The 113259-nt window shown below is 67.9% G+C and carries 109 protein-coding genes and 1 riboswitch (1 of these 110 only partly in view); of the genes, 41 read left to right on the top strand and 68 right to left on the bottom strand.

The window, feature by feature from the left end; all coding sequences use genetic code 11:
- Window positions 1-528 carry the 3' portion of an MCE family protein gene (locus tag ACTWP6_RS11645; protein WP_260751047.1) on the top strand. Its footprint begins 672 nt before the window's first position, so 528 of the gene's 1200 nt are visible here — the last part of the coding sequence; its start codon lies off the left edge, out of view; it ends in the stop codon at window positions 526-528.
- Window positions 528-2051 carry an MCE family protein gene (locus ACTWP6_RS11640; RefSeq protein WP_443187741.1) on the top strand — a complete coding sequence of 508 codons (1524 nt, stop codon included), beginning with the start codon at window positions 528-530 and terminating at the stop codon, window positions 2049-2051. The genes ACTWP6_RS11645 and ACTWP6_RS11640 overlap by 1 nt, the downstream gene beginning before the upstream one ends.
- 91 nt (window positions 2052-2142) lie before the next feature.
- Here the strand turns inward: ACTWP6_RS11640 and ACTWP6_RS11635 are convergent, their stop codons facing one another.
- Window positions 2143-2658: a hypothetical protein gene (locus ACTWP6_RS11635; RefSeq protein WP_443187740.1), complete on the bottom strand. Its 516-nt coding sequence runs from the start codon at window positions 2656-2658 to the stop codon at window positions 2143-2145.
- Window positions 2659-2822: 164 nt separating this feature from the next.
- On the opposite strand from ACTWP6_RS11635, the gene ACTWP6_RS11630 reads away from it, so the two are divergent.
- The 4 genes from ACTWP6_RS11630 (at window position 2823) to ACTWP6_RS11615 (ending at window position 4895) form a co-directional block, all read left to right on the top strand.
- A complete protein-coding gene (locus tag ACTWP6_RS11630; protein ID WP_260758002.1) occupies window positions 2823-3179 on the top strand; it encodes a hypothetical protein in 357 nt (118 codons plus the stop codon).
- Entirely contained in the window at window positions 3169-3579 is a 411-nt protein-coding gene (locus ACTWP6_RS11625; RefSeq protein ID WP_443187739.1) for a hypothetical protein, read from the top strand. The genes ACTWP6_RS11630 and ACTWP6_RS11625 overlap by 11 nt, the downstream gene beginning before the upstream one ends.
- A 117-nt stretch (window positions 3580-3696) precedes the next feature.
- Window positions 3697-4374 carry a hypothetical protein gene (locus ACTWP6_RS11620; RefSeq protein WP_443187738.1) on the top strand — a complete coding sequence of 226 codons (678 nt, stop codon included), beginning with the start codon at window positions 3697-3699 and terminating at the stop codon, window positions 4372-4374.
- A 32-nt stretch (window positions 4375-4406) separates the two neighbouring features.
- A complete protein-coding gene (locus ACTWP6_RS11615) occupies window positions 4407-4895 on the top strand; it encodes a hypothetical protein (protein WP_260758003.1) in 489 nt (162 codons plus the stop codon).
- A gap of 86 nt (window positions 4896-4981) precedes the next feature.
- Here ACTWP6_RS11615 and ACTWP6_RS11610 read toward each other — a convergent pair whose 3' ends face one another.
- The 5 genes from ACTWP6_RS11610 to ACTWP6_RS11590 are packed head-to-tail and all read right to left on the bottom strand — an operon-like array spanning window position 4982 to window position 9317.
- Window positions 4982-6181, bottom strand: coding sequence for a lipid-transfer protein (locus ACTWP6_RS11610; protein ID WP_260751053.1), 1200 nt, complete (start codon window positions 6179-6181; stop codon window positions 4982-4984).
- Entirely contained in the window at window positions 6178-6645 is a 468-nt protein-coding gene (locus ACTWP6_RS11605) for a Zn-ribbon domain-containing OB-fold protein (RefSeq protein ID WP_443187737.1), read from the bottom strand. The genes ACTWP6_RS11610 and ACTWP6_RS11605 overlap by 4 nt, the downstream gene beginning before the upstream one ends.
- On the bottom strand, window positions 6642-7253 hold the full coding sequence (locus ACTWP6_RS11600; RefSeq protein WP_443187736.1) for a PaaI family thioesterase: 612 nt from the start codon (window positions 7251-7253) through the stop codon (window positions 6642-6644). Before ACTWP6_RS11600 ends, ACTWP6_RS11605 begins: the two co-directional genes overlap by 4 nt.
- On the bottom strand, window positions 7250-8800 hold the full coding sequence (locus ACTWP6_RS11595; RefSeq protein ID WP_443187735.1) for an FAD-binding protein: 1551 nt from the start codon (window positions 8798-8800) through the stop codon (window positions 7250-7252). The genes ACTWP6_RS11600 and ACTWP6_RS11595 overlap by 4 nt, the downstream gene beginning before the upstream one ends.
- Window positions 8793-9317, bottom strand: a complete 525-nt coding sequence (locus ACTWP6_RS11590) for a flavin reductase family protein (protein WP_443187734.1) — start codon at window positions 9315-9317, stop codon at window positions 8793-8795. The genes ACTWP6_RS11595 and ACTWP6_RS11590 overlap by 8 nt, the downstream gene beginning before the upstream one ends.
- Window positions 9318-9509: 192 nt before the next feature.
- Between ACTWP6_RS11590 and ACTWP6_RS11585 the strand changes: the two genes are divergently transcribed.
- Window positions 9510-10133, top strand: a complete 624-nt coding sequence (locus ACTWP6_RS11585; RefSeq protein ID WP_396885436.1) for a PadR family transcriptional regulator — start codon at window positions 9510-9512, stop codon at window positions 10131-10133.
- Between the two features lies 1 nt (window position 10134).
- Here ACTWP6_RS11585 and ACTWP6_RS11580 read toward each other — a convergent pair whose 3' ends face one another.
- Window positions 10135-11811, bottom strand: coding sequence for a 3-ketosteroid-delta-1-dehydrogenase (locus tag ACTWP6_RS11580; RefSeq protein WP_260751059.1), 1677 nt, complete (start codon window positions 11809-11811; stop codon window positions 10135-10137).
- 138 nt (window positions 11812-11949) lie between these two features.
- Here ACTWP6_RS11580 and ACTWP6_RS11575 point away from each other — a divergent pair, with 138 nt between their 5' ends.
- The 3 genes from ACTWP6_RS11575 (at window position 11950) to ACTWP6_RS11565 (ending at window position 15087) form a co-directional block, all read left to right on the top strand.
- Window positions 11950-13107, top strand: a complete 1158-nt coding sequence (locus ACTWP6_RS11575) for a 3-ketosteroid-9-alpha-hydroxylase subunit A (RefSeq protein ID WP_260751060.1) — start codon at window positions 11950-11952, stop codon at window positions 13105-13107.
- Complete coding sequence (locus tag ACTWP6_RS11570; protein ID WP_443187733.1) at window positions 13104-13367, top strand: hypothetical protein; 264 nt, start codon at window positions 13104-13106, stop codon at window positions 13365-13367. Before ACTWP6_RS11575 ends, ACTWP6_RS11570 begins: the two co-directional genes overlap by 4 nt.
- Before the next feature lie 202 nt (window positions 13368-13569).
- Entirely contained in the window at window positions 13570-15087 is a 1518-nt protein-coding gene (locus ACTWP6_RS11565; protein ID WP_443187732.1) for an HNH endonuclease signature motif containing protein, read from the top strand.
- A 32-nt stretch (window positions 15088-15119) separates the two neighbouring features.
- Here ACTWP6_RS11565 and ACTWP6_RS11560 read toward each other — a convergent pair whose 3' ends face one another.
- From ACTWP6_RS11560 to ACTWP6_RS11515, 10 genes are all read right to left on the bottom strand, one after another.
- Window positions 15120-16196 carry a hypothetical protein gene (locus ACTWP6_RS11560; RefSeq protein WP_443187731.1) on the bottom strand — a complete coding sequence of 359 codons (1077 nt, stop codon included), beginning with the start codon at window positions 16194-16196 and terminating at the stop codon, window positions 15120-15122.
- A 120-nt stretch (window positions 16197-16316) separates the two neighbouring features.
- The gene (locus tag ACTWP6_RS11555) at window positions 16317-17273 is read right to left on the bottom strand and encodes an alpha/beta hydrolase (RefSeq protein ID WP_443187730.1); all 957 of its coding nucleotides are present in this window, start codon (window positions 17271-17273) and stop codon (window positions 16317-16319) included.
- Window positions 17274-17284: 11 nt separating this feature from the next.
- Window positions 17285-18163: an SDR family NAD(P)-dependent oxidoreductase gene (locus ACTWP6_RS11550; RefSeq protein ID WP_260751066.1), complete on the bottom strand. Its 879-nt coding sequence runs from the start codon at window positions 18161-18163 to the stop codon at window positions 17285-17287.
- Complete coding sequence (locus tag ACTWP6_RS11545) at window positions 18160-18657, bottom strand: polyketide cyclase (RefSeq protein ID WP_443187729.1); 498 nt, start codon at window positions 18655-18657, stop codon at window positions 18160-18162. Before ACTWP6_RS11545 ends, ACTWP6_RS11550 begins: the two co-directional genes overlap by 4 nt.
- A gap of 62 nt (window positions 18658-18719) precedes the next feature.
- Complete coding sequence (locus ACTWP6_RS11540) at window positions 18720-19742, bottom strand: acyl-CoA dehydrogenase family protein (RefSeq protein WP_443187728.1); 1023 nt, start codon at window positions 19740-19742, stop codon at window positions 18720-18722.
- Window positions 19739-20890, bottom strand: coding sequence for an acyl-CoA dehydrogenase family protein (locus tag ACTWP6_RS11535; RefSeq protein ID WP_443187759.1), 1152 nt, complete (start codon window positions 20888-20890; stop codon window positions 19739-19741). Before ACTWP6_RS11535 ends, ACTWP6_RS11540 begins: the two co-directional genes overlap by 4 nt.
- Complete coding sequence (locus ACTWP6_RS11530) at window positions 20890-21675, bottom strand: crotonase/enoyl-CoA hydratase family protein (RefSeq protein WP_443187727.1); 786 nt, start codon at window positions 21673-21675, stop codon at window positions 20890-20892. The genes ACTWP6_RS11535 and ACTWP6_RS11530 overlap by 1 nt, the downstream gene beginning before the upstream one ends.
- 31 nt (window positions 21676-21706) lie before the next feature.
- Complete coding sequence (locus ACTWP6_RS11525; RefSeq protein ID WP_443187726.1) at window positions 21707-23131, bottom strand: aldehyde dehydrogenase family protein; 1425 nt, start codon at window positions 23129-23131, stop codon at window positions 21707-21709.
- A gap of 19 nt (window positions 23132-23150) precedes the next feature.
- On the bottom strand, window positions 23151-24311 hold the full coding sequence (locus ACTWP6_RS11520; protein ID WP_443187725.1) for a zinc-binding dehydrogenase: 1161 nt from the start codon (window positions 24309-24311) through the stop codon (window positions 23151-23153).
- Between the two features lie 114 nt (window positions 24312-24425).
- Window positions 24426-26006, bottom strand: coding sequence for an acyl-CoA synthetase (locus ACTWP6_RS11515; RefSeq protein WP_443187724.1), 1581 nt, complete (start codon window positions 26004-26006; stop codon window positions 24426-24428).
- A gap of 119 nt (window positions 26007-26125) precedes the next feature.
- On the opposite strand from ACTWP6_RS11515, the gene ACTWP6_RS11510 reads away from it, so the two are divergent.
- The gene (locus ACTWP6_RS11510; RefSeq protein ID WP_443187723.1) at window positions 26126-28048 is read left to right on the top strand and encodes a flavin-containing monooxygenase; all 1923 of its coding nucleotides are present in this window, start codon (window positions 26126-26128) and stop codon (window positions 28046-28048) included.
- Window positions 28045-28932, top strand: a complete 888-nt coding sequence (locus ACTWP6_RS11505) for an SDR family NAD(P)-dependent oxidoreductase (protein WP_443187722.1) — start codon at window positions 28045-28047, stop codon at window positions 28930-28932. The genes ACTWP6_RS11510 and ACTWP6_RS11505 overlap by 4 nt, the downstream gene beginning before the upstream one ends.
- 30 nt (window positions 28933-28962) lie before the next feature.
- On the opposite strand, the gene ACTWP6_RS11500 is transcribed toward ACTWP6_RS11505, so the two are convergent.
- Together ACTWP6_RS11500 and ACTWP6_RS11495 are read right to left on the bottom strand one after the other, a co-directional pair.
- Window positions 28963-29592 (bottom strand): Dabb family protein, encoded by a 630-nt coding sequence (locus tag ACTWP6_RS11500; RefSeq protein ID WP_443187721.1) that lies wholly within the window; start codon window positions 29590-29592, stop codon window positions 28963-28965.
- Window positions 29585-29935 (bottom strand): hypothetical protein, encoded by a 351-nt coding sequence (locus ACTWP6_RS11495; protein ID WP_260751077.1) that lies wholly within the window; start codon window positions 29933-29935, stop codon window positions 29585-29587. The genes ACTWP6_RS11500 and ACTWP6_RS11495 overlap by 8 nt, the downstream gene beginning before the upstream one ends.
- 100 nt (window positions 29936-30035) lie before the next feature.
- Here ACTWP6_RS11495 and ACTWP6_RS11490 point away from each other — a divergent pair, with 100 nt between their 5' ends.
- A complete protein-coding gene (locus ACTWP6_RS11490) occupies window positions 30036-31274 on the top strand; it encodes an NADH:flavin oxidoreductase (protein WP_443187720.1) in 1239 nt (412 codons plus the stop codon).
- Here ACTWP6_RS11490 and ACTWP6_RS11485 read toward each other — a convergent pair.
- From ACTWP6_RS11485 to ACTWP6_RS11460, 6 genes are all read right to left on the bottom strand, one after another.
- Window positions 31217-32170, bottom strand: a complete 954-nt coding sequence (locus ACTWP6_RS11485; protein ID WP_260751079.1) for an alpha/beta hydrolase — start codon at window positions 32168-32170, stop codon at window positions 31217-31219. The two genes, ACTWP6_RS11490 and ACTWP6_RS11485, sit on opposite strands and share 58 nt — an antisense overlap.
- Window positions 32167-33039 (bottom strand): IclR family transcriptional regulator, encoded by an 873-nt coding sequence (locus tag ACTWP6_RS11480; RefSeq protein WP_260751080.1) that lies wholly within the window; start codon window positions 33037-33039, stop codon window positions 32167-32169. The genes ACTWP6_RS11485 and ACTWP6_RS11480 overlap by 4 nt, the downstream gene beginning before the upstream one ends.
- 214 nt (window positions 33040-33253) lie before the next feature.
- Window positions 33254-34714, bottom strand: coding sequence for an FAD-dependent oxidoreductase (locus ACTWP6_RS11475; RefSeq protein ID WP_443187719.1), 1461 nt, complete (start codon window positions 34712-34714; stop codon window positions 33254-33256).
- Window positions 34711-35619, bottom strand: a complete 909-nt coding sequence (bphC, locus tag ACTWP6_RS11470; protein WP_443187718.1) for a biphenyl-2,3-diol 1,2-dioxygenase — start codon at window positions 35617-35619, stop codon at window positions 34711-34713. Before bphC ends, ACTWP6_RS11475 begins: the two co-directional genes overlap by 4 nt.
- 8 nt (window positions 35620-35627) lie before the next feature.
- Window positions 35628-36809, bottom strand: coding sequence for an acyl-CoA dehydrogenase family protein (locus ACTWP6_RS11465; protein ID WP_443187717.1), 1182 nt, complete (start codon window positions 36807-36809; stop codon window positions 35628-35630).
- Between the two features lie 70 nt (window positions 36810-36879).
- Window positions 36880-37914, bottom strand: a complete 1035-nt coding sequence (locus ACTWP6_RS11460; RefSeq protein WP_443187716.1) for a 2Fe-2S iron-sulfur cluster-binding protein — start codon at window positions 37912-37914, stop codon at window positions 36880-36882.
- Between the two features lie 159 nt (window positions 37915-38073).
- Here ACTWP6_RS11460 and ACTWP6_RS11455 point away from each other — a divergent pair, with 159 nt between their 5' ends.
- Window positions 38074-39654 carry a flavin-containing monooxygenase gene (locus tag ACTWP6_RS11455; protein ID WP_443187758.1) on the top strand — a complete coding sequence of 527 codons (1581 nt, stop codon included), beginning with the start codon at window positions 38074-38076 and terminating at the stop codon, window positions 39652-39654.
- A gap of 90 nt (window positions 39655-39744) precedes the next feature.
- Entirely contained in the window at window positions 39745-40656 is a 912-nt protein-coding gene (locus tag ACTWP6_RS11450; RefSeq protein WP_260751086.1) for an SDR family oxidoreductase, read from the top strand.
- Here the strand turns inward: ACTWP6_RS11450 and ACTWP6_RS11445 are convergent.
- Window positions 40640-41497 carry an alpha/beta fold hydrolase gene (locus tag ACTWP6_RS11445; RefSeq protein ID WP_260751089.1) on the bottom strand — a complete coding sequence of 286 codons (858 nt, stop codon included), beginning with the start codon at window positions 41495-41497 and terminating at the stop codon, window positions 40640-40642. The two genes, ACTWP6_RS11450 and ACTWP6_RS11445, sit on opposite strands and share 17 nt — an antisense overlap.
- Before the next feature lie 133 nt (window positions 41498-41630).
- Here ACTWP6_RS11445 and ACTWP6_RS11440 point away from each other — a divergent pair, with 133 nt between their 5' ends.
- Both ACTWP6_RS11440 and ACTWP6_RS11435 read left to right on the top strand, forming a co-directional pair.
- Window positions 41631-42917, top strand: a complete 1287-nt coding sequence (locus ACTWP6_RS11440) for an MFS transporter (protein ID WP_443187715.1) — start codon at window positions 41631-41633, stop codon at window positions 42915-42917.
- Window positions 42918-43365: 448 nt separating this feature from the next.
- Window positions 43366-44016, top strand: a complete 651-nt coding sequence (locus tag ACTWP6_RS11435; RefSeq protein ID WP_443187714.1) for an MspA family porin — start codon at window positions 43366-43368, stop codon at window positions 44014-44016.
- Between the two features lie 152 nt (window positions 44017-44168).
- On the opposite strand, the gene ACTWP6_RS11430 is transcribed toward ACTWP6_RS11435, so the two are convergent.
- The 3 genes from ACTWP6_RS11430 to ACTWP6_RS11420 form a co-directional block, all read right to left on the bottom strand.
- A complete protein-coding gene (locus ACTWP6_RS11430; RefSeq protein ID WP_443187713.1) occupies window positions 44169-44972 on the bottom strand; it encodes an ABC transporter ATP-binding protein in 804 nt (267 codons plus the stop codon).
- Window positions 44969-45991: a FecCD family ABC transporter permease gene (locus tag ACTWP6_RS11425; RefSeq protein WP_443187757.1), complete on the bottom strand. Its 1023-nt coding sequence runs from the start codon at window positions 45989-45991 to the stop codon at window positions 44969-44971. Before ACTWP6_RS11425 ends, ACTWP6_RS11430 begins: the two co-directional genes overlap by 4 nt.
- Before the next feature lie 74 nt (window positions 45992-46065).
- Complete coding sequence (locus ACTWP6_RS11420) at window positions 46066-46932, bottom strand: ABC transporter substrate-binding protein (RefSeq protein WP_443187712.1); 867 nt, start codon at window positions 46930-46932, stop codon at window positions 46066-46068.
- 190 nt (window positions 46933-47122) lie between these two features.
- Window positions 47123-47243, bottom strand: a riboswitch (cobalamin riboswitch).
- A 618-nt stretch (window positions 47244-47861) separates the two neighbouring features.
- Here ACTWP6_RS11420 and ACTWP6_RS11415 point away from each other — a divergent pair.
- Entirely contained in the window at window positions 47862-49175 is a 1314-nt protein-coding gene (locus ACTWP6_RS11415) for a PE-PPE domain-containing protein (protein WP_260751094.1), read from the top strand.
- Between the two features lie 32 nt (window positions 49176-49207).
- Here the strand turns inward: ACTWP6_RS11415 and ACTWP6_RS11410 are convergent, their stop codons facing one another.
- Window positions 49208-49993, bottom strand: a complete 786-nt coding sequence (locus ACTWP6_RS11410; RefSeq protein WP_260751095.1) for a helix-turn-helix domain-containing protein — start codon at window positions 49991-49993, stop codon at window positions 49208-49210.
- A 34-nt stretch (window positions 49994-50027) separates the two neighbouring features.
- On the opposite strand from ACTWP6_RS11410, the gene ACTWP6_RS11405 reads away from it, so the two are divergent.
- Complete coding sequence (locus tag ACTWP6_RS11405; protein WP_443187711.1) at window positions 50028-50390, top strand: DUF4345 family protein; 363 nt, start codon at window positions 50028-50030, stop codon at window positions 50388-50390.
- On the opposite strand, the gene ACTWP6_RS11400 is transcribed toward ACTWP6_RS11405, so the two are convergent.
- Window positions 50380-51405: an alcohol dehydrogenase catalytic domain-containing protein gene (locus ACTWP6_RS11400; RefSeq protein WP_260751098.1), complete on the bottom strand. Its 1026-nt coding sequence runs from the start codon at window positions 51403-51405 to the stop codon at window positions 50380-50382. The two genes, ACTWP6_RS11405 and ACTWP6_RS11400, sit on opposite strands and share 11 nt — an antisense overlap.
- A gap of 89 nt (window positions 51406-51494) precedes the next feature.
- Between ACTWP6_RS11400 and hpnE the strand changes: the two genes are divergently transcribed.
- Window positions 51495-52865, top strand: a complete 1371-nt coding sequence (gene hpnE, locus ACTWP6_RS11395) for a hydroxysqualene dehydroxylase HpnE (protein ID WP_260751099.1) — start codon at window positions 51495-51497, stop codon at window positions 52863-52865.
- Between the two features lie 52 nt (window positions 52866-52917).
- Here hpnE and ACTWP6_RS11390 read toward each other — a convergent pair whose 3' ends face one another.
- Together ACTWP6_RS11390 and ACTWP6_RS11385 are read right to left on the bottom strand one after the other, a co-directional pair.
- The gene (locus ACTWP6_RS11390) at window positions 52918-54279 is read right to left on the bottom strand and encodes an aldehyde dehydrogenase family protein (protein WP_260751100.1); all 1362 of its coding nucleotides are present in this window, start codon (window positions 54277-54279) and stop codon (window positions 52918-52920) included.
- A 14-nt stretch (window positions 54280-54293) separates the two neighbouring features.
- Entirely contained in the window at window positions 54294-55811 is a 1518-nt protein-coding gene (locus ACTWP6_RS11385; RefSeq protein ID WP_260751101.1) for an APC family permease, read from the bottom strand.
- Window positions 55812-55967: 156 nt separating this feature from the next.
- On the opposite strand from ACTWP6_RS11385, the gene ACTWP6_RS11380 reads away from it, so the two are divergent.
- The 9 genes from ACTWP6_RS11380 (at window position 55968) to ACTWP6_RS11340 (ending at window position 64197) form a co-directional block, all read left to right on the top strand.
- Window positions 55968-56708, top strand: a complete 741-nt coding sequence (locus tag ACTWP6_RS11380; protein ID WP_260751102.1) for a FadR/GntR family transcriptional regulator — start codon at window positions 55968-55970, stop codon at window positions 56706-56708.
- Complete coding sequence (locus ACTWP6_RS11375; protein ID WP_443187710.1) at window positions 56705-57457, top strand: PDC sensor domain-containing protein; 753 nt, start codon at window positions 56705-56707, stop codon at window positions 57455-57457. The genes ACTWP6_RS11380 and ACTWP6_RS11375 overlap by 4 nt, the downstream gene beginning before the upstream one ends.
- Window positions 57458-57566: 109 nt before the next feature.
- The gene (locus ACTWP6_RS11370) at window positions 57567-58769 is read left to right on the top strand and encodes a cytochrome P450 (RefSeq protein ID WP_443187709.1); all 1203 of its coding nucleotides are present in this window, start codon (window positions 57567-57569) and stop codon (window positions 58767-58769) included.
- 13 nt (window positions 58770-58782) lie between these two features.
- Window positions 58783-58971, top strand: coding sequence for a ferredoxin (locus tag ACTWP6_RS11365; protein WP_260751105.1), 189 nt, complete (start codon window positions 58783-58785; stop codon window positions 58969-58971).
- 6 nt (window positions 58972-58977) lie between these two features.
- A complete protein-coding gene (locus ACTWP6_RS11360) occupies window positions 58978-60363 on the top strand; it encodes a glutamine synthetase family protein (protein WP_443187708.1) in 1386 nt (461 codons plus the stop codon).
- The gene (locus ACTWP6_RS11355; protein WP_260751108.1) at window positions 60360-61076 is read left to right on the top strand and encodes an ABC transporter substrate-binding protein; all 717 of its coding nucleotides are present in this window, start codon (window positions 60360-60362) and stop codon (window positions 61074-61076) included. The genes ACTWP6_RS11360 and ACTWP6_RS11355 overlap by 4 nt, the downstream gene beginning before the upstream one ends.
- Window positions 61077-61793 carry a gamma-glutamyl-gamma-aminobutyrate hydrolase family protein gene (locus tag ACTWP6_RS11350; protein WP_260751109.1) on the top strand — a complete coding sequence of 239 codons (717 nt, stop codon included), beginning with the start codon at window positions 61077-61079 and terminating at the stop codon, window positions 61791-61793. It begins immediately after the preceding gene.
- A complete protein-coding gene (locus ACTWP6_RS11345) occupies window positions 61790-62686 on the top strand; it encodes a gamma-glutamyl-gamma-aminobutyrate hydrolase family protein (protein WP_443187707.1) in 897 nt (298 codons plus the stop codon). Before ACTWP6_RS11350 ends, ACTWP6_RS11345 begins: the two co-directional genes overlap by 4 nt.
- Window positions 62683-64197 (top strand): PucR family transcriptional regulator, encoded by a 1515-nt coding sequence (locus ACTWP6_RS11340; protein ID WP_443187706.1) that lies wholly within the window; start codon window positions 62683-62685, stop codon window positions 64195-64197. The genes ACTWP6_RS11345 and ACTWP6_RS11340 overlap by 4 nt, the downstream gene beginning before the upstream one ends.
- On the opposite strand, the gene ACTWP6_RS11335 is transcribed toward ACTWP6_RS11340, so the two are convergent.
- The 4 genes from ACTWP6_RS11335 to gabT are packed head-to-tail and all read right to left on the bottom strand — an operon-like array spanning window position 64133 to window position 69296.
- A complete protein-coding gene (locus tag ACTWP6_RS11335; protein ID WP_260751111.1) occupies window positions 64133-65260 on the bottom strand; it encodes a CaiB/BaiF CoA transferase family protein in 1128 nt (375 codons plus the stop codon). The genes ACTWP6_RS11340 and ACTWP6_RS11335 overlap by 65 nt on opposite strands.
- Window positions 65257-66717, bottom strand: coding sequence for an aldehyde dehydrogenase family protein (locus tag ACTWP6_RS11330; protein WP_260751112.1), 1461 nt, complete (start codon window positions 66715-66717; stop codon window positions 65257-65259). Before ACTWP6_RS11330 ends, ACTWP6_RS11335 begins: the two co-directional genes overlap by 4 nt.
- A complete protein-coding gene (locus ACTWP6_RS11325; protein WP_396884203.1) occupies window positions 66714-67922 on the bottom strand; it encodes an acyl-CoA dehydrogenase family protein in 1209 nt (402 codons plus the stop codon). Before ACTWP6_RS11325 ends, ACTWP6_RS11330 begins: the two co-directional genes overlap by 4 nt.
- A gap of 21 nt (window positions 67923-67943) precedes the next feature.
- Window positions 67944-69296: a 4-aminobutyrate--2-oxoglutarate transaminase gene (gabT, locus tag ACTWP6_RS11320; RefSeq protein WP_443187705.1), complete on the bottom strand. Its 1353-nt coding sequence runs from the start codon at window positions 69294-69296 to the stop codon at window positions 67944-67946.
- 127 nt (window positions 69297-69423) lie between these two features.
- On the opposite strand from gabT, the gene ACTWP6_RS11315 reads away from it, so the two are divergent.
- From ACTWP6_RS11315 to ACTWP6_RS11290, 6 genes are all read left to right on the top strand, one after another.
- Complete coding sequence (locus tag ACTWP6_RS11315) at window positions 69424-69963, top strand: cysteine hydrolase family protein (RefSeq protein ID WP_443187704.1); 540 nt, start codon at window positions 69424-69426, stop codon at window positions 69961-69963.
- Between the two features lie 144 nt (window positions 69964-70107).
- A complete protein-coding gene (locus ACTWP6_RS11310; RefSeq protein ID WP_443187703.1) occupies window positions 70108-70359 on the top strand; it encodes a CDGP domain-containing protein in 252 nt (83 codons plus the stop codon).
- 40 nt (window positions 70360-70399) lie between these two features.
- Window positions 70400-70753 (top strand): Fe-S protein, encoded by a 354-nt coding sequence (locus ACTWP6_RS11305; RefSeq protein WP_443187702.1) that lies wholly within the window; start codon window positions 70400-70402, stop codon window positions 70751-70753.
- 40 nt (window positions 70754-70793) lie between these two features.
- Entirely contained in the window at window positions 70794-71672 is an 879-nt protein-coding gene (locus ACTWP6_RS11300) for an alpha/beta fold hydrolase (RefSeq protein ID WP_260751118.1), read from the top strand.
- Between the two features lie 33 nt (window positions 71673-71705).
- On the top strand, window positions 71706-73673 hold the full coding sequence (locus tag ACTWP6_RS11295) for a flavin-containing monooxygenase (RefSeq protein WP_443187701.1): 1968 nt from the start codon (window positions 71706-71708) through the stop codon (window positions 73671-73673).
- A 20-nt stretch (window positions 73674-73693) separates the two neighbouring features.
- The gene (locus ACTWP6_RS11290) at window positions 73694-74476 is read left to right on the top strand and encodes a glucose 1-dehydrogenase (protein ID WP_443187700.1); all 783 of its coding nucleotides are present in this window, start codon (window positions 73694-73696) and stop codon (window positions 74474-74476) included.
- On the opposite strand, the gene ACTWP6_RS11285 is transcribed toward ACTWP6_RS11290, so the two are convergent.
- Both ACTWP6_RS11285 and ACTWP6_RS11280 read right to left on the bottom strand, forming a co-directional pair.
- Window positions 74469-77255 carry a helix-turn-helix transcriptional regulator gene (locus ACTWP6_RS11285; protein WP_443187756.1) on the bottom strand — a complete coding sequence of 929 codons (2787 nt, stop codon included), beginning with the start codon at window positions 77253-77255 and terminating at the stop codon, window positions 74469-74471. The genes ACTWP6_RS11290 and ACTWP6_RS11285 overlap by 8 nt on opposite strands.
- A 45-nt stretch (window positions 77256-77300) precedes the next feature.
- Window positions 77301-78275: an NADPH:quinone oxidoreductase family protein gene (locus ACTWP6_RS11280; protein WP_443187699.1), complete on the bottom strand. Its 975-nt coding sequence runs from the start codon at window positions 78273-78275 to the stop codon at window positions 77301-77303.
- Window positions 78276-78400: 125 nt separating this feature from the next.
- Here ACTWP6_RS11280 and ACTWP6_RS11275 point away from each other — a divergent pair, with 125 nt between their 5' ends.
- A complete protein-coding gene (locus tag ACTWP6_RS11275) occupies window positions 78401-79378 on the top strand; it encodes an alpha/beta fold hydrolase (protein WP_443187698.1) in 978 nt (325 codons plus the stop codon).
- On the opposite strand, the gene ACTWP6_RS11270 is transcribed toward ACTWP6_RS11275, so the two are convergent.
- Entirely contained in the window at window positions 79354-80697 is a 1344-nt protein-coding gene (locus ACTWP6_RS11270; RefSeq protein ID WP_443187697.1) for a flavin monoamine oxidase family protein, read from the bottom strand. The genes ACTWP6_RS11275 and ACTWP6_RS11270 overlap by 25 nt on opposite strands.
- Before the next feature lie 100 nt (window positions 80698-80797).
- Here ACTWP6_RS11270 and ACTWP6_RS11265 point away from each other — a divergent pair, with 100 nt between their 5' ends.
- Complete coding sequence (locus tag ACTWP6_RS11265) at window positions 80798-81775, top strand: TIGR03617 family F420-dependent LLM class oxidoreductase (RefSeq protein ID WP_443187755.1); 978 nt, start codon at window positions 80798-80800, stop codon at window positions 81773-81775.
- A 40-nt stretch (window positions 81776-81815) separates the two neighbouring features.
- Window positions 81816-83342, top strand: coding sequence for a flavin-containing monooxygenase (locus tag ACTWP6_RS11260; protein WP_443187696.1), 1527 nt, complete (start codon window positions 81816-81818; stop codon window positions 83340-83342).
- Between the two features lie 8 nt (window positions 83343-83350).
- Here ACTWP6_RS11260 and ACTWP6_RS11255 read toward each other — a convergent pair whose 3' ends face one another.
- Together ACTWP6_RS11255 and ACTWP6_RS11250 are read right to left on the bottom strand one after the other, a co-directional pair.
- Window positions 83351-84493: a hypothetical protein gene (locus ACTWP6_RS11255; protein WP_443187695.1), complete on the bottom strand. Its 1143-nt coding sequence runs from the start codon at window positions 84491-84493 to the stop codon at window positions 83351-83353.
- Entirely contained in the window at window positions 84493-85629 is a 1137-nt protein-coding gene (locus tag ACTWP6_RS11250; RefSeq protein ID WP_443187694.1) for a phosphotransferase family protein, read from the bottom strand. Before ACTWP6_RS11250 ends, ACTWP6_RS11255 begins: the two co-directional genes overlap by 1 nt.
- A gap of 66 nt (window positions 85630-85695) precedes the next feature.
- Here ACTWP6_RS11250 and ACTWP6_RS11245 point away from each other — a divergent pair, with 66 nt between their 5' ends.
- Window positions 85696-86298 (top strand): TetR/AcrR family transcriptional regulator C-terminal ligand-binding domain-containing protein, encoded by a 603-nt coding sequence (locus tag ACTWP6_RS11245; RefSeq protein ID WP_443187693.1) that lies wholly within the window; start codon window positions 85696-85698, stop codon window positions 86296-86298.
- Window positions 86299-86319: 21 nt separating this feature from the next.
- On the opposite strand, the gene ACTWP6_RS11240 is transcribed toward ACTWP6_RS11245, so the two are convergent.
- From ACTWP6_RS11240 to ACTWP6_RS11160, 17 genes are all read right to left on the bottom strand, one after another.
- A complete protein-coding gene (locus ACTWP6_RS11240) occupies window positions 86320-87105 on the bottom strand; it encodes an enoyl-CoA hydratase (RefSeq protein ID WP_443187692.1) in 786 nt (261 codons plus the stop codon).
- A gap of 13 nt (window positions 87106-87118) precedes the next feature.
- On the bottom strand, window positions 87119-88684 hold the full coding sequence (gene nuoN, locus ACTWP6_RS11235) for an NADH-quinone oxidoreductase subunit NuoN (RefSeq protein ID WP_443187691.1): 1566 nt from the start codon (window positions 88682-88684) through the stop codon (window positions 87119-87121).
- A complete protein-coding gene (locus ACTWP6_RS11230) occupies window positions 88681-90258 on the bottom strand; it encodes an NADH-quinone oxidoreductase subunit M (protein WP_443187690.1) in 1578 nt (525 codons plus the stop codon). The genes nuoN and ACTWP6_RS11230 overlap by 4 nt, the downstream gene beginning before the upstream one ends.
- Entirely contained in the window at window positions 90255-92156 is a 1902-nt protein-coding gene (gene nuoL, locus ACTWP6_RS11225; RefSeq protein WP_443187689.1) for an NADH-quinone oxidoreductase subunit L, read from the bottom strand. The genes ACTWP6_RS11230 and nuoL overlap by 4 nt, the downstream gene beginning before the upstream one ends.
- Before the next feature lie 167 nt (window positions 92157-92323).
- Window positions 92324-92623, bottom strand: coding sequence for an NADH-quinone oxidoreductase subunit NuoK (gene nuoK / locus ACTWP6_RS11220; protein WP_260751135.1), 300 nt, complete (start codon window positions 92621-92623; stop codon window positions 92324-92326).
- Window positions 92620-93402 carry an NADH-quinone oxidoreductase subunit J gene (locus ACTWP6_RS11215; RefSeq protein WP_443187688.1) on the bottom strand — a complete coding sequence of 261 codons (783 nt, stop codon included), beginning with the start codon at window positions 93400-93402 and terminating at the stop codon, window positions 92620-92622. Before ACTWP6_RS11215 ends, nuoK begins: the two co-directional genes overlap by 4 nt.
- Window positions 93403-93411: 9 nt before the next feature.
- Window positions 93412-93936, bottom strand: coding sequence for an NADH-quinone oxidoreductase subunit NuoI (gene nuoI, locus ACTWP6_RS11210; protein WP_443187687.1), 525 nt, complete (start codon window positions 93934-93936; stop codon window positions 93412-93414).
- Window positions 93929-95164 carry an NADH-quinone oxidoreductase subunit NuoH gene (gene nuoH / locus ACTWP6_RS11205; RefSeq protein WP_443187686.1) on the bottom strand — a complete coding sequence of 412 codons (1236 nt, stop codon included), beginning with the start codon at window positions 95162-95164 and terminating at the stop codon, window positions 93929-93931. Before nuoH ends, nuoI begins: the two co-directional genes overlap by 8 nt.
- Window positions 95161-97575 (bottom strand): NADH-quinone oxidoreductase subunit G, encoded by a 2415-nt coding sequence (locus ACTWP6_RS11200; protein ID WP_443187685.1) that lies wholly within the window; start codon window positions 97573-97575, stop codon window positions 95161-95163. Before ACTWP6_RS11200 ends, nuoH begins: the two co-directional genes overlap by 4 nt.
- The gene (nuoF, locus tag ACTWP6_RS11195; RefSeq protein ID WP_443187684.1) at window positions 97572-98891 is read right to left on the bottom strand and encodes an NADH-quinone oxidoreductase subunit NuoF; all 1320 of its coding nucleotides are present in this window, start codon (window positions 98889-98891) and stop codon (window positions 97572-97574) included. The genes ACTWP6_RS11200 and nuoF overlap by 4 nt, the downstream gene beginning before the upstream one ends.
- Window positions 98888-99775 (bottom strand): NADH-quinone oxidoreductase subunit NuoE, encoded by an 888-nt coding sequence (nuoE, locus tag ACTWP6_RS11190; RefSeq protein WP_443187683.1) that lies wholly within the window; start codon window positions 99773-99775, stop codon window positions 98888-98890. Before nuoE ends, nuoF begins: the two co-directional genes overlap by 4 nt.
- Window positions 99772-101100 carry an NADH dehydrogenase (quinone) subunit D gene (nuoD, locus tag ACTWP6_RS11185; protein WP_443187682.1) on the bottom strand — a complete coding sequence of 443 codons (1329 nt, stop codon included), beginning with the start codon at window positions 101098-101100 and terminating at the stop codon, window positions 99772-99774. Before nuoD ends, nuoE begins: the two co-directional genes overlap by 4 nt.
- A complete protein-coding gene (locus ACTWP6_RS11180; protein ID WP_260758011.1) occupies window positions 101100-101726 on the bottom strand; it encodes an NADH-quinone oxidoreductase subunit C in 627 nt (208 codons plus the stop codon). The genes nuoD and ACTWP6_RS11180 overlap by 1 nt, the downstream gene beginning before the upstream one ends.
- Window positions 101727-101796: 70 nt before the next feature.
- Window positions 101797-102351 (bottom strand): NuoB/complex I 20 kDa subunit family protein, encoded by a 555-nt coding sequence (locus ACTWP6_RS11175; RefSeq protein ID WP_443187681.1) that lies wholly within the window; start codon window positions 102349-102351, stop codon window positions 101797-101799.
- Entirely contained in the window at window positions 102342-102716 is a 375-nt protein-coding gene (locus ACTWP6_RS11170) for an NADH-quinone oxidoreductase subunit A (RefSeq protein WP_260751145.1), read from the bottom strand. Before ACTWP6_RS11170 ends, ACTWP6_RS11175 begins: the two co-directional genes overlap by 10 nt.
- Before the next feature lie 164 nt (window positions 102717-102880).
- A complete protein-coding gene (locus ACTWP6_RS11165; RefSeq protein ID WP_443187680.1) occupies window positions 102881-103300 on the bottom strand; it encodes an Rv3143 family two-component system response regulator in 420 nt (139 codons plus the stop codon).
- A gap of 69 nt (window positions 103301-103369) precedes the next feature.
- A complete protein-coding gene (locus ACTWP6_RS11160) occupies window positions 103370-103768 on the bottom strand; it encodes a nuclear transport factor 2 family protein (RefSeq protein ID WP_443187679.1) in 399 nt (132 codons plus the stop codon).
- A gap of 42 nt (window positions 103769-103810) precedes the next feature.
- Between ACTWP6_RS11160 and ACTWP6_RS11155 the strand changes: the two genes are divergently transcribed.
- Window positions 103811-104440, top strand: a complete 630-nt coding sequence (locus ACTWP6_RS11155) for a class I SAM-dependent methyltransferase (RefSeq protein WP_443187678.1) — start codon at window positions 103811-103813, stop codon at window positions 104438-104440.
- A gap of 6 nt (window positions 104441-104446) precedes the next feature.
- Here ACTWP6_RS11155 and ACTWP6_RS11150 read toward each other — a convergent pair whose 3' ends face one another.
- The 9 genes from ACTWP6_RS11150 to ACTWP6_RS11110 all read right to left on the bottom strand — a co-directional run bounded on the left by ACTWP6_RS11150 (window position 104447) and on the right by ACTWP6_RS11110 (window position 112615).
- Window positions 104447-104668 (bottom strand): virginiamycin B lyase family protein, encoded by a 222-nt coding sequence (locus ACTWP6_RS11150; protein ID WP_443187754.1) that lies wholly within the window; start codon window positions 104666-104668, stop codon window positions 104447-104449.
- A 194-nt stretch (window positions 104669-104862) separates the two neighbouring features.
- A complete protein-coding gene (locus ACTWP6_RS11145; protein ID WP_260751152.1) occupies window positions 104863-105192 on the bottom strand; it encodes a DUF6285 domain-containing protein in 330 nt (109 codons plus the stop codon).
- A gap of 92 nt (window positions 105193-105284) precedes the next feature.
- A complete protein-coding gene (locus ACTWP6_RS11140; RefSeq protein WP_443187677.1) occupies window positions 105285-106283 on the bottom strand; it encodes a phosphotransferase family protein in 999 nt (332 codons plus the stop codon).
- Between the two features lie 60 nt (window positions 106284-106343).
- Window positions 106344-107582: an acyl-CoA dehydrogenase family protein gene (locus ACTWP6_RS11135; RefSeq protein ID WP_260751155.1), complete on the bottom strand. Its 1239-nt coding sequence runs from the start codon at window positions 107580-107582 to the stop codon at window positions 106344-106346.
- A gap of 26 nt (window positions 107583-107608) precedes the next feature.
- Window positions 107609-108226 (bottom strand): TetR/AcrR family transcriptional regulator, encoded by a 618-nt coding sequence (locus ACTWP6_RS11130; protein ID WP_260751157.1) that lies wholly within the window; start codon window positions 108224-108226, stop codon window positions 107609-107611.
- Between the two features lie 6 nt (window positions 108227-108232).
- Window positions 108233-109135, bottom strand: coding sequence for a hydroxymethylglutaryl-CoA lyase (locus ACTWP6_RS11125; RefSeq protein ID WP_443187676.1), 903 nt, complete (start codon window positions 109133-109135; stop codon window positions 108233-108235).
- Window positions 109132-110334 carry a CaiB/BaiF CoA transferase family protein gene (locus tag ACTWP6_RS11120; RefSeq protein ID WP_260751159.1) on the bottom strand — a complete coding sequence of 401 codons (1203 nt, stop codon included), beginning with the start codon at window positions 110332-110334 and terminating at the stop codon, window positions 109132-109134. Before ACTWP6_RS11120 ends, ACTWP6_RS11125 begins: the two co-directional genes overlap by 4 nt.
- On the bottom strand, window positions 110331-111509 hold the full coding sequence (locus tag ACTWP6_RS11115; RefSeq protein ID WP_260751160.1) for an alpha/beta hydrolase: 1179 nt from the start codon (window positions 111507-111509) through the stop codon (window positions 110331-110333). The genes ACTWP6_RS11120 and ACTWP6_RS11115 overlap by 4 nt, the downstream gene beginning before the upstream one ends.
- A 2-nt stretch (window positions 111510-111511) precedes the next feature.
- Window positions 111512-112615, bottom strand: a complete 1104-nt coding sequence (locus ACTWP6_RS11110) for a homogentisate 1,2-dioxygenase (RefSeq protein WP_260751161.1) — start codon at window positions 112613-112615, stop codon at window positions 111512-111514.
- Between the two features lie 166 nt (window positions 112616-112781).
- On the opposite strand from ACTWP6_RS11110, the gene ACTWP6_RS11105 reads away from it, so the two are divergent.
- A partial coding sequence (locus ACTWP6_RS11105; protein ID WP_443187675.1) for a DUF222 domain-containing protein occupies window positions 112782-113259 on the top strand: 478 nt, incomplete at its 3' end.

The raw sequence follows: 113259 nt of genomic DNA, 5'->3' as shown, positions 1-113259 counted from the left end.
GTGCTGACCGCGGCGCTGAAACGGATCCCGGAAGCTCTCGACGTCCTCAACCGGCAACAGCCCCGCATCGTGACCGCGATGCGCAAACTCGGCGACTTCAGCAGAACCGCAACACATTTGATCGACGAAACCCAGGACGACATCGTGCGCAATCTGCGCAATCTCGAGCCGGCGGTACGGGCTCTCGCCGACGTCGGTCCCGATCTGGCGACGGCGCTGTCGTTCCTGCCGACCTACCCGTACACACAGGAGTTCATCGACCGGGGCATCCGGGGCGACTACATGAATCAGTTCATCGTGTTCGATTTCACGATCCCCCGCTTGAAGAGCGGCATCTTCCTCGGTACCCGCTGGGGCGAGCCCGGCGCCTCCCTGGTACCCGCACCCGGCGATCCGTGGTACTCGTCGTACACACTCGACCCGCTCCAGGCGCCGATCACCCCGGTTCCGGCGGAGGTGGCGACAATGCCACCACTGATCGATCCGCCGCCCCCGGCGAGCGGGCAACCTGCCGAAGGCGGCAACTGATGCTGACACGGTTCGTCCGCACCCAGTTGATCATCTTCTCCATCGCCTCCCTGGTGGGGCTGGGGGCGATGGTGTTCGTCTACCTACAGGCCCCGATGCTGCTCGGAATCGGCCGCATCGCGGTGACCCTGCACCTTCCGGCCACCGGTGGCCTGTACGAGTTCTCCAACGTGACCTACCGCGGAATCGAGGTCGGCAAGGTCACCGCCATCCGTCCGACCGGCGACGGTGCGACGGTCACCATGTCACTGAAGTCGGCACCGAAGATCCCCGCCGACCTGAAAGCCAACGTGCGCAGCGTATCCGCGGTCGGTGAGCAATACGTCGACCTGGAGCCGCGCACCGACGGCGGGCCGTATTTGGAGGACGGATCGGTGATCACCGCCGACCGTTCCTCGATTCCTCAGGCCGTCGGCCCGATGCTCGACCAGATGAGCGACCTCGTCGACAGCATCCCGACCGGCACGCTGAGCGGCCTACTCGACGAATCGTTCAAGGCGCTCAACGGAACCGGTTACGAGCTCGGCGCGCTGTTCGACTCCTCGGCCCGACTGGCCGCCGACGCTAACGCCACCGGCGACCAGGTTCGCACCGTGATCGACGACAGTCGACCGCTGCTCGACGGTCAGGCCGAAAAGGCCGACGCGATCACTACGTGGGCTCGCAGTCTGGCCGGGATCAGCAGGCAGATCGCCGACGACGACCCGCAGGTGCGCACCCTGCTGCGGACCGGGCCGGCAGCAGCCGACGAGGCCTCTCGGTTGCTCACGGAGGTGAAGCCGACTCTGCCTGTGCTGCTGGCCAATCTGACCAGCGTCGGCCAGGTCGGCGTCGCCTATCATCCGTCGCTGGAACAACTGCTGGTGTTGTTGCCCCCGTATCTGGCCGCGACCCAGTCCTACGGTTCGTCGCTGAACAACCCGACCGGCATGGCGCTGTCGGAATTCAGTCTGACTCTGGGCGATCCACCCGCCTGCGCGGTGGGCTTCCTGCCGCCGTCGTCGTGGCGCTCGCCCGCCGATCTGTCCGATGTGGACACCCCGGACGGTCTCTACTGCAAGCTGCCGCAGGATTCACCGATCGGTGTGCGCGGCACGCGGAATTTCCCGTGCATGGAGCAGCCGGGCAAGCGGGCGCCGACCGTCGAGATCTGCGAGAGCGACAAACCGTTCGAGCCGTTGGCGATGCGCCAGCACGTGCTCGGCCCGTACCCGATTGATCCCGCGTTGATCGCGCAGGGCGTCCCCCCGGATGACCGCGTCACCTTCAACGACCAGATCTTCGGACCGCTGGAGGGCACGCCGATGCCCGCCCCGGAGGCTCCAGCACCCGCGCCGGCCACCGGAGGTGCGTTGCCCGTAACGCCGAGCGGTTCCGTCGCACCCGACGACGGCCCGCCGGTCGCGGTTGCCACCTACAACCCCGAGACCGGACAGGTCGCCGCCCCGGACGGGCAGGTGTTCACGCAGTCGAATCTGGCTGCGAGCGCCCCGGACAGCTGGGAGGACCTGCTGCCCAGGTGAGTCGGGGGAGCCGGCTCTCATCAGCCGGTCGGGACTGCCCGTCCAGGGCGGTTTGACCGGCTGGACCGCACCGGCTGCTGCGGGAGGCGGCTCAGCCGACCTTGACCAGCTTGAACGGCATGTTGATGTAGACCGGCTTGTTCACCCCGCACGCGCCGCTCACACCGGTGGTGATGTCCTCGCCGACAAGGGTGGTCGACGTCGGGTCGGCGATGGCACCTTCGGCGTTCATCGCCTTGAACCGGAACACCTGAAGGCCGGGAGCCGATGTGCCATCGGGACACGGGATCCAGTTCTCCACGGTGTGCTTGACATACCAGACACCGCTCTTCTGGTATATCGGTGCGCTCCAACCCCATTCGCTGGCAACGGTCCCGGTGCACTCGCCGGGATAGCTGCACTGCGTGCGGACCGTCCAGGTGCTGCGCAGACTCGCCTGGTCGTAGAAGACCTCGTTCTTGCGCGCCCACTCACCGTTGGAGGTGGCGGTGTAGGTGCCGTTGAGTCCCCAGTCCGGGTTGTCGGCCGCGGCTGTCGGCGTACTCCCCGTGACGCCGCAGATCGCCACCGCCGCAACAGTGCTCACCATCGTCGGTACTCGGATCATGGCCTGCTCCTCACCGCGGCCGACGGGCGCGCGTCGGCGGCGCACGACGGTAACACCGGAAACCGGCCGGCCACGGCCGGGTGTCCGCTGAGCGGACTCTCCGCATCCGTCATCGCCGCGCCGCTGTCATCCTGTGGGACGTGCGCAGGGGAATCGTCGGTGTTGTGGCAGTGCTGGCCGCCGGACTGCTGACCGCAGCACCGGCGGCGGCCCAACCGGTGCCCTGTGACAACCCGTCCTGTACGCCCGGAATCAGACCTGCCGTCGTCCTCGGGGCGTCGTGCGCGGACACCGCGCATTACGTGTTCGGCACCACCTCGTGGGGCCGGCTGGTGTTCTGCGGATCACCGCGTCGGTTCGAGCCGCGCTACTTCCGGTCACCGTCGATGGCCGGTGTGAAGGAGTTCGACAGCAGCTGTGCCGGTTACGAGAACTGGGTGGCCCAGAGTCCCGACGGACTGTTCCTGAGTTGCCAGTCGAGAAACGGCGCTCCGAGGTGGAGCCGCGGCGATGACGGGTAGGGTGCTGGCTATCGGTGCGGCCGTTCTCTGCGCGGCCGCGGCGGCGGTGCCGTCTGCGCAGGCCTACCCGCCGGGGCCACGGCAGGTCACCTACACGGTGACCACCGAACAACCGGTTACCGCCGACATCTACTACCGCGATGCGGATCCGCCGACGTGGGCCGACTACAGCCACAACCCGTACCGTTTCAGCCCGAGAGCACGCGTCGACATCGGTCCGCAGAAGCCGTGGGTGCTCACCGTGGCACTGGCCGATCCGGACCGGTGGGCGATGGTGTCGGCGACCAGCGGACCGCTTCCCGGAGAGCCGCTGTTCAGATGCGAACTGGCTGTGGACGGCGTCGTCGTCGCCACCGGCCACGGGCCGCGCGGGGCGCTCTGCTCGGTCCGGCACTGGTAGCCGACGGACGGCGGTGACGCCGCCCGCTGGGTGGGAAGGCGACCCCGGTGACGCGGCACCGCGTCCTACGGTGCCGTCGTAGGTCGCCACCACGTCGGCGACGGAGGGATTGTGCAGATGTCGAAGCCCGACGCACCACAACGGGTGAATCACGTCGAGGAATCGGAAAACCTCGGCGATCTGACCCCTGGGCAGGTGGCGCTGCTGATCGAGGAGGCCGAGGCGGAGGCGGTCGAGGCGGAGACCCACGCCGCAGCCGCGCGTGCTCGCATCTGCGGGCCACGGTCGACCGGCGCCGGTGATGGACGCGGACCGCGGTGGCGGGTGCCGGCCGGGGTGGTGGCGCTGCTGTGCTCGCTGGCGATGGCGGTGGCCAGCTGGCACATCGTGTCGGAGCACCGCAACCACGTCCGGGATCAGCAGAACCGCGCCGAGTTCGCCGCCGCGGCCAAACAGGTCGTCGTCACCCTGATGTCGATCGACTTCAATGATCCGCAGTCCGGAGTGCAGCGCATCATCGACAACTCCACGGAGCCGTTCCGCAGTGAATTCGAGAGCAGCGCCGATGATTTCGTCAAGCTGTCCGCCGACGCGAAGGTGACCACGAAGGCGACCGCGAACGCGGCGGCGGTGCAGTCGGCCACGGCGGACTCGGCGGTGGTGCTGGTGGCTGCCACCTCCACGGTGACCAACGCCGACGGTGTCGCCGAGCCTCCGCGAAGCTGGCGGTTGACCGTGAACCTGCAGCGGGGCGGGGACAGGATCAAGATGTCGAAAGTGGAGTTCCTCCAGTGACGGTCGAAGCGACGTCCAGGCGAACCGTTGGTATGTCGGCATCGCGGTGGCGCTGGGCCGTCGTCATGACCCTGCTGATCGCCTCGGCCGTGGTGCTTTCGACGCTCTACGTCACGCAGTACCGCGTTGACCGCCAGACCGGTCCCGCCGCAGAGGCGGAGGTGGTGGAGGCCGCGTCCGACGCAACCGCGTCGCTGCTGTCGTACACCCCTGAAACCATCGACACCGATCTGAGCACCGCCCAGGCCTTGATGACCGGGGAATTCGCCACCTACTACGGGAAGTTCACCGCTGACGTGGTCGCACCCGCGGTGCGCGAGCGCGGAGTGAAAGCCACCGCGCGGGTGGTCGATTCGGCGCTGATGGAGCTGAAGCCCGACCAGGCCAAGGTGCTCGTCTTTCTGAACCAGGAGACCGTGAGCCGTGAACGGCCGGAGCCCGCGGTGACCGCCAGCAGCGTGGTGGTGACGGTGACCAAGGTCGAAACCAACTGGCTGATCTCGGCATTCGACCCCGTGTGATTGCCGCGAGCGTGCGTGTCTGCGGGCGACGTGCCGGGTGATTGGGCGATTGTGCGCACGCTCGCGCGGGTTGGGGTGGGGGTGTTTTAGGTGGCGAGGATGACTGAGGAGCCGTGGCCGAAGAGGCCTTGGTTGGCGGTGATGCCGACGGTGGCGCCTTCGACTTGGCGGCCGGTGGCTTGGCCTTTGAGTTGCCAGGTCAGTTCGCAGATTTGGGCGATGGCTTGGGCGGGGATGGCTTCGCCGAAGGAGGCCAGCCCGCCGGAGGGGTTGACCGGGATGTGTCCGCCGATGGTGGTGGCGCCGGTGCGTAGGAGGTGTTCGGCGTCGCCTTTGGCGCATAGGCCGAGGTGTTCGTACCAGTCCAGTTCCAGGGCGGTGGACAGGTCATAGACCTCGGCCAGGGACAGGTCTTGGGGTCCGATGCCGGCTTCGGCGTAGGCGGCGTCGAGGATCTGGTCTTTGAAGACCCGCTCGGGTCCGGGCACCACCGCGGTGGAGTCGGTGGCGATGTCGGGCAGTTCGGGCAGATGTTGGGGGTATTGCGGGCTCTGCAGGCTGACTGCCCGCACCGAGGGCACACCGGCCACCGAGCCGAGGTGTTTTTCGGTGAAGGCTTTGGAGGCCACGATGAGGGCGGCGGCGCCGTCGCTGGTGGCGCAGATGTCGAGCAGGCGCAGCGGGTCGGACACCACCGGGGAGGCCAGCACATCCTCGACGGTGGCTTCTTTGCGGTAGCGGGCGTTGGGGTTGGCCAGGCCGTGGCGGGCGTTTTTGACTTTCACCTGGGCGAAGTCGTCGACGGTGGCGCCGTAGAGGTCCATGCGGCGGCGGGCCAGCAGGGCGAAGTAGACGGTGTTGGTGGCCCCGATCAGGTGGAAGCGTTGCCAGTCGGGGTCGTTTTTGCGTTCCCCGCCGACGGGGGCGAAGAACCCTTTGGGGGTGGTGTCGGCGCCGATGACCAGGGCGACCTCGCACAGTCCGGCCAGGATGTGGGCGCGCGCGGACTGCAGGGCTTGGGAGCCCGAGGCGCAGGCGGCGTAGCTGGAGGTGATCGGGATGCCGTTCCAGCCCAGTTTCTGGGCGAAGGTGGCCCCGGCGACGAAGCCGGGGTAGCCGTTGCGGATGGTGTCGGCGCCGGCGACGAGTTGGATCTGGCGCCAGTCCAGGCCGGCTTCGGCCAGGGCGGCGCGGGCGGCCACGACCCCGTATTCGGTGAAGTCGCGTCCCCATTTGCCCCAGGGGTGCATTCCCGCCCCCAGGATGTAGACCGGTTCCGGGCTCATCGGGCCTGACCTTCCGTGGTTGTCTCGGCGATTTTCCAGGCGTGCACGATGCGTTGCACCCCGTCGTCGTCGACATACAAAGGCATCGTGGTCAGTTCCATCTCCATGCCCACTGTCAGGTCGGCGGCCAGGGTGCCCTCGGCGACCTTGCCCAACACGATCAGCCCTTCGGCGGCCAGTTCGACTGCCGCGACGGCGAAGGGCTCGAACGGATCCGGGGACGGATACGGCGGCGGCGGGGCATACCGGTTCTCGGTGTAGCTCCACAACCGGCCCCGCCGCGACAACGGCACCTGAGCCAGAGTGTCGCTGTCACAGGCCGGGTTGGGGCAGTTGGTTTCCCGTGGCGGGAACACATAGGTCGCGCACACTGTGCACTTACCGCCGATGAGATGGGTGTCGCCGTCGCCATCGGTGGCGAACCACCCAGCAAACGCGGCCTTGGTTCGTGAGTCGACTTTCATGCTTTCGCTTTCGGTCTGATGAAAATGCCTTCTGCCTTCACTGTCACGACCCCTTCGGAGTTTGTGATGTGGCCGGCAGCAATGGTTTTGCTGTCGGCTTCGCTTTCGATCCAGGCTTCGGCCCGGATCCTGCCGAGTCGGGTGGGTGCCACGTAGCGCAGGTTCAGGGTGCCGGTGAAGGCGGGTTTGCCGGGCCGGTGCGCGGTGGCGCCGAGCACGTGGTCGAGGATCAGGGCGCACACGCCGCCGTGGACATGCCCGGGTGGTCCTTCGTAAGGCGACTCGAGTAGCAGATCTGCAGTGGCCGTGCCATTTTCGTGGTGTTCGATCTGCAGCGGGAACGCGATCGCGTTGCGTAAACCCATCGCGACATTGCCCCAGGTCAGGATTCCACCCTCGGTGGTGGACCGCACTCCGAACGGTTCGGGGTCCAGCCGTGAGCTCAGCACCGCCGTGGCCTGCTCGATCAGCGTGTGCGCCTGCTGCACGTCGGCAACATCGGCCTGGCTGCGGATCGTCACGTCGATGAGCCTGCGCAGTGAGCGCGTCAGCGGACCGTAGAGGTCCTCCAGGCGCCGAGCTTCCTCGCCGCTGATCGGGTAGCTCACCGCCACGACGCCATGTCCAGCGCCGCCAGATGGCTGAACAACATTGAGGCCCCAATGGGATTGCCACCCCCGGGATAGGTGGTGCCGGACACCGCTGCCATGGTGTTGCCGGCGGCATACAGGCCGGGAATGATCGATCCGTCCGCCCCGAGCACCCGGGCATGGGTGTCGGTGCGCAGACCGCCCTTGGTGCCCAGGTCGGACAGCCCGAACGTGGCCGCGTGATACGGCGGGGTGTCGATCGGGATCAGCGGGCACTCGCCCTGGGTGAACACCCGGTCATACGCTTCGGCGCCGCGGCCGAAGTCCTCGTCGACTCCGGCCGCGGCGAGCTTGTTGAACCGCTCGATGGTCGCCTCCAGCTCGCCAGCCGGAACCCCGATGGCCTCGGCGAGCCCGGCGATCGTGTCAGCGGTGTGCCACAACCCGGCAGCGCGGTACTGCGCCTCTTCCACCATCGACACGTTGGTCGCGCCGACAGGCGGGACGGATCCCGCACGATCGTCGTAGATCATCCAGAACGGCAAACACGTTGTGCCCGCGTCGATCTGGCGGATCACCTCGCGGCCGAGACGGTCATAGGGGGCCGACTCGTTGACGAAGCGGCGTCCGTCCTGGTTGACGAAGATGCCTCCGGTGAACCACAGCGCGAACGCCGAGCGTCCATCCGGATGCGTCATCCCGGGAGACCACCACGCCTGGTCCATCAGGTCCAGATCGGCGCCGACCGCGATCGCGGCGCGGAGGGCCAGCCCGGTGCTTCCCGGACCGCCCATCGTGTCGTTCGCGCTTCCCGGCACACCGTACTGGTCGCGCATCTGGGCGTTCTGTTCGAAACCGCCGCCGGCCAACAGCACCCCGCGCCGGGTGCCTACCCGCACCGGAGTGCCGTCGTGCTCGATCACCGCACCGACGACGCGGCCGTCCTCGGTGATCAGTTCGGTCAGCGGTGCGTTGCGCCAGCAGGTGACGTTGGGCAACTGCGCCATCGCTGCGAGGAATCTGCCGACGAGCGCGCGTCCGCCGACGAGCAGATCGGGTGCCGGGACGCCGAGTCGCTCGGTGTCCAGCGGTCCGCGCACCAGTCCGGCGTACTCGCCGAGCGCGCTGTCGGGCAGCGGGACCGGGATGGTGTGCCGGTAGCCGTCATTGCGTGCCCCCGGCGCCGAACCGTAGTAATCGGGCCAGGGCAGCACGGTAAAGTCGAAAGCCGGGTCCTGCTCCAGGTATTCGATGAATCCGGCCCCGCCGCGGACGTAGGTGTCCTGCAGGGCGCGCGGCGTACGGTCCCCGACCACGGCGTGGAAGTAGGTCAGTGCATCGTCGAGGGTGTCGTCGGTGCCGGCGCGCAGCAGCACAGGGTTGCACGGGAACCACATCCCGCCGCCTCCCGAATAGGCGGTGGTGCCGCCGAACTTGTCGGTGGCCTCGACCAACAGCACCGACAGCCCTTGGCGCGCGGCGGTGTAGGCGCCCGCGACGCCGCCGCCGGAACCGGCGACGACGACATCGAACTCGACCTCGAACCCCGGGGCAGCCTCAGTCATGGGCACCCCCGAACCTGCCGTAGCCGCCGCGGAAGAACAGCAGAGGGCCGCGCTCGGCGTGGGCCCACAGGCCGGTCACCTCGGCCACCACGATGGAGTGGTCACCGGCGATGTGCTCGGCCTGGACATCAGCCTCGATGCGCGCCAGCGCCCCGTCGAGGGCCGGGGCGCCGTTGCGGCCGGGACGCCAGCCGACCCCGGCGAACTTCTCGTCGCTGCGCGACGCAAACCGCGCGCACACGTCCTGCTGGTCTGCGGCGAGGACGTTCACGCACACCGCGCCCACCTGCCGGATCAGCGGCCAGCTCGTCGACGACAGGGACGGGCAGAACGAGATGTAGGGCGGTTCCAGCGAGACGGAGGTGACCGACTGGCAGGTGAAGCCGATCGCACGCTCCCCGTCATGGGCGGTGATGACGGCGATGCCGGTGCAGAAGTGCCCCAGGACGCGACGCATCTCGGACGTGTGCGGCGGTACCGCACGCCCCGGGTGCGACGCGGTCAACTCGACGGTCATACCCCTCCTCGTGTAGTCGACCAGGTGTCGGATCACTGTCATCCGCTGCGACCGCCGACGCAATGTGCTCTCCCGGTCAGCGGTAGTGACACGACGCGGACTCCCGCGCGTTGCTAGCCTTGGGCGGTGACGGATGACGACAACGCGCCTGGAGGGCTGAGCGTCTCGCCTACCGGCTGGGCGTTGCTCGGGATGCTCTCCGGCGGTGAGGAGCTGTCGGGTTACGACATCAAGAAGTGGATCAACTGGGCGATCCGGTTCTTCTACTCCAGCCCGGCCTACAGCCAGATCTATTCGGAGCTCAAGCGGTTGGAGCGGCTCGGCCTGCTCAGTTCGCGCGTCGACTCCGGCATCCGAAGCCGTCGGATGTACAAAATCACCGAGAGCGGTCTGGCCGCGGTCACCCGCTGGGCCAACGAGGACTCCGTGGAACCGCCCACACTCAAACACAATCCGTTGCTGCGGGTGATGCTCGGGCATCTGCTGAACCCGGGCCGGCTCCGGGAGATCCTCGCCGAGCACGCCGCGTACGCCGAGCAGCTGCAGCAGGCGGCGGCCACCGAGGTGCGCTGGACCGGTGAGCAGCCTGCCTGGGCCTACGCCCGCCTCGCCTTGCGCTGGTCGGAGCAGTACTACGCCGCCGAACGGGACCTGGCCCTGCAGATGATCAAGGAACTCGACGCCGTCGAGGAAACGTTCGGCGAGGGCGGCCCGGAAGGCGTCCAGTTCCCGGTGCGCGAATACTGGTACGAGGTCGAACGCAGGATCGCCGCCGAGGACTCGCCCGACTCCGGCGCCGAGAAATCCGGGGACTGACTCAGACGAGCCGGCCGGCGGCGTGTTGCGCGGCGACGTAGCCGAACACGAAACCCTGCCCGATGGTGGCGCCCGCACCGGGATAGGTCTTGCCGAACGCGTTGGCGGCGGTGTTGCCGATCGCATACAGCCCGTCGATCGGCGAACCGTCCTCGCGGAGCACCCGGGCGCGGGCATCGGCCCGAAGGCCGCCGCAGGTCCCCAGGTCGCTGAGCACGACCTTGACCGCGTAGTACGGGCCCGAATCCAGCGGCCGCAGATTGGGATTGGGATCGATGGTGGGGTCGCCGTAGTAACGGTCGTAAGCGCTGGCCCCGCGCTGGAAGTCGCTGTCCACACCCGCCCGGGCCAGATCGTTGAACCGGATCATCGTCTCGGCGAACACCGTTGGTGGCACGCCGATGCGCTCAGCCAGATCGGCGAGGTCGTCGCTGCGGTGCGCGATACCGGCGTCATACCACGACCGCGGAATCGGCATGCGCGGAAACAGTTCAGCGGCCATGAGATAACTGTTGCGGTACCGCTGGTCGAACACCATCCACATGGTCTCGACCGGGGCGCCTGACTGTTCACGCCGGAGCAGCTCCTGCCCGAACGTCATATAGTCCGTCGCCTCGTTGATGAACCGCCGGCCGTTCTGGTCGACCAGAAGGCAACCCGGCAGGGACCGCTCGGCCAGCATGACGGTCGGGTCACGGTCGGGCAGCGGCGCGAATGCCGGGAACCACCACGCCTGATCCATCAGCGCGGTGCCCGCACCGAGATCCTGGGCCAAGCGGATTCCGTCGCCGGTGTTGCCCTCCGAACCGAGGCTCAGATGCTCGCCCAGCCGTTCGGACTGGAACTTGTGCCGCCAGCTCATCAGATGGTCGAAACCCCCGGCGGCCAGGACGACACCGTGACGGGCGGTGACCTGGACTTCGGTGCCGTCGCGGTCAACCACCGCGCCGGTCACCCGGTCACCGTCGACCAGCAGTTCGGAGACGGGCGAGTCGGTCCACACCGGGATCTGCGCGTCGAGCACACCGGCGAACAGGCCTGCCGCCAGGCCCTGACCCCCGGCGGCGTAGCGGCGTCGCAGCGCCAGGCCGCCGATGCCCTGGAACGCGCGCAGCAGGATGCGCGGCCACGACTTCCGCGGCATCCGGGCCATGAGGTTCAGCCAACGGTAGTCCGCGCCGGTGACCGGCATCGGGAAGTCGGATTCCATCACCCCGGGCCGCAGGCGGGTCAGTGCGGGGCCCAGCACCGCGGTGTCGAACGGCCGGCATTCGCAGGTGCGTCCGACAGCGCTGCCGCCAGGCTTTTCGGGGTGGTAGTCCGAATAGCCATTCGCCCACTGGAACTTCATCGGCGTGGTGCGGCGCAACATGTCGATGGTCGCAGGACCGTGGTCCACGAAGGCGTGTGCCCGGTCGAGCGGAGCGTCGCCGCCGACCAGTGTGCCGACATAGGTGCGGCCGTACTCGACCGTGTCGCCGGAGCCGGCGTCGGTGAGGATCGGGTTGCCGGGCATCCAGAACGCGCCTCCCGAGCGGGCCAGCGATCCACCCACGTACGGCGTCTTCTCCACGATCAACGCCGAAAGCCCGGCTTCTCGTGCCGCCAGGGCGGCGGCCATGCCGGTGCCGGATCCGACGACAAGCAGATCGACGGTGAAGTTCTCCCGAGATGTCACCGGGTGATTCTCGAAGGCGGTGGCCCACGTGTCGCCGGGGTTGCCCGGTCAGTGGAACACCGGACAGCTCACCCGTGAACACCGGTGCTACAACGGAGTTTCGCCAGAAGCAAGCGATCACAGTGAGGATGGCCGGCGATGACTACGTTGCAGCCCGACAGTGCCACAGAGGTCCGGCAGATCGAGGCGCAGGCAGCGCCGACCAGGTATGCGCGCGGTTGGCACTGCCTGGGACTGACGCGGGATCTCGGTGACGGAAAGCCACACCCGGTCAACGGATTTGGCACCAAGCTGGTGGTGTTCCGCGGCGAGGACGGCGCGATCAACGTGCTCGACGCGTACTGCCGGCACATGGGCGGGGACCTGTCCGACGGAGAGGTCAAGGGCAACGAGATCGCGTGCCCGTTCCACGACTGGCGGTGGGGCGGTGACGGACGCTGCAAGCAGATCCCGTACAGCCGCCGCGTGCCCAAGCTCGCGCGCACCGCGACGTGGCCGACCATGGAGCAGGACGGCATGCTGTTCGTCTGGAACGACCCGGAGAAGAAGGCTCCGCCTGCCGACGTCACGATTCCCCGTATCGAAGGTGTCGGCACCGACGGGTGGACCGACTGGCATTGGTACTCCACGGTGGTGCACACGAACTGTCGCGAGATCATCGACAACGTCGTCGACATGGCGCACTTCTTCTACATCCACGGGGGGCTGCCCACCGGGTTCAAGAACGTCTTCGAGGGCCATGTCGCCACGCAGTACTACCGCAGTGATGCCCGCCCCGACCTCGGCAGCGGAGAGGGGGCCAAGATCCTCGGCACCACCTCCGTCGCGTCGTACTACGGGCCGTCTTTCATGATCGACGATTTGACCTATCACTATGAGCACGGCGACCAGCGCACCGTGTTGTTGAACTGCCACTACCCGATCGACGCCGAGTCCTTTGTGCTGCAGTACGGCATCACGGTGGAGAAGTCGGACGCGCTGCCGGAGGACTCGGCGACCCAGATGGCCGTCGCGCTGGGCGATTTCGTCAAGATGGGTTTCGAGCAGGACGTCGCGATCTGGCGGCGAAAGGCGCGCATCGACAACCCGCTGCTGTGTGAGGAGGACGGCCCGGTGTATCAGCTGCGCCGATGGTACGAGCAGTTCTACGTCGACGCTGCCGACGTGACCCCGGACATGGTCGACCGCTTCGAATTCGAGATCGACACCACCCGTCCGCGCGAGGCATGGATGAAAGAGGTGGAGGCGAATCTGGCGGCGGGCCGGCTGCCGAGGTTGGTGGGCCTGACCAAATGAGCGTCCGCCCCGACAACCGGCTCGCCGACGCACCGATGCAGCCGGTCGACTGCGAGGCGTGCGGGGCGCGGGTGCTGGTCCGCAAGAGCAGTTGGGAGCAGACCAGCGTGCAGTGGGACGCCGCTTCACTCGCGCTCTGTGAAGAGCGTCGAGTTGCGATGCGGACTGCTGGACGTTTCCTGTCAGGATGTATCGACCTGCGTGAATCTATCGAATCCGCGGTGCTGCGGGGGACTCTGCGAGTCCTGACCGACACGTAGTCGTGGGGGAGCAGGTCGGCGATGACGATGGCGCGGGGCGCAGTCTGGGCCCGGCAGTGTCGCCACAAGACCACACTGTCACCGACGTCTGAGAGATGGCAGCGGGCTGCGCGTGTTATCTCTCAAGACAACGGTGGCCGATGTCCTGATACATCGCGCCTGAGATAGGACAGTGTGCTGCGCGAAACTTGTCGGTGGTCGAATGTATGTTCGAAGTATGTCAGGTGGGGACCTACTCGGCGCGGTGACCGCTTTGCGGGCTGCCTTTGATGCGGTGGCCGGCTGTGACGTCGATTTGTTGACCGGGCCTGATCTGGTGGCGGCCCTGGATGAACTGGAGACGTTGTCGTGCCGATTGCCGGCGGTGGGTCATCGGTTGCTGGCCCGGCTGCAGGCTGAGGCGACACCGCAGCAGATGGGTGCGAAGTCGTGGAAAGAGGTGTTGACGGTCCGGTGGCGGATCTCGGCTGGTGAGGCCCACCGGCGGCTGACCGAGGCGGCGGTGTTGGCGCCGCGGCCGTCGTTGACCGGCCCGGCCCTGCCGCCGGTGCTGCCCGCCACCGCGGCCGCCCAAAACCACGGGCTGATCAACGCCGAACACGTCGACGTGATCCGCCGATCGCTCAACAAGGTGCCGGGCTGGGTAGACAGCGCCACCCGGGAGCGCATCGAGGTCGACCTGGTCCGCACCGCGGTGGGCAATGGACCCAAGGAGCTGAAAGACTCGGCCGACCGCACCTTGTTCCTGCTTGATCAGGACGGTCCCGAACCTGATGACACCGAACGTGCCCGCAAGCGCGGGGTCACCAAGCACAAGCAGCGTGGCGACGCGATGGTCGACCTGTCTGCGACGTTGACTCCGGAGGCGTGGGCGGTGTGGGAGCCGATTTTCGCGAGGTTGGCCGCGCCGGGGATGTGTAATCCCGACGACGACCAGCCGTGTACGTCGGGGACGCCGTCGCAGGCCCAGATCGACAATGATCATCGCAGCCTGGCCCAGCGCCAGCATGATGCGCTCGTTGCGGCCGGGCGGATCGCGTTGATGAGTGGGCAGCTGGGGCAGCTCAACGGGTTGCCGGTGTCGGTGATCATCCGTACCACGCTGCAGGATTTGGAGTCCCGCGCCGGGGTCGGTGTCACTGGTGGGGGCACGGTGGTGCCGATCAGTGAGGTGATCCGGATGGCCGGGCACGCCAATCACTATCTGGCGGTGTTCGACCGGGCCACCGGCTCAGCAATGGATTTGTTCCGCGCCAAGCGGATCGCCTCCCCGGCGCAGCGGATCATGCTGATCGCCCGTGACGGCGGGTGTACCAAGCCGTGCTGCACCGTGGGCGCCTACGGGTCTCAGGTCCATCACGTGGTCGCTGATTGGGTCGATGGCGGGAACACCAATGTCGATGAAATGGGCCTGGCGTGTGGGCCGGATAACCGCAGCGTCGGCGCCGAGGGTGGCGGTTGGTCGACCCGGATGAACGACCGTTGTGAGGTGGAATGGATCCCACCCCCGACACTGGACACCGGTCAGGCCCGGCTGAACTACTACCACCAACCCGAACGGCTCCTCCGCCCACCAGAGGACCCGGAACCCGACAATCCCGAGCCGGCCGAGCCCGCGGCGGGCAGCCAAGTCCGCGTCGCCGAACCGGACACCCCACGAACCGCCGACGATCCCGGCGAACCCGGCGGACCCGCACCACCGGGCGGCCGGGCGGCCTGACGGCCGCAGCACACCGTCCGGTGGGCCGGCGCTCAGGACATGACGAACGCGCTCAGTGGCGCTTCCTCGGGGTAGGCGGCCGGGCCGCCGAGGTCGTAGGCGGCGTTCAGCGCCCCGATGAAGGCCGGATCGTGCAGCGGCGCGCTCGGGATGTCGAGCTTGATGCCTTTCTTGGCCAGATCGTCGACCATCATGTCGATCGCTTTGTCGATCGTCAGGTCATCGGAGTGGTCCATGTTCTTCTTCAGCTCGTCGTAGTCGGAGAAGACCTCGGCCGACCAGTGCACCAGGAACCGCAGTTCGTCGGTGTGGTGGCGAGCGATCACGTCGTCACCGTTGCGCAAGACCCAGTGATCACCGGAGTCGGGGTCGCCGGCGAACACCGTGTCGAACGAGAGTCCCGCCGGAACCTGTTGTTCCAGTGGTCCGTTGGCCTCGCCGCGGTGCATCATCATCTCGTTCTGCACCACGACCCCGCGGTTGTACACCGGGGGCTGCACGCGCTTGGGCGCCTTGAGCGGGCCGTCGGGCCAGTAGGTGAACCCGCTGCCTTCATCGTGGGAGAACCAGGTGATGACCTGCGCCATCTTGATCAGGTAGTCGGCGAACAGCCCGGACTTGCCCATCACGCTGACCAGCCACGTCGGTGCGTTCTCGTAGCGCACGCCGCGGAAGCTGGGAGAGTCCAGGTGGCCGGGGTCGCGGTTGCAGCACGGGCCGTTGATGTTGAACAGCATCATCTGCGGCTTGGCGTACTCCGCACCCCAATAGGATTTCGCCTCTTCCAGGAACTGCGCGTTGTAGAAGCAGTCGTGCAACTCGGGGTAGAGGACGGTGCCGTAGTTGGCGAGGTGACCGCGGAAGGTGGGCGTTAGGAACAGATCCAGGGTCGGAGTGAAACCCTCGGGGAACTGGCCGCTCATCGTCGCCATCAACTCTTCAGGGGACGAGAAGTGCTGGGCGATGATCAGGCTCCACGGTGCGTCTTTGCGCACGACATCCAGCAGGCGCTGACGCTGATCGTCGGTGTAGACATTGTCGACCTCGCGCGGCGGCGCCACGGGGCGCAGGATGTCAGACAGTTCCCTGCGCCGTTCGTCGGTGAGCATCGGTACTCCTTTTCTTCAGATCCGGCGTGGTGCGCCGTTGCTGTGGTCAATTGTGGTTTTCCGCACCGCGGTCAGAACCGGACATGTCCGGCCACTGGGAGACTGGTCGGCGCTCGGAGATCAGTCCGGAAATGGCAGTGCGTTGGTGAACTTCGCGCGCAGCAACGCCCCGACCTCGGCCATCGCCAGGCGGCCGCGCGCGGTGGCCTCCGACCGCATCAGGAAGCCGTGGTACATGCCCGGATAGCGGGTGAGGGTCGTCTGCACCCCGGCGTCACGGAGCCTTCCGGCGTAGCGTTCGCCCCAGTCGGTGATCGGATCGAGTTCGGCGGTGACCACGATCGCCTGCGGTAGGCCGGACAGATCGGTGGCGTAGGCGGGGACTCGCCGGGTGTCGTGGGGAGGCCCCGCACCGATGTCGGCGAGCTCGTGCAGGTACACGATGTCGTCGTGAATCAGCATGGGGGCCTCGGGATTTGCCACGACCGACGCGGCGGCCATGTCGCGGTCCACTCCCGGGTACAGCAGCACCTGCGCGAACAGTCCGGGACCGCCGCCGTCCCGCGCGGCCAGCGTGATAGCCGCGGCCAGGCCGCCGCCGGCACTGTCGCCCGAGACGACGATCCTGCGCCCGTCGAACCCGAGCCGCTGCGCCTCGGCGGCCACCCAGTCGGTCACCGCCCATGCGTCCTCGAACTGTGCCGGTGGCGGATGCTCGGGCGCCAACCGGTAATCGACAGCCACGACGGCGGCACCGCTGGCCGCGGCGAGTGCCCTGGCCATCGGCTCGAATGAACGGTTCGAACCCATCACCAACCCGCCGCCGTGCAGATGCACGATCACCGGGGCGGGATCACCTGCGTCGTCGGGACGGTAGATCCGTACCGGGACCGGGCCGCCCGGTGCGGCCACCTCGGCGTCGCAGATCTCGGCCATTGCCGGCATATCGGTTGGAGGAGGCGCTGATTCGAGTGCGTCACGGACTGCCTGCAGTCCCCGTTCCCGAATCGGAACCGGCGGGCCGAAAGCGGCGACACGGGCCGCGGCGTCGGGATCGAGTGTCGGGCGGTGGGGCATCGTGAAGGCCCTCAGTGCCTGGACGGGTCGAAACGGCGTTTCGTGCGTAGCTGGGGAGGTGTCAGCGACGTGAGCACCCCGGCCCGTTCGGCCATCGCCGACGCGACGTACTCCGGTTGGGTCAGCAGATAGAACGCGCCGTCGGCGGACTGCTCGAATACCACCTCGGCGGCTTCAACGGGATCCATTGCGGCAGCCTTGATGTCGAGCATCGCCTCGCGTTGGGACTCGGCGGCGGTGACATCAGTTCCCGTGGCGGCGGGGTCGACGCCGCCGGCGGCTTCGAAAATGTTCGACTTCACCGCGCCGGGCAGCACCGCCTGCACATGGATCAGGCCACCGTGGCCGGCCAATTCCACTTCGAGCCGCAAACATTCGGTGAGGGCGAGCACCGCATGCTTGCTGACAATGTACGGCGTCTGCAACGGGATGCTCGCCACCCCGCCGATCGAGGACAGATTCCACACCCAGGCCGGGACGCCTGCCGAGATCATCCGGGGCAGGAATGCGCGCACCCCGTGGAAGACACCGGTGACGTTGATGTCCATGACCCTGTTCCAGTTGGCCAGCGGGGTGTCCCACAGGTAGCCGAACTGCTCGACACCGGCGTTGTTGACCAGAAGCCGCACCGGTCCGACGTCCCGGTAGACGTGTTCGGCGAGTGCGTCCATCGCGTCGGCGTCCCGGACGTCGCAGACTTCGGCGTGCGCAGTGCCGCCGTCGGCCCGGAGTTCGTCGCGTAACGACTCCACCGCCGGCCCGTCCACGTCGGTCAACACGACTGTCATCCCGAGTCGGTGAGCGTGCCGGGCCAGCCCGGCGCCGATACCGGCGCCGGCTCCCGTGATGACGGCGGTGCCACCGCCGAAGGTGTCCCGCGCCCGACTCATGCGCCGGTCGCGGTGGCTGTCTTCGCCCGGTGCTCCACGAACGGAACCGAGTCCTCGGCGTCGAGGATGACGGTCATCGAGGTCAGCACCAGGCGGTCGCCGTCGCGCCGGATGCCGACATCGACCACGCCGGAGGACACGTCGAACGGCACGTTGTTGGTGACCTGGTTGACATACAAGTAGAAGCGGGCCGTGGTGACCGTGCCGTGCGGGCCGGTGACGCTGCCGGTGCGGAAGATGTTGGTGGCGTGATGGCGCAGCGGATACGGGTTCTCGTCGCGGTGCTTGCTCAGCCACGCCAGCGTCTCGGAGCCACCCTGCAGCTCGGCGGCCAGAAGCTCCTCGAAAGGGCAGTTGCCGGAGTCCGACCGGCTGAGGTAGTGCATCTCGTCGGCGACATAGCCGGCGAGCACATCGAACTGTCCCTGGTCGTAGTGGTACCAGAAAGCGGCGATGAACTCCTGGACTTCCGGCAGCGTGATCTCGTTGGTCATGGTGACGAGTGAACCGTCACGGTGTGCGCCGCGACACCGCGCCGCCCGGTCAGCGGAACACCTCAGTCGGTGATCAGGGCCCACAGCCCGGCCGCGCCGGCCGCCACCGCGCTGCGCGTCACCTGCTCGTCCCAGTGCCGCACCGATCCGTACTCCGAACGCCAGGCCAGAGCCGCGCGGGTGTAGAGGTGCAGCCGGTGTTCGATGGTGGTGCCGATCGCCCCGAGCGCCTGGTGGGCGTTGCGCACCACCACCGATGCCGCATGCCCGGTGCAGGAGCGCGCGACGGACACCAGGAAGTCGAGATTTGGTGCCGACCAGTCGCTGGCGACGGCGGTGGACACCGCGGCCTCGGTGGCGGCCCGCGCCAACGCCGCCTCGGCGGCGAGGTCGGCGACCAGATGTTGAATCGCCTGGAATTTCGACAGGGGACGGCCGAACTGACTTCGTGAGGTGGTGTGTTCGGTGACGACGTCGACGATGACGTCGAGCGCCGCGCAGACCTGGATCGACCGCACTAGCGCCGACTTACGGTGCAACTGTGCCACGAGGGCGGGGTCCACCGTGACCGCGTTGGGTGCCAGGGCGGCGATGTCCACGGTGACGGTGTCGCGCGGCTCACCGATCATGTTGGTACCGGGAGTGATTTGGAGCCCGGCGGCATCGGCATCGGCAAGGAGGTGTCGCCCGTCGTTGCCGGACCAGACAACCACCACCCGCTCGGCGGTGGACGCCCATGGGACCCCGGTGGCTGTGCCGGAGTCGTCGAGCACACACACCGTGCGCGGGGCGCTATCGACCGGGCGGCCGGCCGCCTCGAGCAACCAACAGGCCAGCAGGTCGTGTTCGGGCAGCGGCACCCGCACGGCGTTCCTGACCGCGGCCGACATCAATTCGGCGGCCTCCGGCCAGCCTGCTCCACTGCCGCCATGGTCCGGCGCGCCGGTCAACCGGACGAGGCCCAATTCATCGAGGACGTGCCACAGTTCGGCATCGCGCGTCACCATGCCCGTAGACGGGTGCTTCCCCCCGTGGGCGGCGAGAACGCCGTCCATCATCGCGGTCAGTTCGGGATCGACGGTCATCGCAGCCCCAATCCCCGCGCGATGACTCCGCGCAGCACCTCGGTCGTCCCGCCGCGCAGCGTGAACCCGGGCCGCTGATCGACCGCGGCCGTGATCAGTCCCCGGAACGCCTCGTCCGTGGCGGTCTCATCGCCGGTGCGCAGGTCGGCGAAGTCGGCGATGTCGCCTTCGGTGGTGGTGCCGAGCAGCTTCACCACCGCGGCGGGCACATCCGCAGCTTCGTGGCGCTGCAGCGCACCGGCCACGGCGCTCGACATGTGGTGCAGGCCGGCCACTCTGGCAACGAGTCGCCCGAGTCCGTCGTCGCAGGGCATCTGGTGTTGCGCTATGCTCTCCGCGGAGGCCGCCAGAAGCGGGAACGTGGACAGCAGCCGCTCGGGTCCGCTGCGTTCGAAGGCCAGCTCCGAGGTGACCTGGCGCCAACCCTGACCGATTTCGCCGAACACCATGTCGTCGCTGACGAACGCGTCGTCGAGGATCACCTCGTTGAAATGGTGGCTGCCGTTCATCGACACGATGGGCCGCACCTCGACGCCGGGACCGTCGAACCTGACGATGAACTGACTCAGGCCGTCGTGGCGGTGCGCCGGGTCGACGGGTGCGGTCCGGGCCAGCACGATGAACGCGTGCGCGCGGTGTGCTCCAGAGGTCCACACCTTGGTTCCCGACAGCGACCAGCCGCCGTCGACGGGAGTGGCCTTGGTGCGCACGCTGGCGAGGTCGGATCCCGAATCCGGTTCGCTCATCCCGATACCGAAGAAGCACTCCCCGGCGGCGATCTTCGGCAGGAACTCCCGCTTCTGGGCCTCGGTGCCGTTCTTGAGCAGTGCCGGCACGATCTGGCGATCGGCGATCCAGTGCGCGGCCACGGGGGCCCCCGCCGCGAGCAGCTCCTCGGTCACTACGAACCGCTCAATATGCGAACGGCCCTGCCCGCCATACTCTTCGGGGACCGTCATGCCCAGGTAACCGTGTTGGGCCAGCGCTGCGGTGAACGCCTCGTCCCACCCGCACAGCCAGGAGTCGACGGACGGGACGAAGGTGCCGGCGGACAATTGCCCGGCTACAAAGGCACGGACCTCGGCGCGCAACGTCGCGGTGTCGGCGTGGCCGACCCCTGCCGGAGGGACCAGCCGAACGCCGGCCATCAGGTGGTCCGCCATCGGTGGATCCGCGCCTCGTGTTCGGCGTCGTGGTGGGCCAGCGGCTGCATGGCCGCCGCCATACCCAGTGTGGATTCCAGCGCGCCGGTACGCGACTCCTGCAGCAGGCGCTTGGCCATGCGCAGGGCATGCGCCGGATTCTTGGCGATGCGGTCGGCGAGATCCTCTGCTGTGCTGAGCAGTTCGTCATGGGGGACGACGCGGCTCACCAGACCCCAGTCCAGCGCGGTGACGGCGTCGATGCGGTCGCCGGTGAAGGTCATCTCGGCGGCCCGCTCGTAACCGATGGCGCGCTGCAGGAACCAGCTCCCACCATCGCCCGGGATCAGGCCCAGTTGCACGAAGCTCTCGGCGAACGAGGCGCGTTCGGAGGCAATCCGGATATCGCACATCAAGGCCAGATCGCAGCCAGCCCCGATGGCGGCACCGTTGACAGCCGCGATCAGCGGGACCTCGAGTCGGCCGAGGGCGCGGGGTATGCGTTGGATGCCGTCGACGTAGGCGTAGCGCTGCTCGATCGGCGCGAGACCGAACATGCCCTGGCCGTCGGCCATCTCCTTGACATTGCCGCCGGCGGAGAAGATCTTGCCCTCCGCGGTGAGGATGACGGCACGCAATCCGTTGTCGGAGTTGGCCTGTTCGGCGGCGACCTCGAACGCGGCGATGACGTCTTTGCCGGTGATCGCGTTGCCCTGCTCGGGACGGTTGATGGTCCAGGTCTGCACTGACCCGTTGGTGGTGATGCGGAGCGGCTCGGTGGTTACCGACATGACAGGCCTCCAGGCTCTCGGTGGGACGGGTTCAGGGCAGTTGCAGGGACTTCACCTGTAGGAACTCCTCGAACCCGATGGGGCCGAGCTCGCGGCCGATGCCGGACTTCTTAAAGCCGCCGAACGGCGCTGCCGGGTTGTACTTTCCGCCGTTGATGTCGAGCTGACCGGTCTGCACCTGGCGCGCGAACGCGATGGCGGTGTCGTCGTCAGCTGCCCACACCGCCCCGGACAGGCCGTAGGGCGTGCCGTTGGCAATCGCCAGCGCGTCGTCGGTGTCACGGTAGGGGATGACGGCCAGCACGGGACCGAACACCTCCTCCTGGCCTAACTCGGAGTCGGGGTCGACGTCGGCGAAGACCGTGGGTGCCACGAAATAGCCGGTGTCGGCGATCTTCTCCGCGCCGCCTGTGAGCAGCCGCGCGCCGTCGCGCTGAGCACGCTCGATGAAGCCGAGCACGGTCCGGTACTGACTTTCAGATGCCGACGGCCCGATCCGGGTACCGGGATCCCACGGGTCGCCGACGGTGTACTTCGACACCGCGGCCTCGACCAGGTCGAGCGCATCGCCGTAGCGGTCCTGTGGGACGAGCATGCGGGTCCACGCCATGCATGTCTGCCCCCCATTGAGAAACGCGTTGCCGACGCCGACCTTCACCGCCGCCGCGAGGTCGGCGCCGTCGAGAATCACGTTCGCCGACTTGCCGCCCAACTCGAGGGCCACCTTCTTGACGGTCCCGCCGGCCAGTTCACCCACCCGGCTGCCGACACCGGTCGATCCGGTGAACGACACGAAATCCACGTCGGCATGGGCCGCCATCCGTTCCCCGATCACCCGCCCCGGCCCCGACACCAGATTCACCACCCCGGGCGGCAGGCCGGCGTCCGCAAGCGCGTCGACGAACTCGAACACCGACAGCGGCGCCTCGTTGGAGGGTTTGAGCACGACCGTGCACCCCGCCGCGATCGCCGGGATGACCTTGGCGACCACCTGATACAGCGGATAGTTCCACGGCGTGATCGCCGCGACCACACCGTACGGTTCGCGGACGACCAGCGAGTTACCGATGCGCTCCTCGAACTCGAACCGCGCCAGCACATCGGCGAACGCCCGCGCCACCGCCAGCGGCACCTGGGTCTGCACCGACTGGGCGATACGGATCGGCGCACCCATCTCGCTGGTGATGGTCTCGGCGATCGCAGGCAGGCGCTTGTCCATCGCGGTGATCACCGCGTCGAGACGGGCGCGACGCTCCGCGACGCCGATCAGCGGGTCGAACGCCCGTCGGGCCGCGGCGACGGCGGCATCCACGTCGTCCTCCGATCCCGCCGGGACCGTGCCCAGCACCTGTTCGGTGGCCGGGTCGACGACCTCGATGAGGCCGGTGCCGCGGGCGGGGGAGACCCAGGCGCCGTCGATGAAGAGTTCGGTGCGGGCGTAATCGTGGTTGTGCATGGTGCTTTCCGTGGGTGGGTCAGGGCACGATGCTGGCGCGGACATCGCGTTTGTCGGCCGCGGCGGAGAAGGCGGCGTTGATGTCGTCCAGCGAGTAGCAGGCCGCCGCGAGTCGCTCGAACGGCAACCGGTGTTGGTACCGCTCGAGGAAGTCCAGCGCCCGGGACAGCACCGACGGCTCGTAGAGCGACACCCCGACCATGGTCTTGTTGGCGAACACGAACCGCGAGGGATCGAACTCGAACGTCTTGCCGATGTTGATGTTGCCGATCTCGACGTAGCGGCCGAACTGACCGAGCAGCCTGAGACCCTCGTCGATCGCCGATGGGTGGCCGACCACCTCCACCACGACGTCGGCGCCCTGCCCGTCGGTGTGCTTCCGGACGATCTTGGCCCGGTCCTTGTCGGTGGTCTCGCTGATGTCGATGACGGCGTCGGCGCCGAACGCGGTGGCCAACTCCAACCGTTCGGGCACTCCGTCAATCGCGATGACCTTGGCCGCGCCGCGGGCCTTTGCCACCGCGACGGCGTAGAGCCCCAACGCGCCGGCGCCCTGCACCACCACATACTCGCCGAGCTGCTGGTCGACTCGCTCCAGCCCGTACATCACCTGCGACAGTGCGCAGTTCGCGCCGGCGGCGATCTCGTCGGACACCGAATCAGGCACCGTGTAGACCACCGCGCCCGCCGGAAGCACGAAGTAATCGGCATACCCGCCGACGAAGTAGGGCGATTCGTCGGCACGGCCGAGCATGGCCATCGTCAGGTTCAGGCACGCGTTGCGTCGCCCGGCCAGGCAGTTACGGCAGGCGTGGCAGCAGAAGAAGTAGGGAAAGACCACCCGTGTTCCTGCGGTCAGCGCCTTCCCGTTGGAGTCAGAGGTCACTCCTTGGCCCAGAGCCGCGACAACGCCGACCATTTCGTGGCCGAGCACGGTCGGCAGCTGCCCGCCCAGCCCGCGGGTGGCGAAGGTCCCGTGCCAGGCGTGCACATCGGAACCGCAGATATTTGCCCGAGTCACCTTGACCAGGATCTCGCCGGGATTGATATCGGGCAGCGCGACCGTTTCGATCTCGAATGGCCTGCCGGGTTCGTCGAAACGGGCGATACGACCTTCGAACGGCGCAACAGTCACGGGTTGACGTCCTCTCGGTTCACCTGCGGATGCACACGGCCGCATCTGTTCTCGTACGGTAGCGGCGCCGGAATCGGCCAGGTCCGGGGCTTCCCGGCCAGCGGTCACTGTGGGCCATGGCACGTTTGCGGCGGTCCCCACGTCCCGCAGCCGGAGCGCTCAGGCTTTGATTTCGGTGTTGGCGAAGCGTTCCCGCAGCACGCGCTTGAGCAGCTTGCCGCTAGGGTTCTTCGGCAGCGAGTCGACGAAGAACACCTGCTTCGGCGTCTTGAACCCCGCCAGATGCGTGCGGCAGTACTCGAGGATCTCCCGTTCACCGAGATCGGCGCCGCGACGAACGACGATCGCAGCCACCACCGCTTCCACCCACACCGCATCGGCGATGCCGAAGACGGCGACCTCCTCCACGGCCGGATGGCGGTAGATGACCTCCTCGACCTCACGGCTCGCCACGTTCTCGCCGCCGGTCTTGATCATGTCCTTCTTGCGGTCGACCACGTGCAGCAGACCGTGCTGGTCGTAGTAGCCGAGATCACCGGAGTGAAACCAGCGGCCGCGGAAAGACTCTGCGGTCTTGGCCTCATCATCGAGGTAACCCAGCATCAGATGCGGGCTGCGGTGCGCGATCTCGCCCACCACGCCGGGGCCCACCTCGTGGTTGTCGTCATCGAGGATCGCGGTCTGCACGTTGACCACCGGCCGACCCGCCGAACCCGCGTGCGCGTCCTGTTCGTCCGGGCCCAGCGCCGAGGCCAGCGGGGCCATCTCGGTCTGGCCGTAGAAGTTCCACAGCCGCAGATGCGGCAGCCGCTCACGCATCTCGGCCAAGATCTCGACAGGCATGGCCGACGCGCCGTAGTAGCCCTTGCGCAGGCTGGACAGGTCCACCTCGTCGAACACGGGGGAGCGCAGCAGGGAGATCCACACCGTCGGCGGAGCGAAATAGTTTGTCACGCCGAACCGTTCGATGCTGCGCAGCACCGTCTCGGGATCCGGTCGGGGCACGATGATGCTGGTGGCGCCGAGGTAGATGTCGGTGATCAGGAAATTGTCGAGCTGCGCACAGTGGTAGAGCGGCAGCGAGTGGACCTCGACGTCGCTGCCCTCCATCGACCCGGCAATGATCGAGCTGATGTAGTTGCCCATCAGGCTGCGGCTGGAGTGCATCGCGCCCTTGGGGTGGGACTCGGTCCCGCTGGTGTACATCAACCGGATCAGCTGATCGTCGTCGATGTGGGGCTCAGGTGCCGGCGAGTTGGTCTGCATCCACGCGGCGAAATCCGCCCAGCCCGTCGGCAGACTCTGGCCGGGCAGTACCAGTGCCGCCGTGGACCGGACGTCACCGCCGAGGCGCATGGCCGCCTCCGCGGTCGGCACCAGGTCCGCTTCGACGACGAAGCCGCCGGCCCGGCTGTGCCCCAGGATGAACGCGATCTCCTCGGCGGTCAGCATGAAGTTGACCGGGACGAGAACCACCCCGGCCCGCGCGGTCGCGAAGGCCAGAACCGCGTACTGCCAGCAGTTGTGCGCCACCAGCGCCAGGCGGTCGCCCGGCGCGAAACCGTTGTCGGACAACGCCGCAGTGGCACGGTCGACCAGGTGCTCGAACTCGGCGAACGTCAGCCTGACATCGCCGTCGACAATCGCGAGTTTGTCCGGATGCTTGCGCGCCGGACGCCGCGGAATGTCGCCGAGAGCGTGGCTGCGCACCCCGGCCGGCACCGCCTGCAGATCATCCATGCCCGGACTGTAGGTGTCCGGTCACGGCGACGGGCGAGTTGCGTCCCGCTCAGTAGACAAGGGCGCCGCGGACCCGTCCCGACGCTCACATACTCGATCCCCGGACCCGAGGAGGATCGATGACGACCGGTGTGACCGTGGCTGCCGACGACGGGACGCTCGACCCGGACGAGATGCGGACCAACCTGCACCGTGCCGACGCCGGAATCCTGGTGGCGGTGCTGGCGCAGTTGACCGGCGACCTGAGCGTGGTCGATCGGTACGCGCCTAAGCTCTCGTTCGAGCCGGACCCGCCCGAGCACGTCGGCGTCACCGACCCGGACACGCGTGACGTGCTCGTCGATGAGCTGGTCGCGGCGCTGACCCGGCCGCGCCGGCCCGACCGCCTGGCGTTCGACGATCCCGCTCTGTTCGCGCGAGTCGCCCCGCTGGCATTGGGTACCGAGGTGGGTGAGGAGTACCACGGCCTGTTGCTGGAACAAGGTGGCTTCCACCCTTCCCAGCCGGTGCTGCCCCGAACCGCGAAGCTGCCCAACGGCTTCAAGGTCGTGATCGTCGGGGCCGGCATCGCCGGCATGGCGGCGGGGCTGGAATGCGCGGCCTCCGGGATCGACTACGAGATCATCGACCGTAACGACGAGGTCGGCGGCACCTGGTACACCACCGTCTACCCCGGCATCGGGGTCGACACCCCGTCGGCGTACTACTCGCTGTCTCGCGACATCAACGGCAACTGGTCGAGCTACTACCCGCAGGGCGCGGAGTACCAGCAGTACCTGCAGTCGGTGGCCGACCGGAACGCGCTACGTGACCACATCCGGTTCAGCACCGAGGTGGAGGCGCTGTGGTGGGACGACCGACGCTCGCAGTGGGAGATCCGCACCGCGGCCGCGGACGGCGCCCGAGAAATCAGCTACGCCAACGTGGTCATCCCGGCCGCCGGATACCTCAACCGACCCCGCTGGCCAGATCTGGCCGGGCGGGAGTCGTTCCGCGGCGTGAGCATCCACTCCGCCGAGTGGGATCCCGATCTCTCGCTGCGCGGCAAGAAGGTCGCGATCATCGGCGCCGGGTGCACCGCGGTGCAGATCGTCGACGCGTGTGTGGACGACGTCGAGCACCTGACGGTGTTCCAGCGCCAACCGCACTGGGTGGCACCGCGGAAGCGGTTGACCGACGACGTCCCCGAACATCGCCGCTGGCTGAACGCCCACATCCCGTTCTACGCCAACTGGGTTCGCCTGAAATCGTTTTGGGGCACCGCCGACAACAACTATCCGGTCATCGTGCATGATCCGGAATGGGCTGCCGACCACCTGTCGATCTCGCCGGCCAACGACGTGCTGCTGCGCCTGTGCCAGGAGTACATCGACCGCATGTTCGGTAAGGATTCCGAACTCGCGAAAAAGGTCACCCCGAATTTCGCGCCATACGGTAAGCGAATCATTCGCGACCCCGGTGGCTATTACGCGGCACTGACCCGTGAACACGTCGACGTCGAGGCCGCCGAGCCGGCACAGGTGAACGAGCGCGGTATCGTCACCGCGGACGGCAGGCAGGTCGACCTCGACGTGATCATCTACGCCACCGGCTACCACCTCGACTTCCTGTCCACGGTCGACATCCGCGGCCGCGACGGCGTGCGGTTGACCGAGGTCTGGGGCGACAGTCCCGCGGCCTACCGCGGCGGGCTCGTCCCCGGCTTTCCCAACATGTTCATCTCGTCGGCGCCCAACTACAGTCCCGGCCACGGCGCCGGCCACAACTTCGGCGTCGAGGTGATGGTCCACTACGTCATGGAATGCCTGCAGCTGATGGCGCAACGGGGAGCCGCCACCCTTGAGGTCACTTCGAAGGCGTTCACCGACTACGTCCGCAAGATCGACGACGCGATGGCGCAGACCGTGTGGTGTCACACCCCGACAGCGCACACGTACTACCGCTCGGGCGGCGGCCGCATCGTCACCGCGTTCCCCTTCCGGCTGATCGACGTGTGGCAGAGCCACCGCACCCCTGATGAAGCGGATCTGGAGCTTCGGTGAGTGAATTGTTGTCCGGCAGAACAGCTCTGGTTACCGGAAGTAGCCGGGGTATCGGACGCGCCATCGCGCAGCGGCTCGCCGCCGAGGGCGCCACGGTGGCCGTCACCGCCAGGTCCTACCAGCCGTCACCGTCGACCCGCGCCGGGCAGCAGGTGGAGCTGCCCGGCACCATCGGCGAGACGATCGCGCTGATCGAGGCAGCCGGCGGAAAGGCGTTCGGGCTCGCCTGCGATCTCGAGGACGCCGACGCACGTGCCGGACTGGTCGACCGGGTCGTCGAGCGCACGGGCCGGATCGACATCCTGGTCAACAACGCCGGCTACGCCGACTACTCCGTCATTGAAGAGATGCCGATGGAAACGTTCGACCGCACCGTCGACCACTACGTGCGCACACCGTTCGTACTGACCCAGAAGGCCGTTCCACACATGCGCCGACAAGGAGCGGGTTGGATCGTCAACATCGGGTCGGTCACCGGCCTGGCGCCCGCACGGCCCTACCGCGAGTACAACAAGTCGTCCGGCGACGTGATCTACGCCTCCATGAAGGCCGCGCTGCACCGGTTCACCCAGGGAGTGGCCGCCGAACTGCTGGACTCCAACATTGCCGTCAACGTCGTCGGCCCGTCCAGCGCCGTCCGGACCCCAGGCGCCGCGAGCCTGATCCCCGACACCTTCCCGACCGAGCCGGTGGAATATCTGGCCGAGACCGTGCTGGCGATGTGTCACCTGCCGGCCGCGGTGCGCACCGGCCTGGTGGCATTCAGTCTGCACTATCCATGGTCGCAGCGGATGACCGTGCACAGCCTGGACGGCGCCACGGAGTTGCCGCCGCTCGAACCGCCGGCCACCGCGAACCCGAACATCCAGCCCACCGGTCTGTAGCCGGCGTCCGTGCCGCAGCAGCCGGCGACGTCAGCGCAGCACCCGAGTGTCGTCGAGGCAGAAGCTGTGGCAGACCCTCTCCCGGACAATCACTTTCGGGCACTCCGGATCGAACCACTGGTCGACGACCGCCCAGTGGATCGGATGCATCAGGTAGGGGCCCATGATGCCGTCGGCATCGGTGAACTCCTGCTCGAACACGTGAGTCCACGGCGACGCGCCGACCGTGTGGTCGGGCCGGCTCAGCTGCCAGGCGCTGATCGTCGAGACGTAGCCGGGCAGCAGCCGCAGGTCGCTCTCGAACTGGGCCAGCGTGCCGGCGTCGGCGCCCGGTGCGGTGCGCAACAACAGCGTCCGGTAAACGGTTCCGGGATCGCGGTCCGGGACGCGCTGCGCCAGACCGTGATAGCCCACCCCGTTGACGCGGGTGACCGCCGGGTCGTGCAGTGCGGCGTCGAACCGGTCGGCGACCGACGCCCAGTCCTCGGCGCTGTCGAAACGCAGGTGCACGAGAAGGTCGCCGCCGTTGCGGCTGCCCGCAAGGGTGGGCGCGACAAGGTGTCGTACGGCTCCGCTCTGCTCGGCCAGGCGTTGGAGTGCCTCCAGCACGCGGCGGCGGTCGGTCTCGTCCACGTCGACCAGGCGGGTCACGCTATACATCGCAGAGCCCATCGACGTGCTCGTAGCGCGCGGCAGCGCTGCGCTCCCGTTCGACGATGAGGTGGGCAACCCCGTCCCACCACGCGCCCAGCGACGGGTCGGGCCTGCTCTGCCACGTCATCTCCCACCAGGCCCGCGCGCTCGGCAGCGACCAGGTGATGGTGACGGTGTTGGGTTCGCTGTCGAACCAGATCGGCGGCGAGACAAGAACTTCGCGCAGACTCATGCCGCGCGCGCGGGCTCCCGGAGCGTACCCGCCGAGGTAGGTGTCGACGAACTCGCGGGCACACCCTGGCCGGGTCACCACCCGGTCGACGACGAAGACCTCGAACGTGGGGGCCATGCGAGCGAGACTAGGGTCCGCACCCGGCTGTGACGGCACCGATCCCGGCCATCGGGATACCTCCGTTGACGCTCCGGTCCGCGGGGTCGACGGTTACGGGATGACCGATCTCAGCCCCGATCCGTTCGCGCCTGTCAGCCTCGGACCGGTGCGGCTGCGCAACCGGATCGTCAAAGCCGCCACGTCGGAGGGCCGTTCGCCGGACGGCATGGTGACCGACGATCTGATCGCGTTCCATCGCAGCTTCGCCGAGGGCGGGGTCGGGATGACGACCGTCGCGTACTGCTGTGTCTCGCCGCAGGGAGCCAGTGCGCCCGGACAGATCGTGATGAACCGGGCTGCGCTTCCCGGGCTGCGCAGGCTCACCGACGCGGTGCACGACGCCGGTGCCGGCATCTCCGCTCAGCTCGGCCATGCCGGCGTGGTGGCGCCGAGGAAGCTGACGGGAGTGACCGCGGTGGCGCCGAGCCGGTTCGTCAACCCGACCTCGTTCGCCTACTGCCGGGAGATCCGTCGAGACGAGATCGCCGCAGTCATCGACCAATTCGGCCGGGCCGCGCTGGTCGCCGTGGAGGCCGGATTCGACGCTGTTGAGCTTCATTTCGGGCATCTCTACCTGCCGAGCTCGTTCCTGAGCCCACTGATCAACCGCCGCAAGGACGAGTACGGCGGCAGCATCGACAACAGGTCACGGCTGGTGCGGGAAATCGCGCAGCGGGTACGCGATGTGGTGGACGACCGCATCGCGGTGATCGCCAAGCTCGACATGGACGACGGGTTGCCCGGCAGCATCTGGATCGACGAGGCCCTGCGCACCGCGCAACTGCTCGACGCCGATGCGACGCTGGACGCGCTGGAGCTGACGCAGGGGTCGTCGGTGTACCGGCCGATGTACCTGTTCCGGGGTGACGTGCCAGTGCGTGAATTCGCCACGGTGATGCCCCCGATGCTGCGTCCCGGCGTCCGGCTGATGGGTAAGGCCGTGATGGGCAGCTATCCGTACCGGGATCTCTACATGCTGCCCGCGGCACGGCAATTCGTGCCGGTCATGCGCAACACGAAATTGATCCTGCTCGGCGGCATCACCAACCGCGAGCACGTCGAGACCGGCATGCGGGAAGGGTTCGGATTCGTCGCCATGGGCCGGGCGCTGCTGCGCGAACCGGACCTGGTGAACACGATGATCGCCGACTCCGCCGTGCGGAGCAGGTGCACTCACAACAACAAGTGCATGGTCACCGTGTTCGGCCGCACGCACTGTGTGCTGGATCCCGACCAGCGCTACGGCGCGGCAGAGCCGATGCTGCCCACCAGGTCGGTGACGTCCGCACAGACCTGAGTGCGGGCGCGCAGGCAGATGTCCAACGAAGGCATCGTCATGAATCCGTGGATTCCGCCCTCGAAGTACCGGCACACGGTCGGTACTCCTGCTGCCTCCAGCGCCTCGACATAGGCCAGCCCTTCGTCACGCAGCGGGTCGTGGCCTGCCACCACCGCGATGACCGGCGGCAGGCCGGTGAAGTCCTCGGCGCGCAGCGGTGAGGCGTACGGGTCGATCCGGTCGGCTGCCGAAGGCACATACTGGTCCCAGTACCACTGCAAAGCGGGCCGGGGGTTGTAGAAACCCTGCCCGAACAGTCGGTGGGACTCGCTGTCGAAATCGGCTGCGATGACCGGATAGAGCAGAACCTGCCCGGCCAAGGTAGGCCCGCCCCGATCGCGGGCCATCAATGCGGTGACGGCGGCCAGGTTGCCTCCGGCGCTGTCGCCGCCGACCAGCACCGCCGACCCGTCGCCGCCGAACGCGCCGATATGCTCGGCGACCCACGCGGTGACGGCATAGACGTCCTCGGCGGCGGCCGGCCACTGGCCCTCTTCGGAGGCGCGACGGTAGTGCACTGACACCACCACAGCCGACATGCCGTTGGCGAAGGCTCGGCACAACCCGTCGTGACTATCCAGATCGCAGAACACCCAACCGCCGCCGTGGGCGAAAACCAATGTAGGCAAAGGTGTTCCGACTTCGGTGTGCGGGCGGTAGATGCGCACCGGGACCGGCCCCGCCGGCCCCGGCATCGTGTCGTCCTCGACGGAGGCGACGGGCTCGGGTTGTGCGGCGGGGACGAACCGGGACCGGATCGCGGCGCGCGCCTGCTCGCCGGTCATCGTGTGGACGGGCGGAAAACCCGAGTCCAGGGTTTCGATGATGTCGGCGATCTGCGGATCGAGCCTCATGCCGGCGGCGTGGTGGTCTGGCCGGGGCGGGGGACCGGGCCGCCGCGCAGCGGGCGCATCTGCTGCAGCGTGGGTGCCACGCGGGTAGGACCGCCGTCGACCGCGCGCCAGATTCGCATCGCCGCCATCCGTACTGGAGCGACGAGGCGCTGGTCGAACTTCATGTGACTCATCGGACCGCACACCGACACCGCGGCCGCCGCGTGGCCCGGATCGCCGATCGGAGCGGCCACGCAGCCGAAGCCCGGAACCGACTCCTCGCGGTCGAAGGCGACGCCGTGGGAGCGCACCTTCGCCAGGTCGGTGCGCAACTGGGCATGCGTCGAGATGGAGTACTTGGTGAGCCGCGGCAGGAAATCGGTGTCGAACACCTCGATGTCATTCTCGGGGGTGTAGGCGAGGATCGCCTTGCCGACCGCGGCGCAGTGGGCCGGCCGACGGCCGCCCACACGGGTCGGCAGGGCCGCGGTCATCCGGTTGCCGACTTTCTCCATGTACACGACATCGGATCCGTCGAGCACCGCAAGGTGGACGACAAGCCCGGTGGCAGCGTGAAGTTCGTGCAGCATCGGGATCGCGGCCTTGTGCAGCCGGTCCTGGTGGACAGCCAGCGAGCCGAGTTCGACCAGCCGCATTCCCAGTTCGTAATCACGGCCGTTGCGCCGCAGCCAGCGCAACTGGACCAGGCGTTCCAGCATGCGGTGCGCCGACGAGCGGGGCAGGCCGGTCCGTCGCACGATCTGCGCCAGCGTCAGCCGGCCCGGGCCGTCGAACGCGTCGAGCACCAGAGAGACCCGGTCGATCACCGCGCTCGGGGTCTCCGGGGCGGCCTTCGCGGCGGGTGCGGGTCGGTCGACGGTCACGGTCATCGGGATCCTCCGAAAGTAATACTCCTAATAGGCATATGCCTATTGGTCATATAGGACTACCACATCGATGTGCTCGCTGTCACATGAATGGCCGGGCGCACTGCGAAAGAGCCGCCGAAATCGCATTCCGCGAGGGCTTTGTGGACGGAAGGCCGCGCTGGGCGCAATCTCGCCGCTGAGGGGCGCTCAGAAAGAGCGACGGGCTGGCGGGAAGTCAGAGGCGGGCGGCGCTGCGGCCGGCGCGCCGCCCGTAGAAGCTGCCGTCGCCGAGCGATATGCCGCTGGCATAGCCCCATGCGGCCAAGCCGGCGGTGCACCGGCCGGCGGCGAACAAGCCGGGTATGGGCTCGCCGCTGACGTGGAGCACCTCGGCGTCGAGGGTGGTGGCCAGGCCGCCAAGGGTGAACCCGCCGGTGCTGTCGCGCAGATCGACGGCGCCGACCGGCGAGCCGATCGGCCTGAGCCATTGCGCCTTCTTGTGCAGCAGCGGATCCACCCCGCGGGCAGCCCCGTCGTTGTACGCGGCGACGGTGGCCTGCAGCGACCCGGGCGGCAGCCCGATCTCGGTCTCCAGGTCGGCGACGGTCTCGGCGACCCAGGTGGGTGGGCGCATCATCAGCTGCGGGGACAGCGAGGCCATCGCCTCGTCCTGGGCGTCGCCGTCAAGGATCAGGTAGGCGGTGTTGTTCTGGTGATACAGCGTCAGCTGTCCGACCCGACCGGGGTAGGTGTCCTCAGCGACGAAGCGTTGTCCGCGTTCGTTGACCAGAACGCCGCGCACGAGCTGTTGGGGGTCGATGAAGATCGCGACTTCGGTGGCGTCCATGTGGGCCAGATCGGCGCCCAGCGCCTGGGCCATCTGGATGGCGCGGCCGTCGTGCTGTTCGATCGATGCCGCCGGACGGCCGGCGATGCGTGGGGCGTAATGCGCGACCATCGCGTCGTTGTAGGCGAAACTGCCGGCCGCCAACACGACTCCGCGGCGCGCCCGCACGGCGATCTCGGTGCCGTAGCGACGCGCCACCACCCCGACCACCCGTCCGTCACCTGTGACGACAAGCCGTTGGGCCCGAACGTCGTACAGGGCGCGCGCGCCGGCAGCGGCGGCCGTCTCGACGAGCGGCTTCATCAGCATGTACCCGGCGCTGGCCTCGCCCTGCACCTTGCCCGACATCTGCGGAACATGGCCGCGCGGGGCGGGTGCGGCGATGGTGTTGAACGGGAAGGAGTTCTCGCCGCCGGAGTACATCAGGCCCTGGTCGCCCATCGGTTCCCACCCGGGTTCGCCGAAGAACTCCGCCTTGAACGGCACACCGCATCCGACGAGCCAGTCGAAGTGTGCGACGCTACCCGCGCAGTAGTCGGCGATGCGGTTCTCGTCAGCCCCCGGGCCCATGGCCGCGTTGAGGTAAGCGGTCATGTCGTCGACCGAATCGTCGAAACCGCAAGCCTTCTGCAGAGCGGTGCCGCCGCCGAGGTAGATGAAGCCCCCCGCCATCGACGCGGCCCCGCCCCAGGAACCCGTCCGTTCCAGGACGAGCACGTCGGCACCGGCGCGTGCGGCCTCCACCGCCGCTGCCGCGCCGGCCACCCCGTATCCGGCGACGACGACGTCGGCTTCGTGGTCCCAGGCGGCGATCTCCGACTCCGGGACGGGGACGACGTCGGAGCTCACGGACGCATCGCCGCCGGCAGGTCGTCGACCCACTGGTGGCCCCAGTAGCTGTCGGCGGTGATCTCTTCGGCGGTGTAATAGGTTTCGTCGACCCGCATGCCCTCGGTGCCGAACTCGATGTCCCAGTCGCCGGGCGCACGCACGTAGAACGACACCATCTTGTCGTTGGTGTGGCGGCCCAGTGTCGAGGACAACTGGAAGCCGTCCCTGGTCACCCGATCGAGCGCCTGCCCGACCGCGTCGAGGGTGTCGACCTCCACCATGAGATGGATCAGGCCCGGGTCGCGCAACGTGGCGGCCGGGCACAGCGCCAGGCTGTGGTGTCTCTGGTTGACGCCGAGGAAGCGGACCCGGATCGGGCCGAATTCGGGTGGCGCCGGGACGCGGAACGCCCCGCGGGATGTGAATCCGAGGACGCCGGTGTAGAACTCGAACATCCCGTTGACGTCCATCGCGGGCAGCACGACGTGTCCGAGTCCCTGGTCGCCGGTCACGAACTTCGCACCGAACGGGGTGACTACCGGGCTGTGGTCGAGAACCGCGCCGTGGAACACCTCCAGCGAGGTGCCCGCCGGGTCTTGGAACGCGATGACCTCTTCGACCCTGCGGGTGTCGGCCTCGGCCAGGGACAGTTCCTTGTACGGTGTGCCGGCTCCTTCGAGGGCACGTTTGACGTCCTCGAGGGCGGCGTGGTCGCGGACCTCCCAGCCGACCGTCGCGATCTTGTCGACGTCGCCGGGGGTGACGATGATGCGCGCGGCCCGTTCGTCCATCCGCAGGTACAGGACGTCCGGATCGGGTCCGCTGCCCTGCGCGAAACCCAGTACGCCGAAGGCGAAGTGCCGCCACCGCGCCATGTCGGTGGCCTGCACGGTGACATAGCCGAGGCTCTTGATCAGACTCATGACCACCCCTAGATCATCGCCCGCAGGGGTCCCTGCGGATCCACTCCGAGCGAACTCAGTGCCGAGGCGTGGTAGACGGTGCCCGGGACGTGGATGGCGTGGGCCTGGCCGACATGGACGTCGCGCCAATAGCGTTGCAGCGGTTTGTCCATGCGGGCGGCGTTACCGCCGCAGCGGGCGAAGATCTCGTCGACGGCGGACACGGCGCGCCATACCGCGCGGACCTGGGTGCGCCGTCCGGCGGCGCGGTCCTGGAAGGACACCTCCTCACCGGCGGCCACCATGTCGTAGATGCGGTCGGCGTTGGCCAGCAGTTCCTGGCGGGCGGCGTTGATGTCGGCGGCGGCTTCGCCGATCGCGTACATGACATAGGGGTCGTCCTTGATCGCGACGCCGCTGGAGTTCACGCGCTGACGCTGATAGTCCAGCGCGGCGGCCAAGGCGCCCTCGGCGATGCCGATGGTGGCCGAGGAGATGCCCAGCGGGAACATCGTCGACCACGGCATCAGGTACAGCGGCTCGGTCATCCCGGCCTCGCGCTGGGCGGTGCCGTCCATGACTTTCAGGCCGTCCATGGTCCGGTAGTCGGGCACGAACGCGCCGTCGACGATGACGTCCTTGGACCCGGTGCCGCGCAACCCGACCACGTCCCAGGAGTCCTCGACGATCTCGTAGTCCTTGCGCGGCAGGATCATGTGCAGCATCTGCGGCGGCATCAGCGGCTTACCGTCCGCGTCGCCGACCATCGCACCCAGGATGATCCAGTCGCAGTGATCGGTGCCGGAACTGAACTGCCACCGCCCGGTGAAGATGTAGCCGCCGTCGGTGGGTACCGCGACGCCCTGGGGCGCGTAGGGCGAAGCCACCCAGGTGTCGACATCCTCGGCCCAGATCTCCTGGCCGACGCGGGGATCGGCGTAGGCCAGCTGGTAGGGATGCACGCCGACGACGCCGTTGATCCAGCCGGCGGACGGATCCAGCGCGGCGGTGGCCATCACCGTCTCGGCGAACTCCCGCGGATGGACCTCCAGGCCGCCGTGCTGCTTGGGCTGCAGCAGCCGGATGGACCCGACCTGCTTCATCGTCTTCACCGTGTCATCGGTGAGCTTGCCGATCGTCTCGGCCTCCACGGCCTGCTCGCGGAGCTGGTCTGCCAGGTCGGCGATGCGGTCGATCACCCGTTGTGTCATGGATTTGATGGTGCCGCCTCAGACCGTGGCCTGTTGCCCTTTTCCCGGTGAGCGGAAGTGATTCCCCGGCTCAGAACTCGATTCTCACCGGGTCGGAAACCGGGTGGGCCTGGCAGGCCAGGAACAGCCCCTCGGCGATGTCCTCGGGTTCGAGGATCGTCGCGTTGCCGAGGTCGACCTGACCGCCGGAGACGGTGGCAGCGCACGATCCGCAGTTCCCCTCGCGGCACGAGTAGGGGACATCGATGCCGGCGGCCAGCATGGTGTCGAGCAGAGTGTGTTCTTCAGGCCAGCGCAGCCGGTGCACGTCGCCGTCGATCGCGACCTCGGCGTCGACGGCCCGGCCATCGTCGGTCACGGCGGCGGCCGGTACGTCGGCGAACGGGTCTCCCTCCAGGGACTGGAAAACCTCCAGATGGATGTGGTCGCGCGGGACACCGGCCTCGGTGAGGGTCTCCTTGACCACCGCCATGAACGGGGCCGGTCCGCAGATGAAGGACTGGTAGCCGGAGAACAACCCGGCGAAGATGCTCAGCTGTGCGCGGGTGGGCAGTCCCTGTACGGATTCCAGCCAGTGCAGGACGGTCAGCCGGCCGGCGTAGCGAGCGGCGAGCTCGCGCAGTTCGGTGGCGAAGATCACCGAGGCCTCGTCCCGGTTGGCGTAGCACAGCACCACCCGGCCGGTCCCGGCGGTGAGCACCGACTTCAGGATCGACATGACCGGTGTGATGCCGCTGCCCGCGGCCCATAGCAGGAAGTGGCCGTCGAGATGCTGCGGCGTGAAAACACCGGAGGGCAGCAGAGATTCGACGACATCGCCGACAGAGACGTTGTCGCACAACCAGTTCGATCCATAGCCGCCGTCGGTGCGTTTGACGGTCACCTTCGGGGCGTCGTCGGTGTGTGGTGAGCTGGCCAGCGAATAGCAGCGCGCCACCGAACCGGTCAGCTCGCTGGGGATGCGCAGCGTCAGGAACTGGCCCGGCCGGTAGGCAAACCGTTCCCGGTGCTCACCGGGCACCGCGAAAACCAGTGACTTCGCATCCCGGCTCTCCACGATGACGTCGGTGACGGTCAGGGCCACGGTGCGGGACACGTCGTTCACGGCCGACCATCCTGGCCCAGGATGCCGCTGCGGTGTGGCCGGGCTACCGGTGGGCGGGAAGAAATCCCGGTGCCCGTTGACCGGGAGACGTACGGAGTGGGTGACCGATGGGGTCCTAGCGTGCACCGTGTGAGTACTGAGAGTCCTGTCGACGTCGTCGTGGTCGGCGCGGGTTTCGCCGGGTTGTACGCCCTGCACAGGTTCCGGGCCCAGGGATGGTCGGTGCGGGTGTTCGAGGCCGCCCCGGAGGTCGGCGGCACCTGGTATTTCAACCGGTACCCGGGCGCGCGCTGCGACGTCGAAAGCCTCGACTACTGCTACTCGTTCTCCGATGAACTGCAGCAGGAGTGGACCTGGACCGAGAAGTACGCCACCCAGGCCGAGATCCTGGACTACATCAAATGGGTCGCCGACAAGCTCGACCTCCGTTCCGGGATCACCTTCGACACCCGGGTGGAATCTGCCGTCCTCGACGAGAAGACGCTGCATTGGGTGGTCACCACCGACCGTGGTGAGGTCGTCGAGGCCAGGTTCGTGGTGATGGCCACCGGACCCCTGTCGTCACCGTTGACGCCCGACATCGCCGGGCTGGGCACGTTCGGCGGGCAGATCTATCACACCGCCGACTGGCCGCACGACGGTGTCGACTTCACCGGGAAGCGGGTAGGTGTGATCGGCACCGGATCGTCAGGCATCCAGTCCATCCCGATCATCGCCGAACAGGCCGAGCATCTCGTCGTCTTCCAGCGCACCCCGAACTACAGTGTGCCGGCGGGTAACCGGCCGTTGACCGCCGACGAGGTCGCGCATGCGAAAGCCACGTACGACGAGCGGCGCCGCATGTCGTGGCGCAGCGGCGGGGGATCACCGCACGTGGCACATCCGAAGCTGACGATGGAGGCCACACCCGAGGAACGTCGCGAAGCGTTCGAGAAGCGCTGGCAGCTCGGCGGAGTGCTGTTCTCCAAGACCTTCTCTGATCAGATGATTGATCTGGACGCCAATGAGGAAGCCCGCAAGTTCTACGAGCAGAAGATCCGGGCGGTCATCGACGACCCGGAGGTCGCGCGGCTTCTGATCCCGAACGATCACCCGATCGGCACGAAACGAATCTGTACCGACACCAACTACTTCCAGACCTTCAACCGGCCGAACGTGCAGCTGGTCAGTGTCCGCGAGACCCCGATCACCACCGTCGACGCCACCGGCATCAACACCACCGACGCGCATTTCGAGCTGGATGCGATCGTGCTGGCCACCGGTTTCGACGCCCTGACCGGAACCCTGGCCAAGATCGACATCGTCGGGCGCCGGGGACAGACGCTGGTCGACGACTGGTCGGACGGTCCACGCACCTATCTCGGACTGGGCGTCGACGGATTCCCGAACCTGTTTCTGGTGTCGGGTCCCGGGGCGCCCGCGGTGTTGGCGAACATGGTGCTGCACGCCGAGGCGCACATCAACTGGATCGCCGACGCCATCGCGTATCTCGACGAGCATGACCTGGCCGGGATCGAGGCGACCACCGAGGCGGTGGACAACTGGATCGCCGAATGCAACCGACGCGCCGACGCCACGCTGTTCCCGCGTGCCAACTCCTGGTACATGGGTGCGAACGTACCGGGCAAGCCGCGGGTGTTCATGCTCTTCATCGGCGGCTTCGGCGTCTACCTCGACATCTGCGCCGAGGTGGCCGACGCCGGATACAAGGGGTTCACCCTCATCGAGGCGCCGCCGTAGAGCGATTGCGGTTCCGCTGCCTCGATTCGCGAAAGCGTCACGGCAGCAGGCGAAGTGACTCTCTGGTCGGTCGAGTGAAGGGCAGCGCCGATGGGAACGTACGTCGTGACCGGGTCGGCCTCCGGCATGGGGAACGAGACCGCGGAGAGGTTGCGTGCCACCGGGCATGCCGTCATCGGGGTGGACATCGCATCCCCGCGATTCCGGCATGAACATCAACGCCCAGCGCTCGCCTCCATGCCGCAACCGCTCGAGGTGGTGGCCGATCTGTCGACCGCCCAGGGGCGGCGGTCCGCGGCCGAGGGCGTTATGGCCGCCTGTGACGGTGTCCTCGACGGCGCGGTGCTGGCCGCCGGCCTGGGGCCGGTGCCCGGCCGCGATCGCCTGATCGCCGAGGTGAACTACTTCGGCGTCGTCGACCTGCTGACCGCTCTGCGGCCGGCGCTGGCCCGTGGCGACGCGGCGAAAGTCGTGGTGGTGGGCAGCAACTCGACGACGACGACGCCGCTGGCGCCACGCCGGGCCGTATCGGCGCTGCTGGCCGGCGATACGGCGAAGGCGCTGCGCGCGGTGCGGTGGTTCGGCAAGCGTTCAGCCCCGATGATCTACGCGGCATCCAAGATCGCGGTGTCGCGGTGGGTGCGCCGGCAGGCCGTCAGCCCGCAGTGGGCCGGTGCCGGCATCCGCCTCAATGCGCTGGCCCCCGGCGCGATCATGACCCCGCTGCTGGCCGAGCAACTCGCCAACCCGGCCGAGGCCAAGGCCATCCGCGCGTTCCCGGTCCCGATCGGCGGCTTCGGTGAGCCCGGCCGGCTCGCGGACTGGATGGTGTTCATGCTCTCGGACGCGGCGGACTTCCTCTGTGGCAGCGTGGTGTTCGTCGACGGCGGGTCCGATGCCTACTTCCGGGCGGATGCCTGGCCGGCCCGTGTCCCGGCCCGGGAGCTGGCCCGCTACGGTGCGCGGTTCCTGGGTTACCGCCGGATCATGCGGTCGCGCTGAGGAACCCGAGCACCGTCCGCTCGAACGCGGCCTTGGCTTCGATCATCACCCAGTGCCCGCAGTTAGGGAACACGTGGAACTCGGCGTTCGGGATCGTGCGCATCGGCACCAGCGCCATGTCGAGCGGACTGACCCGATCGTCGCGCCCCCAGGTCAGCAGTGTCGGGGCCGCCACCTTGTGCATCGTCGCCCACGGCATGGGTGCGTCGGCCTTGCGCATCATCTCCATCATCGCGGCGAACGCGGTCTTGCCGTACATGCGCCGTGCGGCGGCGAGGGTCTCGGGTTCGGTGGCCAGCGCCCAGCGTTCCTCGATCAACTCCTCGGTCACCAGGGCGGGGTCGTAGACCATCGACCGCAACCAGTCGATCAGCCGCTGCCGCGTGGGGTCCTCGGTGAACTCCTGTAGCAACCTGATGCCCTCGCTCGGGCCCGGGCTGAAGACATTCGTGCCGATCCCGCCGATGGTCACCAGCTTTCCCACCCGGTCGGGGTGCCGGATGGCGAAATTGATGCCGACCCCGCCACCCATGGAGTTGCCGATCACGTCGACGCGGTCCAGCCCGAGTGCGTCGGCGAACGTGACGACCGCACCCTGCGCGTCCACCATCGGGTGTCCGCCGAAGTCGTCACTGACACCGAAGCCGGGGAACTCCAGCACCAGGCAGCGGAAGTGGCGCGCGAACCCGTCCAGGTTGCCGCGGAAGTTCCGCCAGCCCGTCACTCCCGGTCCGGACCCGTGCAGCAGCAAGAGAGGGGGTCCGTCACCGGCCTCGTGATAACGAAGCACGCCCGACGGGGTGCTGATCTCACGCAGGCTGTCCTGGTAGTCGACGGTCATCCTCTGATTCCACCCCATCGGCGCGTGTGCGGCCACCGGCGTTCCAGTCAGTGGACGCCCCCCTTGCCGGCCCGGCGCCCGGACGCACAATGATGCAAAACGCCTCAATCGTTGTCCGCCAGGGAGATTCACCATGCAGACACTGGCAGCCGACCAGACGCTGTTGCGCCGGGTCGCGCTGTCCAGCCTGCTGGGGACCGCCATCGAGTACTACGACTTCCTGGTCTACGGCACCATGAGCGCTCTGGTGTTCGGAACGGTGTTCTTCCCGGACTCGAACCCGGCTGTGGCCACCATCGCGGCGTTCGGGACGTTGGCCGCCGGTTACGTTGCCCGGCCAGTGGGCGGAATCCTGTTCGGGCACTTCGGTGATCGGCTGGGACGTAAGTCGATGCTGGTGCTGACGATGGTGCTGATGGGCGCCGCGAGCTTCCTGATCGGCCTGCTGCCCACCTACGCCGCCGTTGGCGTGGCCGCCCCGATCCTGTTGGTGGCGTTGCGGGTGATCCAGGGCATCGCCATCGGAGGGGAATGGGGCGGCGCCACGCTGATGGTCACCGAACACGCCGAGGCCCATCGCCGCGGCTTCTGGAACGGCGTGATGCAGATGGGCTCACCCATCGGGTCGCTGCTGTCGGTGGCAGTGGTCACGGTGATCACCCTGCTGCCCGACGGCGACCTGCTGTCCTGGGGCTGGCGCATCCCGTTCCTTGTCAGCGTGCTGCTGCTGGTGATCGGCCTCTACGTGCGCCTGTCGATCACCGAGAGCCCGGTGTTCGAAGCGGCACGACGTGCGCCCGCCGAAGGCCCGGCGGTGCCGCTCCTCGAAGTACTCCGCACACCGCGCACGCTGGTGCTCGCGTGCGCGGCCGGCATCGGCCCGTTCGCGCTGACCGCGCTCATCAGCACCTACATGATCAGCTACGCCACCGCGATCGGGTACCACCGCACCGACGTCATGACGGCGTTGATCTTCACCTCCCTGACCGGGCTGGTGGCCATCCCCGTCTTCTCGGCGTTCTCCGACCGGGTCGGCCGACGGCTCGTGATGGTGTGCGGGGCCGTAGGCATCATCGGGTACGCGTGGCCGTTCTACGCGCTGGTGGATTCGCGGTCGCAGCTGTGGCTCACCGTCGCGATGGTGCTGGCCCAAATCATCCAGTCGATGATGTACGCGCCGTTGGGCGCACTGTTCTCCGAGATGTTCGGGACGACCGTCCGCTATACCGGCGCATCGATGGGCTACCAACTCGCGGCGTTGCTCGGCGCGGGTTTCACACCGCTGATCGCGAGCAGCCTGCACGCCGTGGAGGTCTCACGGCAGCCGCTGGTCGCGCTCGCCGCGGCATGCGGTCTGGTGACGGTTCTGGCGGTGTGGTGGATCAGCGAGACCCGTGGCACAGATCTGACGACGGTGTAGTGACCGCGGCCCGACACTCCCGCCGATTGCTTCCGTTGGCAACCAGTTGAGCCGCAGCGGTTTTGACACCTCCGTCAGACTTTCTCGGATCCATAACCGTCATTATTTCGCCATCATTGGCGGTCCAGGCCCGGGCCGGTCTGCCGATACGGTGCGACCGCACTGGTCAGAGCCTTCTTCCAGATCTGCTGTGAGTTAGCTGAATCCGTTGTGGTTCGTTGAACACGCTGTGAATGACCTGAGATTTCCGTACTTGAAGGTTGCTTTGTCCAGCGCGACGCTTCCCCATGATTTACGTTAGGTCCGGCTTAAAGCCGCATAAGACACTCGGCGTAGCCAGGGACATCTCTGGGTACACCGGGTCCGGAGTCAAGAAGCCGCTCCGTCAGCCAGGCATGAACTCTCAACGGTCGCCCATCGGGCGGCCGTCGACTTCCTTAGGACGATCATGAAGGTAATCAGTCGGGTGCTGATCGCGATGGTCGCGTCCATCGCGGCTTTGTTCGTGAGCACTGGCACCTCTCACGCAGGGCTGGACAACGAGCTGAGCCTGGTCGACGGCCAGGGCCGGACGTTGACGATCCAGCAGTGGGACACGTTCCTCAACGGCGTGTTTCCGTTGGACCGCAACCGCCTGACCCGTGAGTGGTTCCACTCGGGCAAGGCGACCTACATCGTGGCCGGCGAGGGCGCCGATGACTTCGAGGGCACGCTGGAGCTGGGTTACCAGGTCGGCTTCCCGTGGTCGCTGGGTGTGGGCATCAACTTCAGCTACACCACCCCGAACATCGCCTACGACGGCTTCGGCTTCGGCCCGCAGGTAGACGACCCGTTCTTGGGCTTCGGCGACAGCATCGTGACCCCGCCGCTGTTCCCGGGCGTGTCGATCTCGGCGGATCTGGGCAACGGCCCGGGTATCCAGGAGGTCGCGACCTTCTCGGTGGACGTGGCCGGGCCGGGCGGTTCGGTGGCGGTGTCCAGCGCGCACGGCACGGTGACCGGTGCTGCCGGTGGTGTGCTGCTGCGTCCGTTCGCCCGCCTGATTTCGTCGACCGGTGACAGCGTCACCACCTACGGCGAGCCCTGGAACATGAACTGACAGGTTCCACGACAGGTGGCCCTCCGGCGCGAGTCCGGGGGGCCACTTTCGGTTTCAGACGGGTCCGCTCCCGCCGGCCCCAAGGCGATCGCGGTCAGCGAGGGAGGCGAGGCCCCCGCAAGTCAATCGGCCGATGGCGTGGGATCGCCTCGTCACGGCGCCGTGAAGAGCTGCTCCGCCGATTGTGAAGGATCGAAGGCGACGTGCGGACGGCCGGTCCGCGGGTGCGAGCCGACGCTGGCCGATATGCCCCACACGTCGGCGATCAGCGTTGCGGTGAGCACCGTTTCGGGCGGACCCGCACACACCGGCGCTCCGTTCCGCAGCACCACGACATGGTCGCAGTAATGGGCGGCCAGGTTGAGATCGTGCAGGGCGACCACCGCCGTCACACCGAGGCGGGCTGGTAGTGCCAGCACGTCGAATTGGTGCCGGACGTCGAGGTGATTGGTCGGTTCGTCCATCACCAGCAGCCGCGGTCGCTGAGCCAGCGCACGTGCCACCAGGACGCGTTGACGCTCACCGCCGGACAGCAGCGCGAAGCCCCGGTCGGTCAGGGCCGAGGCGTCGACGAGCGCCAGTGCCTCGGCGATAATGGCCTCGTCGGAAGTGTTGTCGCCCTGGAACATCCGCTTGTGCGGCGCCCGGCCCATAACGACCACATCGCGCACCAGCAGGTCGAAGTCACCGGTTTCGTCCTGCAGCACGGCGGCCGTCGTGCGCGCCCGCTGCCGTGGAGTCATCGACGCCACGTCGGCGCCGTCCACGGTGACCGTACCCGACGACGGTCGCAGGATGCCCAGCAGCGCGCGCAGCAGCGTCGACTTCCCGCAGCCGTTGGGGCCCACCACACCGACGACGGTGCCCGGTGGGGCGGTCACATCGACACCATCGAGGACGCGACGCCCGCCGCGGTCGACGCAGAGCGCGCCGATCTCGACCCGTGCCGCGTTCACCGGGGCACCGCCGCGACGCGGCGGCGCGCGTCCCGCCACAGCAGCCAGAGAAAGAACGGGCCGCCGCACAGGGCCGTCAGGACGCCGACCGGGATCTCCTGCGGCGCGGCCAGAGTGCGAGCGGCGATGTCGGCCAGCACCAGAAAGCCGGCCCCGGCCAGCGCGGCGGCAGGCAGCGCGTGGCGGTGGTCGCTGCCGACCACCAGTCGCACCGCGTGCGGGAGGATGAGCCCGACAAATCCGATCGGACCGCTGGCGGCGACCAGCACCCCGGTCACCAACGACGTCAGAACGAACATCCGGGCCCGGAAGCGTTGCGTGTCGACGCCCATGGTGGCCGCGGCGGCCTCTCCGGCCAGCAGCACGTTGAGGGTCCGGGCCTGGGCCAGCAGCAGAATCACGCCGGCTGCCACCAGGGCCAGCGGCAGCCACAGCGTGTCCCATCGTGCGCTGCCCAACCCGCCGAGCAACCAGGTGAGCACCTGCCGGGCGCGGTCACCGCTGTCGGCGGTCAGCAGCATCAAACTGGTGACCGCCGACAGCGCGTAGGACACCGCAACGCCGGCGAGGATCAGCCGCGTGGTCGTGATCTGCCCTGCGCCCCCGGACAATCCGTAGACCAGGCCGAGTGCGGCCAGCGATCCGGCGAACGCGGCGAGCGATGGAGACAGCCAGCCGAGGACACCGATGCCGGAGACGATGACCGCCACCGCGCCCACCGACGCGCCCGAGGACACACCCAGCAGGAACGGCTCGGCCAGCGGATTGCGGACGAGCGCCTGCAGCGTCATCCCGACCACCGCCAGGCCGGCCCCGACCACCGCGCCCAGCAACACCCTTGGAGCGCGCACCTGGGTGACCACCGTGTGAACGTGCGCGGGCACGTCGGTATCCGCCGCGGAGGGGAACACGGTCGCCGCGACACTGCGGACGACATCGGCGGGAGGGATGGCGATCGAGCCGATCGCCAAGCCGGCGGTGACCGCGCCGACGAGCACCAGGCACAGCCCGGCCAGCACGAGCGGATACGGCGGACGGCGCGGACCCCCGCGCGGCGGCGCGGTCGTCCCGTCCCCGAGCCCTGTGGGTGTGCTCACCGGAACCGGTCCGGATGCAGCTGGCGGGCCAGCGCCTCGACCGCGAACGGCGCTCGCACTCCGAGCACAGCGTCCTGCAGGGTCAGCACGGCGAAGCGGTCCTCCCGGATCGCGGTCACCGCAGCCAATTCGGGCTTGCTGGTGAGAAACCGCTTCTTCTGCTCCACCGATGGGGTGCCGTGATAGTCGTAGATGACGATCACGTCGGGATCGCGCTGAAGCACCTGCTCCCACGACACGTCGGCGAAGGTGTCGTCCAGGTCGGCGAAGATGTTGCTCGCACCCGCGAGGGTGATGATCTGATCGCCAATTCCCCTGCGGCCGGCGGTGAACGCCGCGTCCTCACCGCTGTCGTACACGAACGCCGTGAGTGGTTCGACGCCGGCGATCCGCTCCTGAGTGGCCGCGACGCTGGAGCGCATGTCGTCGATCAGTCCGCCGGCACGATCCTCGACTCCGAAGATCCGCGCGACGGTGTGCACCTCGTCGTAGACATCGTCCATCGTGATCGGTTCGGTCGCACAGTATTCCGGGTTCAGGTAGGTGGTCACCCCCGCGTCGGCGAACGCCTGCCGGGAGCGTCCGGCCGCGTCGTCGAAGGCGCTCGCATAACCGCCGTAGACGAAATCCGGTGCCACCGACAGCACCCGCTCCAACGACGCGTCCTTGCCGGAGAGTTCGGGAACAGACCGGTACGCCACCTCATAGCGAGGCAGCGGGGGATTGTCCGGATAGACCGTCGCTGCGATCGAATCGCGCAGGCCCAGCGCGAGCATCATCTCAGCCGGATGCTGAAAATACGCCACCGCGCGCTCCGGCGGCGCCTCGACGACGACCGACTGACCGCAGTTGTCGAGGGTCACCGGAAAACCACTGTGCTGCAGAATTTCTGGTGAGTTCTGCGGCGCGGACGAGCATCCGGCCGCTGACGCCGCGACAAGAAGAAGGACGGCACACGAGGCGATCAACCCGCGCCCGCGGCAAGGAACAAGGCAACGCACTGCATCGGCTCCATCCGGGATCTCCACGTCCCAGTGAGAGGGCCGGCGAGAGCAGTATCCTGACTCCCGGATCAGCGCGCACTCCGACCTTCCAGCCTGCCGGCCGTGGTCGAGCTGGGGTTCGCTCCCCGGTCACAGTGGCGGGACCGTGCCGGATTCACACCGGCTTCCTGCCTGCTCGTCGGGGCCGGTCGGGCCGACCGGCCACGCTGACCATAGCCGACGCCGGTCGAACTCCCCCGGCACCCCATTCGCCGGACGCGCATCTCCCCGGCGGACGACCCGGCCGACGGCCTGCTGCAACTCGGTTCTGGCGCGGCGTTGGCGACACTGCCAGCGGTTTGCTGTGTGAGCTCCGCGACTTCACAGCCCGGCCGACTCGACCGGTCCCGACGTCGGGCGTGCGAGGCCCATCGACCCGGCGTGTTACTGGAGTGAAAGATGTTGCCTTGGAGTGAGCTGAGGAGCATTCTTTGGGACGTTAACTTTTATTAGCTTCTTAGGGTCAGAGACAACTTTCACGGTGCGGTGGTGGGCGGTTCGTTCGGTCAGATTGCGTTGAAAGCGCGACATATATCCTGTTCAGATCGTTGTAGCGCTGCGAGAGGTAGGCACCCTCGCGGAGGCTTTGATCCGACAAGTGGGTTCATGGCGAAGCCGACACCGTTCGCTACAGCTGCAACCATTAGAAATGTCAAGATTTTGCTGGCTGCGGACATATAACTCTCCTTATGCTTTTCCTCGTCGCCGGATCGGCGAGTCAGAATCACTGCATCAAACGGGGAGTTTCCATGAAAATCGGTGTGCGCAAAGCATCTGTAGCGTGCGGCACAGCGTTTGCTTCGCTGGCGTTGGCGGCCATCACCGCCACGTCTGCCTGGGGCGCCAGCTCGGCTCTTGTCATCGGCGGTATCGCGACGTCGTCGATGCACGACGCGGTCATGAGTCAGTTGCTCGGGGGGGCACTGAAAGATCAGCAGCGTGTGAGTGTGAACTGGCCGGCCGAGGCGGCGCCGTACACCGGTAAGAACGATCTCACGCTCGGTGCGTCGATCAACATCGGCGTCAACAACCTCAATGCCCAGATCGACGCGGCGCTCGACCGTCTCGCCAAGGACGGCCAGGGCAACTACATCAACGACGAGAAGGTCACCGTCGTCGGGCTGTCGGCCGGCTCCCTGGTGGTCAACGAGGTGCTCCGCCAACTGGCCGCTGACGCCGAGGCGCCCGACAAGAACCAGATCACCTTCGTCCTGGTGGCCGATTCCAGCCGCCAGAAGCTGATCAACCAGACGCGGTACAACAAGAGCTTCGACTACACCTACCGCCCGGCGCCCGAGACCGAGTACGACATCGTCGTGGTCACCGGCGAGTACGACGGTATGGCGGACTTCCCGGATCGCTGGTGGAACGGGCTCGCGGTGCTGAACGCGATCGCCGGTGGAATCTACGTGCATGTTCCGATGATGTTCGCCGACCTGTCCAAGGTTCCTGCGGAGAACATCACCGTGGACGTCAACTCCAAGGGCGGCACCACCACCAACTATCTGGTCCCGACCGCGAAACTGCCTCTGGTGCAGATGTTCCCGAGCCTGGCAGCTCGCGAAGCCGAGCTCAAGGCCAAGATCGACAAGGCGTACAGCCGCAATGACGTCCGCGCCACCGCGTTGCGCACGTTCGTCGCCGCTCCCGCAGCGGTCGCCGAACCGGTCGCCGCTCCCGCGGTGATCGCCGAACCGGTCGCCGAGCCCCAGGTGGAGGAGAAGGCCGTCGAGGCCGTCACCACTGCGGTCGCGGACAGCGACGCGCAGGCCGAGTCGGGCGCCGCTGCGCCGGTTGGTGACGAGGTGGTTGAGGACACGGTCGGCGAGGCTGTGGTCCGCGACGGCGACGACGCCGATGTCGCCGAAACCGACGCCGACGTCACCGGCACCGTCGATGGGGATGCCGCGGTCGAGGACGAGACCGACGCGGCAGCACAGGAAGACGCCGACACCTCGCAGTCGGCCGACGCGGATCAGGACAGGGACTCCACGGAGGCCTCGTCGGATTCCTCGTCGGATGAATCCGGTTCCGGATCGTCGGACTCCTCAGACTCGGAGTAACCTCCCCGGACTCCGCAGACCCGAAGCCCCGGCTACCCGCCGGGGCTTCGTGGTATGTCGGGGAGGACGCGCAGCACGGCACCGCTGCTCAACAGGTCGGTCGCGGTGAGGCCGAAGGTGGACTTGAACCGGTCCGAAAGATGGGACGGGCTTGCGAAGCCCGCGTCCGCGGCCGCATCGGTCAGGCTCTTGCCGGCGCTCACCGCCTCGCCTGCCCGCAGCAGTCGCATCCACATGCGGTAGCGGCGCAGGCTGGTGCCGGCCTGGTGGCGGAACAGATGCAGGAACCGCGATTCGGACAGGCCTATGGCTGCGGCGAGTCGGCCCGAGGACAGGCCGCCGCAGGGATCGGCAGCGATGCGCCGGATCGTCTCGGCGATGCGCGGATCGGGCGCAGCCGGTGAGGCCGGCGCCGCGAGATCAAGCCAGCGTCGCGCGGATTCGTCGTCCTCGGGCATCTGCCTCAACGCGTCCTCGTCAGCGTGGTCGGACATGAGCGCGGCAGTGGTGCTGCGACATCTGTCGCCACACGCTGATGCGCGGCCTGAGGACGGATCGAGGTAGCAGGACACCAGTCGCCCGCCGTGCGTGTCGAGATGGTGCACCAGCCGGGGTGGGATGAGCACGCTGCGCGCCGCCACCCGGTGCCCGTCGGCGGTCACGGTGACGGCGCCGTCCACACCGACCGCCAGGCACCACACCGATCCCGAGTGCGGCTCGAGGTTCAGCGCGGGGCCGGCGTAGAGCACCTGCCCGGGCCACAACCACACCGCCGGATAGCAGGTTTGTGGAAGCGACGCGGCCGTGACAGCTGTCATGGTGTCCTCCTGAGCCAGTGCATGGGAGGTTAGCGTGACGATCACGGTCATGGCCGGCGCCGCGGTGTTCTTCGCAGGGATGGGTGTCCTCGCTCTCGTCGCTCCGGCCTGGGTGGTCGCGCTGTTCGGCGTGGCGCTGGGATCGGGCGCGGCGCGCTCTGAGGTGCGGGCGGTGTACGGCGGATTCGGTCTGGCGATCGCGGCGGTGCTCATCGTCGCGATCACCACACCGGATCTGCGATCGGGTGTGCTCGTCACCGTGGCTGCCGCACTGGCGGGGATGGCGGCGGGGCGGCTGGTGTCCGCCCTGGACGGCCGAACCCCGTTCTACCCCAACTGGTTCTACTTCTTCGTCGAGACCCTCGCCGCGGCGGGGTTGTTCGCCGTCATGGGATGAGCTGGATCTTGAGGTGTTCGGCCGACCGGGCGAACGCCGCTTCGTATGCCCGGGCGGCGTCGGCCAGCGGCATTGTGCCGGTGAAGATCCCGTCGATGCTGAGCCTGCCGGCCTGCAGCAACGGGATCAGTTCCGGCCAGGTCTGCTGGACCGGGGCGGTGGTCAGCCGGATCGTGAGGCTGCGCAGCAGACATGCCAGTGCGGACAGGGGATACGGCTGCAGATCGTGCACCCCGACGATCGACACCGTGCCGCCGGTGCGCACGCACGCCAGGGCGTCGTCGATCGACGTGTCCGTGCCGACCGCGTCGATCACCGAATCGGCGCCCAATCCGGCGGTGGCTTCCAGGACCGCCGCAGCGGCAGGCGAAGCGAGCGCACGTGCCCCGGCCGCGGCGGCGCGGTCCCGGCGGGCGGCAACCGGGTCCACGACGAAAACCGTTGCCGCACCCAGCGCATAGGCGCTGCGCAGCGCGCACTGACCGACCGCTCCCGCGCCGATCACCACCACTGTGCCGCCGACCGGGATGTCGGCGCGTTTGGCGGCTGCCCATCCGGTGGCCAGATTGTCGGTCAGCAGCAGCGCCTGTTCGGTGTCGATCCCGTCCGGGATCGTGAGCAGCTGAAAGTCCGCCGCCGGTACCGCCATCAGGTCGGCCTGCGCTCCACCGAGAAGGCCGGACCCGAAGATCTGCGGACCCTGCACGCACGCCACCGGGTCCAGCGTCCGGCACCCCGCACAGCGGCCGCATCCAGCGACCGATGACACCAGCACCCGGTCGCCGGGGCGGAAATTCGCGACGGCGGGTCCGGTGTCGACGACCACCCCGACCGCCTCGTGCCCGATGGACACCGGATCGCCGATCGGGTAATGCCCTTCCAGGAAATGCAGATCCGAGCCGCAGATGGCCGTCGCGGTCACCTCGACCAGTGCGCCGTCGGGGCCGGGCAGCGGCGGATCGGGTCGGGTGGCGACGTGCACCGTGCCCTTGCTGTCGACGACCACCGCACGCATGCCGATCCGTCTCCTCGTCGTCGAAATACGCAACGTCGGGTAACGTAACCCGCCGTGGCGCCGCCGGCAAGACCTTTGCGATCACCGTCATGACGACCACCTCCGCACGCAAGCACGTCGTGGTCGTGGGCGGCGGCCTGGCGGGGCTGGCGTCCACGGTGTGGCTGACCGAGAGGGGCTACCGGGTCACGCTGTTGGAGGGCAACGGCTCACTGGGCGGTCGGACCATCGGCTTGACCTCCGGCCACGGGGATGCGGTGGAGAACGGTCAGCACGTGCTGACCGGCTCCTACGAGAACATCTTTCGCTACCTGGAATCCATTGGTGCGCAGGGTCTTCTGCAGTTCCCGGACGAGTTCGGCGTGCGGTATCCGGACGGTCATGCGGAGGTGTTCGGACTGCGGGTGGCGCACCTGCGGCGCCTGATGCTCGGCCGGGTGCGGGGCTTGAGTATGGCGATGCTGCTGCGGGCGGCCCCGGCCTGGGCCCGCCTGGTCCGCGATGTCCTGCGGTTCGACGATTCGCTGGACGACATCACCGTCGACGCGTGGTTCGACCGGTTGGGCTTCCCCGGCGAAGTCCGCCGGATCCTGCTGAATTCCATGGTGATCGGGCTGCTCAACGAGCTTCCGCACCTGGCGTCGGCGCACGCCTTCGCCGCGCTGCTGCGTACCGGGTCCGACCGGGTACGTCGGTCGGGCACCGGTGCCGTGCGGATCGGCTATCCGACGGTCGACCTGGACACGCTCTATCTGCGAGGAGCGCAGCGCGTGATGGCCGAGCGTGGCGTCGATGTCCGCCTCCGTGCCCGCGTCGCGGCGGTGACGACCGGCGGGGGAGTGGCGACCGGCGTGCGGTTGTCCGGCGGCGGCACCGTGACCGCCGACGCGGTGATCCTCGCGGTCCCGTCGTGGAACCTGCGGTCCCTGCTCGACGAGGTGCCGGATGCGGAGGAGGCGCGGCTGGCGGCAAAGAAGCTCGAGCCGATCCCGATCATGAGCACCTATGTGCTGCTGGACCGGCCGCTGGGCACGGTGGCTCCGTGGGAGTCACTGCTGGACAGCGATATCGGATGGGTGTTCGACCGGGACAAGATGCACGGGCCGCGCGCCGACGGCAACCATCTGTACGGGCTGACCACGTGCGCCGCGTACGAGTTGATGGGGTTGAAGAAGGCCGACGTCGCCGAGCGTCTCGTCGGGGCGCTGCGGAGCAGTTATCCGGCCGCCCGCGAGGCGGACGTGCTCGACGTGACCGTCGTCCCGTGGCCGAAGGCCACTTTCTCGTCGCGGGTGGGGATGTCCACCATCCGGCCGACAAACCGCACAGCGCTGCCGAATCTCGTGCTGGCGGGGGACTGGACGCACAACGACTGGCCCACCACGATGGAGGGCGCGGCCCAGAGCGCGGCACGCGCCGTCGATCTCCTGCATGACCAGCTCGGCGGCCCAGGAATCTAGGGGCGCCGGCACCGGAGCGGAAGGCGGCGCCGACACCCGGGGCACTCAGGCGTCAGTCGGCGATCACGTAGACCTGCTTGTTGACGAACTCGTCGATGCCCAGTGCGCCCAGCTCACGTCCGAAGCCGGAACGCTTGACGCCGCCGAACGGAATGTCGGGCCCTTCCCCGGCCGGGGTGTTGACGTTGACCATTCCGGCTTCGAGCCGTCGGGCGACCTTCTCGGCGCGGCCGACATCGGTACTGAACACCGACGCCCCGAGACCGAACGCGGAGGAGTTCGCGAGCGCGACGGCCTCGTCGTCGTCACGAACGCGGTAGATGACCGCCACCGGGCCGAACAGCTCCTCCGTGTAGGCCCGCATGTCGGGGGTGACGCCCGTCAGCACAGCAGGGGTGTAGAACGCCGTGGGTGCCTGGCCGAGCACACCACCGGCGTGCAGCGTGGCGCCTTTGTCGACGGCGTCGGCGACCTGAGCGGCGACGGTTTCCGCCGCCGCCCGTGAGGACAGCGGAGCAATCTCGGTCGATGTGAGGCCGGCTGCCAGCGAGGTCAATTCGGCGACAAAATCGTCGTAGACGTCGTCGAGGACGATCATGCGCTTGTTGGAGTTACAGGCCTGTCCCATATTGTAGGTGCGGAAATCCCAAGCGGTGCGCGCCAGTTCGCCTGCATCGCCGTCGAGGACGATGAACGGGTCGGAACCACCGAGCTCCAGCAGGCATTTCTTCAGTGCCCGTCCGGCGGTGGCGGCGACGGCGGCGCCGGCACGCTCGGATCCGGTCACCGAGACGCCCTGCACGCGATCGTCTCCGATGATCGCCTCGACCTGATCGAACGTCGCGAACAGGTTGGTGTACACCCCGGCGGGTACGCCGGCGTCACGCAGCAATTCGGCGATCGCCAACGCGCACTGAGGAACCGATTCGGCGTGCTTGAGCAGAAGCGTGTTGCCCAACAGCAGATTCGGTGCGGCGAAGCGGGCCACCTGGTAGACGGGGAAGTTCCACGGCATCACCCCCAACAGCACACCGACCGGACGGCGCCGGACCATTGCGGTGCCTCCCGAGAAGGTCGGGATGGGCTGGTCGGCCAGCAGTGCCGCACCCTGATCGGCGTAGAACTCGAAGATGGACGCGGAGAACTCCACCTCACCGGTGCCCTCGTCGAGTTTCTTGCCCATCTCCAGGCGTGCCAGCTCGCCCAGATCTGTCGCGCGCTCCCGCAGCAGCCGTCCGACGTTGCGCACCACCTCCAGCCGGACCTGCAACGGCTCCTCGCCCCATATCCGGTAGGCCTGGTCGGCCGCGGTGAGCGCCGCGGCGACCTCGGCGTCGGTCGTGGTGTCGAACGTCGCCAGCACTTCACCGGTGGCGGGGTTCAGTGTCCGGTACGGCGGCTGCGTGACGGTCACGGGGAGTCCTTCTCCTATTTCTTGGTGGGGATGGCGTCGGCGTACGGTGCCGTGCTCTTGCCGTGTAACGGGTGAATCGTCATGTAAATCAATCCGATTCCGATGACGACTGCGGCCGACAGCGGCACGATCCAGTTGTCGTACCAGGGGGCGTCCGGGGTGCGGGGCCAGGCCATGTTGACCATCGCGATCACTCCGTAGACCAACGCGGCGATGTTGACCGGCACACCCCACTTGCCCAGGGTGTACTTCCCGCTGGGCACCCAGCCTTTCAGGCGGGCCCGCAGCGCGGCGAGGACGACCATCTGGAAGCCGATGTAGATGCCCAGAGCGGCAAAGCTGATGATCTTGGTGATCGCATCGGTGGAGAACTTGGATCCGAGGATGATCAGCGCAGGCACCGCAGCAGCCAGCAACAACGCGTACGGCGGGACGTGGCGCGTGGGCGAGAACTTCTTCAGAAGAGAACTTCCCATGATCATCTCGTCGCGCCCGTACGAGTACGCGAGCCGGCTCGCGGCGGCCTGCAGGCTCATCGCGCACGACAGGAACGACAGCAGCACGATCACCAGGATGATCTTGGAGCCGACCGGGCCGAAGGCTTCGGTGAGCACCGTGCTGACAGGATCGGTGTCCTCGCCGGCGATCACGGCAGGGATGTCGGCCACCGACAGGACCAGCGCCAAGCACACGAAAGTTGCTGCAGCTCCGCCGATATAGATGGTGCGGCGCATCGCCTTCGGGATCAACCGGCCCGGGTCGGGCACCTCCTCGGCCACGTCACCGCACGCCTCGAAGCCGTAGTACTGGTACAGGCCGATCAACGCGGCAGCGGCGAACGCCCACATGTAGTTGCCGTCGCCACCGGCGCCGAAGCTGTCGAAAATGATCCCGATGTTGTGTTCACGGTGCGCGATCAGCAGCCACCCCCCGACCACGAGGGCCCCGATGATCTCGGCGCTGAATCCGATGATCGCCGCTTTGGCAAGCACTTTCGTACCCATGAAGTTGATCACGGTGGCCAGCGCGAGCAGCAGCAGCGAGAACACGATGACGTTGTTCACCGTCGCTTCGATGCCGAACGCGGCGGCGATGAACGGCCCGGCGCCGTAGGTCACCGACGCGATGGTGACCAGAAGGGCCGCCAGGTACACCCAGCCGGTCATCCATGCATATCGTCGTCCCCACAGGCGTCGTGCCCAGGGATAGACCCCGCCGGCCACCGGGTACTGCGCCACGATCTCGGAGAACACCAGGGCGACGAGCAGCTGCCCGACTCCGACGATCAGCAGACTCCAGATCATCGGCGGGCCACCGGTGGCCAGTGCGAACGCGAACAAGGTGTAGATGCCGACGACGGGGGACAGGTAGGTGAAGCCGAGTGAGAAGTTCGCCCACGGGCTCATGTCCCGTTTGAACTCCGATTTGTAGCCGAGCGCGTGCAGGTGTGCAGCGTCGCTCCCGTCGTGGAACTCGTAGTAGCCCTCGGCATCGTTGCCGCGGGCGTCGGAAGTCGGATGAGTGGTGGACATGAGCCTGCTTTCTGCCGGGAGTTGGGTATGCAGGAATCCAAGTGAGCGAAAAACTACAGTCCTATTGTTTAACCGGCAACAGGAACGGAAGAATTTGTCGAAAATCGGGTAGGTTTCCGTCGTCGGACCTACCGGATGTGCGGGAAAGGAGCGCCGGTGTCGTCGTTGTCGCCGCTCGTTGCCGCCGAGGCGCCGGTGGGCCGTGCCGACGAGATCGTCCAGCGGATCACCGAAGCCATCCACCTGGGGCTGCTCGACGACGGTGAACGACTTCCGGTGGAGGTCGACCTGGCCGCCCAGTTCGGGGTGGCGCCGATGACCGTGCGAGAGGCCCTGGCGACACTGCGTGAACAGGAGCTGGTCGAGACCCGCCGTGGGCGCAGCGGCGGATCCTTCGTGCGGCGCCCGGCGGGGCCTCCGGTGGACAAGCTGACGGCGCGGCTGGCGGCCATGAGCGCCTCGGACATCCGGGATCTGTTCGACGAGCACACCGCGATATCCGGGCAGGCGGCCCGGCTCGCGGCAGAACGCGCGGCGCCCTATGCGGTGCGCCGGCTGTTCGCGCTGACCGACCAGCTCGGCGCCGCGGCCACCCTGGGCGACCGCATCCGTGCCGACAGTCGTTTCCATATTCAGGTCGCGATCGCCTCGCAGTCCTCACGGTTGGCGCGACGGGAGGCCAACCTGCAGGCCGAGGCGGCCGGGTTGGTGTGGCTGCCGGTCGGGCAGCAGATCGACGTCGCCGCCCACGTCGAGGAGCAGCACGCCATCGCCGCGGCGGTGGCCGCCGAGAATGCCGAGGAAGCGCGCAGGTTGGCCGAGGCCCATGTGATGGGTCAGCTCGCCCGGCTGACCCAGGTGAACCTCGACCTCACCGCCACGGGGGAAGGGTCATGACCTCGACATCGCTGGCCCGCCGCCTGGCCGAGGACGCATCGCGGTCGTTGGAGCCGCTGTACGAGATGCTCGGGGAGATCGCCGACGAGGTGGTGCGGAGCCGCCCGCCGCGCGCCGCCCTCACCGAGGCGCATTTCAGCGGCTTGCAGCGCCGCCTCGCCGAACGATTGCGCGACGAGTTCGCCGTGTGGGGCATGGGGTTCATCGCCGCACCGTTCGTCGTCGACGGTTTTGAGCGCTATCTGGCGTGGTGGCAACGCAACAACGACCGGGTGGCACGGCTGCGGCTCAACTTCGACCCGACGAGCATCGACGTCTACGACTATCTGCAGATGGATTGGTATCAGCTGGCCAAGCGAGGGCAGGCGCGCGTCGCGTACGGGCCTTACGTCGACTACAGCGGATCCGACATGTACACGATCACCGCCACGATTCCTGTTGTCGCCGACGGAACTTTCCTCGGAGTCGCGGGCGCCGATCTGGTGGTCGGCGAGGTGGAGCGCAAACTGGTGGAGGTGCTGCGCCAGACCGATGAGGACGCGGTCGTCGTCAACGCCGAGCGCCGCGTCATCGCCGCCAACACGTCTCGCTGGTTGGTCGGATCCCGGTTGCCGGCGATGCCCGTGGCCGGCACGACGGCGGATCCTGCAGGGTTCCGCCAGGTCGCGGAAATGCCACTCGGGACGGGTTGGGTCGTCGCCATCGGGTGGCCCGAAACGGATGCCGCGGGGCCCGATTCGCAGGCTTAACGCCGCGTTACCGACTTTTAACGAGAAACCTTCGTCAACCCGTTGACATTAAGCATCTACTTCTAGAGTATTTAGTGACCATTCGGTCGCACTCGCGGAGGTAGCACTGATGACGTCGACCACTCTGAATTCCGTTCCCAGCTTCGAGGTGTCCGATCCGGCGTTTTCGATCACCTCGGACGAGGTGCATGCCGCCCGGGAGCGCAGCTGGTACGCCACCACCGAATACGGTCTCGCGGTGCTCCGCTACGAGCAGGTCAACCGGCTGCTCAAGCATCCCAAGCTGCGGCAGGGCAGCGCTGCGTGGCCGGCCCACAACGGTGTGACCGAAGGGCCGTTCGCGGACTGGTTCGCCAGCTGGATCCTCAACAAGGAGGGCGACGAGCACCACCGGCTGCGCCGCCTGATGAATCCCGCGTTCTCCAACAAGCTGATCGGTAACCTGGTGCCGCGCTTCCAGGCGCTGGCCACCGAACTCATCGACGGTTTCGCCGAACCCGATCGCTGTGAGTTCGTCAGTGAGTTCGCCGAGCCCTATGCGGCCCGGGTCATTGCGATCATGCTGGGCATCCCCGAGGGTGAGTGGAAGGTCATCTCCACCGAATCGGCCACGATCGGCCTGGCTCTCGGGGTCACGATCCGCGAGGATCTGCCCAGGATCGAGGCCGCGCTGAGCACGCTCTACGAGTACTGCGACGGGCTCATCGCCGACCGGAGGGTCAACCCGCGCGACGACTTCGTCACCACGCTGGTCAATGCATCGCGGCCCGAGGACGGCCGGCTCAGTGACACCGAGCTGCGAGATGCCATGGTGCTGTTGATCTTCGGTGGCTTCGACACCACCAGGAATCAGCTCGGCCTGGCGATGCAGACCTTCATGGCCCACCCCGACCAGTGGCGACTGCTGGCCGCACGGCCCGATCTCGGCGGCAAGGCCGTCGAGGAGGTCATGCGGGTCAACCCGACGGTGCGATGGGTCACCCGCGAGGTGCTGGAAGACTTCGAATACGAAGGCGTCACGCTGACTGCAGGCACCACCGTGCACCTCTACAGTGAGTCTGCCGGCACCGACCCCCGCGTGTTCGAACCGGGTTTCGATATCACCGCAGAACGCAAGCCGCACTTCGGGTTCGGAGGTGGGGCCCACCATTGCCTCGGACATTTCGTCGCCCGGTCCGACATGAGCGAGGCGTTGCCGCTGCTGGCCCGCCGGTTGCTCGACCCGCACGAACTGCCCGGCGCGACCTGGTTGCCCGACTCGGGCAACACCGGTCCGATCACGCTGCCCATCGGCTTCACGCCCGCCCACTGAAAGGAACGCCGAAATGCACGTCACCGTAGATCTCGCCAAGTGTCAGGACCACGGCCAGTGCGCCATCGCCGCACCTGCGGTCTTCTGGCTCAACGACGACGGAAACCTGGAATACGAGGGAAATCCCGACGATTCACAGCGCAGCTACGTCGAAGACGCCGCCGATGTCTGCCCCGCGCAAGCCATCTCCATCAAGGAATGAGCGGCCATGACCATCACACCCCTTGACCTGCACCGCGAGGCGAACGCCGGCAGCCCGGAACTCACCGCCGCGCTGTCCACCATCGCCGACCGCGGCGTCGAGTACGTGTACTTCCAGGCGATCACCATCACCGGTCGGGTGGTCGGCAAGGTCGCTCCTGCGCGGCATTTCGAGCGTCTCGCGATCCGCGGCGTGCAGCAGCACCAGACCGCGATCGCGAACCTGCAAGGGACCCGCGAGGGCATACTCCTGGCCGGCGGGGTCAACGCTCCGGAATACACCGCCGTCCCGGACCTGGACACGTTCGCGGTGCTTCCGTGGGACACCAGCTTCGCCCGCGTGTTCTGCCGCCTCTACGAACCGGATCACCTCTCCGACCGCGCCGGCGCCGAATTCGCCTGCGACACCAGAGGACTGCTGCGCCGGATGCTCACCGGCTTCACCGACCGGACCGGTCTGGAACTGCGCACCGGCTGCGAACCCGAGATGACCTGGCAGGGCGACGGACTGGAGGCCCAGTTCCGCCCCGGCTCCAGCCCGGCCTACCACATCGAGCATCTCGAACGGAATCGGCCGATCGTGAAGAAGGTCGTCGAGTACGCCCAGGCGCTCGGACTGGACATGATCGAAGGCGACTACGAGGACGAGTTCCAGGTCGAACTCAACTTCATGTACGACCGCGCCGATCTCACCGCGGACCGGCTCACCACCTACCGGCAGATCTGCAAACAGGTGGCCCGCGAACTCGGCATCCACGCCAGTTTCATGCCCAAGCCGGCCACCGGCATGATGGGCAACGGATGCCACCACAACTTCAGCCTGTGGCGCGACGACGTCAACGTGCTCGCCGAGCCCGGCATCACCGAACTGCATCTGTCCGAACTCGGACGGCACGCGCTCGGCGGGCTGCTGGCACACTCCGCGGGTGCCATGCTGATCAACGGCTCCACGGTGAACTCGTACAAACGGTACTGGGATGCCGGACAATTCGCTCCCTCGCGGATCAACTGGGGTCTGGACAACAAGACCTGCACGGTCCGGCTCTCGGCTGTCGGCCGCCTCGAGTACAAGCTGCCCGACGCCGCCGTCAACCCGTACCTGTCGCATGCGGTGATCCTCGCCGCGTGCGAGGACGGCATGAAGAATGCCACCGACCCCGGACAGCCCACCCAGGGTTCGTCCTACGACGCCCCCGTCGACGGCCGGTTCCCGGCGCTGCCGCTGACGCTCGGTGAGGCGATCGGGGCCTTCCGCGCCGACGAGGTGCTGAACCAGGCGTTCGGACCGGAGTTGTCAGCATTGCTCGTCGACTTCCACGCCGATGAGTGGGCTCGTTTCTGTGGACACGTGACCGAATGGGAGCGCGAGATGTATTGGAATGACGCACCGTGACCGGGGCTTCGGACGCGCTGAGGCTGGCCTGCCTCGACGCCGAGGCGCCGCCGCTGTTCTCGCTGTGGACCCCGGAAGCCGGACGGAAAGGTTACGAACCGGGCGTCGCCGAGATCCTCGGGGCCGAACTCGGCCGGCCGATCGAATGGGTCAGGGTGCCGTGGGTCGACATGATCCCGGCGGTGCAGCGCGGCGACGCCGACGCGGTGCTGTGCGGGCAGGGCATCACGGCCGCGCGGCAGGAGCAGGTCGACTTCACCCGTCCGTATGCGATCTTCCACGAGGGTGTGCTGGTTCGGCGCGGCTCCGGCATCCACGCGCCGGAGGACCTGGTGGGCTGCAGGGTCGCTGCGATCGAGAACAGCACCAACATGGCGCTGGCCCAGACGTTCTCCGGGGCTGAGCCGGTCGCGTTCGGTGCGGGGTCAGACGATGTGTATGCCGACATGCTGGCCGCGCTGTCGGCCGGCGAGGTGGACGCCGTGGTCGACGACGATGTCGTCTTCGTCCCGCTGGGTGCCACCCACCCCGACTACGAGCTGGCGTTCACGGTGCCGACCGGCAACCGGTGGGGCATCGCGGTGGCCAAGGACCGTCCCGACACCCTTGCCGAGCTCGACGGGGCGCTGGACCGGCTCATCGAGTCCGGGCGGCTGCGCAAAGTCTGGGAGGAATGGTTGCCGACGCTCGACTACCCGTTCGCAGGGGACTGAGTGACCCGACCGTTGGTGGCGGTGGTGGGACGCCGGGCTGCGCAGGTGCCGATTCTGCGCTTCTCGGCGACTCTCGCCGCGGAGGCCATCTGCGAGGCGGTGTGGGCCGCCGGTGGCGAACCGGTGATCCTGCACGGGCCTGCCGCCGACCCGCTGACCGAGCTGCCGCGGCGGCTGAGGCGCTTCGACGGGGTGCTGCTGCCCGGCGGCGCCGACGTCGAACCGAGCCGGTACGGGGCCGAACCGGCACCCGAGACCACGGGCGCGGTGGCGTTCCAGGACGACTTCGACCTCGGCGTCACCCGGGCGGTGATCGATCTCGACATGCCCGCCCTGGCGATCTGCCGGGGCATGCAGGTCCTCAACGTCGCCCTCGGCGGCACCCTGACCCAGCACGTTGTCGAGACAGAAACCTTGCATCACAACGCGATTCACCATGTGCATGTCAAACGGGGATCGCGGCTGCACGCGATCGTGGGCGTACAGACCATCGACGTCTCGTCCTATCATCACCAGGCCATCGACCGGCTTGCCCCCGGTTTGACCGTCTCCGCTCTGGCCGCCGATGGTGTCATCGAGGCCGTCGAGCACCGCCGCGCGGATATCGTGGCGGTCCAGTGGCACCCTGAGGACCGCCACGCCGACTCCGTCACCGACGCGGCCCTGTTCGCCGATCTGGTGGACCGCGCCCGCAAACGAAAGGACTCCAGCACATGACCGCCGTCGACCGGGTGCGCCCGCAGGATGTCGCCCCGGAGCGTCCCGCCCCGGAGAAGCCGCGCGCCCACGTCTGCGTCCTCGCGTCGCTGAACTACCCCGAAATCAGCGCCGAGGACGTCGCGCTGATCCGGCGCTTCACCCGCGTGGCGCTGAACACTCTCGTCGACCTCGGTGCCGGTTTCGAGCTCTGGGACACCACTGTCCCGCTGGAAAACCCGGCTGCCGCTGCGAATTTCGACGGTCTGCTGCTGCTCGGCGGTGGCGACATCGACGCGTCCTGCTACGGCGGGGCGGCGCAGCACCCGAAGTCCTACGGGGTGGACGCACGTGCCGACCGCGATGCGTTCGCCGCGATCGCCGCGGCCGAGGCGGCTGGTCGACCGATCTTCGGTATCTGCCGCGGCTCCCAATTGCTCAACGTCGCCCGCGGTGGCACCGTCATCGGTGACATCGTCGATTACGCGCTGCATCACGGCGCGCCGGGCGAACCGGAGTTCGTCGACGAACCGATCGACATCATGCCGGGCACCCGGCTGGCGTCGATCCTGGGCACCGAGCGGGTGACCGGACGATCCGGACACCATCAGGCGGTGGACACGCTCGGCCGCGGTCTCGTGGTCGCAGCCCGTGCGCTCGACGGCATCACCGAGGGGGTCGAGGATCCCGACAAGTTCTACCTGGGCGTGCAGTGGCACCCCGAGGACGACGACGGGCCGGAAGAAGACCGGATGCGGCTGTTCGCCGCGTTCGTCACGGCCGCGGAGCGCTCCCGAGACACCACGGCCGCGGAGCGCTCCCGAGACACCACGGCCGCGGAGCGCTCCCGAGACACCACGGCCGCGGAGCGCTCCCGACTGACCGGTGCCGCCGCGGCGGCGTCGCAGGGGTGATCACCGCACGGAACCTGTGTCAGGTCGACCATCTCGGCCTGATGCTGGTCGCGGGCCGGCAAGGCGCCACGCGCGACATCGCCTGGGCCCATGCAATCGAGTTGGCCGATCCGACACCGTATCTGAGCGGCGGTGAACTCGTGATGACCACCGGCATCAACATCGGCGTCGACACCGGGGCGCAGGCAGCCTACGTTGCGCGGCTGGCCGCGGCCGGTGTCTCGGCGTTGGCGGTGGACACCGGCACCACGCTCTCGGAGGTTCCCTCCGGTGTGCTCGCTGCCGGAGACGCACACGGTGTTCCGGTCTTGCGGGTGCCGGCGTCGACGCCGTTCATCGCGATCGCCCGCGTCGTCATCGACGCCGTGAAGGCCGACCAGCTCCGCGCCGTACAGCACGTCGTCGACCGGCAGGAGGTGCTGGCGCGGGCGACGCTGCGCGGAGGTATCCCCGGCGTGGTCGGCACGCTGGCCGAATGCCTGTCCTCTGTCGTCGTCGCGGTCGGCGCGGACGGACGTGTGCTCGCCACCGGCGGGACCGGCGACCAACGGCTCATCTCGGCGCTGGCGGAGTCGGCCACACGCGGCGGCTGCCGGGCCGCGGCCGTGGTGTCCGACGGTGACGCGCTGCTGACCATCCAGAGGCTGCGCGCCGGTCAGGCCGTCCGCGGGCATCTCGTGGTGCGCACCGTCGCCCCGCTGTCGGATACCGAACGCCTGCTCGTCGCCCACGCGGTTTCGCTGATCTCCCTCGCGTTGGAGAAGCCGGCCCGTGTGGTCGATGCCGAACAACGTCTGCGCTCGGCGGTGACGCGGGAGCTGCTGGCCGGGCACGGCACCGTCGACGACGGCGTGCTGCGGTACTTCGGCTTCGACCCCGCCGACGAGGTGACCGTGGTGGTGCTCGACGGTGTGGGACCTGTGCTGGCCGCCGAGGACAGCCTGGGCCGCTCGCTCGCCGGGACCGGCCCCTACCTGATGACCGCGAGCGGAGCCGACATCGCGATCGTCCTACCCGTCAACGGAAGCCGGGACCGTATCGACACAGTGCTCGCCGGACTCGTGCCGTCACCCGGCGGGGGAGCCAGCCGGCCGGTGCTGCTCACCGACATCGGCGCCGGCCTGCAGCAGGCCCGCATGGCCGCACAGTCCGGCACGGGCAGTTTCACCTCATTCGGCGACCTCGGGCCACTCGGATTCCTTCTCGACGGACGCAGCCCATCCGAATTACGGATGCTCTCAGGTGATCTCGATTCCCTCGAGGGCCAGGACGGCGACCTGATCCGGACCTTGGCGGTCTACCTGAGGCACAACGGTCAGACCGAGGCCGCAGCCGCCGAACTGCGCATTCACCGGCACACGATGCGCAATCGGATGCGGCGCATCCGCGTGCTGCTCGGCGACGATCTGAGCTCGGCGGATTCGCGCACCCGGCTGTGGCTGGCGGTCAAGGCCCGGCAGTTGTTGCAGAGCCGTCCGCCCCCAGCGCCGGCGGTCCACTGCGGTAGGTGACCGGGGTGGCAGACATCGTGATCGGGTTGGCGACCTGAGGCGCCGGGCTGCCCGGCACCTGCACCGTCGCGTCGATGCCCAGGCTCTCGGCGAACGCGAACGCCTCGGCCAGATCGTTGATCGGGCCGGCCGGCACGCCCAGCTTGGTCAGCGTGTGGTACCAGTGGTCGGCGCCGTGCGCCTTCAAGGCCGGTTCGATCAACGTGCACAACACATCCCGGTGGGCCACTCGGTCCGGGTTGGTGACGAAGCGCGCATCCCGGGCTAGTTCGGGCATGCCGATCGCAGCGCTGAACGCGGTGAACTGCTTGTCGTTGCCGACGGCCACCGCGATCGGACGGTCCGCGGTGTCGAACGTCTGATACGGCGCGATGCTGGGATGCCGGTTACCCATCATGGTCGGAACCACGCCGGCACCCAGGAAGCCGGATGCCTGGTTGACCATCGACGACAACAGAACGGAGAACAGATCGGTGTCCACGCGTTGCCCCTCACCGGTGCGGCCGCGGTGGGCCAGCGCGGCCAGAATCCCGCTCAGCGCGTGCAGCCCGGCCAACACGTCGACCAGCGCCACGCCCGCCTTGGTGGGGTCCTCACCGGTGCCTGTCACGCTCATCAAGCCGCCGACGGCCTGCACCAGCAGGTCATACCCGGGCAGGGACGCCCCGCCGCCGCGGCCGAAACCGGTGATGGCGCAATAAATCACATCGGGGCGGATCGCACGCAGATCCTGGTAGCCCAGCCCGAGTCTCTCCATGGTGCCGGGCCGGAAATTCTCCACGACGACGTCCGCCCCGGCGACCAGGTCGCGGGCCGCCTGCTGCCCGTCGGGGGAGGACAGATCGAGCACCACGGAGCGCTTGTTGCGGTTGACGGCGTTGAAATACGTGGCCACGCCGGAGGCATCGTAGGGCGGTCCCCACTGCCTGGTGTCGTCGCCGGTGCCCGGCCGCTCCACCTTGATGACCTCGGCGCCGAAGTCACCCAGCATCATCGTCGCGTACGGGCCGGCCAGCACGCGGCTGAAGTCGACGACGACGACGCCGTCGAGGGCGCCGGTCACGAACCTGCCCTGCCGCCACGCAGATACACGGTGGTGGTGTGGGTGAAGAAATCGCGCGCGGCCGGGCCCTGCTCCTTGGGGCCGAGCCCACTCTTCTTCGCCCCGCCGAACGGGACATGGGGGTCGGCGCCCGCCGACTCCGAGTTGACGTGCAGCACCCCGACATCGATCTGATCGACGGCCTGCAGGGCGCGGGTCAGGTCCTGGGTGAAAACCGCTGCAGAGAGCCCGAACTCGCTGTCATCGGCCAGCGCGAACGCCTCGTCGGCGTCGGCGGCGCGCCGGATGGCCAGCACCGGCCCGAACAGCTCGTCGGTCCAGACGTCGGCGTGGGCGCCGTCGAGTTCGAGGATCGTCGGCGCGACGAAGTAGCCATGGGCCAGCATGCCCTCGGTATAGGGCCGGCCGCCGGTGAGCACCGTGGCGCCCTGGTCGACAGCCGCGTCGACGCCGGCCGAGATGGACTGCTGGGCCGCGGCGCTCACCACCGGTCCCATCTGTGTCGCGTCGTCGACAGGGTCGCCCACACGCAGCTCCCGGGCGCGCGCGAGCAACGCGTCCCGGAAGCGGTCGGCGATTCCGGCCGTCACGATCAGACGCGAAGTGGCCGTGCACTTCTGGCCGGTGGACCGGAACGCGCCCAGCATCACCTGCTCCACCGCGAGGTCGATGTCGGCGTCGTCGAGCACCACGGCGGCGTTCTTGCCGCCCATCTCCGCCTGTGCCGGCACACCTCGGGCCGCGGCCGCGGCCGCGATCCGACGTCCCACAACGGTGGACCCGGTGAAGGTGATCCCGTCCAGGCCGGGATGGTCGACCAACGCTTCGCCGATGTCCGAGTCGCCGATCAGGAGGTTGAGCACACCCGGCGGCAGGCCGGCGTCGGTGAGCGCCTCCGCGAGTCGGATCGCCAGCAGCGGAACGGTACTCGCCGGCTTCCACAGCACGGTGTTGCCGTAGACCAGCGCCGGTGCGATCTTCCATGCCGGGATCGCGATCGGGAAGTTGAACGGGGTGATGACGCCGACGACGCCCAGTGGCTTGCGGGTGATGAGAATCTGTTCACCGGCGCGGGGTGAGGCGAAGATCTCGCCGGCCTGCCGGTCGCCCTCGTTGCCGTAATAGCGCAGGATCTGGGCGGCCCGGCGCACTTCGCCGACGCCTTCGACCCGCGTCTTGCCCTCCTCGACGGCGAGCTCGAGCCCCCACGGTTCGGCGTTGCGCTCGACCAGGTCCGCCGCGGCCAGCAGCACCGCGCCCCGCTGGTGCAGCGGCGTCGCTGCCCAGGATGTGTTTGCCGCGGCCGCCGCGGCGACCGCAGTGTCGACATCGCCTGCCACGGCGCAACTGCCCTCGGCCACGACGACATCCGGGCGGGCGGGGTTCACACTCAGCAGCGACTGACCCCTTCCGTCGATCCAGTGGCCGCCGATCAGATGCCGTACCGATGCCGTCATGAGCGGAATGCCGCGTGGCCGGTCAGCGCCTTGCCGATGGACAACAAGTGCATTTCCGAGGTGCCCTCGTAGGTCAGCACGGACTCCAGGTTGTTGGCGTGGCGCAGTGGCGAGTACTCCAGCGTGATGCCGCTGCCGCCCAGCACTGTGCGGCACTCACGTGCGATGGCCAGCGCCTCGCGTACGTTGTTGAGCTTGCCGAGGCTGATCTGTTCCGGACGCACGCCCTCGGCGTCCTTGATCCGGCCCAGGTGGATGGCCAGCAGCATGCCCTTGCCCAGTTCGACGCTCATGTTGGCCAGTTTCTCCTGAGTCAGCTGGTAACCGGCGAGGGGTTTGTCGAAGACGTCACGGGTCTGGGCGTAGGCGATCGTCGTCTCCAGGCTGTCGCGGGCGGCGCCGAGCGCACCGAACACGATGCCGAAGCGGGCCTCGTTCAGGCAGGACAACGGAGCGCTCAACCCGACAGCCTCCGGCAGCTGCGCCGACGCGGGTAGCCGGACGTTGTCGAGCACCAGCTCCGAGGTCACCGACGCCCGCAGCGAGAGCTTGCGGTGGATCGCGTTCGCTGTGAATCCTGGTGTGTCGGTGGGCACCAGGAAACCCCGGACACCTTCGTCGGTCTGCGCCCACACGGTCGCGACGTCGGCCAGGTTGCCGTTGGTGATCCACATCTTGGTGCCGTTGAGCACCCAGTCTGCGTTGTCTCCGGCGCCGTCACGCCGGGCGCGGGTGCGCATGCCGGCGGGATTGGAGCCGAAGTCAGGTTCGGTCAGGCCGAAGCACCCGATGGCCTCACCCGAGGCCAGCCGCGGCAGCCACTCGTTCTTCTGCTCCTCGGAACCGTAGCGGTAGATCGAGAACATCGACAGCGAGCCCTGCACCGAGACGAAGCTGCGGAAGCCGCTGTCGCCGGCCTCCAGCTCCAGGCAGGCCAGTCCGTAGCCGACGGCGTTGGTGCCGGCGCAGCCGTAACCCTGCAGATGCATGCCCAGCACGCCGAGCTGGCCGAAGCGGCGGCCGAGCTCACGGGGCAGCGTGGCCGACTCGAACCAGCCCTCGATGTTGGGTCGCAGTTCGGTGTCGACGAATTTCCTTACAGTGGCCGCGATCTCACGTTCGTCGTGTTCGAGCAAGCGGGCGGTGTCGAACAATTCCAGCGGCGAGTAGACGGACTTCGTGCGCGGTGCGGTCATGGTGGTCATCGGGTCAACTCCTGGTCGGGACTACAGGGCGGCGAATCCGTCAGCGAGGACGTCGAACGCCTCGGTGAGCAGCTCGTCGGGAATGGACAGAGGCGGCAGGAACCGCAGCACGTTGCCGAAAGTGCCTGCGGTCAACGTCAGTACGCCGTTGCGCTGACAGTGCGTGGTGATCGCGGCCACCGCGTCGCGGTTGGGCTCGCCGCTGCCGGGCACCACGAGCTCGGCGGCGATCATGGCGCCGCGACCGCGGATCTCGCTGATGACGTCGGTGGTGGCGGCGATGTTTCGCAGCGCCGCGGTCATCGCGTCGCCGACGGCGCGGGCGCGCTCGACCAGTCCGCGGGTCTCGATCTCCTCGAACACACCCAGTGCGGCCGCGCATGCGACGGGATTGCCGCTGTAGGTCCCGCCGATCCCGCCGGCGTGGGCGACGTCCATGACGTCGGCACGTCCGGTGACCGCGGCCAGCGGCAGCCCGCCGGCCAACCCTTTGGCGGTGGTGATCAGATCCGGCACCAGTCCGTCGTGTTCGCTGGCGAACCAGGCGCCGGTGCGCGCGATCCCGGTCTGTACCTCGTCGGCGACCAACAGGATGCCGCGCTCGCGGCAGAACTCGGCCACCGACTGCAGGAAGCCCTCGGCGGGCACGATGAAACCTCCCTCGCCCTGAATCGGTTCGACCACCACGCAGGCCACCGCGTCCGCGCCGATCTGCGCGTCGACGAGTTGGGCGAACTGTGCGAAGGCCTCCTCGGCGCAGTTCTGTGGACCCGACGGCCAGCGGAACGGGTAGGCCATCGGCGCCCGGTAGACCTCGGGTGCGAACGGTCCGAAGCCGTGCTTGTACGGCTGGTTCTTCGCCGTCATCGTCATGGTGAGCAGCGAGCGGCCGTGGAAGGCGTGGTCGAACACCACCACCGCCTGCCGGCCGGTCGCCGCGCGCGCGTATTTGACCGCGTTCTCGACGGCCTCGCTGCCGGTGTTGAACAGCGCGGTGCGTTTGGGGTGGTGGCCCGGCGTGAGCCGGTTCAGTCGTTCGGCGACCTCGATGTACGGCTCGTACGGGGTGGCCAGAAAGCAGGTGTGGGTGTACTCGGCCAGCTGTGCCGTGGCGCGCTCGACGACGGCCGGCGCCGAGTTGCCGACGGTGGTGACCGCGATCCCGCTGCCGAGGTCGATGAACGAATTGCCGTCCACGTCGACGATCACCCCGCCGCCGGCCGCAGCCACGTAGACACCGGCGCCGCTGGTCAGTCCGGCCGGAAGGGCGGCGCTGCGGCGCTGCGCGAGTTCGACGGAGCGGGGGCCGGGGATCTCGGTGTGCACCCGGCGGACCTGCGCGAGTGCGGGGCCGCCGATCAGAGACGCTGTCATGGGGTCAGCGTAGGAACCGGCGGGCGCGGTCGCGTATCGCCGTGATGGACAGCGGCGCCGCCGGACATGTCCATGTCGGCGCTGGTCGACCGGATTCAACCCGCGCCGGTGCGGTTATCAGTACGGCATGAGTGATACCGCGCTGCTGGTGATCGACATGTTCAACACCTACGACCATCCCGACGCCGAGCAGTTGGCCGACAGCGCCGCCGACGTGGTCGAACCGATCGCCGAACTCGTCGCCCGGGCCGCCGAACACGACGGCGTCGACCTCATCTACGTCAACGACAACTACGGCGACTTCACGGCCAACCACATCGACATCATCAAGGGGGCGCTCGAAGGCGCTCGCCCGGAGCTGGTCCGGCCGCTGGTGCCCACGCCCGACACACGCTTTTTGACCAAAGTGCGTCACAGCGCGTTCTATGCCACCCCGCTGGACTATCTGCTCAGCCGCCTCGGTGCCCGCCGGATCATCCTCACCGGACAGGTCACCGAGCAGTGCATCCTTTACACCGCCCTGGACGGATACGTCCGTCACTACGACGTCGTGGTGCCACCCGATGCGGTGGCGCACATCGACGGGAAGCTCGGCGAGGCGGCCCTGGAGATGATGGGCCGCAACATGAAGGCGGAGCTGTCCAAGTCGACCGAATGCCTGCCTTGACCGCGTAAAACGCCTGTGCGCGGCCGGGCGGCGGGAGGACAATCGAGACGGATGCATGTACCGGAGGTCGGTGCGTGTCTCCTCGGGCATCGCATGGCTTCCGGGTCTGCCGCCCCACCGGGGCGGTGGGGAAGGAGTGATGTCATGAGGACGAGGAGAGTGGTGAAGGCCGCCGGCGCGGCAGCGGTGTTGGTCACGTCCGGGCTCGTCGCCGCTGCGCCGGTGTCCGGGCAACCGTGCACCGGGCCCAGCGGCATGTACGGCGGCAACGGCGGCGGCCGCTGCGACTATCCACCGGATCCCGACGGTAGTTTCATCCGGTGCGACACGGTCTACGTGCTCGGCATCGGCGGGACGAACTGCTACCGGGTGCCGCCGGGCACGCCGCCGGTGTGAGTTGCCGCGGAGGTCACCCCCGCTGGGGTAGCCTCACGGCATGGAAGTACTACGTTCTGTAGTTGTTTTGCTGCACATCGTCGGCTTCGCCATCACGTTCGGTGCCTGGGTGACCGAGGCCGCCGCCGGCCGCTTCCGCATCGCCCGGGTGATGGACTACGGCGTGCTGGTCTCGTTGGTGACCGGTCTCGCACTGGCAGCGCCCTGGCCCGCCGGGATCGACCTGAACTATCCGAAGATCGGGATCAAGCTGGTGATCCTGGTCGTCCTCGGCGCACTGCTCGGCATGGGCAGCGCCCGGCAGAAGCGCACCGGCGAGGCGGTGCCACGCCCGCTGTTCTACGGGGTCGGGGTCCTGTCGTTCGCTGCGGCGGCGCTCGCCGTGGTGTGGTGACGTCTGTCGCTGCTGCTCGCCGGCCGCCTACCATCCGGGGATGACCTCTGCGCCGGAGCACTTCCTCACCGACGGGCACGGCGGCGTCCGGATCGTCGCCGACCGGCTGGGGGAACCCGGCGCGCGTGCCGTGGTGTTCCTGCACGGTGGCGGTCAGACCCGGCGGTCGTGGGGCAAGGCCGCTGCCGCGGTGGCCCGCCGCGGCTGGCAGGCCGTCACCGTCGACCTGCGCGGCCACGGCGAGTCCGACTGGTCGCCCGACGGTGACTACCGGGTGGCCAGCTTCGCCGCCGACGTGGCCGCGATCCTGCACCGGTTGCCGCCGCACCCGGTGCTGGTGGGCGCCTCACTCGGGGGTCTGACCTCGATGCTGCTCGCCGGTGAGCTCGAGCGTGGCATCGCCGCGGCGGTCGTCCTCGTCGACATCGTGCCCGACATGGACCCCTCGGGCGCGCAGAGAATCCACGCGTTCATGGCCGAGAAGATGGTCGACGGCTTCGGCTCGCTCGACGAGGTCGCCGACATGATCGCCGAGTTCAACCCGCACCGGCCCCGTCCGTCGGACCTCGACGGCTTGCGAAACAATCTGCGCCGCAGGGGAGACCGCTGGTATTGGCATTGGGACCCGCAGTTCATCGACGGATCGGCGGCCAAACCGCCGCTCGAGGTCACCGACACCGACCGCCTGCACACGGCCGTCGACGCGATCCTGTCCGACGGGGTGCCGATGCTGCTGGTGCGCGGTCAGGTCAGCGACCTGGTCAGCCGTGAGCGCGCCGAGGCATTTCTTGAGCGCTTCCCGCAGATCGCCTTCGTCGACGTCGACGGCGCCGGACACATGGTGGCCGGGGACCGCAACGATCTGTTCGCTGACGCGGTGCTCGAATTCCTGGCCCGTGTCGAAGTCGCCAAACCGTGACCATCCACTGACCGCCGCGCGTATGGTCGGTCCGTGCCGCATCTCACTGCCGAGGACGTGCGCAGCCCCGAGCTGACCCGCTTGACCGGACTTCCTTTCGATGACGACGACGGGGTGCTGCGCGCCGCGATCGACGACGCCAGCGTGCCGGCACTGCTGATGTCGATGGTGCACATGACCGGCGATCTGCGGATCCTCGACGAACTGCCGCGCCCGTTCATGCTCATCGCGATGGACCTACAGGGCGGGATGACCGAACCGGACAAACAGACGGTGCGCGACAAGGCATTTCAGGTCGCCCGCGACTACCGCGACCGGGGGTGCCCGGCACCGTTCGTGCCCGACAGGCATCAGCTACGGGTGATGCTCGACGTCATCTCCGCCGGCCAGGTCACCGACGAACTCGTCGACTACATCGCCGCCGACCTGCGCGTCACCGATACCGACCAGAACGGCCCCGTGCCGGTGTCGACCCCCGAGCAGCGTGCGGGGTTCCCGGTCGTCGTGATCGGTGCGGGAGAGGCGGGACTGCTGGCCGGCATCAAGCTCAAACAGGCCGGCGTGCCGTTCACCATCGTCGAGCGGCAATCCGGCGTCGGTGGAACCTGGCTGGCGAATCGTTATCCGGGCTGCCGGGTCGACATCGCCAGCCAGTACTACACGTACTCGTTCGAGCCGACCGACCACTGGGAGCACCACTACGCCACGCAACCCGAGATCCTGCAGTACCTGCGCGACGTCACCGACCGCTACGGCATCGCCGAACACATCCGCTTCGACACCGAGGTCACCGGCGCGGTGTGGGACGAACAGGCCGCCCGCTGGCAGGTCCAGGTACGCGGCCGAGACGACGTCGACGGCGCCGTCGAGGAACTGACCGCCTGTGGGCTGATCTGCGCCGTCGGCCAGTTCAGTACCGCGGTCATCCCGGACATCAAGGGCGCCGACGACTTCACCGGGCCGTCCTGCCACACCGCGGACTGGGACGACACCATCGAGGTGGCCGGCAAACGCGTCGCGGTGATCGGCGCCGGCGCCAGCGGATTCCAGCTCGTTCCGGCGATCGCCGGCACCGCCGCGCACGTCGACGTCTACCAGCGCACACCGCAGTGGATGGCGCCCAATGTGCACTACCACGAGGCCGTCAGCGCCGCCGCCCGATGGGCGATCCGGCACCTGCCGTACTACGGCCGGTGGTTGCGCTTCGTGTCATGGTGGCCGATCGCCGACGCGCTCGACGAGCAGATCACGATCGACCCGGACTGGGACACCGGTGGATTATCGGTCAGCGCAGGCAATCAGGGGATCCGGGACATGTTCATCGCATGGATGCGGGCCTTCACCGACGACGAGGAACTTCTCGCCCAGGTGACCCCGATGTATCCGCCGATGGGCAAGCGCACCCTGCAGGATGACGGCACCTGGCTGACCACCCTGCAGCGCAACGACGTCGAACTGGTCACCGCCGGGATCGCCGAGATCACCGCAGACGGGGTCACCGACGTCACCGGAATGCACCGTCGCGCCGATGTGCTGGTGTGGGCCACCGGATTCGACGTCAACCATCAACTCGGTCCGATCGACATCCGCGGCACCGGCGGGGTCGGGCTCAACGAGGTGTGGGGTGACGCCGCCTTCGCCTACCTCGGCGTCACGGTGGCGGGCTTCCCGAACTTCTACTGCATGTTCGGCCCCGGCACCAACGCCGTCAACGGCGCCAGCATCATCTACAACTCCGAGTGTCAGATGCGCTACATCCTCGGCTGCATCGACATGACCTTGGCCGCCGGCGCGGCCTGCGCCGCCCCCAAAGCGCAGGTGTGCACCGATTACGACCGCCGCAGCCAGAACCGGTTGAAATCGATGGTCTACGCCCATCCCTCGGTCAGCAGCTACTACAAGAACAGCGCCGGGGAGCTGCCGACGCTGTTCGCGTGGCGCATCGCCGACTACTGGAAATGGACGAGTCGGCCCGACGTGGCCGACTATGAACTGAAATGAGTTCGAGCACAGGAGAAGTCATGACAGGACGGCTTGCCGGCAAGGTCGCGCTCATCAGCGGCGGGGCCAGAGGCATGGGCGCCTCGCACGCCCGGGTGATGGCCGCACACGGTGCGAAGGTCGTCTGTGGTGACATCCTCGATGCCGAGGGTGGGCAGGTGGCCGAGGAGCTGGGCGACGTCGCCCGCTACGTGCACCTCGACGTCACCCGCCCGCAGGACTGGGATGCGGCCGTCGCCGTCGCGGTCGCCGAGTTCGGGAGCCTGGACATCCTGGTCAACAACGCCGGCATCTTGAACATCGGCACCGTCGAGGATTACGAACTCGCCGAATGGCACCGCATCCTCGACATCAACCTCACCGGCGTCTTCCTCGGTATCCGGGCGGTCACACCGATCATGAAGAGCGCCGGGCGCGGCTCGATCATCAACATCTCCTCGATCGAGGGAATGGCCGGCACCATCGGCTGCCACGGGTACACCGCCACCAAATTCGCTGTCCGCGGCCTGACCAAGTCTGTCGCACTCGAGTTGGGGCCGTATGGAATTCGGGTGAACTCGGTGCATCCCGGGTTGGTCAAAACCCCGATGGCCGACTGGGTGCCCGAGGACATCTTCCAGTCCGCGCTGGGCCGGATCGCCCAGCCGCACGAGGTCAGCAATCTCGTGGTGTATCTGGCCGGCGATGAGTCCAGCTATTCGACCGGAGCCGAATTCGTCGTCGACGGCGGCACCATCGCCGGTCTCGCGCACAAGGATTTCTCCGCGGTGAATGTCGACCAGCAGCCGGAATGGGTCACCTAGGCCCGCCGGTAGGGCCGGTTCCGGTCTGATCGATCCGCCTGCCCAGTTCGGCGCGCGAGCTGATGCCCAGTTTGCGGTAGATCTTCGTGAGGTTGTGCTCCACGGTCTTCGCGCTGATGAACATCGCCGCCGCGATGTCCTTGTTGGTCGCACCGGTCGCGGCCATCTCGGCGACCCGCTGCTCGGACGGCGTCAACTGACTCAGATCCTCGGACGGGGCGACGACCGCGCGAGCGAGCTCGGCCTGTGTCCGCCGTGCCCACAACGGCGTGCCCAGCTCCTCGAATGTCTGCATCGCCGCGTTCAGATTCGTTGCCGCCGACTGCTTCTGGCGTAGCCGGCGCTGCAGCTGGCCGAGCAGAAGCTGGGTCCGGGCCCGCTCGAACGGCATCGGGAGAAGGTCGTGCTCGACCATCGCCCGGTGTGCGACCTGCTCGGCGCCCACCACGTCGCCGAGGGCTGCGAGCAGCATCGCGCGGCACCTTGCGCCGACCGCCTTCATCCAGTGCCGGTCGTGCTCGATGCCGTTCTGTTCCAGTGCGGCGGTGAGGAACTCGGCGTCGTCGAGGCGTCCCGTCCCCACCATCGCTTCGATGACGTCGGGCAGGTGCCACGCATACATCAACTCGGTGGCCGGCGTCCGGCCGGCGTCGAGGAACTTCACGTCCAGCACCTGCAAGGCTTCCCGGTGATTGCCGAGAGACTCCTCCAGGAAGCACAACGTCATCCCCGGCCAGTCGGCGATGTGGGAGGCCTGCCGATTCTCGATGGCCTCGAGCACCCACCGGGCGTCGGCGCGGGCGTCGTCCACCTGCCCGGCGTAGGCCGCCAACGCACCCCGCACGGTCATCGGGATGATCAGCACGTCGTCCCCGCCGAGCTGCTGGGCGCGCTCCACCGCCTCGGCGGCCTCGGTCTGGGCGTCGGCGAGCCGGCCTCGCCACAGATGGTTGATCGCCAAGAACCCTGCGATGGCCATCATGTCGCTCTCGGCCCCGCGCTCGACGCACACCGTGCGCACCGCCGTCAGTTCGTCGTGGGCCTGGTCGAGGCGCCCGGTCCACGACATCCCCAGCGCATGCACGAACGGTGCCCGGAAGATGATCGGCACGTCCAGGCTGCTGTCGTAGAGGTCCATCGCACGCTGCAACGCGTCCTCGTCGAGCCCGTGGCCGCACTGGAAGTTCACATGCACCGACCACGCCAGGGCGGCACTGGTGATGCCCGGTATACCGAGTTCCTCGGCGAGTTTGACCGCGTCGCGAACATACCGGCGGGCGTCGTCGAGCTCACCGATGCTGTTGAGCGCGAACGACAGTCGCAACAGCACCTGCACCAGGATCGCGACGTTGCCCGCCCCGTCGTCGAGCGCGCCGCGCAGCAGCGCGACCGCTTCCGCATGTTGGTTCTCGTACATGCGCACCGTCGCCAGCAGGCTCGATGCCAACGCCCGCAGGATCGGCGGCTCGATCGCGTCGACGCTTCCCAATGCGGCGGCGGCCTTGGCCGTATCCCCGGCCAAAAAGTGATTCTCGGCGGACTTGATGCGGCGCAGTGGGTTGTCGCCGCCGAGCCCGATAGCCAGATCGACCAATTCGGCCGCCGCCGCCGGTGCGCCGCGCGCCCGAGCGGAGTCTGCGGCCTGGTCGAGCGCGGCGAAGATCTCGTCGTCTCCGCTGGCCGAGGCGAGCGCCAGGTGCCGGGCTTTCAACTCGGGCTGGGATTCCAGCGCGCCCATCGTGCGGTGCATCGCGCGCCGTGCCGTCGGCCCGGCGTCGGTGTACACCCCGTTGGCCAGCAGCGGATGGGTGAACCGGACCCGGTTGCCCTCGAGGGTGACGATGCCCGAGGCCTCCGCCGGTCCGAGCCGTTCGGTCACCTCTGCTGCCGAGATGCCGTGGGCCCGCCCCAGCAGTTCCACGGTCGCGTCGGCCACACAGGCGACGCTGAGCAGCATCGACCGGGTCGGTTCGTCGAGCAGACCGATGCGGCGCCGCACCACCTCCGCCAGCGTCGCCGGAAGCGGCGGCTCGCCCGTGGCCGGCCCGTCACCCATCGCATGTGCCAGCTCGAGCGCGAAAAACGGATTGCCGCCGGAGATCTCGGCGATGCGGAGCATCGACGGCCGGGACAGCGGGCGGCCCAGCCGTTCGGAGATCAGCGCGTGCAGCGCACCGGTGGTCATCGGGCGCACGAATATCCGGTCCAACCCGTCGGGCCGGTCCAGCCGCAACCAGCCCGCGGTCGCGCCCTCGCCGGGTGCGCACCGCTCGGTCACCAGCACCCCGAACGGTCCGCGCAGGCGGCGGACCGCGAACTCCACGGCCGCGCGACTCGAGGTGTCCAGCCATTGCGCGTCGTCGATCGCGAGCAACACCGGCGAGTCCTCGGCCAGCGCGTGCAACACCGACACGAATCCGGCGGCCACCGTGCGCTGATCGGTCGGCGGGCCGTCGGCGCCGGCACGCAGTAGCACCCGGTCCAGCGCCAGCCGCTGCAGCGCGGGCAGCGGGGTGAAGTAGTTCTCCTCGACGTCCCCGAGCAGGTCGGCCAGCGCGGCGAACGCCATCACCGATTCCGCCTGTCCGACCCTGGCGGTCAGCACGCGGAAGCCATGTTCGCCGGCCTGCCGAAGCTGGCGCAGCCACAGGGTGGTCTTGCCGATCCCGGCCTCGCCCTCGATGACGAGCCCGGTCGGCTGAGTCGACGCCGCGGCCAGGAAACCAGCAACGCGCGGATCATCGACTGATCGCTCCCCAGCGCCGGACACGTGGCCCATCATCCCAGCGGGCAAAGTCTCGCGCACCATATCGGCGGCATTCCGCTATCGAACCGCGACCACAACCTTGCCCTTGGCGGTGCGCTCCTCCAGCGACGCGATCGCCTCGGCGGCGCGGTCGAGCGGGTAGACCACCGGGTCGGGAGCCGGCACCGCCCCCGAGGCCAGCAACGGCTCCAGGTCGGCCCACTGCTCCTGCAGGTAACCGGGATGCGTCATGGTCCATGCGCCCCAGCCCACCCCGACCGCGTCGACGTTGTTGAGCAGCAGCCGGTTCACCTTCACCGTCGGAATCTCCCCGCCGGTGAACCCCACCACCAGCAGTCGACCGCCCGGGGCCAGCGAGCGCAGGGAGTCGGTGAACCGGTCGCCGCCGACCGGGTCGACCACCATGTCCACCCCGCGCCCACCCGTCAACTCCTTGACCGCGTCCTTGAACCCGTCGGCGAGCACGACGTCGGACGCGCCGGCGGCGCGGGCCACCTCCGCCTTGTCCTCGGTGCTGACCACCGCGATGGTGCGCGAAGCGCCGAACGCGGGCGCAAGACGCAGCGTCGAGGTGCCGATGCCCCCGGCGGCGCCGTGCACCAGCACGGTGTCGCCGGGCTGCAGACGGCCGCGGGTGCGCAACGCGAAATGCACCGTCAGATCGTTGAACAAGATGCCCGCGCCGTCCGTGAAAGACAGTGATTCGGGCAGCTTGAACACCCGCTCCGGCTGCAGCGCAACGACTTCGGCCATCGCCCCGCAGAGCATCGTCAGGCCGGCCACGCGGTCCCCGGGCCGCACGTGCGCGTCGGCGGGCGCGCTGCGCACCACACCGGCGACCTCGGCGCCCGGGATGTAGGGCATCGCCGGCTTGTACTGGTAGAGCCCGCGGGACTGCAGCGCGTCGGGGAAAGCCACGCCGGCGGCGTGCACATCCACCAGCACGGTGGCGTCGTCGGCCGCGGGCTCGTCGATCTCGACGAGCCGGGCGGCTTGCGGGCCCGAGAGTTCGGCTATCTGTATCGCACGCATTACCGGCCTTCCTGATGGTCGTCGCAGACCATTTAACCCACCCGCGGTTCGGCGCCTCACCGGCGGTCTGGCGCGGGGTACAGTCACGTACCCGGCAAAGTCGCCGAAACCCACAGGAGCAGCGCATGGCACGACGGAGCAGCACCCGATCGCGGGGGCGGGGGTTCGCCCCGGCCCAGGCCCTGCCGCCGGGACGCATCGTCGACGTGCGGTCCCGGGACGGTGTGCGGCTGCACGCCGAGGTCTTCGGGCCCGAAGACGGCTACCCCATCGTGCTCGCGCACGGCATCACGTGCGCGCTGCGCGTGTGGGCCTGTCAGATCGCCGACCTGGCCCGTGATCACCGGGTGATCGCGTTCGACCACCGCGGTCACGGCCGCAGCGCGATCCCGCCGCGGCGCGGCGGCTACAGCCTGGATTACCTGGCCGGCGATCTCGATGCCGTGCTGGAGGCCACGCTGGCGCCGGGCGAGCGCGCGGTGATCGCCGGGCATTCGATGGGCGGTATCGCGATCTCGTCATGGTCCGAGCGGCTGCCGCACCGCGTCGAGGAACGCGCCGCCGCCGTCGCGCTGATCAACACCACGACCGGGGACCTGCTGCGCAACGTCAACCTGCTGCCGGTGCCGCCCGCGCTCGCCGATGTCAGGGTGCGCGCTGCGGGGGAGGTGCTGCGCAGGTTCGGCGGAGTTCCGCTGAGCCGGGCCGTCCACCGTCCCAACCGGCGGTTCGTTGCGTCGCTGGCGGTGGGCCGCGACGCCGACCCCGCCGTCGCCGACTTCATCTACGAGCTGTTCAACGCGACCTCGCCGGCCGGGCGTGGCGGCTGGGCGCGGGTGCTCGTCGACCACCTGGGGCCGCGACACATTGCGCTCAATAACCTCACGGTGCCGACCCTGGTGATCGGCAGCACCAAGGATCGGCTGCTGCCGATGGTGTCGGCCCGCCGGATCGCGGCCACCGCGCCCAACCTGGCGAGGTTCGTCGAGCTGCCCGGCGGGCACTGCGCGATCCTGGAACGGCCCGACGAGGTCAACGACCATCTGCGCTGGCTGATCGGATTGGTGACCGGAGCTGTTCAGGAGCGGCGCGCCAGCAGCTGATGCGCCTCGCCGGCGGCACGCAGCCCCGACCGCACCGCGCCGTCGAGGAAACCCGTCCACCGGTCGGCGGTCTCGGTGCCCGCCCAGAAGATCCCGTCGACCGGGGCGCGCAACCACCGGCCGTGGGTCGTCCACACCCCCGGCGGCACCGCTGCGGTCGGTCCGCCTGGTGCGAAAGGCTCTGCGCCCCAACGATGGTCGAGATAGTCGATGGGATGTGCGGCGGAGTCGCCGAACAGTGCGGTGAAGCCGGCCAGCGCGACGTCGCGCCGCTGCTCGGGCGGCAGCGGATCGAACGTGCGCGCGTCGGTGAACCCGAGCAGGATGCCGGGGCCGTCGTCACCAGGGCTGCAGTCGAACGTGATGAACACCGGCCCCTCGTCGGACAGGGCCTCACCGGAGAAACCGTCCCTGCGCCAGAACGGGGTCGGGAAGGCCGCGTAGGCCTTGCTGAGGTGGCCCTGCGGCCAGTGCCGGGCCAGGTCGTCGTAGCCCGGGGGTAACGGCGGGACGAATTCGATCCCGCCGCGGTGCTCGGGAGGGATCGCGACGACGACCGCGGCGCACGTGTGATCGGCACGTTCGGTGCTGACGGTCAGTGTGAGGTCGGCATGCCGGACGATGCGGCGGGCCGGGGAGCCGAGCGCCACACGCTCGCCGAGCTCGTCGGCCATCTGCTCGGCGATCTGCTGGGCGCCGGCCGGGAACCGCTCCTGCTGGGCGCCGCCTTCGACGTCGAGCATTCTGTTCAGTCCGCCCGCGGCCTTGACGTAGCGGACCGCGTGCAGCATGGACACCGCATCGGGTTCGGCGCCCCACGTCACCCGCGCCATGATCGCCATCAGATCGCGGGTCGAGGCGCCGGCGCGCTGCGAACGCAGCCACTCGTCCAGCGACACGGCGTCGAGTGCATCGGCGACCGTGGAGGTCCAGGGTGCCTCGACGGAGACCTTCCGGCAGACCCGTTCGAAACGCCACTGGATACGGGACACGTCCAGCAGCTCGATGATCGACAACCGCGGGATCGTGCTGCGGTAGGAGCGCACCGAGCCGCGCCAGCGGATCAGGTTCTTGCCCCGCCCGTACGTGGGCACCCGGTCGCATCCCAGCTCGGTCGCCAGCGCCAGCACCGCGTCCTGGGTGGGCCCCACGAACGTGGCGCCGAGGTCCACCGGCACGCCGGCGATGCTGCCGGTGTACGCCCGTCCGCCCACCCGGTCGCGTCCTTCGACGATGACGACCTCGTGGCCGAGATGCGCCAGTTCCCGGGCGGCGGCCAGCCCGGCGAACCCCGCCCCCACCACGACCACATCAGCCATGCCCCCATCCTCTCCGCATCTGGGGATTTCGGCGTAAAAACGCGCGTGTGACGACAATTTTCACGTCGGAACCGCACTAGGCTCGCCCGTTGTGCAGGTGATGACCGCGTTGTTCGGCCCCTTGGACGCACTGGACCGGACCCGCGCGCTGCGCGACGCCGGGGCAAGCGGGGTCTTCACCTTCGAGGGACCGCACGACGTGTTCACCCCGCTGACCCTGGCCGCCACCGTCGGCGGACTCGATGTGATGACCAACGTCGCGATCGCCTTCCCCCGCAACCCGATTCACCTCGCGCATCAGGCCGTCGACCACCAGCTGCTGTCCGGCGGGCGGTTCACCCTGGGCCTGGGGACCCAGATCCGGACTCAGATCGAGAAGCGGTTCGGCGCCCAGTTCGACCGTCCGGTGGCCCGGATGCGCGAACTGGTCGATGCGCTGCGGGCGATCTTCGCGGCGTGGAGCACGGGGGAGCGGCTGAACTTCCAGGGCGAGTTCTACCGGCACACGCTGATGACGCCGACGTTCACCCCGCGGGCGAGCTTCGCGCCGATCCCGATCTTCGTCGGCGCGCTGGGCCCGAAGATGACGAGGATGACGGCCGAGGTCGCCGACGGACTGCTCGTGATGCCGTTCGGCTCGAAGCGCTTCCTGCACGAGGTGACGATGCCGCACGTCGACGCCGGACTGGCCGCGGCGGGCCGCGCCCGCGCCGACCTGCAGATCGTTCCCGAGATCATCGTGTCCGTCGCCGACCAGGATCCCGACCACGCCGCCGCCCGCCGCCTGCTGGCGTTCTACGGGTCGACGCCCGCGTACCGGCCGGTGCTCGACGTGCACGGCTGGGGCGATCTGCAGCCCGAACTGCACGCGCTGTCCAAGCAGGGCCGCTGGGACGACATGGGCCGGCTGATCGACGACGACGTACTGCACACCGTCGCCGCGTGTGGCACGCCGGCCGAGATCGCCGCGCACATCGCCGACCGGGTCGCCGGGGTGTCCGAGCGCATCTGCCTCTACCAGCCCGGGCCGATCGCGGTGGATTCGTTGGCCCAGATCGTCGACGCGCTCGCTCGCTGACACCTAGGGTGGTACGGACGCGGACCAAAGGAGGTTGCGGGTGGAGAAGCTCGATCCGGAGACGGAGTTCTCTGACGTTCTGATCATCGGCGCAGGCATCTCGGGGATCGGCGCCGCCTACCGGATCCAGGAGCGCAACCCGCAGCGCACGTACACCATCCTGGAGCGACGGTCCCGCATCGGCGGGACGTGGGATCTGCACCGTTACCCCGGGATCCGCTCGGACAGCGACATCTTCACGCTGTCGTTCCCGTGGGAGCCGTGGAGCCGCCCGGAGAACGTCGCCGGCGGTGAGGACATCCGCAGCTACCTCATCGAGACCGCCCACAAGCACGGCATCGACCGGCACATCCGGTTCGACACCCGGGTGATCTCGGCGAACTGGGATCCCGAGACCGACACCTGGACGGTGCAGACCGAGCAGGACGGGGCGGCACGCACCTACCGGGCCCGATTCCTGTTCTTCGCCACCGGCTATTACGACTACGACCATCCCTACCGCCCCGACTTCCCCGGGTTGGAGAACTTCTCCGGCACGGTGGTACATCCGCAGCACTGGCCCGAGGACCTGGACTACACCGGCAAGAAGGTCGCGGTGATCGGCAGCGGTGCCACCGCGATCAGCCTGATCCCGTCGCTGACCAAAAAGGCCGGGCACGTGACCATGCTGCAGCGGTCACCGACCTATTTGTTGTCCGGGCAGCGGATCAATCCCGTGGTGAACCTGCTGCGCAAGGTACCGCCCCGCAAGCTCGGTTACCGCCTGGCCTGGCTGTACAACGTGCTGTTCATCGTCGCCGTGTACGCGGTGTCGCGGAAAGCGCCGCGCTTCAGTCGCCGCGCGATCCGGGCCGTCGCCAAGCACTACCTGCCCGAGGGCTATCCGGTCGACACCCACTTCAACCCCAGCTACGACCCGTGGGATCAGCGGCTGTGCCTGATCCTGTCCGGTGATTTCTACGACGCCATCGCCGCCGGCCGCGCCGATGTGGTGACCGACCGGGTCGACCACATCGACGCCACCGGCATCGTGCTGCAGTCGGGCGGCCGCATCGACGCCGACGTGATCGTCACAGCCACCGGTATTCAGTTGCAGGCCCTCGGCGGGATCACGGTCAGCGTCGACGGCGTGGAGGTCAAGCCGGCGGACCGGTTCGTCTACAAGGAGCACCTGCTCGAAGACGTGCCCAATATGGCCTGGTGCGTGGGCTACATCAACGCGTCCTGGACGTTACGCGCCGACCTGACCGCCCGTGCCGTGGCGAAGCTGTTGGCCTACATGGATTCTCACGGGTACACGCACGCCTACCCGCACCTGGGCGCGACCCCGATGACCGAGAAGCCGGCGTGGAACATCAACGCGGGCTACGTGCACCGCTCCGGGCACGTGCTGCCGAAGTCCGGGACGCACCGGCCGTGGAACGTGCGGCACAACTACGTCCTCGACGCAATCGACCACAGGCTCGACCGCATCGAAGAGTCCATGGTGTTCGGGCGTACCACGCCGGAACCGCCCGTGGCCGACGCGCTTGCGCGCGACGAGCTGCTGGAGGGCAACGTCGGCTGAGGCCGGCGTTACGGCGCGACGGTGAGCCAGTCGGCGAATCCTGAGGGGTCGTGACGGCCCAGCGCGCCGTGCTCGAACAGACCCCAGCCCTCCCGCTCGGTGCCGTCGGCGTCCCGGCACACCGCCCGGCCGACGTGGTCGATCACACCGAAGCCGGCCCGGCCGATGATCGCCGGGTCGTTCATGTCGTACGTCAGACGCTCGGTGAAACTCTCGCCCTTCCACATCCCGTGCAGCCAGTCGGAGTCGCCGCCGTAGCCGCCGCCGACATGGATGGGCACGGCCAGCCTCGATTCGACGTCGAAATGCACCGGGCTGCCGTCCAGGGCGGTCGCCTCGATCGTGGCGCCGGTCGGGATCCGGGTGCCGGAGCGGTAGTGGATCTTGACCCGCGGCCAGCCCAGCTGCTCGACCCGGCCGTCCTTCCAGATGCGGGTGCAGTCGTTGAGCGAGCGGAACCCGTGCGGGTCCTCCTGCATGATGATCACGATGCCGAAGTCGTCGAACGCCATCGGCACGTACAGCCACCACATGCCCTCGAACGGCGGGTCATCGGGCCGGCCCGGCGGTTCGGCTTCGCCGACCGGCCGGATGCCCCACGACCGGTCGCGGGTGCCGATCCATCGGGACGGGTCGACCGTGATGTCTTGACCGTCGATCGCGAGCTGACCGCTCCATGCGCCGACCTGGGCGAAGCGCTGCGCATCCAACGTCACCCGGTTGCCGCGCCGCATGATGTGCGGCTGCTCCTGCACGACGTCGAACAGCCCCTCCCAGGTGAGATCGGCGGCGATTCCCTCGGTTTCGTCGAGGATGATCCGCAGTCTGCGCAGCGGCTCGATGACCTCGACGCGGTAGTTGCCGACACGCTGGTTGAGCCGGTCGGCGTCGATGGCGTCGGACAGATGCACCGCGGTCTGGGTGTCGCCTCCTCCGCCGTAGGTGCCGCTGTCGCGGCGGGAGACCAGGAAGAACGCGTCCTTCACGCCGAGGTTCGGGTAGTAGCCGATGCCGGTGATCAGGAAGATGTCGCCGGTGCGGTCGTGGGCGTTGAAGTACGACCGGTCATAGAAGTTGCGGTCCGAGGACCCGGGCCAGGCGATCGGCGCAGGAACCTGGTGCACCGGGTATTCGTCCATGGGTCCGAGCATCAGCCGGCCTCTCCGATCAGTCGTTTGAGCAGGGATCCGTGGTAGAACAGCGTTTCGATGTCGGCGGGTTTCTCGATTTCGCCGAAGTGCACACGACGGGCCCCGGTGCGCATGAACACACAGCACCACACCACCGCGGAGTAGACGTGGAACCAGCGCAGGTCCCCGACCTCCACACCGGTGAGCTCCCGGTAGGTGGACCGCACGTCGTCCTCCCGCAGGAAGTCGGGCATGCCGGGCAGCCCGGCGAGCTTGGTCAGCTCCTGGAATACCATGTGCGCGAAGCTGATCCAGGCCAGGTCGAGCTCGCGCGGGCCGACGGTGGCCATCTCCCAGTCGAGGACGGCGACGGGTGAGAAGTCGCGGTACATGACGTTGCCGATGCGTGAATCACCCCAGCACAGAACAGGTTCGGTAGCAGCGACGTCGTCGGGGAAGTGGTTCTCCAGCCACGTCAGCGCGTGGTCGACCAGCGGTGAGCGGCCGATGTCGGGGACGCTGAACTCATACCAGTGTTTCAGCCAGCCGAAGTGACGGTGCAGCGCGGTCTCGCCGGGCGGGTCGACGTCCTGCAGGAAACCGAACCTCTGCTGGGCGTCGGGGATCGAGTGCAGCTTGGCCAGCACCTCGACGGTGCGGTCCTGAAGAAGGCGCTGTTTTTCGGGGGTGGCGTCGTAGAGCCAGTTGTCCCCGAAGGTGTAGGGCATCACGTCCGGAGGCACGATGCCTTCGATACGGTCCATCAAAAAGAACGGCCGGCCCAGCACGGCGCCGGTGGGTTCGAGCCAGCGCACCGGCGGCACCGCGACGTCGGTCAACTCGGCGACCAGTCTCATCACCTCGTGCTGATGGTCGAGACGGTAGTGTTCGAACACGGGGATGTCCGCTTCGGCGGGTGCGACCCTGGCGACCCAGTTCTGCTCGACCGGTTTTCCGTCCTGCAGCCACCGCCCCTGCAACAAGATCGTTTCGGAGGACATCCCGTTGGCATCGACACCGCTTTCCACGGTGATCTCCGGCGTGGTGCCGGGCAGCAGCGTGGACAGCCACTGCGACAGTGCCGCAGGCACATCCGACATGTCCCGGCTGGAACGCTGGAGTCGGTCGACGTTGTCGACGGCTGGTTCGCTGGTCACAGAGATGGTCCTTCCCGCCACGGCGCGGTCACTGCACGGCTCTAATACGATACCGTGGGTAGCGATATGAAAACAGACCCGTCGCCGGGTGACAAGACCGCGGGCGCCGGTCGCCCGCGAGATCCGCGTATCGACGCTGCCATACTGCGCGCGACCGCGGATCTACTTGTCGAAATAGGCTATTCGAACGTCACGATGGCCGCCGTCGCCGAGCGGGCCGGCACGACGAAAACAGCCCTGTACCGGAGGTGGTCGAGTAAGGCCGAGCTCGTCCACGAGGCCGCGTTCCCGGTGACCCCCTCGGCGATGGACACCCCGCCCGGAGACATCGCCGCGGACCTGCGCGCGATGATCCAGGCTGCGCGCGACGTCTTCACCAGCCCCGTGGTGCGGGCCGCGCTGCCCGGACTGATCGCCGACATGTCGGCCGACGCCGAGCTCACCGGTCGGGTCGCGGAGCGCTTCACCGACCTGTTCGGTGCGGTGCGCAGCCGGCTGCACGGCGCCGTCGAACGCGGCGAGGTCCGGCCCGGCGTCGACCCGGATCGGCTTGTCCACCTCATCGGCGGCGCGACGCTGCTGGCGCTGCTGCAGACGCCGGACGACCTGGACCACCCGTCGTGGGTGGACAGAACCACCGACATCCTGCTTCACGGCATCGTCACTTAGCCGGTCCGCGAGCAGATCGGGTCAGGCAGAGCCGATCTGGTTCTTATTGCGCCGGGTGACCGCGCTGAACCGGTCGCCCAGGCCTTCGAGATCTTGCGAATCGCGGTGCTGGGCGAACGCGATCTCCTCCTCGGCCGCCAGCGCCGGGTCGGTCACCGCGGCAGCCCCGGTCGTGTAGATCTCCTTGAGGCTGCGCATCGTCGGCCCCGGCACCTCCGCGATCTGCGCGGCCAGCTCAATCGCCCGGCCAAGCAGACGCTCGTGCGGCACCACCTCGGTGACCAGCCCGATGCGTTCGGCGCGTGCCGCGTCGACCACCTCCCCGGTCATCGACAGCCGCCGCGCCATCGCCGCCCCGACAAGCTGCGGCAGCCGCGCCGTCATCCCGCCGCCGGGCAGGATCCCGACCCGCGCGTGGGTGTCGGCGAACACCGCACGCTCAGAGGCGATCAGGAAGTCGCACCCGAGCGCCATCTCCAGCCCACCGGTGAACGTCGCGCCGTTGATCGCGCCCACCACCGGGGTGCGCATCTGCGCCACCGCTGCGATGCAGCTCTGCGAACGGAATTCGGAGAAGTATGAAAGTCCTTCGCGCGCAGCCTCTTTGAGGTCCACCCCGGCGCAGAACGCCGGGTCGGCACCCGTCAGCACGACCGCGCGCACGGTCTCGTCGGCGTCGGCTGACGTCAGGGCCGCGTAGGAGGCGCGGATCAGATCGCGGCTCAGTGCGTTCCGGGCAGCCGGGCGGTTCAGGGTGAGCACCCGCACGCCGTCGCGGTCGGCGGTCAACACCAGCTCAGAAGTCATGGCTACGTTCGTATCAGAAGAACCGGTCCGCCGAGTTCGCCAGATCCAGCAACGGCTGAGGCAACGCGCCCAGCGCGAACGTGACGGCCGCGGTAACGGTCACGACCGCTGTGGTGAGCGCACTGGGCACCACCACGACCGGCGCGTCGTCGGGGCGGTCGGTGAAGAACATCAGCACGATCACCCGCACGTAGAAGTATGCGGCGATCGCGCTGGCGATCACCCCGACGATCACCAGAGGTATCGCCCCGCCTTCGCCGGCGGCCTTGAACACCGCGAACTTGCTGACGAACCCGCTCGTCAACGGGATCCCGGCGAACGCCAAGAGGAACAACGCGAAAACGATGCCGACCACCGGGTAGCGCTTACCCAGCCCGGCCCAGCGCTCCAACGCGCTGTCCTCTTCGCCGTCGGCGTCGCGGACCAGACCGACCACCGCGAACGCGCCCACGGTGGAAAAGCCGTAGGCGAACAGATAGAACAACGTCGACGACAGCCCGGCCTCGTTGCCGGCGATCACACCGGTCAGGATGAAGCCGCTGTGCGCGACCGCCGAGTAGGCGAGCATCCGTTTGACATCGTTCTGGGTGACCGCGGTGACAGTGCCCACCACCATCGTCAGGATGGCGATCGCCCACAGCACCGGGCGCCAGTCGTCGCGCAGCTCAGGCACCGCGACGTAGAACAGTCGCAGCATTGCACCGAACGCCGCGATCTTGGTCGCGGCCGCCATGAACGCGGTGATCGGGGTCGGCGCCCCCTGATACACGTCGGGGATCCACGAATGGAAGGGCACCGCACCGACCTTGAACAACACGCCGACCAGCAGCAACGCGACACCGAGCAGTGCCAGCGACGTTTTTCCGGACCCAGACGCCACCGCGTCGGCGATGCCCTGCAGGTTCAGAGTGCCGGCGTACCCGTACAGCATGGCCGCGCCGTACAGGAAGAACGCCGACGAGAAGGCGCCCAGCAGAAAGTACTTCAGCGACGACTCCTGCGAGAGCAGGCGTCGCCGGCGAGCCAGCCCGCACAGCAGGTACAGCGGAAGAGACAACACCTCCAGCGCGATGAACATGGTCAGCAGGTCGTTGGCGGCCGGGAACAACAGCATGCCGCCCACCGCGAACATCGTCAGCGGGAAAACCTCGGTCTGGACGACACCCGCTCTGGTGGCCAGTTTCTCGGCGACACTGCCCGCGACCGCGGAGGCCTGTGGTGTGAATGCTTCCAGCCCCCGGGACTCACTGCCGGCCGACGCCTTCTGGCGTTCACCGATCAGCAGGATGCCCAACACTGCGATGAGCAGGATGGTGCCCTGCAGGAACAGTGCGGGCCCGTCGACGGCGATCGCACCCATCACCGCATCAGAACCGTTTCCGCCGGGTAGGTCCCGCGCGATGAGCAGGACCGCGGCGAACGCCGCGACCAGCCCGGCCAGGCTCAGCGCCACCTGCGCGGGATAGCGCAGTCGGCGCGGAAGCAGCGCTTCGGCCAGCACGCCAAGCACCGCTGCGGCGAGCACGATCAGCATCGGGGAGACCAGGCCGTATTCGACCGTCGGGGTCGGGATGTTCATCGCACCGGGCCTTCCGCCATCCGGGGTGCCGGGTCGGGTCGATCGATCGTGGTCAGCGTGTGGGTTACCGCAGGGTTGATCACGTCGAGTGCCGGTTTCGGATACACCCCGAGCACCAGCAGCAGCGCGATCAGCGGTGCCACCACGGCGATCTCACGCGGCACCAGATCGCGGATCCTGTGCTCACCCTCGGCGAGCACCGCCGGGGGTGGGCCGGTCATCATGCGCTGGTACATCCACAAGACGTAGATCGCCGAAAGCACAAGTGCGCTCGCGGCCAGGACAGCAAATACCGGGTACCGCGTGAAAGTGCCGATCAGCACCAGGAACTCGCTGATGAACGGCGCCAACCCGGGCAGCGACAACGTCGCGAGCCCGGCGATCAGGAACGTGCCCGCCAGCACCGGCGCCAGCTTCTGCACGCCGCCGTAGGCGTCGATGAGCCGGGATCCCCGGCGCGACACCAGGAAACCGGCGATTAGGAACAGCGCCGCGGTGGAGATGCCGTGGTTGACCATGTACAGCGTGGACCCGGACTGCCCCTGGGTGGTCATCACGAAGATGCCCAGGATGATGAATCCGAAGTGGGAGATCGAGGAGTAGGCGATCAGCCGCATGACGTCGGTCTGACCGATCGCCACAACCGCACCGTAGACGATGCCGATCACCGCCAGCGTGATGATCACTGGGCTGAAATACGTTGCCGAGTCCGGGAAAAGCGGCAGGCAGTAGCGGATCATCCCGAACGTGCCGACCTTGTCCATGATCGCCATCATCAGGACCGCACTGGCCGGGGTCGCCTCCACCGCCGCGTCGGGCAGCCAGCGGTGAAAGGGCCACAGCGGCGCCTTGACCGCGAACGCGAACATGAACCCGCCGAACAGCAGGTGCATCACCGCCGGGTTGACGACGAACTCACCGCTCGCGACCGCCGCGACGATCGCGCGGAAGTCGAAGGTGCCCGCCTCGAACGCGTCGCTGCCCGCCGTCGCGACATAGAGGCCGACCACCGCGGCGAGCATGATCAGGCCGCCGAACAGGTTGTACAGCAGGAACTTCACCGCGGCTCTGCTCCGCTGCCGGCCGCCGAAGCCGCCGATGAGGAAGTACATCGGGATCAGCATCGCCTCGAAGAACACGTAGAACAGCAGGATGTCCAGCGATACCAACGAGATCAGCACCATGCCCTCGACAGCCAGCGTCAGTGCGAAGTAGATGTGGACCGACCGGCCGCCCCAGCTCAGCTCGTCGCGGGCGTCGTTCCAGCCGGCGACGATCAGCAGCGGGAGCAACACCGCGGTCAGCACCACCAGGGCCAGTGCGATGCCGTCGACGCCGAGGATGTAGCCGGTGCCGAACGACGGTATCCACCGGTAGTTCTCGACGAATTGGAACTGCTCGCCGGCCGGGTCGAAGCCGACCGCGATCACCGCGGCGACGGCCAGCACGATCAGCGAAACCGCAAGCGCAACCCACTTCGCCAATGAGCGCGCCGCGGCCGGCAACACCAGTACCAGCACCGCACCCACCATCGGCACGGCCCACAGCACGGTCAGCAACGGAAGCGACGTCACCACAGATTCACCGCCAGGATCATCGCGGCGACCAGGACCGCGCCGGCCAACATGGACAACGCATAGGACCGCGCGAACCCGGTCTGCAGCAGGCGAAGCCCCGAGGAGAACCGTGAAACCCCGGCCGCCAGCCCACTCGCCGCACCATCGACCGCGTCGTCGTCGAGCTCAACCACGCCGCGGGTGAAGGTCCAGCCGGGCCGCATCAACACCTTTTCGTTGAACGCGTCGCCATAGAGGTCCTGACGGGCCGCCACCGTGAGCGCCGTGCCCGCAGGCACCTGCCCGGGAACGGCCTTGGCGCCGTACATCCGGTACGCGACTGCGACGCCCACGGCCACCACCGACAGCACGATCACGGTCACCACCCACACCGGCATGACATGGTGGATCTCGCCGGAGCCGACCACCGGTTCGAGCCAGTGCTCCAGGGTGCCGCCGACCGCCAGCGCGCCGCCGGCGGTCACCGAGCCGATCGCCAGCACGATCATCGGCAAGGTCATCACCGCGGGCGCCTCATGGGGATGCAATCCCGGTCTTTCCCCGGTCGCCTCGTTCGCCCAGCGCCTCTCGCCGAAGAACGTCATCAGCATCAGCCGGGTCATGTAGAACGCGGTGATCCCGGCACCGAGAATCGTTGCGCCACCGAGAAGTACGCCCTTGATGCCGCCGGCGCCGAGCGCGACCTCGATGATGCCGTCCTTGGAGAAGAACCCGGCCAGCGGTGGAACGCCGATGATCGCCAGATAGCCCAGACCGAACGTGACGAACGTGATCGGCAGCGCCTTGCGGAGTCCGCCATAGCGGCGCATGTTCACCTCGTCGTCCATCGCGTGCATCACCGAACCCGCGCCGAGGAACAGCCCCGCCTTGAAGAAGCCGTGCGTGAGCAGGTGCATGATCGCGAACGCGTAGCCGGCCGGGCCCAGCCCGGCCGCCAGCACCATGTAGCCGATCTGGCTCATCGTCGACGCGGCCAGCGCCTTCTTGATGTCGTCCTTGGCGCACCCGATCACCGCGCCGAACAGTAAGGTGACCGCGCCGACCACCACGACGGCAGTCTGCGCGTGCGGGGCGAGGTCGAACACCGGGCCCGAACGCACGATCAGATACACCCCTGCGGTCACCATCGTGGCCGCGTGGATCAGCGCCGACACCGGCGTCGGACCCTCCATCGCGTCACCGAGCCAGGACTGCAGCGGCACCTGCGCCGACTTTCCGCACGCCGCCAGCAACAGTGCCAGGCCGATCGCGGTCAACGTGCCCTCGCCGAGTCGCGGTGCGGCGTCGAATACCGCGGTGAACGACAGGGCGCCGACCGCGCTGAACATGATCATCATTGCGACGGCGAGTCCGATGTCGCCGACCCGGTTGACGACGAACGCCTTCTTGGCCGCCGTCGCCGCCGACGGCTTGTGCGACCAGAACCCGATCAACAAATACGACGCGAGCCCCACTCCCTCCCAACCCATATACAGGCCGAGGTAGTTGTCCGCGAGCACCAGCAACAGCATCGCGGCGACGAACAGATTGAGGTAAGCGAAGAAACGTCGCCGGCCGGGATCGCCTTTCATGTAGCCGATCGAGTAGATGTGGATCAACGATCCGACACCGGTGATCAACAGCGCGAAACACATGGACAGCTGGTCCAGTTGCAGCCCGAAGTCCACCCGCAACTCACCGACCGCCACCCAGCTGAACAGGGTCTCGCGGGACATCCGCTGCTCGCCGTCACGGCCGAGCATGTCGGCGAACAGCACTGCCGCGCAGACGAAAGACGCGACCGAGGCCGCGGTGCCCAGCAGGTGACCCCACCGGTCCGAGCGTCTGCCAGTCAGCAGCAGGATCACCGCACCGGCCAGCGGCAAGGCGATCAGCAACCACACTGGTGTCGTCATCCGTGCCTCAGTGCCCTCTCTTCTTCGCGCGGGCGCTCACTGGTGCTCTCTCTTCTTCGCGCGGGCGCTCACTGGTGCTCTCTCTTCTTCGCGCGGGCGCTCACTGGTGCTCTCTCTTCTTCGCGCAGGCGCTCATCAGTGCTCTCTCTTCTTCGCGCAGGCGCTCATCAGTGCTTCAGCAGGTTGGCCGCGTCGACGCTGGCGGAGCGCCGGGTCCGGAAGATGGTCATGATGATCGCCAGCCCGATCACGACCTCGCAGGCGGCGACCACCATCGTGAAGAACGCGACCACCTGGCCGTCGAGTTGGCCGTGGAGGCGGGCGAACGCGACGAAGGCGAGGTTCGCGGCATTGAGCATCAACTCGACGCACATGAACATCACGATGGCGTTGCGCCGCAACAGCACTCCCGCCGCGCCGATGGTAAACAACAGCGCGGACAGATACAGGTAATGGTCGGGACTCATCGGGTCTCGTCCTTTACGAAACGCTCATCGGTGACATGCTCTTCGCGCAAGCGCTCATCGGTGACATGCTCTTCGCGCAAGCGCTCATCGGTCGGGACCGGGCGCACCTGAAGGATGGCGCTTACCGACAGTTCCGACCCAGACCCGTCCGGCAGACGGGCCGGAACATCCACGGCGTTGTGCCGGGCGTATACACCGGGGTTGGGCAGTGTCGTCGGGTGCGCGCCCGGCGCGAAACGTTCGATGGCCAACTCGCGCTGAGTCTTGCGCCGCTGGAAGCGTTCCCGGTGGGTCAGCACCATCGCGCCGAGTGCCGCGGTGATCAGCAGCGCGCCGGTCAATTCGAACGCCCACAGGTACCGGGTGAAGATCAGCGCCGCCAGACCCTCGACGTTACCGTTGCCGTTCGCCTCGTCGAGTCCGACGAAACCGGTGGAAGCGACGTTGCCGATGCCGGCCACCAGCAGCACCCCGAAGCCCAGGCCGACGGCGATTGCCGCGACCCGTTGTCCGTGCAACGTCTCCACCAGCGATTCTGCCGAGTCCACACCGATGAGCATCAGCACGAACAGGAAGAGCATCATGACCGCGCCGGTGTACACCACGATCTGGACCACGCCGAGAAACGGTGCGCCCTGGGCGATGTACAGCACGGCCAGCGCAATCATGGTGGTGGCCAGCGAGATCGCCGAGTAGACGGCCTTGCGCGCGGCGACGACGCCGAGCGCGCCGGCCACCGACACGGCCGCGAACACCCAGAACAGCACCGCCTCACCCATGTCCGCTCCTCACCTGCTGTCCCGGGCGACGGGCCCGACGTTGCCGAGGTAGTAGTCGTCATCGGTGCTGCCGGGCGCCATCGGGTGTGGCGGAGGCTCCATGCCTGGTTCCAGCGGGGCCAGCAGCTTGTCCTTGCCGTAAATCAGATCGGTGCGGTTGTCGTCGGCCATCTCGTATTCGTTGGTCATCGTCAGCGCCCGGGTCGGGCACGCCTCGATGCACAAGCCGCATCCGATGCACCGCAGATAGTTGATCTGGTAGACCCGGCCATATCGCTCGCCGGGCGAAAACCGTTCCTCTTCGGTGTTGTCAGCGCCCTCGACGAAGATCGCATCGGCCGGGCAGGCCCATGCGCACAGCTCACACCCGATGCACTTCTCCAGGCCGTCGGGGTAGCGGTTGAGTTGATGCCGGCCGTGGTAGCGCTTGGCAACAGGACCGGGCTTTTCCGGGTACTCCTCGGTCACCGGTTTCTTGAACATCGAGCCGAAGGTGACTCCGAAACCTGCGACCGCGTTGAGGAACTTAGGCATCCGCACTCTCCTTGCGACGGTCCTTGGCGGGCAGCGGGGGCACCGGGTAGGCGCCGACACCAGCCGGCGGGACGGGTTCACGGCGAATCCGGTTGGCGCGCAGTTTCCTTCCGCCCATCAGCACCAGCGGCAGCGCCGCGACGACCGCAAGGCCGATCAGAGCGGTGGTCCAGGTCTGCACGCCCTGGTCGCCCAGTGAGCGGGCGGTCGCCACGATGACGATCCAGCCCAGCGACACCGGGATCAGGATCTTCCACCCCAGCGCCATGAACTGGTCGTAGCGCATCCGCGGGACGGTGGCGCGCAACCACATGAAGAAGAACAGGAACAGCCACACCTTGACGGTGAACCACAGCACCGGCCACCAGCCGCTGTTGGCTCCCTCCCAGAGGCTGATCGGGAACGGAGCCCGCCAGCCGCCGAGGAACAGCGTGGTGGCCAGCGCGGACACCGTCGTCATGTTCACGTATTCGGCCAGCATGAACATCGCGAACTTCAGCGACGAGTACTCGGTATGGAATCCGCCGACGAGTTCGCCCTCCGCTTCGGGCAGATCGAAAGGTGCGCGGTTGGTCTCGCCGACCATGGCGGTCAGGTACACCAGGAACGACGGCAGCAGCAGGACGACGAACCAAGTGTCGTTCTGCGCCGCGACGATGCCCGAGGTCGACATCGTGCCCGCGTAGATGAACACCGCGACGAACGACAGCGCCATCGCGATCTCGTAGGAGATCACCTGCGCCGTCGAGCGCAGCCCGCCCAGCAGCGGATACACCGACCCCGACGCCCAGCCGGCCAGCACGATGCCGTACACCCCGATCGAGGTCACCGCGAGGATGTAGAGCACCGCGACCGGCAGATCCGTCAACTGCAGTGCGGTGCGGTAGCCGAACACCGACACCTCGCCGCCGAGCGGGATCACCGCGAACGCCATGAATGCCGGGATCACCGCGATCACCGGGGCCGCCAGATAGATGCCCTTGTCGACGCCCGCGGGGACAAGTCCCTCTTTGAGCGCGAGCTTCACGCCGTCGGCCAGCGACTGCAACAGGCCATGCGGACCGACGCGGTTCGGTCCGAGGCGCATCTGCATGCGCCCGAGGATCTTTCGCTCGATCAGGATCGCGGCGAGCACGGTGAGAAGCAGGAATCCGAAGATGCCGACGGCCTTTCCGACCATCAGCCACCACGGATCGTGTCCGAACAGTGTGGGGTCGGGGTAGGTCATGCCGGGCTCCGGTCAGATCGGCCGTTCCGGCCGCAGCACGACGGGGCGCGACCGATCGACACCACCGCGCCGGTCGTCACACCCAGGCTTCGGTGCACGTGGCTGCCGGGGGAGTTCAGCGGCACCCAGACCACGCGGTCGTCCATATCGGCCACCGTCAACGGCAGCGTGATCGCGCCGCGGCCGGTGCCGATGGACACGAGTTCACCTGCGGCGACGCCGATCTCGTCCGCCGTGGCCGGCGAGAGGCGGGCCACGGGCGCTCTCGCCGTACCGGCCAGGTGTGGTTCACCATCCTGCAGCCGTCCGTCGTCGAGCAGCATCCGCCAGCCCGCCAGCACGGCCTGACCGTGCTGCGGTTGTGGCGGCGACGGATCAACCTGCGGAGCGGCGGCGCGGTTTCCCGACCACATCCCGAGGCGGACCCGTTCCTGCGCAGCGGTTGCCAGGCCGAGGTCGACCCCGATCTCGTCAGCCAGGAGGCTCAGCACCCGCAGATCCGAGATCGCGTTGCTCTGCAGTGCCGGTCCGAACGCGCGACTGCGGCCCTCCCAGTCGAGGAAGGAGCCCGCCTTCTCGGCAACGGGCGCGACCGGGAACACCACGTCGGCACGTTCGGTGACATCGCTATGGCGCAACTCCAGGCTGACGACGAACGGGGCCGCCTCCACCGCGGCGCGGGCGGCGTCGGGATCGGGCAGGTCGTCGAGTTCGACGCCGCCGAGCAGCAACGCGCCCAACGTGCCGTCACGGGCGCCGGCAAGGATCGTCGAGGTGTCGCGGCCCGGGACGTCCGGGAGGTCGTCGACGTGCCATGCGTCGGCAACCTGCCGGCGGGCAGCGGGGTCGCCGACCGGTCGACCGCCCGGCAGCAGGTTCGGCAGCGCGCCCGCCTCCACCGCCCCGCGATCTCCGGCGCGCCGCGGTATCCACGCCAGGCGCGCCCCGGTGTTCTCGGCGAGTCGTGCCGCCGCCGTCAGCGCGCCGGGGGACACGGCGAGGCGCTCTCCGACCAGGAGCAGCGCACCGGCCATCGACAGCAGTTCGTCGCCGGCCAGCCCGTCCAGAGCGGCCGCCTCGGAACCCGGGGCGCACCGGATCAGCCGGCCCGACAGCTTGCCGAGGGCACGGGTGGCCAGCGGCGCGATCGACAGCACCTGCAGTCCGTGTTTGCGGACGGCCTTGCGCAGGCGCAGAGAGACGATCGGTGACTCCTCTTCGGGTTCCAGACCCGCCAGCAGCACCGCGGGCGCCTTCTCCAGATCGGCGTAGGTCACGGTCATGGGCAGGCCCGCGATGTGCGCGGCGAGGAAGCCGGCCTCTTCCGCACTGTGCGGTCTGGTCCTGAAGTCGATGTCGTTGGTGTTCAACACCATTCGCGCGAACTTGGCGTAGGCGTATGCGTCCTCGACGGTGGCCCGGCCGCCGACCAGCACACCGGTGCTGCCTGCGGCCGCGGCCAACCCGGCCCCGGCGACGCTGAGCGCCTCCGACCACGAGGCCGGCCGCAGGGCGCCGCCGTCACGCACCAGCGGTGTGGTGAGGCGGTCGCCCACCGTGGTGTAGGTGAACGCCCACCGACCCTTGTCGCAGTTCCATTCCTCGTTCACCTCGGGATCGTCGCCGGCCAGGCGGCGCATCACCTTGCCGCGGCGGTGGTCGGTGCGCTGCGCGCATCCCGACGCACAGTGCTCACACACGCTCGGGCTCGACACCAGATCGAACGGCCGCGCCCGGAACCGGTACGCGGCGCCGGTCAGCGCACCGACCGGGCAGATCTGCACGGTGTTGCCGGAGAAGTACGACTGGAACGGTTCACCCGGCGCGATCCCGACCTGTTGGCGCGCACCGCGTTCCAGCAGATCGATGAACCGGTCGCCGGCGATCTGATCGGAAAAGCGTGTGCAGCGGGCGCACAGCACGCAGCGTTCCCGGTCGAGCAGCACCTGCGACGAGATGTTGATGGGCTTGGGAAACGTCCGTTTGACGTCCTCGAAACGGGTCTCGGCACGGCCGTTGGACATCGCCTGGTTCTGCAGCGGACATTCGCCGCCCTTGTCGCAGACGGGACAGTCCAGCGGGTGGTTGATCAGCAGCAGTTCCATCACGCCGTGCTGGGCTTTATCGGCGGCCTCTGAGGTGTACTGGGTGCGCACCACCATCTCGGGGGCCACGGTGGTGGTGCACGACGCCAACGGTTTGCGTTGTCCTTCCACCTCGACGAGGCACTGTCGGCAGGCACCCACCGGGTCGAGCAGGGGATGGTCGCAGAAGCGCGGGATCTGCAGCCCGACCAACTCGGCGGCGCGGATCACCAACGTGCCCTTGGGCACCGTGACCTCGTTGCCGTCGATGGTCAGGGTCACCATCTCCACTGGTGGCGCGTCGTGGCTGTGCTCTGCGAGGGTCACGCGCCCACTCCTTCCGGTGCGGCCAGCATCGACGCGTACGGGTCGAACGGGCATCCGCCGGCGGCGAGGTGCGCTTCGTACTCACCGCGGAAATACTTGAGCGAGGACATGATCGGACTCGCCGCCCCGTCACCCAGCGCGCAGAACGACTTCCCGAAGATGTTGTCGGAGATGTCGAGCAGCTTGTCCAGATCCGCCTCGGTGCCCGCACCGGTCTCGAGACGCTCGTAGATCTGCGCCAGCCAGTAGGTGCCCTCACGGCACGGGGTGCACTTGCCGCACGACTCGTGCGCGTAGAACTGCGTCCACCGGCGCACCGCCCGCACCACACAGGTGGTCTCGTCGAAGATCTGCAGCGCCTTGGTGCCGAGCATGGACCCGACACCGGCCATGCCCTCGTAATCCAAGGGGACATCCAGGTGTTCGGCGGTCAGGAGCGGTGTCGACGATCCGCCCGGCGTCCAGAACTTCAGTGAGTGCCCGGCCCGGACCCCGCCGGCGTACTCGAGCAACTGCCGCAACGTGACACCGAGCGGAGCCTCGTACTGACCGGGTGTCGTGACGTGACCGGACAACGAGTACAGCGTGAAACCAGGTGACTTCTCCGAACCCATGGACCGGAACCAGTCGACACCGTTGAGCATGATCGGCGGCACGCTGGCGATCGACTCGACATTGTTGACCACGGTCGGGCATGCGTAGAGTCCTGCGACGGCCGGGAAGGGCGGCCGTAACCGGGGCTGGCCGCGCCGGCCCTCCAGTGAGTCCAGCAGTGCGGTCTCCTCACCGCAGATGTAGGCGCCGGCCCCGGCGTGCACGATGAGTTCCAGATCGAAACCGGACCCATGGATGTCGGTGCCGAGATGTCCCGCGGCGTAGGCCTCGGCGACCGCGGCCTGCAACCGCCGCAGCACCGGCACCACCTCACCGCGCAGGTAGATGAACGCGTAATGGGCCCGGATCGCGTATGCGGCGATGATCGCGCCCTCGACCAGGAAATGCGGGCTGGTCAGCAGCAGCGGAATGTCCTTGCAGGTGCCGGGTTCGGACTCATCGGCGTTGATCACCAGATAGTGCGGCTTGGCGGCGGCGCCCTCCTTCCCCTGGGGAATGAACGACCACTTCGTCCCGGTCGGGAAACCCGCGCCTCCGCGTCCCCGCAGTCCGGAGTCCTTCACTGTGGCGATCACGTCGTCGGGTGTCATGGCCAGCGCCCGGTCCAGTGCCTGGTACCCGCCGTGGCGGCGATAGGTGTCCAGTGACCACGGTTGTGGCTGGTCCCAGAACCGGCTCAGCACCGGGGTCAGCGTGTTCATCGGTGATCCGCCGCCTTCGGGTCGGTTTCCGGTGTCGACGGCCGCGCCGGGACATCGGCCGACGGTGCCGGTGCCGGTTGGTCTTTCACGGCCTCGGCGGCTTCGGCCTGCCCGTCCGCGGACGGTGCGGCATGCCCGGAATCGGATGTGTCCGACGGCGCACCGCCATCTGGTGCCGACATGCCGTGCTCGCGGGCGAACCGCAGTCCGGCCAGTGTCGCCGCACCGACCTCTCCCGGTGCCACCTCGTCACACGGGCCGGTAAGCCCGGCAAGGATTCTCGCCGTCTCCCGGAAGGTGCACAGCGAACCGCTGCGCGACGGCGTCGGTGGGCGACCCGAGCGCAGCGCATCCACGAGATCTCGGGCCGAGGCCGGGGTCTGGTTGTCGAAGAAATCCCAGTTCACCATCACCACCGGGGCGTAGTCACAGGCGGCGTTGCACTCGACATGCTCCAGCGTGACCGCCCCGTCCGCGGTGGTCTGGCCCGGTGCGACACCCAGGTGCGTCTCCAGGCTCTCCAGGATCGCGTCGCCGCCCATCACCGCGCAGAGTGTGTTGGTGCAGACCCCCACCAGGTAATCGCCGGTCGGTTCGCGCCGGTACATCGAGTAGAACGTCGCGACCGCGGTCACCTCCGCGTCTGTGAGACCCAACCGTGCTGCACAGAAAGCAATTCCGGCCGGGGTAAGGCAGCCGTCCTCGGATTGCACCAGATGCAGCAGAGGCAGCAACGCTGACCTCGCCTGCGGATAGCGGGCCACGATCGTCGCCGCGTCCGCCTTCAGCCTCGCGGTCACCTCGGCGGGATAACTTGTGGGCCCGTGAACCGGGGGACCGGGCTCGTCGGGCCGCTGGCCCAGCTCCAGAAAGACGTTGGTCATCTGTCCACCCCGCCCATCACCGGGTCGATCGATGCCACCGCCGTGATCGCGTCCGCTACCATGCCTCCCTCACACATCGCCGCCACGGCTTGGAGATTGGTGAATGACGGATCTCGGTAGTGCACCCGGTAAGGGCGTGTCCCGCCGTCGGAGACCATGTGCGCCCCGAGCTCGCCGCGCGGCGATTCGACCGCGACGTAGACCTGCCCGGCCGGCACCCGGATCCCCTCGGTCACCAGCTTGAAGTGGTGGATCAGACCCTCCATCGAGTGACCCATGATCTTGGCGATGTGCTCGGGGGAATTCCCCAGACCGTCGGGTCCGACCTTCAGGTCGGCAGGCCATGCCAGCTTCTTGTCGGTGATCATCACCGGCGCACCGGACAACCGCTCGAGACGGTCCACGCACTGCTCGACGATTCTGATCGACTGGTGCATCTCCTTGACTCGGATCAAATACCGGCCGTAGGAGTCGCACTGGTCGTCGGTGATGACGTCGAACTCGTAAGTCTCGTAGCCGCAATAGGGTTGGGTCTTTCGCAGATCGTGGGGCAGGCCGGTGGACCGCAGCACGGGACCGGTGATGCCCAGCGCCATGCACCCGGTCAGGTCGAGATAGCCCACCCCCTGCGTGCGGGCCTTCCAGATGTAGTTCTCGTTGAGCAGGTCCTCCATGTCGTGAAGCCGCGCCGGCAGCACCTTGAGCAGGTCGTGGAGCTGGGGGAGCGCCTCATCGGGCAGGTCGGCGGCCACCCCGCCCGGCCGGATGTAGGCGTTGTTCATCCGCAGCCCGGTGATCGTCTCGAACACCGAGAGAATGAGTTCGCGTTCGCGGAAGCCGAGGAACATCGCGGTCATGGCGCCCAGCTCCATGCCACCGGTCGCCAGCGCGACAAGATGACTGGAGATCCGGTTGAGCTCCATCATCATCACGCGGATCACCGAGGCCCGTTCCGGGATGTCGTCGGTGACCCCGAGTAGCTTCTCCACGCCGAGGCAGTAGACGGTCTCGTTGAAAAACGGTGACAGATAGTCCATCCGGGTCACGAACGTGACACCCTGCGTCCAGTTCCGGAATTCCAGGTTCTTCTCGATACCGGTGTGCAGATACCCGATGCCGCACCGGGCTTCGACGATCGTCTCGCCTTCGATCTCCAGGATCAACCGCAGCACACCGTGCGTGGACGGGTGCTGCGGACCCATGTTGACGACGATGCGCTCACCGGCGTGCTCGGCCGCGTTCTGCCTGGCCGCAGTGACGACTTGATCCCAGTCCTGGCCGCCGACGACCACCACCCGTTCGGGCGGTTGCTTCGAAGTGGTCATCAGTTGTATGCCCTCCGCTGGTCGGGAGGCGGGATCTCGGCGCCGTGGTATTCGACTGGAATGCCGCCCAGTGGATAGTCTTTCCGCTGCGGATGGCCCACCCAGTCGTCCGGCATCTCGATCCTGGTCAGCGATGGATGGCCGTCGAAGATCAGGCCGAAGAAGTCGTAGGTCTCACGTTCGTGCCAGTCGGTGGTCGGATAGACACGAAACAACGAGGGGATGTGCGGGTCGGCATCGGGAGCGGCCACCTCGATGCGCATCCGCCGGTTGTGCGTGATCGACATCAGCGGATAGACCGCATGGAGCTCGCGGCCCGCGTCGTCGGGATAATGCACACCGCTGACGCCCAGGCACAATTCGAAACGCAGTGCCGGGTCGTCGCGCAAGGTCTGGGCCACCTCGACGAGCCGGTCGCGGTGCACTTCGACGGTGAGCTCGTCGCGGTAGACCACCACCCGCTCGATCGATTCGGCGTAGGTCTCTTCGCCCAGTGCGGCTTCCAGCGTGTCGACGATGTCGTCGAAATACCCCCCGTACGGCCGCGGGGAGCCGCCCGGAAGCGCGACCGGACGGATCAGGCGGCCGTAACCCGAGGTGTCGCCGGAGCCCTCGGCGCCGAACATGCCCCGGCGCACCCCAATCACCTCGGGGCGCACGTCGCCGTCCGAAGCGCTCACCGGTGCACCATCCTCATCACCGCAGCAGGCCTTTCAGCTCGATCGTCGGCGGCGCTGCCAGCGCAGCCTGCTCGGCCTCCCGGATCGCCTCCTCGCGGTTCACCCCGAGGGGCATCTGCTGAATCTTGTCGTGCAGTTTGAGGATTGCGTGCAGCAGCATCTCGGGCCGGGGCGGACACCCCGGCAGGTAGATGTCGACAGGCACCACGTGGTCAACCCCCTGCACCACCGCGTAGTTGTTGAACATTCCGCCGGAAGAGGCGCACACCCCCATGGCCAGCACCCATTTCGGTTCGGCCATCTGGTCGTAGATCTGACGCAGCACCGGCGCCATCTTCTGGCTGACCCGGCCCGCGACGATCATCAGATCGGCCTGCCTCGGTGTCGCCGAGAACCTCTCCATGCCGAATCGGGAGATGTCGAAACGCGGTCCCGCGGTCGCCATCATCTCGATCGCACAGCAGGCGAGCCCGAAGGTCGCGGGCCACAGCGAACCCTTGCGTACGTATCCGGCGACCTTCTCGACGGTCGAGAGCAGGATTCCGCCGGGCAACCGTTCCTCTAATCCCATTGCAAGCCTCCCCGCCGCCACACGTAGGCGTAGGCAACGAACACGATCACCATGAACAGCAGCATCTCCACCAGGGCGAACAGCCCGAGGCTGTCGAACGCGACCGCCCACGGGTAAAGGAAGACGATCTCGATGTCGAACACGATGAACAACATCGCCGTCAGGTAGTAGCGGATGGGGAAGCGCTGCCCCGTCGCGGCCGCGGCAGGGTCCATCGGATCCATCGGTTCGATGCCGCACTCGTAGGCTTCGAGCTTGGCCTGGTTGTAACGTCGCGGCCCGATCAGCAGCGCGATCCCGACCGACCCCACGGCGAACACAGCGGCGATCGCACCAAGCACCAGAATGGGCGTGTACAGATCCATACTGCGTTGCAGCTCCTCGGGGCAGTCGATGTGAGCTACCGCACAGCCTAGCCCTGTTTGGGACCCGCGCCACACATTTTGGTTAGTATCGCTAGTGGCGTCGTCCGGCGATCTCGCTTTGCCTCGAATAGGTAACTGCGCCAGGACGTTTCCTGCGGATCCGGTCAGAGCGCGGGGCGCAGCAGCGACACCACCGCGTCTCCCAGCCGGATGGGATCGATCGGATGTGGCACCGCGGCCTCGGCCCGCGACCACCGGGCCAGCCACGCGTCATCGGGACGCCCGGTCAGCACCAGGATCGGCGGGCAGTCGTCGATCTCGTCCTTGAGCTGCTTGGCGATCCCCATCCCGCCGACCGGGGCGGCCTCCCCGTCGAGGATCACCAGATCGAATCCACCCTCGTCCATGCGCCTGATCACCATCGGTCCCGTGGCGACGTCGAGATAGTTCAGTTCGGGCAACTCCGGGTGGATGCGCTTACCCAGCGCCAGCCGGACCTGTTCCCTGGTCCGGGGGTTGTCGCTGTAGACGAGGATCCGCAGCGGGTCCTGAGCCCTTGATGGCTCCGGAGATGGCACAGCCATGGGCGCGATGGTAACGCGCAGTCCCGGTGCCGAGGCCCGAACACCGAAAAGGGCTGCTACGCCGCCGCTTCAGCGGTCACGACGAGGTGTGGACAGCAGTGGCTCGATCTCGGCGGGGTCGAAGTACTCGTCGACCCGGGTGATCATTCCGTCTGCGTCCACTTTGATCACGATGCACACCCGCATCGCGATCGTCGTCCCGGCGGGGGTACGCGCATGCAGGACGTGTTGCTGGACGAAACCTCCGTCGAACAGCTGGCGGTCCAGGATCTCGTAGCGGCGATCAACGGTGGCGTCGACGAACCACTGGATGATCTTCACCGAACGGGCATGGTCGTTGTCCCGGGTGTCGCCACTCTTCCAGACCGCGATGCCCGGACTGAACAGCTTCGCCACCGTGGTGATGTCGCTGTGCTCGATCGCGCCGAAAAGCCGGTCGGCCACGTCGGCGGTGACTGTCACGGGCATCGTGTTGACCTCAACTTCGGTTCAGGTTGAACACTGGCGGGCATGAATCTGACCCCAAGACTGTCCCGTTTCGACGAGTTCTACAAGAACCAGACTCCGCCGTGGGTGATCGGCGAGCCGCAACCGGCCGTCATCGAGTTGGAACGGGCCGGTCTGATCACCGGCCGGGTGCTCGACGTCGGATGTGGTACCGGCGAGCACACCATCCTGCTGACCGAGGCGGGCTACGACGTGGTCGGGATGGATGGTGCGCCCACCGCGATCGAACAGGCCCGGCGCAACGCCGAGGCGCGCGGCGTGAACGCCCGCTTCGCCGTGGCCGACGCACTGCACCTCCCCGAGCAGCCGAAGTACGACACAATCATCGACAGCGCGCTGTTCCACATCTTCGACGACGAAGACCGCGCGTCCTACGTGCGGAGCCTCCGCTCGGCGACCCGGACCGGCTCCGTGGTGCATGTCCTCGCACTCTCGGACACCGGCCGCGGATTCGGGCCCGAGGTCAGTGACAACACCATCCGGGCCGCTTTCGAGGCGGGGTGGGAGATCGAGGCGCTCGACGAGACGACATACCGAGGAATGGTGACGGAGATCCACGCCGAGGCGCTGGGGCTGCCCATCGGCACCGTCGTCGACGAACCCGCGTGGCTGGCGCGGGTGCGCAGGCTCTGATCCGCGTCAGCGCAGCCCGACCACCGACCTGCCCCCGGCGGCGACCCACACCGTGCCGTCCGGGACGACGGCGATCCCGTGGGGTTCGGAGGCGGCCACCGGGAGGGCGTACTTGCTGATGACACCGTCGGCGGTCAGGTGTCCGACGCGATCTGCGGCCCACTCGGTAAACCAGCACCCGCGCTGCCCGGCGGCGATCGGGGGTGGCCGGCCGGCCGGGCCCGGCAGGGCAAACTCGGCGACCTCGCCGTGGCTGTCCCCGACGCGGCCTGAAGCGCTGTTGACCGCCGTCAGTGGTCAGGCGGACGACGACGCCGCTGTGCACCAGCGTCACCCACACCACGCCGAGCCCGTCGGGGGCGATGCCGTACGGGTCGGGGCCTCGGTGACCATGAGCTGCGTCATCGACGAGACGGACGGGATCATCGCCCGTCCGCATACCCCGGGTGGTCGATCGACAACCGGTGCCGCACCATCAGGCGCAGGCACTTCATCACCTCGTCGCCCCGGTCGTCGAGTCTGCCGTCCCGAATCGCACCGGCCAGCGACTGCTCGTCGGGGAAGCCGAGACCGTCGATCGCGGTCCGTACCGCTGCCCTCTCCTCGTCGAGCAGCTCCCGCTCGACGATGCGCAACACGTTGGCCGCTACGCGGGAATGGAAGCCGACCTGACCTTCGAGGGCGCGGACGTCGTTGTCGAGGAAGTCGGCCACGGCGGCGACAAGCTCAGCAGCGGTGGGACGTCGGCTCATCGTGGCCCTCGGCTCTTCGCGCGAGCGCTCATCGTGACCCTCGGCTCTTCGCGCGAGCGCTCATCGTGGCCCTCGGCTCTTCGCGCGAGCGCTCATCGCGGCCCTCCTCCTGACAGCAGATCCAGCAGGTCCCATTCGGTTTCGCTGACCCGGCGACCGATCGCCGCCAGCTCGACCGACGGCGACTCGCCGGACAGGTGGCGTTCGGCCTGGTGCCGGCAGATGACGCCCCACCGCAGTGTCGCCACGGTCAGCCACCACCGGAAAGCCTTGCGGTCCAGCGTGGTACCCGCCGCCGCCTCATAGGCCTGCAAGAACGCCTCCACGCTGCCCAGGCCGCCTGCTCCGAGTTCCTCGGGTGCGCCGAACCGCCATGCGCGGATACAGAACCACGCCAGGTCTTCGTAGATCTCCCCGATATGCGTCAGTTCCCAGTCAAGCACCGCGGCAAGGCCTGACTCGTCGACGATTACGTTGCCCATCCGGAAATCGCCGTGCACCAGGCGCATCGGTGAGGGGGCCGGACGCGCGTCAGCCAGCCGACGGAATGTCCACTCGAAAGCCGCTGTGGTGTCGCCGATCTCATCCAGACGTGTTCGCCACCCGGCGAGCTCGTCGGGCGCGGTCAAACCAATACCGTCCGGGTCGGCGCGATGAATCGCCGCAAGCGCTGTCGCACACTGTCCGAGCAGGCGAGTGCGTCCTTCCTGATCGAGGCCGCGGAAGATGCGCCTAACGATCGTCTCACCGGGAATGGCATCACAGATCAGGAACGGATCACCCACGACCTCCGAAGAACTGTCCGCGGTGAGGATGTGGGGCACCGGGGCGCCGGCAGCGGCGGCGCGCTGCTGAACCTTGGCCTCCAGCTCCATGCTGGCGTGGATGTTGTCGCGGGCGCCTGTACGCAGGATCAGCGGCCGGGCATTACCGTCGACGTACGCGGTGTCTGATCTGCTCCTCGCGTGCGTGGTGAAACTCCACGTCGTCCGGCTCGCCCCACCCGTCAGCCGTTGCAGATTCTCGACGGTCGTGTCGCCGAGCACCGGCCGCAGCACCTCTTCGAGAGCCGCGGCCAAATCGGCGCTCATGCCTGCCTTCTGCTCTTCGCGCAAGCGCTCATCGCTGCCTTCTGCTCTTCGCGCAAGCGCTCATCGCCGCCCGAATCCGAACAGCCTCTGCGCCACCCGCCGGATCTGAATCTCCTCCGCCCCCTCGGTAATCCGATACCGGCGATGATGCCGATAGATGTGCTCGAACGGCTCGTGCCTGCTGTAGCCGACGCCGCCGAACACCTGCATGGCGCGATCGGCGGCCTCGCAGACCAGGCGGTTGGCCCGGTAGTTGGCCATCGACACCTTGTCCGACACCTCCATGTGGTGGTTGCGGTCGAGTTCGGACGCCGCGAAACGCACCAGCAGGCGCACCATCTGCGCCTCGGTCTGCAACTCCACGAGCGGCCACTGCACGGCCTGGTGGGTCGAGAGCGGCTTGCCGAACACCTTACGGTCGTTGGCGTAAGCGACGGCGCGGTCGATGCAGTACTGGGCCGCTCCCAGGCTGCTGGCGGCCTGGCGGATCCTGTTCTCGTGCAGGAACGTCTGCCCGACCTCAAGCCCGCGATCCACCTCGCCGAGCACCGCGTCCGACGGCACCCGCACGTTCTCCAGGAGCACCTCGCCGTGGTCGGTGGGCATGTTGAACGTCCACCAGTAGTACGGAACCGAGAATCCCGGCGCATCGGTCGGCACCAGGAACGCGGTGATGCCACGTGCCTGGCCCGCCTCACCGGAGGTCCTCGCGAACACCAGGTCGTGGGTGGCACGGTGCACCCCGGTGTTGAAGCGCTTGGCGCCGTTGATGATCCACATGTCACCGTCTTGCACGGCGGTGGTCTCCAGCCATGTGGCATCCGAACCGTGATTGGGTTCTGTGAGTCCGAACGCCATCGACCGCTTGCCGGTGATCAGTGCGTCGGTCCATTCCCGCTTCTGCTCGTCGGTGCCGAAGCGGTCCATCATGATCACCTGCGGGAAGTTGCCGACGATCGAGGACTCGTCCTGGAGGTCGTTGTGCAACCCCAGCCCCTTGTGGGCCAGATGCTCCCGGATCACCGCCATGTCGAGGTTGCTGCCGTCCCGGCCCCCGAACTGCGACGGCAGCCCAAAACGCAGCCAGCCCGCGGCGTCGGCACGCCGGCGCATCTCGTCGAGTAGATCCTCCCACTCACGACGCGGCACACCGCCGTTGTCCCAATCGGTGCGGGCATGTTCGCGTCGCTGGTCGAAATACTGGATGTGTTCGCGCTCCAGCGGTTTGATCTCGGCCTCGATGAACGCGTCCATCTCGGCGAGCAGCCCGGGGAGGTGGTCCGGAAGGGTGAAGTCCACAGTTCTCCTTTTGAACGTCGTCGTGGTCAGTATCCGTACAGCGTCTTCTTCCAGATCCGTGAGAGGGTGGCGATCGCTTCCTCGTCGTCGATGTCGATGCCCAGGCCGGATGCACCGACGAACACGGTGGTGAAGTTCTCGAACAGCAACGCGATCGCCGCCGCCGTGTGCTCGGGGTGCAGTTCCCCACCGTATCCCTGTTCTTGGGCGCGAAGCACCGATGCCGCTACGATGTCGATGCCGAATCTCCGGAACTCGTTCTGCACCAGCGCGAAGCGCGGCTGGGTGGCGGCCAGTTGCGCGACGGCGATCATGATCCCGATGTTCTGCTTGAACATCGTCCAGTACCCGCTGACCACCGTGGTGAAGAACGCGTCGTCGTCGGGCGACTCGGGCAGTGCAACACTCAGACCGGACGGAGTGACGACATCGCGCAGGAACGACTGCGCCAGCGCAGCGAGCAGATCCTCCTTGTCGGCGAAGTACCGGTAGAAGACCGCGGGTGACTTGCCGGCAGCCGACGTGATGTCGGTGAGCGTGGTGCCGTGAAAGCCACGCTCGGCGAACAGCTTACGGGCTGCCTGTTCGATCGCGCCGCGGGTCTGGCGGCCCTTGGCGCTGAGCGAACCGGGTTCCGGCGGCACGGCCGGCTATCCCAGGATCCGGTCGCCGGCGCGCAGCAGCGAGCTCGGTAGGTCGTGGCCCACCGCGCGCTGCGCCACGCCGGCCGCGGCGATGCTTGCATCCAGATCCACGTCGACGTGAATGCCGCTGTCCCGCAATAGATAGACCAGGTCTTCGGTCGCGATGTTGCCGCTGGCCCCCGGGGCGAACGGACATCCGCCCAGGCCGCCCACCGAGGCGTCCAGCCTGGTGACGCCGGCGCCGACCGCAGCGTACGCACTGGCCAGGCCGGCGCCGCGGGTGTTGTGGAAATGCGCGCCCAGCGGGAGGTCGCCGATCAGCGGCCGGACCACCGCGATCAGATCACTGACCCGCCGCGGTGTCGTGGTGCCGATCGTGTCGGCGATGGCCAGGCGGTCGACACCGGCGTCGACGGCCGCGCGCACGATGTCCACGACCCTCTGCGGCGGCGTCGGCCCGTCGAACGGACAGTCCCAGGCAGTCGCGACGATGACCTCGACGGACACCTCGCTGTCGTGGGCGATCGCGACGATCTCGGGGATCTGGGCCGTGGCCTCCGCCGAGGAGCGCCCCACGTTGGCGCGGCTGTGACCGTCGGCGGCCGACACCACGTATTCGATCGAGCGCAGACCTGCGGCGATCGCTCGCCTCGCACCGTTCGGGCTGGCGACCAACGCGGAGAACTCGATCCCAAGGAAGTTGTGCAGCTCGGCGGCGAGGTCGGCGGCGTCAGCCAGCGCGGGGACCTTCGACGGCGACACGAACGCCGTCGCCTCCATCTCCCGCACGCCGGTGGCCGCGATGGCCGCCAGGAGTTCGAGCTTGGCCGACAGCGGGATCGGATCCTCGATCTGCAGGCCGTCGCGCATCGACACATCACGGATGTCGACATGGGTAGGCGTGGTCATAGCACACCCTCCGCTCTCAGAGCGTCCAGCTCGGCGTCGGTCTTGCCGAGTAGATCCCGGTAGATTTGGTCGTTGTGCTGGCCCGGCCGCGCCGATCCGGCAGAACGGATCGTGCCGGGCGTCTCGGACAACACCGGAACCACGCCTGGCCCCTTGATGTTCCGCCCGATCCGCTCATCCCAGTGGTCGGCGATCATCCCGCGCGCCTGCAGTTGCGGGTCCCGGACCACCTCGGCGACGGTGTTGATCGGTCCGCTGATCACGCCCGCGTCGGACAAGGTGGAGATGATGTCGTCCGGCTGCCGCTGCGCGGCCCACGCTGCGATGATCGCGTCGAGCTCATCCTGATTGCGGCCGCGCGCAACGTGATTGGAGAACCGCTCGTCGGTGGCGAGTTCGGGTTGGCCCATCGCGGCGCACAACCGCCGGAAAACGGTGTCCTGGTTGGCGGCGATCACCACCCAGCTGCCGTCGGCGGTCGGATAGATGTTCGATGGAGCGATGCCTTCCAGCCTGGTGCCCGACGGGCCACGCACCACTCCACCGATGTCATAGTCGGGGATCGTCGATTCCTGCACCGCCAAACATGATTCGGTGAGTGCCGCGTCGACGATCTGACCGTCGCCAGTGACGGAACGGCGGTACAGCGCGGCAAGCGCGCCCTGCGCGGCGAACATGCCGGCCAGGCTGTCGCCCAGGGACAGCGCCAACCGCGGGGGAGGGCCGCCCGGGAAGCCGTTCATGTGCCGCAATCCGCTGGCGGCCTCGGCGACCGAGGCGTATCCGGCCTTGTGCGCGTCCGGGCCGGTCTGCCCATACCCCGACACTCGCACCAGGATGATCCCGCGGTGACGGTCACGCAGAGTGTCATAACCCAGTCCCCATTTCTCCAGGGTGCCGGGCCGGAAGTTCTCGACGATCACGTCGGAACGCTCGACCAGTTCGAGGAATAGGTCGCGACCCTGCGGGACGCGAAGATTCAGGGTGACGGCCTTCTTGTTGCGTGCGTGCACCGTCCAGAAGAAGTGATGCCCGTCGAGCTCTGCCTGACCCCAGGTGCGTAGCGGATCGGGTGCACCCGGCGGCTCGATCTTGATCACCTCGGCACCCATGTCGCCGAGCAGGCGTCCCGCGAACGGGCCTGAGATCAGCGTGCCGACCTCAAGCACCCGGATACCGTCGAGCGGACCCGTGCTCATCGGGCGCTCGCGAAGTCGTGTCGAACCAGCCAGTCGGCGACGATACCGACCGCCTCGCGGAGCTTGTCCCGCTGATCCGGACCGGCGTAATAGTGGTTCGCTCCATCGATTTCGTGCATCTCCTTGTCCTGGTGACCGATCGCCTCGAAGATTCGGCGTGTGTGGCTGGGAGTGCAGGCGTCGTCGGCGAGGTTTCCGATCACCAGCGCGGGCACCTCGATGTCAGGACCGCACTTGACGGCATCGCCGTGCGCGTCGTCGTAACTCCACTGCGAGAGCCAGCTGCGCAGCGTGCAGAATCGTGCCAGGCCCACCGGGCTCATGTTCACCACCTGAGGATCACCCAGATAGCAGGTTCCCGGGGTCCGTTCGTTCGGATCGACGGTCGGGTCCAGCCAGCGGGGATCGGCCATGGTGCCGTGGACGACGAACGCGAACTCGTCATCGGGTCGGCCGGCGGCCTTGAGTTCGGCGAGCTTGTCCTTCACCCAGGTGGTGATCCGCCGGTTCCGGGCGACCTGGGCGTCGCGGTAGCGCTCCAAGAACTCCGGCGTGTACGGCGGCTGATTGGGGTTGGCGGGGTTGTACAGGTCGAGTTCGGGGTCGCGCTTGGTCGGGTCCGATTCATCGAGAATCGACGCGTCCAGCCATTCGGTCATGGTGCCGTGTCTGCTGATGTGCGCCGCGAGCAACATGATGCCGTCGGCCGGGACGAGGCCGAGCTTGGTCAGATCCGGACCGTCGCCCGACGGGCTCGACGTCACGGTGGGGTGCTGGGCCTGCTGTTGGTAGAACGCCGACAGGGACCCGCCACCGCTCCACCCGGCGAGCACCACCTTGGAGTAGCCGAGCCGGTTCTTCGCGTCCTTGATGCACTCGCCGAGGTCTTCGACGACCTTCTCCATCAGCAACGCCGAGTCGGTGCCCCGGAATCTGCTGTTGCAGTAGATGACGTGATGGCCGGCGCGGGCGAGCGCGTTGATCATCGGCAGGTACGCGCCCCCTCCGATCGGGTGCATGAACACGAGCACGGTGTCGCTTCCCACCGTTCTCGGCTTGAGCAGGTAGCTTTCCAGCACCACCCGCTCGGCAACGCCACCGTAGACGTCGCGGACACGCGAGTTGTTCTGGTAGGCAACCAGGTACGGGATACGGTCGTATTCGTGCTTCGTCATCGTCAGTGTTGCCCTAGATCGTTGGCGAGGATCTCCGGCGACGGGATCAACCGCCGTCGGGTGTCGATGGCGATGACGGACCAGTCCACCCGGTCGTAATCGTCGAATTTGCGGCGCGCGCGTTCGCGGGCCTTCTCCGGAGCCCCGTGGTGCACACCCTGCGGTGCGTGCGACACGAGGCCAGGAGGCATCGGGATGCCGTAGAGGGACCCGTCGTGGAAAAACGCGATCTCGTCGTAGTCCACGTTGCGGTGGTACCACGGCGTGCGTTCGGTGCCGGGCACCGTCTCAGCGGGTTTAGGCAGGAAGTTCATCACATACACCCCGGTGGCCTGCATGAACAGGTGCACTGTGGGCGGCAGGTGCACGCTCTCGGACGTGACGACCGTGTAGTCGTCGATGTTGAAGGTGAAGGGAAAGTTGTCTCCGCGCCAACCTTCGACGTCGAGCGGATTGTGCTGGTAGAACAGGCTTGTCGGCCCGCCGTCGTGGATCAGCCGTACTTCGTACTCTCCGTCGACCTGCGGGCCGACGCCGTCGTCGATCGGCTGGGGTTCGGGGATGACCGCCTGCGCGGGGTCGAAGGGGAAGTGCCGGCCGAGAGTGCCAGCGGGCGGCACCCGGAACTCGTCGGTCGCCTGGATCATCAGCAGTGTGCTCTCTTCGGCGGGCAGCTGCCGCCACGTGCAGGCCTTCGGAATGTAGATCCAGTCGCCCTGACGGTAGTCCAGCGGCCCGAATTCGGTTTCCAGGGAGCCGGATCCGCGATGGACGAAGGACAGCAGATCGCCGTCGACGTAGCGGACGAAGAACGGCATCTCTTCGGTGCGCCGTGACAGCAACACCTGGCAGTCCGCATTGGAGAACATCAACAGCGGCCCGCCGTGCGCATCGGTGGCGTCGCCGGGCTTGAGCTCACTGCTCAGGACGTCGGTGGGGCGGAGGGGGCCGACGCTCCGGTAGGCGGTGGGGTCGTGCCGCCGGTACATGTTGGCGGTCCGGCCGACGAAACCGCCACGACCGAGCTCGTCATCCTTGAGCCCGTCGAGGTCAGCATGAATCCGCTTGGGGGTCTTGCCCTTTCGAAGGTGGACGAATGATTCCATCGCGATCTCCCCGGCCTAGAAGTAAAAGTGACATTACTTTTAGATCCAAGCGTGGTCAATGGGTGTCGGCGATGTTCCCCTCCGGTGGAATTTCTGCCGATTCCAGCGGTCGTAGCCGTCGCATCGGCGGCTGGACTTGTCGGTGGTTCGCACTAGTGTTCGATGTATGGAGTTGGTGTCGGAGGCGGTGGGGGCGATCGTCGAGCAGATCGGTGTGCTGTCCAAAGCTGCCGACGAGCTCTCGCACCACGAGTTGGTCGGGCTGCTGGCCGAGCTGACCACGGTGCTGCGCAGCGTGCCGGCCCTCGAGCACAAGGTGTTGGCCCGGTTGATCGAGGAGACCGAGCCGCACCGGCTCGGGGAATCGTCGTGGAAGGGCGTGCTGACCACCGCGCTGCGGGTCAGTGGCGCCGAAGCGGGGCGGCGGTTGCGACGGGCCAAAATGCTGGGGCCGCGGCGGGCGATGACGGGCCAGCCTCTTGCGCCGGTGTGGGAAGCCACCGCCGCCGCCCAGGCCCAGGGCTTGCTGGATGAGGAGCACATCACGGTGATCGCGAGGTTTCACCAGAAGCTGCCCGCCTGGGTGGATGTGGACACCCGCGCCGCCGCCGATGCCCAGCTGGCCGCCCTGGGCTCGGGTCTGG

Source organism: Mycobacterium sp. 4D054 (assembly GCF_052245755.1).
Classification (GTDB): Bacteria; Actinomycetota; Actinomycetes; order Mycobacteriales; family Mycobacteriaceae; genus Mycobacterium.
The sequence above is the reverse complement of the archived record's forward strand: the minus strand, read 5'-3'. Positions and strand labels throughout refer to the sequence as shown.

Bases quoted from the DNA above. Each gene is read 5' to 3' on its own strand.
- ACTWP6_RS11640 (WP_443187741.1), top strand. From the start codon at position 528: ATGCTGACACGGTTCGTCCGCACCCAGTTGATCATCTTCTCCATCGCC.
- ACTWP6_RS11635 (WP_443187740.1), bottom strand. From the start codon at position 2,658: ATGATCCGAGTACCGACGATGGTGAGCACTGTTGCGGCGGTGGCGATC.
- ACTWP6_RS11625 (WP_443187739.1), top strand. From the start codon at position 3,169: ATGACGGGTAGGGTGCTGGCTATCGGTGCGGCCGTTCTCTGCGCGGCC.
- ACTWP6_RS11620 (WP_443187738.1), top strand. From the start codon at position 3,697: ATGTCGAAGCCCGACGCACCACAACGGGTGAATCACGTCGAGGAATCG.
- ACTWP6_RS11615 (WP_260758003.1), top strand. From the start codon at position 4,407: ATGTCGGCATCGCGGTGGCGCTGGGCCGTCGTCATGACCCTGCTGATC.
- ACTWP6_RS11610 (WP_260751053.1), bottom strand. From the start codon at position 6,181: ATGAGCCCGGAACCGGTCTACATCCTGGGGGCGGGAATGCACCCCTGG.
- ACTWP6_RS11605 (WP_443187737.1), bottom strand. From the start codon at position 6,645: ATGAAAGTCGACTCACGAACCAAGGCCGCGTTTGCTGGGTGGTTCGCC.
- ACTWP6_RS11595 (WP_443187735.1), bottom strand. From the start codon at position 8,800: ATGACTGAGGCTGCCCCGGGGTTCGAGGTCGAGTTCGATGTCGTCGTC.
- ACTWP6_RS11590 (WP_443187734.1), bottom strand. From the start codon at position 9,317: ATGACCGTCGAGTTGACCGCGTCGCACCCGGGGCGTGCGGTACCGCCG.
- ACTWP6_RS11585 (WP_396885436.1), top strand. From the start codon at position 9,510: ATGCTCTCCGGCGGTGAGGAGCTGTCGGGTTACGACATCAAGAAGTGG.
- ACTWP6_RS11575 (WP_260751060.1), top strand. From the start codon at position 11,950: ATGACTACGTTGCAGCCCGACAGTGCCACAGAGGTCCGGCAGATCGAG.
- ACTWP6_RS11570 (WP_443187733.1), top strand. From the start codon at position 13,104: ATGAGCGTCCGCCCCGACAACCGGCTCGCCGACGCACCGATGCAGCCG.
- ACTWP6_RS11565 (WP_443187732.1), top strand. From the start codon at position 13,570: ATGTATGTTCGAAGTATGTCAGGTGGGGACCTACTCGGCGCGGTGACC.
- ACTWP6_RS11560 (WP_443187731.1), bottom strand. From the start codon at position 16,196: ATGCTCACCGACGAACGGCGCAGGGAACTGTCTGACATCCTGCGCCCC.
- ACTWP6_RS11555 (WP_443187730.1), bottom strand. From the start codon at position 17,273: ATGCCCCACCGCCCGACACTCGATCCCGACGCCGCGGCCCGTGTCGCC.
- ACTWP6_RS11550 (WP_260751066.1), bottom strand. From the start codon at position 18,163: ATGAGTCGGGCGCGGGACACCTTCGGCGGTGGCACCGCCGTCATCACG.
- ACTWP6_RS11545 (WP_443187729.1), bottom strand. From the start codon at position 18,657: ATGACCAACGAGATCACGCTGCCGGAAGTCCAGGAGTTCATCGCCGCT.
- ACTWP6_RS11540 (WP_443187728.1), bottom strand. From the start codon at position 19,742: ATGACCGTCGATCCCGAACTGACCGCGATGATGGACGGCGTTCTCGCC.
- ACTWP6_RS11535 (WP_443187759.1), bottom strand. From the start codon at position 20,890: ATGGCCGGCGTTCGGCTGGTCCCTCCGGCAGGGGTCGGCCACGCCGAC.
- ACTWP6_RS11530 (WP_443187727.1), bottom strand. From the start codon at position 21,675: ATGTCGGTAACCACCGAGCCGCTCCGCATCACCACCAACGGGTCAGTG.
- ACTWP6_RS11525 (WP_443187726.1), bottom strand. From the start codon at position 23,131: ATGCACAACCACGATTACGCCCGCACCGAACTCTTCATCGACGGCGCC.
- ACTWP6_RS11520 (WP_443187725.1), bottom strand. From the start codon at position 24,311: ATGCGGCCGTGTGCATCCGCAGGTGAACCGAGAGGACGTCAACCCGTG.
- ACTWP6_RS11515 (WP_443187724.1), bottom strand. From the start codon at position 26,006: ATGGATGATCTGCAGGCGGTGCCGGCCGGGGTGCGCAGCCACGCTCTC.
- ACTWP6_RS11510 (WP_443187723.1), top strand. From the start codon at position 26,126: ATGACGACCGGTGTGACCGTGGCTGCCGACGACGGGACGCTCGACCCG.
- ACTWP6_RS11500 (WP_443187721.1), bottom strand. From the start codon at position 29,592: ATGTATAGCGTGACCCGCCTGGTCGACGTGGACGAGACCGACCGCCGC.
- ACTWP6_RS11495 (WP_260751077.1), bottom strand. From the start codon at position 29,935: ATGGCCCCCACGTTCGAGGTCTTCGTCGTCGACCGGGTGGTGACCCGG.
- ACTWP6_RS11490 (WP_443187720.1), top strand. From the start codon at position 30,036: ATGACCGATCTCAGCCCCGATCCGTTCGCGCCTGTCAGCCTCGGACCG.
- ACTWP6_RS11485 (WP_260751079.1), bottom strand. From the start codon at position 32,170: ATGAGGCTCGATCCGCAGATCGCCGACATCATCGAAACCCTGGACTCG.
- ACTWP6_RS11480 (WP_260751080.1), bottom strand. From the start codon at position 33,039: ATGACCGTGACCGTCGACCGACCCGCACCCGCCGCGAAGGCCGCCCCG.
- bphC (WP_443187718.1), bottom strand. From the start codon at position 35,619: ATGAGTCTGATCAAGAGCCTCGGCTATGTCACCGTGCAGGCCACCGAC.
- ACTWP6_RS11465 (WP_443187717.1), bottom strand. From the start codon at position 36,809: ATGACACAACGGGTGATCGACCGCATCGCCGACCTGGCAGACCAGCTC.
- ACTWP6_RS11450 (WP_260751086.1), top strand. From the start codon at position 39,745: ATGGGAACGTACGTCGTGACCGGGTCGGCCTCCGGCATGGGGAACGAG.
- ACTWP6_RS11445 (WP_260751089.1), bottom strand. From the start codon at position 41,497: ATGACCGTCGACTACCAGGACAGCCTGCGTGAGATCAGCACCCCGTCG.
- ACTWP6_RS11440 (WP_443187715.1), top strand. From the start codon at position 41,631: ATGCAGACACTGGCAGCCGACCAGACGCTGTTGCGCCGGGTCGCGCTG.
- ACTWP6_RS11435 (WP_443187714.1), top strand. From the start codon at position 43,366: ATGAAGGTAATCAGTCGGGTGCTGATCGCGATGGTCGCGTCCATCGCG.
- ACTWP6_RS11415 (WP_260751094.1), top strand. From the start codon at position 47,862: ATGAAAATCGGTGTGCGCAAAGCATCTGTAGCGTGCGGCACAGCGTTT.
- ACTWP6_RS11410 (WP_260751095.1), bottom strand. From the start codon at position 49,993: ATGACAGCTGTCACGGCCGCGTCGCTTCCACAAACCTGCTATCCGGCG.
- ACTWP6_RS11400 (WP_260751098.1), bottom strand. From the start codon at position 51,405: ATGCGTGCGGTGGTCGTCGACAGCAAGGGCACGGTGCACGTCGCCACC.
- hpnE (WP_260751099.1), top strand. From the start codon at position 51,495: ATGACGACCACCTCCGCACGCAAGCACGTCGTGGTCGTGGGCGGCGGC.
- ACTWP6_RS11385 (WP_260751101.1), bottom strand. From the start codon at position 55,811: ATGTCCACCACTCATCCGACTTCCGACGCCCGCGGCAACGATGCCGAG.
- ACTWP6_RS11375 (WP_443187710.1), top strand. From the start codon at position 56,705: ATGACCTCGACATCGCTGGCCCGCCGCCTGGCCGAGGACGCATCGCGG.
- ACTWP6_RS11370 (WP_443187709.1), top strand. From the start codon at position 57,567: ATGACGTCGACCACTCTGAATTCCGTTCCCAGCTTCGAGGTGTCCGAT.
- ACTWP6_RS11365 (WP_260751105.1), top strand. From the start codon at position 58,783: ATGCACGTCACCGTAGATCTCGCCAAGTGTCAGGACCACGGCCAGTGC.
- ACTWP6_RS11360 (WP_443187708.1), top strand. From the start codon at position 58,978: ATGACCATCACACCCCTTGACCTGCACCGCGAGGCGAACGCCGGCAGC.
- ACTWP6_RS11345 (WP_443187707.1), top strand. From the start codon at position 61,790: ATGACCGCCGTCGACCGGGTGCGCCCGCAGGATGTCGCCCCGGAGCGT.
- ACTWP6_RS11330 (WP_260751112.1), bottom strand. From the start codon at position 66,717: ATGACGGCATCGGTACGGCATCTGATCGGCGGCCACTGGATCGACGGA.
- ACTWP6_RS11325 (WP_396884203.1), bottom strand. From the start codon at position 67,922: ATGACCACCATGACCGCACCGCGCACGAAGTCCGTCTACTCGCCGCTG.
- gabT (WP_443187705.1), bottom strand. From the start codon at position 69,296: ATGACAGCGTCTCTGATCGGCGGCCCCGCACTCGCGCAGGTCCGCCGG.
- ACTWP6_RS11315 (WP_443187704.1), top strand. From the start codon at position 69,424: ATGAGTGATACCGCGCTGCTGGTGATCGACATGTTCAACACCTACGAC.
- ACTWP6_RS11310 (WP_443187703.1), top strand. From the start codon at position 70,108: ATGAGGACGAGGAGAGTGGTGAAGGCCGCCGGCGCGGCAGCGGTGTTG.
- ACTWP6_RS11305 (WP_443187702.1), top strand. From the start codon at position 70,400: ATGGAAGTACTACGTTCTGTAGTTGTTTTGCTGCACATCGTCGGCTTC.
- ACTWP6_RS11300 (WP_260751118.1), top strand. From the start codon at position 70,794: ATGACCTCTGCGCCGGAGCACTTCCTCACCGACGGGCACGGCGGCGTC.
- ACTWP6_RS11290 (WP_443187700.1), top strand. From the start codon at position 73,694: ATGACAGGACGGCTTGCCGGCAAGGTCGCGCTCATCAGCGGCGGGGCC.
- ACTWP6_RS11285 (WP_443187756.1), bottom strand. From the start codon at position 77,255: ATGGGCCACGTGTCCGGCGCTGGGGAGCGATCAGTCGATGATCCGCGC.
- ACTWP6_RS11280 (WP_443187699.1), bottom strand. From the start codon at position 78,275: ATGCGTGCGATACAGATAGCCGAACTCTCGGGCCCGCAAGCCGCCCGG.
- ACTWP6_RS11275 (WP_443187698.1), top strand. From the start codon at position 78,401: ATGGCACGACGGAGCAGCACCCGATCGCGGGGGCGGGGGTTCGCCCCG.
- ACTWP6_RS11270 (WP_443187697.1), bottom strand. From the start codon at position 80,697: ATGGCTGATGTGGTCGTGGTGGGGGCGGGGTTCGCCGGGCTGGCCGCC.
- ACTWP6_RS11265 (WP_443187755.1), top strand. From the start codon at position 80,798: ATGACCGCGTTGTTCGGCCCCTTGGACGCACTGGACCGGACCCGCGCG.
- ACTWP6_RS11255 (WP_443187695.1), bottom strand. From the start codon at position 84,493: ATGCTCGGACCCATGGACGAATACCCGGTGCACCAGGTTCCTGCGCCG.
- ACTWP6_RS11245 (WP_443187693.1), top strand. From the start codon at position 85,696: ATGAAAACAGACCCGTCGCCGGGTGACAAGACCGCGGGCGCCGGTCGC.
- ACTWP6_RS11240 (WP_443187692.1), bottom strand. From the start codon at position 87,105: ATGACTTCTGAGCTGGTGTTGACCGCCGACCGCGACGGCGTGCGGGTG.
- nuoN (WP_443187691.1), bottom strand. From the start codon at position 88,684: ATGAACATCCCGACCCCGACGGTCGAATACGGCCTGGTCTCCCCGATG.
- nuoL (WP_443187689.1), bottom strand. From the start codon at position 92,156: ATGACGACACCAGTGTGGTTGCTGATCGCCTTGCCGCTGGCCGGTGCG.
- nuoK (WP_260751135.1), bottom strand. From the start codon at position 92,623: ATGAGTCCCGACCATTACCTGTATCTGTCCGCGCTGTTGTTTACCATC.
- ACTWP6_RS11215 (WP_443187688.1), bottom strand. From the start codon at position 93,402: ATGGGTGAGGCGGTGCTGTTCTGGGTGTTCGCGGCCGTGTCGGTGGCC.
- nuoI (WP_443187687.1), bottom strand. From the start codon at position 93,936: ATGCCTAAGTTCCTCAACGCGGTCGCAGGTTTCGGAGTCACCTTCGGC.
- nuoH (WP_443187686.1), bottom strand. From the start codon at position 95,164: ATGACCTACCCCGACCCCACACTGTTCGGACACGATCCGTGGTGGCTG.
- nuoF (WP_443187684.1), bottom strand. From the start codon at position 98,891: ATGAACACGCTGACCCCGGTGCTGAGCCGGTTCTGGGACCAGCCACAA.
- nuoE (WP_443187683.1), bottom strand. From the start codon at position 99,775: ATGACCAACGTCTTTCTGGAGCTGGGCCAGCGGCCCGACGAGCCCGGT.
- nuoD (WP_443187682.1), bottom strand. From the start codon at position 101,100: ATGACCACTTCGAAGCAACCGCCCGAACGGGTGGTGGTCGTCGGCGGC.
- ACTWP6_RS11180 (WP_260758011.1), bottom strand. From the start codon at position 101,726: ATGTTCGGCGCCGAGGGCTCCGGCGACACCTCGGGTTACGGCCGCCTG.
- ACTWP6_RS11175 (WP_443187681.1), bottom strand. From the start codon at position 102,351: ATGGGATTAGAGGAACGGTTGCCCGGCGGAATCCTGCTCTCGACCGTC.
- ACTWP6_RS11170 (WP_260751145.1), bottom strand. From the start codon at position 102,716: ATGGATCTGTACACGCCCATTCTGGTGCTTGGTGCGATCGCCGCTGTG.
- ACTWP6_RS11165 (WP_443187680.1), bottom strand. From the start codon at position 103,300: ATGGCTGTGCCATCTCCGGAGCCATCAAGGGCTCAGGACCCGCTGCGG.
- ACTWP6_RS11160 (WP_443187679.1), bottom strand. From the start codon at position 103,768: ATGCCCGTGACAGTCACCGCCGACGTGGCCGACCGGCTTTTCGGCGCG.
- ACTWP6_RS11155 (WP_443187678.1), top strand. From the start codon at position 103,811: ATGAATCTGACCCCAAGACTGTCCCGTTTCGACGAGTTCTACAAGAAC.
- ACTWP6_RS11145 (WP_260751152.1), bottom strand. From the start codon at position 105,192: ATGAGCCGACGTCCCACCGCTGCTGAGCTTGTCGCCGCCGTGGCCGAC.
- ACTWP6_RS11140 (WP_443187677.1), bottom strand. From the start codon at position 106,283: ATGAGCGCCGATTTGGCCGCGGCTCTCGAAGAGGTGCTGCGGCCGGTG.
- ACTWP6_RS11125 (WP_443187676.1), bottom strand. From the start codon at position 109,135: ATGACCACGCCTACCCATGTCGACATCCGTGATGTGTCGATGCGCGAC.
- ACTWP6_RS11120 (WP_260751159.1), bottom strand. From the start codon at position 110,334: ATGAGCACGGGTCCGCTCGACGGTATCCGGGTGCTTGAGGTCGGCACG.
- ACTWP6_RS11115 (WP_260751160.1), bottom strand. From the start codon at position 111,509: ATGACGAAGCACGAATACGACCGTATCCCGTACCTGGTTGCCTACCAG.
- ACTWP6_RS11110 (WP_260751161.1), bottom strand. From the start codon at position 112,615: ATGGAATCATTCGTCCACCTTCGAAAGGGCAAGACCCCCAAGCGGATT.